Source organism: Rhodoplanes sp. P11, assembly GCF_964266735.1.
GTDB classification, from domain to species: domain Bacteria; phylum Pseudomonadota; class Alphaproteobacteria; order Rhizobiales; family Xanthobacteraceae; genus Rhodoplanes; species Rhodoplanes serenus.
On the sequence record NZ_CAXWGY010000012.1, the window covers coordinates 437672 to 550263 of the forward strand.

General features: G+C 71.0%; 106 protein-coding genes and 1 pseudogene (1 of these 107 cut by a window edge). 59 read left to right on the forward strand and 48 right to left on the reverse strand.

Annotated elements, in window-relative coordinates; all coding sequences use genetic code 11:
- Positions 1-77: 77 nt before the first annotated feature.
- Positions 78-2963, forward strand: a complete 2886-nt coding sequence (locus tag ACFQUV_RS11175) for an EAL domain-containing protein (protein WP_371851757.1) — start codon at positions 78-80, stop codon at positions 2961-2963.
- Positions 2964-2976: 13 nt separating this feature from the next.
- On the opposite strand, the gene ACFQUV_RS11180 is transcribed toward ACFQUV_RS11175, so the two are convergent.
- Together ACFQUV_RS11180 and ACFQUV_RS11185 are read right to left on the reverse strand one after the other, a co-directional pair.
- Positions 2977-3927: a tellurite resistance TerB family protein gene (locus ACFQUV_RS11180; protein WP_129611562.1), complete on the reverse strand. Its 951-nt coding sequence runs from the start codon at positions 3925-3927 to the stop codon at positions 2977-2979.
- A gap of 257 nt (positions 3928-4184) precedes the next feature.
- The gene (locus ACFQUV_RS11185; protein WP_111388371.1) at positions 4185-4490 is read right to left on the reverse strand and encodes an HdeA/HdeB family chaperone; all 306 of its coding nucleotides are present in this window, start codon (positions 4488-4490) and stop codon (positions 4185-4187) included.
- Between the two features lie 272 nt (positions 4491-4762).
- Between ACFQUV_RS11185 and ACFQUV_RS11190 the strand changes: the two genes are divergently transcribed.
- Positions 4763-5344: a sugar O-acetyltransferase gene (locus tag ACFQUV_RS11190; protein WP_280176774.1), complete on the forward strand. Its 582-nt coding sequence runs from the start codon at positions 4763-4765 to the stop codon at positions 5342-5344.
- 18 nt (positions 5345-5362) lie between these two features.
- Here ACFQUV_RS11190 and rlmN (ACFQUV_RS11195) read toward each other — a convergent pair whose 3' ends face one another.
- Positions 5363-6619: a 23S rRNA (adenine(2503)-C(2))-methyltransferase RlmN gene (gene rlmN, locus ACFQUV_RS11195; protein WP_129611560.1), complete on the reverse strand. Its 1257-nt coding sequence runs from the start codon at positions 6617-6619 to the stop codon at positions 5363-5365.
- Between the two features lie 199 nt (positions 6620-6818).
- Positions 6819-8063, reverse strand: a complete 1245-nt coding sequence (locus ACFQUV_RS11200; protein ID WP_129611559.1) for a penicillin-binding protein activator — start codon at positions 8061-8063, stop codon at positions 6819-6821.
- 177 nt (positions 8064-8240) lie between these two features.
- Between ACFQUV_RS11200 and rsmI the strand changes: the two genes are divergently transcribed.
- Both rsmI and ACFQUV_RS11210 read left to right on the forward strand, forming a co-directional pair.
- Positions 8241-9203: a 16S rRNA (cytidine(1402)-2'-O)-methyltransferase gene (gene rsmI, locus ACFQUV_RS11205; protein WP_129611558.1), complete on the forward strand. Its 963-nt coding sequence runs from the start codon at positions 8241-8243 to the stop codon at positions 9201-9203.
- Between the two features lie 109 nt (positions 9204-9312).
- Entirely contained in the window at positions 9313-9738 is a 426-nt protein-coding gene (locus ACFQUV_RS11210; protein ID WP_378394888.1) for a YraN family protein, read from the forward strand.
- A 21-nt stretch (positions 9739-9759) separates the two neighbouring features.
- Here ACFQUV_RS11210 and ACFQUV_RS11215 read toward each other — a convergent pair whose 3' ends face one another.
- Complete coding sequence (locus tag ACFQUV_RS11215; RefSeq protein ID WP_207211364.1) at positions 9760-11475, reverse strand: methyl-accepting chemotaxis protein; 1716 nt, start codon at positions 11473-11475, stop codon at positions 9760-9762.
- 97 nt (positions 11476-11572) lie between these two features.
- Between ACFQUV_RS11215 and gshB the strand changes: the two genes are divergently transcribed.
- A complete protein-coding gene (gene gshB, locus ACFQUV_RS11220; RefSeq protein ID WP_129607746.1) occupies positions 11573-12517 on the forward strand; it encodes a glutathione synthase in 945 nt (314 codons plus the stop codon).
- Between the two features lie 228 nt (positions 12518-12745).
- Here the strand turns inward: gshB and ACFQUV_RS11225 are convergent, their stop codons facing one another.
- From ACFQUV_RS11225 to ACFQUV_RS11245, 5 genes are all read right to left on the reverse strand, one after another.
- A complete protein-coding gene (locus tag ACFQUV_RS11225) occupies positions 12746-12928 on the reverse strand; it encodes a hypothetical protein (protein ID WP_129607745.1) in 183 nt (60 codons plus the stop codon).
- Positions 12929-13107: 179 nt separating this feature from the next.
- On the reverse strand, positions 13108-14496 hold the full coding sequence (locus tag ACFQUV_RS11230) for an MmgE/PrpD family protein (protein ID WP_129607744.1): 1389 nt from the start codon (positions 14494-14496) through the stop codon (positions 13108-13110).
- A 4-nt stretch (positions 14497-14500) separates the two neighbouring features.
- Positions 14501-14929: a nuclear transport factor 2 family protein gene (locus ACFQUV_RS11235; RefSeq protein WP_129607743.1), complete on the reverse strand. Its 429-nt coding sequence runs from the start codon at positions 14927-14929 to the stop codon at positions 14501-14503.
- Positions 14930-15018: 89 nt separating this feature from the next.
- A complete protein-coding gene (locus ACFQUV_RS11240) occupies positions 15019-16017 on the reverse strand; it encodes a tripartite tricarboxylate transporter substrate binding protein (protein WP_129607742.1) in 999 nt (332 codons plus the stop codon).
- Between the two features lie 78 nt (positions 16018-16095).
- Positions 16096-16824 (reverse strand): GntR family transcriptional regulator, encoded by a 729-nt coding sequence (locus ACFQUV_RS11245; protein ID WP_129607741.1) that lies wholly within the window; start codon positions 16822-16824, stop codon positions 16096-16098.
- Between the two features lie 346 nt (positions 16825-17170).
- Here ACFQUV_RS11245 and ACFQUV_RS11250 point away from each other — a divergent pair, with 346 nt between their 5' ends.
- Together ACFQUV_RS11250 and rlmN (ACFQUV_RS11255) are read left to right on the forward strand one after the other, a co-directional pair.
- Entirely contained in the window at positions 17171-17740 is a 570-nt protein-coding gene (locus ACFQUV_RS11250) for a TetR/AcrR family transcriptional regulator (RefSeq protein ID WP_129607740.1), read from the forward strand.
- A 125-nt stretch (positions 17741-17865) separates the two neighbouring features.
- Positions 17866-18945: a 23S rRNA (adenine(2503)-C(2))-methyltransferase RlmN gene (rlmN, locus tag ACFQUV_RS11255; RefSeq protein WP_378394827.1), complete on the forward strand. Its 1080-nt coding sequence runs from the start codon at positions 17866-17868 to the stop codon at positions 18943-18945.
- Between the two features lie 11 nt (positions 18946-18956).
- Here the strand turns inward: rlmN (ACFQUV_RS11255) and ACFQUV_RS11260 are convergent, their stop codons facing one another.
- The gene (locus ACFQUV_RS11260) at positions 18957-19994 is read right to left on the reverse strand and encodes a c-type cytochrome (RefSeq protein ID WP_129608713.1); all 1038 of its coding nucleotides are present in this window, start codon (positions 19992-19994) and stop codon (positions 18957-18959) included.
- A 67-nt stretch (positions 19995-20061) separates the two neighbouring features.
- On the reverse strand, positions 20062-21669 hold the full coding sequence (locus ACFQUV_RS11265; RefSeq protein ID WP_111386658.1) for a Na+/H+ antiporter: 1608 nt from the start codon (positions 21667-21669) through the stop codon (positions 20062-20064).
- 72 nt (positions 21670-21741) lie between these two features.
- Here ACFQUV_RS11265 and mtgA point away from each other — a divergent pair, with 72 nt between their 5' ends.
- Positions 21742-22452, forward strand: coding sequence for a monofunctional biosynthetic peptidoglycan transglycosylase (mtgA, locus tag ACFQUV_RS11270; RefSeq protein WP_129608712.1), 711 nt, complete (start codon positions 21742-21744; stop codon positions 22450-22452).
- A gap of 15 nt (positions 22453-22467) precedes the next feature.
- Here mtgA and ACFQUV_RS11275 read toward each other — a convergent pair whose 3' ends face one another.
- The gene (locus ACFQUV_RS11275; protein WP_129608711.1) at positions 22468-23229 is read right to left on the reverse strand and encodes a TetR/AcrR family transcriptional regulator; all 762 of its coding nucleotides are present in this window, start codon (positions 23227-23229) and stop codon (positions 22468-22470) included.
- A gap of 219 nt (positions 23230-23448) precedes the next feature.
- On the opposite strand from ACFQUV_RS11275, the gene ACFQUV_RS11280 reads away from it, so the two are divergent.
- From ACFQUV_RS11280 to ACFQUV_RS11305, 6 genes are all read left to right on the forward strand, one after another.
- A complete protein-coding gene (locus tag ACFQUV_RS11280) occupies positions 23449-24240 on the forward strand; it encodes a cyclase family protein (protein ID WP_378394831.1) in 792 nt (263 codons plus the stop codon).
- 38 nt (positions 24241-24278) lie between these two features.
- Positions 24279-25250 (forward strand): tripartite tricarboxylate transporter substrate binding protein, encoded by a 972-nt coding sequence (locus ACFQUV_RS11285; RefSeq protein WP_129608709.1) that lies wholly within the window; start codon positions 24279-24281, stop codon positions 25248-25250.
- A gap of 3 nt (positions 25251-25253) precedes the next feature.
- Positions 25254-26165, forward strand: a complete 912-nt coding sequence (locus ACFQUV_RS11290; protein ID WP_129608708.1) for a 3-keto-5-aminohexanoate cleavage protein — start codon at positions 25254-25256, stop codon at positions 26163-26165.
- 174 nt (positions 26166-26339) lie between these two features.
- Complete coding sequence (gene rpmF, locus ACFQUV_RS11295) at positions 26340-26525, forward strand: 50S ribosomal protein L32 (protein WP_111359959.1); 186 nt, start codon at positions 26340-26342, stop codon at positions 26523-26525.
- Positions 26526-26818: 293 nt separating this feature from the next.
- Positions 26819-27235 carry a hypothetical protein gene (locus tag ACFQUV_RS11300; RefSeq protein WP_111386672.1) on the forward strand — a complete coding sequence of 139 codons (417 nt, stop codon included), beginning with the start codon at positions 26819-26821 and terminating at the stop codon, positions 27233-27235.
- Between the two features lie 467 nt (positions 27236-27702).
- Positions 27703-28089 carry a DUF2794 domain-containing protein gene (locus ACFQUV_RS11305; RefSeq protein ID WP_129608707.1) on the forward strand — a complete coding sequence of 129 codons (387 nt, stop codon included), beginning with the start codon at positions 27703-27705 and terminating at the stop codon, positions 28087-28089.
- Between the two features lie 36 nt (positions 28090-28125).
- Here the strand turns inward: ACFQUV_RS11305 and ACFQUV_RS11310 are convergent, their stop codons facing one another.
- The 5 genes from ACFQUV_RS11310 to ACFQUV_RS11330 all read right to left on the reverse strand — a co-directional run bounded on the left by ACFQUV_RS11310 (position 28126) and on the right by ACFQUV_RS11330 (position 34228).
- A complete protein-coding gene (locus ACFQUV_RS11310) occupies positions 28126-28665 on the reverse strand; it encodes a GNAT family N-acetyltransferase (protein ID WP_129608706.1) in 540 nt (179 codons plus the stop codon).
- 143 nt (positions 28666-28808) lie between these two features.
- Positions 28809-29570 (reverse strand): Bax inhibitor-1/YccA family protein, encoded by a 762-nt coding sequence (locus ACFQUV_RS11315; RefSeq protein WP_111386680.1) that lies wholly within the window; start codon positions 29568-29570, stop codon positions 28809-28811.
- A 277-nt stretch (positions 29571-29847) separates the two neighbouring features.
- Complete coding sequence (locus ACFQUV_RS11320; RefSeq protein WP_111388697.1) at positions 29848-30669, reverse strand: Bax inhibitor-1/YccA family protein; 822 nt, start codon at positions 30667-30669, stop codon at positions 29848-29850.
- A 218-nt stretch (positions 30670-30887) separates the two neighbouring features.
- Complete coding sequence (locus ACFQUV_RS11325) at positions 30888-33464, reverse strand: ABC transporter permease (protein ID WP_129608705.1); 2577 nt, start codon at positions 33462-33464, stop codon at positions 30888-30890.
- Positions 33461-34228: an ABC transporter ATP-binding protein gene (locus tag ACFQUV_RS11330; protein WP_129608704.1), complete on the reverse strand. Its 768-nt coding sequence runs from the start codon at positions 34226-34228 to the stop codon at positions 33461-33463. Before ACFQUV_RS11330 ends, ACFQUV_RS11325 begins: the two co-directional genes overlap by 4 nt.
- Positions 34229-34439: 211 nt before the next feature.
- Here ACFQUV_RS11330 and ACFQUV_RS11335 point away from each other — a divergent pair, with 211 nt between their 5' ends.
- Positions 34440-35132, forward strand: a complete 693-nt coding sequence (locus ACFQUV_RS11335; protein ID WP_371851699.1) for an arylesterase — start codon at positions 34440-34442, stop codon at positions 35130-35132.
- A 69-nt stretch (positions 35133-35201) separates the two neighbouring features.
- Positions 35202-35762, forward strand: a complete 561-nt coding sequence (gene thpR, locus ACFQUV_RS11340; RefSeq protein ID WP_129608702.1) for an RNA 2',3'-cyclic phosphodiesterase — start codon at positions 35202-35204, stop codon at positions 35760-35762.
- Positions 35763-35774: 12 nt separating this feature from the next.
- Here the strand turns inward: thpR and ACFQUV_RS11345 are convergent, their stop codons facing one another.
- Positions 35775-36137, reverse strand: coding sequence for a hypothetical protein (locus ACFQUV_RS11345; protein WP_129608701.1), 363 nt, complete (start codon positions 36135-36137; stop codon positions 35775-35777).
- Between the two features lie 231 nt (positions 36138-36368).
- Entirely contained in the window at positions 36369-36962 is a 594-nt protein-coding gene (locus ACFQUV_RS11350; protein ID WP_111386718.1) for a GNAT family N-acetyltransferase, read from the reverse strand.
- 337 nt (positions 36963-37299) lie between these two features.
- Here ACFQUV_RS11350 and zapE point away from each other — a divergent pair, with 337 nt between their 5' ends.
- The 14 genes from zapE (at position 37300) to ACFQUV_RS11420 (ending at position 52004) form a co-directional block, all read left to right on the forward strand.
- A complete protein-coding gene (gene zapE / locus ACFQUV_RS11355; protein ID WP_244601544.1) occupies positions 37300-38472 on the forward strand; it encodes a cell division protein ZapE in 1173 nt (390 codons plus the stop codon).
- A gap of 136 nt (positions 38473-38608) precedes the next feature.
- The gene (mdh, locus tag ACFQUV_RS11360; protein ID WP_111386716.1) at positions 38609-39574 is read left to right on the forward strand and encodes a malate dehydrogenase; all 966 of its coding nucleotides are present in this window, start codon (positions 38609-38611) and stop codon (positions 39572-39574) included.
- 126 nt (positions 39575-39700) lie between these two features.
- On the forward strand, positions 39701-40870 hold the full coding sequence (gene sucC / locus ACFQUV_RS11365) for an ADP-forming succinate--CoA ligase subunit beta (RefSeq protein WP_129608699.1): 1170 nt from the start codon (positions 39701-39703) through the stop codon (positions 40868-40870).
- Positions 40870-41754, forward strand: coding sequence for a succinate--CoA ligase subunit alpha (gene sucD / locus ACFQUV_RS11370; protein ID WP_129608698.1), 885 nt, complete (start codon positions 40870-40872; stop codon positions 41752-41754). The genes sucC and sucD overlap by 1 nt, the downstream gene beginning before the upstream one ends.
- Positions 41755-41890: 136 nt before the next feature.
- Positions 41891-42283, forward strand: a complete 393-nt coding sequence (locus ACFQUV_RS11375; protein ID WP_129608697.1) for a clan AA aspartic protease — start codon at positions 41891-41893, stop codon at positions 42281-42283.
- A 207-nt stretch (positions 42284-42490) separates the two neighbouring features.
- Positions 42491-45451, forward strand: a complete 2961-nt coding sequence (locus tag ACFQUV_RS11380; RefSeq protein ID WP_111386704.1) for a 2-oxoglutarate dehydrogenase E1 component — start codon at positions 42491-42493, stop codon at positions 45449-45451.
- Between the two features lie 132 nt (positions 45452-45583).
- Positions 45584-46849 (forward strand): 2-oxoglutarate dehydrogenase complex dihydrolipoyllysine-residue succinyltransferase, encoded by a 1266-nt coding sequence (odhB, locus tag ACFQUV_RS11385; RefSeq protein ID WP_129608696.1) that lies wholly within the window; start codon positions 45584-45586, stop codon positions 46847-46849.
- Between the two features lie 131 nt (positions 46850-46980).
- The gene (locus ACFQUV_RS11390) at positions 46981-47115 is read left to right on the forward strand and encodes a DUF4160 domain-containing protein (protein ID WP_244601543.1); all 135 of its coding nucleotides are present in this window, start codon (positions 46981-46983) and stop codon (positions 47113-47115) included.
- Entirely contained in the window at positions 47112-47402 is a 291-nt protein-coding gene (locus tag ACFQUV_RS11395) for a DUF2442 domain-containing protein (protein ID WP_111388414.1), read from the forward strand. Before ACFQUV_RS11390 ends, ACFQUV_RS11395 begins: the two co-directional genes overlap by 4 nt.
- A gap of 51 nt (positions 47403-47453) precedes the next feature.
- Positions 47454-48083 carry a LysE family translocator gene (locus tag ACFQUV_RS11400; RefSeq protein WP_129608695.1) on the forward strand — a complete coding sequence of 210 codons (630 nt, stop codon included), beginning with the start codon at positions 47454-47456 and terminating at the stop codon, positions 48081-48083.
- A 58-nt stretch (positions 48084-48141) separates the two neighbouring features.
- A complete protein-coding gene (locus ACFQUV_RS11405; RefSeq protein WP_129608694.1) occupies positions 48142-48549 on the forward strand; it encodes an MAPEG family protein in 408 nt (135 codons plus the stop codon).
- 24 nt (positions 48550-48573) lie between these two features.
- A complete protein-coding gene (gene lpdA, locus ACFQUV_RS11410; protein WP_129608693.1) occupies positions 48574-49971 on the forward strand; it encodes a dihydrolipoyl dehydrogenase in 1398 nt (465 codons plus the stop codon).
- Positions 49972-50252: 281 nt separating this feature from the next.
- Positions 50253-50843, forward strand: coding sequence for a hypothetical protein (locus ACFQUV_RS11415; RefSeq protein ID WP_129608691.1), 591 nt, complete (start codon positions 50253-50255; stop codon positions 50841-50843).
- A gap of 297 nt (positions 50844-51140) precedes the next feature.
- Positions 51141-52004 (forward strand): thioredoxin family protein, encoded by an 864-nt coding sequence (locus tag ACFQUV_RS11420; protein ID WP_129608690.1) that lies wholly within the window; start codon positions 51141-51143, stop codon positions 52002-52004.
- Between the two features lie 43 nt (positions 52005-52047).
- Here the strand turns inward: ACFQUV_RS11420 and hemW are convergent, their stop codons facing one another.
- The 3 genes from hemW to rph all read right to left on the reverse strand — a co-directional run bounded on the left by hemW (position 52048) and on the right by rph (position 54740).
- A complete protein-coding gene (hemW, locus tag ACFQUV_RS11425; protein WP_244601542.1) occupies positions 52048-53238 on the reverse strand; it encodes a radical SAM family heme chaperone HemW in 1191 nt (396 codons plus the stop codon).
- Positions 53225-53872, reverse strand: a complete 648-nt coding sequence (rdgB, locus tag ACFQUV_RS11430; RefSeq protein WP_129608689.1) for an RdgB/HAM1 family non-canonical purine NTP pyrophosphatase — start codon at positions 53870-53872, stop codon at positions 53225-53227. Before rdgB ends, hemW begins: the two co-directional genes overlap by 14 nt.
- Before the next feature lie 154 nt (positions 53873-54026).
- The gene (gene rph / locus ACFQUV_RS11435) at positions 54027-54740 is read right to left on the reverse strand and encodes a ribonuclease PH (RefSeq protein ID WP_111385063.1); all 714 of its coding nucleotides are present in this window, start codon (positions 54738-54740) and stop codon (positions 54027-54029) included.
- Positions 54741-55091: 351 nt separating this feature from the next.
- On the opposite strand from rph, the gene hrcA reads away from it, so the two are divergent.
- Complete coding sequence (hrcA, locus tag ACFQUV_RS11440) at positions 55092-56168, forward strand: heat-inducible transcriptional repressor HrcA (RefSeq protein ID WP_129608715.1); 1077 nt, start codon at positions 55092-55094, stop codon at positions 56166-56168.
- A gap of 144 nt (positions 56169-56312) precedes the next feature.
- The gene (gene grpE / locus ACFQUV_RS11445) at positions 56313-57044 is read left to right on the forward strand and encodes a nucleotide exchange factor GrpE (protein ID WP_129608688.1); all 732 of its coding nucleotides are present in this window, start codon (positions 56313-56315) and stop codon (positions 57042-57044) included.
- Positions 57045-57080: 36 nt separating this feature from the next.
- Here the strand turns inward: grpE and ACFQUV_RS11450 are convergent, their stop codons facing one another.
- Together ACFQUV_RS11450 and ACFQUV_RS11455 are read right to left on the reverse strand one after the other, a co-directional pair.
- Positions 57081-58055: a hypothetical protein gene (locus ACFQUV_RS11450; protein ID WP_129608687.1), complete on the reverse strand. Its 975-nt coding sequence runs from the start codon at positions 58053-58055 to the stop codon at positions 57081-57083.
- Positions 58056-58205: 150 nt separating this feature from the next.
- Positions 58206-58556, reverse strand: a complete 351-nt coding sequence (locus ACFQUV_RS11455; RefSeq protein ID WP_129608686.1) for a hypothetical protein — start codon at positions 58554-58556, stop codon at positions 58206-58208.
- Positions 58557-58747: 191 nt separating this feature from the next.
- On the opposite strand from ACFQUV_RS11455, the gene ACFQUV_RS11460 reads away from it, so the two are divergent.
- The 6 genes from ACFQUV_RS11460 to ACFQUV_RS11485 all read left to right on the forward strand — a co-directional run bounded on the left by ACFQUV_RS11460 (position 58748) and on the right by ACFQUV_RS11485 (position 64874).
- Positions 58748-60043, forward strand: coding sequence for a glutamate-5-semialdehyde dehydrogenase (locus ACFQUV_RS11460; protein WP_129608685.1), 1296 nt, complete (start codon positions 58748-58750; stop codon positions 60041-60043).
- Positions 60044-60096: 53 nt separating this feature from the next.
- Positions 60097-60915, forward strand: coding sequence for a nicotinate-nucleotide adenylyltransferase (locus ACFQUV_RS11465; protein WP_307719449.1), 819 nt, complete (start codon positions 60097-60099; stop codon positions 60913-60915).
- Between the two features lie 243 nt (positions 60916-61158).
- The gene (rsfS, locus tag ACFQUV_RS11470; protein WP_244601545.1) at positions 61159-61488 is read left to right on the forward strand and encodes a ribosome silencing factor; all 330 of its coding nucleotides are present in this window, start codon (positions 61159-61161) and stop codon (positions 61486-61488) included.
- A gap of 13 nt (positions 61489-61501) precedes the next feature.
- Positions 61502-61984: a 23S rRNA (pseudouridine(1915)-N(3))-methyltransferase RlmH gene (gene rlmH / locus ACFQUV_RS11475; protein WP_129608684.1), complete on the forward strand. Its 483-nt coding sequence runs from the start codon at positions 61502-61504 to the stop codon at positions 61982-61984.
- A 167-nt stretch (positions 61985-62151) separates the two neighbouring features.
- A complete protein-coding gene (locus ACFQUV_RS11480) occupies positions 62152-63537 on the forward strand; it encodes a murein hydrolase activator EnvC (protein WP_129608683.1) in 1386 nt (461 codons plus the stop codon).
- Positions 63534-64874, forward strand: a complete 1341-nt coding sequence (locus ACFQUV_RS11485; RefSeq protein WP_129608682.1) for a S41 family peptidase — start codon at positions 63534-63536, stop codon at positions 64872-64874. Before ACFQUV_RS11480 ends, ACFQUV_RS11485 begins: the two co-directional genes overlap by 4 nt.
- A 142-nt stretch (positions 64875-65016) precedes the next feature.
- Here the strand turns inward: ACFQUV_RS11485 and ACFQUV_RS11490 are convergent, their stop codons facing one another.
- Positions 65017-65922 carry a bifunctional 2-polyprenyl-6-hydroxyphenol methylase/3-demethylubiquinol 3-O-methyltransferase UbiG gene (locus ACFQUV_RS11490; protein WP_129608681.1) on the reverse strand — a complete coding sequence of 302 codons (906 nt, stop codon included), beginning with the start codon at positions 65920-65922 and terminating at the stop codon, positions 65017-65019.
- A 298-nt stretch (positions 65923-66220) separates the two neighbouring features.
- Here ACFQUV_RS11490 and ACFQUV_RS11495 point away from each other — a divergent pair, with 298 nt between their 5' ends.
- From ACFQUV_RS11495 to ACFQUV_RS11510, 4 genes are all read left to right on the forward strand, one after another.
- Positions 66221-67357 (forward strand): divergent polysaccharide deacetylase family protein, encoded by a 1137-nt coding sequence (locus tag ACFQUV_RS11495; RefSeq protein WP_129608680.1) that lies wholly within the window; start codon positions 66221-66223, stop codon positions 67355-67357.
- A gap of 153 nt (positions 67358-67510) precedes the next feature.
- Positions 67511-68491 carry a tripartite tricarboxylate transporter substrate-binding protein gene (locus ACFQUV_RS11500; RefSeq protein ID WP_129608679.1) on the forward strand — a complete coding sequence of 327 codons (981 nt, stop codon included), beginning with the start codon at positions 67511-67513 and terminating at the stop codon, positions 68489-68491.
- A 56-nt stretch (positions 68492-68547) separates the two neighbouring features.
- Positions 68548-69054, forward strand: coding sequence for an RNA pyrophosphohydrolase (locus ACFQUV_RS11505; protein ID WP_111384997.1), 507 nt, complete (start codon positions 68548-68550; stop codon positions 69052-69054).
- A gap of 571 nt (positions 69055-69625) precedes the next feature.
- A complete protein-coding gene (locus ACFQUV_RS11510; protein ID WP_129608678.1) occupies positions 69626-70861 on the forward strand; it encodes a PAS-domain containing protein in 1236 nt (411 codons plus the stop codon).
- Positions 70862-70969: 108 nt separating this feature from the next.
- On the opposite strand, the gene ACFQUV_RS11515 is transcribed toward ACFQUV_RS11510, so the two are convergent.
- From ACFQUV_RS11515 to ACFQUV_RS11545, 7 genes are all read right to left on the reverse strand, one after another.
- A complete protein-coding gene (locus ACFQUV_RS11515) occupies positions 70970-71371 on the reverse strand; it encodes a F0F1 ATP synthase subunit epsilon (protein ID WP_129608677.1) in 402 nt (133 codons plus the stop codon).
- A gap of 120 nt (positions 71372-71491) precedes the next feature.
- Positions 71492-72937, reverse strand: coding sequence for a F0F1 ATP synthase subunit beta (gene atpD / locus ACFQUV_RS11520; protein ID WP_111384994.1), 1446 nt, complete (start codon positions 72935-72937; stop codon positions 71492-71494).
- 62 nt (positions 72938-72999) lie between these two features.
- The gene (locus ACFQUV_RS11525) at positions 73000-73404 is read right to left on the reverse strand and encodes an organic hydroperoxide resistance protein (RefSeq protein WP_111384993.1); all 405 of its coding nucleotides are present in this window, start codon (positions 73402-73404) and stop codon (positions 73000-73002) included.
- 30 nt (positions 73405-73434) lie between these two features.
- Entirely contained in the window at positions 73435-74310 is an 876-nt protein-coding gene (locus ACFQUV_RS11530; protein ID WP_111384992.1) for a F0F1 ATP synthase subunit gamma, read from the reverse strand.
- A gap of 175 nt (positions 74311-74485) precedes the next feature.
- Entirely contained in the window at positions 74486-76015 is a 1530-nt protein-coding gene (gene atpA, locus ACFQUV_RS11535) for a F0F1 ATP synthase subunit alpha (RefSeq protein WP_129608116.1), read from the reverse strand.
- Positions 76015-76575 (reverse strand): F0F1 ATP synthase subunit delta, encoded by a 561-nt coding sequence (locus tag ACFQUV_RS11540; RefSeq protein WP_129608117.1) that lies wholly within the window; start codon positions 76573-76575, stop codon positions 76015-76017. The genes atpA and ACFQUV_RS11540 overlap by 1 nt, the downstream gene beginning before the upstream one ends.
- A gap of 384 nt (positions 76576-76959) precedes the next feature.
- On the reverse strand, positions 76960-78147 hold the full coding sequence (locus ACFQUV_RS11545; protein WP_129608118.1) for an NnrS family protein: 1188 nt from the start codon (positions 78145-78147) through the stop codon (positions 76960-76962).
- 232 nt (positions 78148-78379) lie between these two features.
- Between ACFQUV_RS11545 and ACFQUV_RS11550 the strand changes: the two genes are divergently transcribed.
- The 5 genes from ACFQUV_RS11550 (at position 78380) to glgA (ending at position 84733) form a co-directional block, all read left to right on the forward strand.
- Positions 78380-78766 (forward strand): cytochrome c family protein, encoded by a 387-nt coding sequence (locus tag ACFQUV_RS11550; RefSeq protein ID WP_129608119.1) that lies wholly within the window; start codon positions 78380-78382, stop codon positions 78764-78766.
- Between the two features lie 360 nt (positions 78767-79126).
- Positions 79127-79486: a septal ring lytic transglycosylase RlpA family protein gene (locus ACFQUV_RS11555; RefSeq protein ID WP_129608150.1), complete on the forward strand. Its 360-nt coding sequence runs from the start codon at positions 79127-79129 to the stop codon at positions 79484-79486.
- Positions 79487-80207: 721 nt separating this feature from the next.
- On the forward strand, positions 80208-81908 hold the full coding sequence (gene glgP, locus ACFQUV_RS11560; protein WP_129608120.1) for an alpha-glucan family phosphorylase: 1701 nt from the start codon (positions 80208-80210) through the stop codon (positions 81906-81908).
- A 150-nt stretch (positions 81909-82058) separates the two neighbouring features.
- Positions 82059-83276: a glucose-1-phosphate adenylyltransferase gene (glgC, locus tag ACFQUV_RS11565; RefSeq protein ID WP_207211395.1), complete on the forward strand. Its 1218-nt coding sequence runs from the start codon at positions 82059-82061 to the stop codon at positions 83274-83276.
- Positions 83273-84733: a glycogen synthase GlgA gene (gene glgA, locus ACFQUV_RS11570; protein WP_129608122.1), complete on the forward strand. Its 1461-nt coding sequence runs from the start codon at positions 83273-83275 to the stop codon at positions 84731-84733. The genes glgC and glgA overlap by 4 nt, the downstream gene beginning before the upstream one ends.
- Positions 84734-84761: 28 nt before the next feature.
- Here the strand turns inward: glgA and ACFQUV_RS11575 are convergent, their stop codons facing one another.
- Positions 84762-86054: a Xaa-Pro peptidase family protein gene (locus ACFQUV_RS11575; RefSeq protein ID WP_129608123.1), complete on the reverse strand. Its 1293-nt coding sequence runs from the start codon at positions 86052-86054 to the stop codon at positions 84762-84764.
- 270 nt (positions 86055-86324) lie between these two features.
- On the opposite strand from ACFQUV_RS11575, the gene ACFQUV_RS11580 reads away from it, so the two are divergent.
- Both ACFQUV_RS11580 and ACFQUV_RS11585 read left to right on the forward strand, forming a co-directional pair.
- Positions 86325-86936 (forward strand): hypothetical protein, encoded by a 612-nt coding sequence (locus ACFQUV_RS11580; protein WP_129608124.1) that lies wholly within the window; start codon positions 86325-86327, stop codon positions 86934-86936.
- A gap of 228 nt (positions 86937-87164) precedes the next feature.
- A complete protein-coding gene (locus ACFQUV_RS11585; RefSeq protein ID WP_129608125.1) occupies positions 87165-87515 on the forward strand; it encodes a 4-fold beta flower protein in 351 nt (116 codons plus the stop codon).
- 157 nt (positions 87516-87672) lie between these two features.
- On the opposite strand, the gene hslU is transcribed toward ACFQUV_RS11585, so the two are convergent.
- From hslU to hslV, 3 genes are read right to left on the reverse strand one after another with little or no spacing between them, the layout of a single operon-like run.
- Positions 87673-88983 (reverse strand): ATP-dependent protease ATPase subunit HslU, encoded by a 1311-nt coding sequence (gene hslU / locus ACFQUV_RS11590; RefSeq protein WP_129608126.1) that lies wholly within the window; start codon positions 88981-88983, stop codon positions 87673-87675.
- Positions 88980-89465 carry a GNAT family N-acetyltransferase gene (locus tag ACFQUV_RS11595; protein WP_129608127.1) on the reverse strand — a complete coding sequence of 162 codons (486 nt, stop codon included), beginning with the start codon at positions 89463-89465 and terminating at the stop codon, positions 88980-88982. Before ACFQUV_RS11595 ends, hslU begins: the two co-directional genes overlap by 4 nt.
- Positions 89458-90024, reverse strand: a complete 567-nt coding sequence (gene hslV / locus ACFQUV_RS11600; RefSeq protein WP_129608128.1) for an ATP-dependent protease subunit HslV — start codon at positions 90022-90024, stop codon at positions 89458-89460. Before hslV ends, ACFQUV_RS11595 begins: the two co-directional genes overlap by 8 nt.
- A 358-nt stretch (positions 90025-90382) precedes the next feature.
- Here hslV and ACFQUV_RS11605 point away from each other — a divergent pair, with 358 nt between their 5' ends.
- The 9 genes from ACFQUV_RS11605 (at position 90383) to coaA (ending at position 96295) form a co-directional block, all read left to right on the forward strand.
- Positions 90383-90544: a hypothetical protein gene (locus ACFQUV_RS11605; protein WP_165363797.1), complete on the forward strand. Its 162-nt coding sequence runs from the start codon at positions 90383-90385 to the stop codon at positions 90542-90544.
- 301 nt (positions 90545-90845) lie between these two features.
- Positions 90846-91439 carry an imidazoleglycerol-phosphate dehydratase HisB gene (gene hisB / locus ACFQUV_RS11610; RefSeq protein WP_129608129.1) on the forward strand — a complete coding sequence of 198 codons (594 nt, stop codon included), beginning with the start codon at positions 90846-90848 and terminating at the stop codon, positions 91437-91439.
- A 75-nt stretch (positions 91440-91514) separates the two neighbouring features.
- Positions 91515-92024, forward strand: a complete 510-nt coding sequence (locus ACFQUV_RS11615; protein WP_129608130.1) for a DUF2628 domain-containing protein — start codon at positions 91515-91517, stop codon at positions 92022-92024.
- Positions 92021-92671 (forward strand): imidazole glycerol phosphate synthase subunit HisH, encoded by a 651-nt coding sequence (hisH, locus tag ACFQUV_RS11620; RefSeq protein ID WP_129608131.1) that lies wholly within the window; start codon positions 92021-92023, stop codon positions 92669-92671. Before ACFQUV_RS11615 ends, hisH begins: the two co-directional genes overlap by 4 nt.
- Positions 92672-92994: 323 nt before the next feature.
- Positions 92995-93738: a 1-(5-phosphoribosyl)-5-[(5-phosphoribosylamino)methylideneamino]imidazole-4-carboxamide isomerase gene (gene hisA / locus ACFQUV_RS11625; protein WP_244601483.1), complete on the forward strand. Its 744-nt coding sequence runs from the start codon at positions 92995-92997 to the stop codon at positions 93736-93738.
- On the forward strand, positions 93735-94139 hold the full coding sequence (locus ACFQUV_RS11630; protein ID WP_129608133.1) for a cupin domain-containing protein: 405 nt from the start codon (positions 93735-93737) through the stop codon (positions 94137-94139). Before hisA ends, ACFQUV_RS11630 begins: the two co-directional genes overlap by 4 nt.
- Positions 94140-94188: 49 nt before the next feature.
- Entirely contained in the window at positions 94189-94965 is a 777-nt protein-coding gene (hisF, locus tag ACFQUV_RS11635; protein WP_129608134.1) for an imidazole glycerol phosphate synthase subunit HisF, read from the forward strand.
- 36 nt (positions 94966-95001) lie between these two features.
- Complete coding sequence (locus ACFQUV_RS11640) at positions 95002-95325, forward strand: phosphoribosyl-ATP diphosphatase (protein WP_129608135.1); 324 nt, start codon at positions 95002-95004, stop codon at positions 95323-95325.
- On the forward strand, positions 95318-96295 hold the full coding sequence (gene coaA / locus ACFQUV_RS11645; protein ID WP_371851685.1) for a type I pantothenate kinase: 978 nt from the start codon (positions 95318-95320) through the stop codon (positions 96293-96295). Before ACFQUV_RS11640 ends, coaA begins: the two co-directional genes overlap by 8 nt.
- Positions 96296-96323: 28 nt before the next feature.
- Here coaA and ACFQUV_RS11650 read toward each other — a convergent pair whose 3' ends face one another.
- The 11 genes and pseudogenes from ACFQUV_RS11650 to ACFQUV_RS11700 form a co-directional block, all read right to left on the reverse strand.
- The gene (locus ACFQUV_RS11650; protein WP_129608136.1) at positions 96324-97268 is read right to left on the reverse strand and encodes a GNAT family N-acetyltransferase; all 945 of its coding nucleotides are present in this window, start codon (positions 97266-97268) and stop codon (positions 96324-96326) included.
- Between the two features lie 272 nt (positions 97269-97540).
- Entirely contained in the window at positions 97541-99763 is a 2223-nt protein-coding gene (locus tag ACFQUV_RS11655; RefSeq protein WP_129608137.1) for an ATP-binding protein, read from the reverse strand.
- Positions 99764-99766: 3 nt separating this feature from the next.
- Entirely contained in the window at positions 99767-102379 is a 2613-nt protein-coding gene (locus ACFQUV_RS11660; protein WP_129608138.1) for an ATP-binding protein, read from the reverse strand.
- A gap of 77 nt (positions 102380-102456) precedes the next feature.
- Positions 102457-102942 carry a response regulator gene (locus ACFQUV_RS11665; RefSeq protein ID WP_129608139.1) on the reverse strand — a complete coding sequence of 162 codons (486 nt, stop codon included), beginning with the start codon at positions 102940-102942 and terminating at the stop codon, positions 102457-102459.
- Positions 102943-103238: 296 nt separating this feature from the next.
- Positions 103239-104777 (reverse strand): YifB family Mg chelatase-like AAA ATPase, encoded by a 1539-nt coding sequence (locus tag ACFQUV_RS11670; protein ID WP_129608140.1) that lies wholly within the window; start codon positions 104775-104777, stop codon positions 103239-103241.
- Positions 104778-104969: 192 nt separating this feature from the next.
- On the reverse strand, positions 104970-105875 hold the full coding sequence (locus ACFQUV_RS11675) for an SUMF1/EgtB/PvdO family nonheme iron enzyme (protein ID WP_129608141.1): 906 nt from the start codon (positions 105873-105875) through the stop codon (positions 104970-104972).
- 64 nt (positions 105876-105939) lie between these two features.
- Positions 105940-107055 (reverse strand): copper-containing nitrite reductase, encoded by a 1116-nt coding sequence (gene nirK, locus ACFQUV_RS11680; RefSeq protein ID WP_129608142.1) that lies wholly within the window; start codon positions 107053-107055, stop codon positions 105940-105942.
- Positions 107056-107662: 607 nt separating this feature from the next.
- Positions 107663-108172 carry a hypothetical protein gene (locus ACFQUV_RS11685; protein WP_371851686.1) on the reverse strand — a complete coding sequence of 170 codons (510 nt, stop codon included), beginning with the start codon at positions 108170-108172 and terminating at the stop codon, positions 107663-107665.
- Positions 108165-109802, reverse strand: a pseudogene (locus tag ACFQUV_RS11690) (tetratricopeptide repeat protein); the annotation flags it as partial. The pseudogene ACFQUV_RS11690 and the gene ACFQUV_RS11685, both read right to left, overlap by 8 nt.
- A 243-nt stretch (positions 109803-110045) precedes the next feature.
- Positions 110046-110279: a hypothetical protein gene (locus ACFQUV_RS11695; protein WP_129608144.1), complete on the reverse strand. Its 234-nt coding sequence runs from the start codon at positions 110277-110279 to the stop codon at positions 110046-110048.
- A 446-nt stretch (positions 110280-110725) separates the two neighbouring features.
- Positions 110726-111466 (reverse strand): YggS family pyridoxal phosphate-dependent enzyme, encoded by a 741-nt coding sequence (locus ACFQUV_RS11700; RefSeq protein WP_129608145.1) that lies wholly within the window; start codon positions 111464-111466, stop codon positions 110726-110728.
- Between the two features lie 89 nt (positions 111467-111555).
- Here ACFQUV_RS11700 and ACFQUV_RS11705 point away from each other — a divergent pair, with 89 nt between their 5' ends.
- On the forward strand, positions 111556-112592 hold the 5' portion of the coding sequence (locus ACFQUV_RS11705; RefSeq protein WP_129608146.1) for a diguanylate cyclase domain-containing protein. It continues 628 nt past the right edge of the window; the window shows 1037 of its 1665 coding nt (coding positions 1-1037); its start codon is at positions 111556-111558; the stop codon falls past the right edge of the window.

Consider the following 112592-nt stretch of genomic DNA (forward strand, 5'->3'; position numbering starts at 1 on the left):
GACCATCGCGCGTCGTTTGGTCGTTCACCGCACCCCGCTCCCGGCTCGGTCCGGGGGTGAGAGCCTGGAGGTTCGGCTTGCTTCGAGGTGTCCGCGCCGCGCTGGTGTCGGCCGTTCTCGTCATCGTGGCGGTGCTCGCCGCGGGTCCGGCCGCGCACGCCGTGCAGGCCGTCAGCGTGCGGCCCGACGTGCCGGCCATCGATCTCACCGAGGCGGTCGAGCTCCAGCAGACCGAGGGCGACCGCGTCCAGGTGTCGACCGCGCCCGGCCCCGACGGCATCGTCCGCCGCATCGAGGTGCGGGCCCGCGACGGCGGCAACAGCTGGGCGGTGCTGGCGCTCGCCAACACCAGCGACGAGCAGTTCGACCGGCTGATCGTCGTGCCGCACTACCAGATGGTCGGCTCCGGCCTGCTGTGGCCCGATCTCGGCCTGTCGCGGGTCGCCACCATCACGCCGAGCGCCGGCGACCGCCCCGACCGCCAGGACAGCCCGACCGCCGACATCTTCCGCGTCACCCTCGATCCCGGCGCCGTCATCACCTTCGTGATCGAGCTGCGCACGCCGCGGCTGCCGCAGATCTATCTGTGGGAGCCGGAAGCCTACAAGGACAAGGTCAACAGCTTCACGCTGTACCACGGCATGGTGATCGGCATCGCCGGCCTGCTGGCGCTGTTCCTCACCATCCTGTTCGTCGTCAAGGGCAGCGTCATGTTCCCGGCGGCGGCGGCGCTGGCGTGGGCGGTGCTGATCTATATCGGCGTCGACTTCGGCTTCTGGGGCAAGGTGTTCGACATGTCGGCCGGGGCCGAGCGGGTGTGGCGCGCCTGCGGCGAGGCGATCCTGGCCGCCACCCTCGTGGTGTTCCTGTTCGCCTATCTCAATCTCAGCCGCTGGCATGTCCGCTACGCCCATGTCACCGCCGGCTGGCTGGTGGTGCTGGCGACGCTGATCGGCGTCGCCCTGTGGGACCCGGCGATCGCCGCCGGGGTGGCGCGGCTGTCGCTGCTGCTGGTCGCGACCCTCGGCCTCGCCCTGGTGATCTATCTCTCGACCCACGGCTTCGACCGCGCCGTGCTGCTGATCCCGACCTGGTTCCTGCTGGTGGTGTGGGTGCTGGCCGCCGGCATGACGGTGACGGGCGCCGTCACCAACGACATCGTCGGTCCGGCGCTGCTCGGCGGCCTGGTGCTGATCGTCATGCTGATCGGCTTCACGGTGATGCAGCACGCCTTCGCGGGCGGCGTCACCCAGGGCATCGTCTCCGATGTCGAGCGCCGCGCCCTGGCGCTGACCGGCGCCGGCGATCTGATCTGGGACTGGGATGTCGGCGCCGACAAGGTCTTCACCAGCCCCGAGACCGAGCAGGTGCTCGGCCTCAAGCGCGGTACCCTCGACGGCCCCGCCGCCAACTGGCTGGAGGTGCTGCACCCGCTCGATCGCGACCGCTTCCGCGCCGCGCTCGACAGCGCGCTGGAGCAGCGCCGCGGCCGCCTGATGCAGGACTTCCGCCTGCGCACCGCCGACGGCCATCACCTGTGGTTCACCCTCAAGGCGCGGCCGGTGGTCGGCTCCGACGGCGAGGTGGTGCGCCTGGTCGGCACGCTGACCGACATCACCGAGTTCAAGACCGCCGAGGAGCGGCTGCTGCACGACGCCGTGCACGACAACCTCACCGGCCTGCCCAACCGACAGCTCTTCCTCGATCGCCTCCAGGCGGTGTTCGCCTTCGCCAAGGCCGATCCGACGATCCGCCCGACCGTGATGGTGATCGATCTCGACCGCTTCAAGCAGGTCAACGACTCGGTCGGCATGGCGGTCGGCGACTCGATCCTGCTGACGCTCGCCCGTCGGCTCGGCCGCCTGCTGAAGCCCCAGGACACGCTGGCCCGCCTCGGCGGCGACCAGTTCGGCCTGATCCTCCTGTCCGAGAAGGACTCGGGCCGCATCGTCGGCTTCGCCGAGACGATGCGCAAGGCGATCAATGCGCCGATCGGCTTCAACGACCGCGAGATCATCCTGACCGGCTCGATCGGCCTCGCGCTCGGCGACGGTCAGCCGCAGCGCGCCGACGAGATGCTGAAGGACGCCGAGCTGGCGATGTATCACGGCAAGCGCATCGGCGGCGATCGCATCGAGATCTTCAAGCCCGCCATGCGGGCCCGCAAGACCGACCGGCTGACGCTCGAGTCCGAGCTGCGCCGCGCGCTCGAGCGCGAGGAGATCACCATCCTGTACCAGCCGATCGTCCGGCTGGAGGACCGCTCGGTCGCCGGCTTCGAGGCGCTGGCGCGCTGGGACCATCCCAAGATGGGGCGGCTGTCGCCGTCGGAGTTCATCTCCATCGCCGAGGAGATCGGCCTCATCGTCGATCTCGGCCTGTTCGCCATGGAGCGCACCGCCCGCCAGCTCGCCATCTGGCAGCGCGCCGTGCCGACCCGCCTGCCGCTGTTCGCCAGCGTCAACGTGTCGTCGCGCCAGTTCCTGCGCCACGACCTCATCCACGACCTGCGCACCGTGATGGCGCGCTCGGGCCTGCTCCGCGGCAGCCTCAAGCTCGAGCTGACCGAGAGCCTGGTGATGGAGAATCCCGAGCTGGCGACGCAGATCCTCCAGCGCGTCAAGGAGCTGGGCGCCGGGCTGGCGCTCGACGACTTCGGCACCGGCCACTCGTCGCTCGCCTATCTGCAACGCTTCCCGTTCGACACCATCAAGATCGACAAGTCGTTCGTCCGCACCACCGCGAAGGGCACCCGGCCGGTGATCCTGCGCTCGATCATCGGGCTCGCCCACGACCTCGGCATGGAGGTGGTGGCGGAGGGCGCCGAGACCGACTCGGACGCCGTCGAGCTGTATCAGCTCGGCTGCGAATACGTGCAGGGCTTCGTGTTCGGCGAGGCGATGCCGGCCGAGGCGGCGCGCGAGCTGCTGGCCCGCGACCGCCTGGCGCTGGCGACCCGCTGATGCGCCGCCGCGGCTATCCGGTCGCCGCGTTCCGCGATGCCGCGTCGAGATGCTGAACCAGGCCCGGGTCGAGCTTCAGCCCGGCGGCGAGCCGAGACAGAAAGGCCGTTTCGGCGACGTTGTCGGGATTGATGGCGAGCCGCGCCGCCGTGTAGACCTGCGCCGCGACCGCCGGCGTCGTCGCCGCCGCGACGAGCTGGTCGACCGACAGCGGCGCGGCGAACTCGCGCGCCAGCGCCGCGGCCGCCTCGGCATCGGAGGCGGCCTTGCCGAGCCCGCCGACGATGTGGCGTCGTTCCGCCTCGTCGACGACGCCGTCGGCCGAAGCCGCCGCGATCATGGCCCGCACCATCAGCAGCGCCGTCGCCTGATCCTGGGCATGGTCGGCGGTCTCGCCGAACGGGCTCGCATCGGGCGCCGGCGCCACCGGGCCGCCGAGATCGATCAGCGGCTTGCCGGCCTGATAGTTCTCCCACGCCTTGTAGGCGAGGCCGCCGATCACCGCGAGGCCGCCGAGCCGCGCCGTGCTGGCCGCGATGCCGCGGCCGGCGCCGGTGCCGAGCAGGATGGCGGCGAGGCCGCCGAGCGCAGCGCCCGCACCGAGCTTGTTCTGGCTGGCGAGATCGCGCGCCTTGGCGAGCAGATCGCCGGCGCTCGACCCGATCGCATCCTTCAACGCCTGATCGGCCTTGCCGCCGATGCCGGTCTTGGCCTCGACGTCGCGCGCGGCCGTCTGGAGACCGGAGGTCGCGGCACCGAGGACTTGGCCGATGATCGAGGCGAAGCTGCCGGAGCCGAGCGGCTTGCCGGCGGCGCCCTCCTGCATGCCGGCGCGCAGCTCGGTCGCGACCTGGCCGAGCAGGTCGCCGAGCCCGCCGGCAGCAGCGCCCTGCTGCGCGGCCCCGGCGGCACCTGGCGCCGCACCGCCACCCATGATGGCGTCGAGAAGCTTCTTCGAATCCATGCCACGATCTCCTTCGGGGGGAGCACGACGGGCCACCGGCGCGCGGAAGCGAAGCCGCGGCACTGATCGCCGACGCGCCGCGACCGAGCACCACGACGCGGGGCTCGCACGATGAACGAGAGTGCAGGAAGCGAGTACCGCACGAATGCGGCCGTTGCGCGACAGCTCGCGTCGACGATATCGGCAGCATCGGCAGCGCGATCACGACGCATCATGACGGCGGCGGACAGCGACCGACGCGGCGCTGCGCCTCGTGGCTAGTCCATCACCTTGTCGGCCGCCGTGATCAGGCCGTGGGTCGGGTTCGTCGCGCAGTAGGCGCCGAGCTTCTCGGCCTTCTCCTTCAGCTTGCCGAAATCGAGCACCGGGGGGTCGTCCTCGTCGGTGTAGTAGCCGAGCATCCAGGCGATCACGAAGTCGAGCCGGTCCTTGCTGCCCTCGAAGAAGTCCTTGCAGGTGATGGTCGACAGATCGAGGCTCTGGGCCGCCGCCGGAAGGGGCGTGGCCGCCGTCAGGGTGGCGGCGAGCAGCAGGGCGGCAACCGGAGCACCTGGAGTCCTCATGGGCCTGTCCTTTCGAGGCAATGCGAGCGAGTCGCGACGCCTCCAGGTGGCATGGACGCCCCGGCCGCCACAACGCACGAAGTCGAGATGAGCGCGGCGGCGCCGGACCGGCTCGCCGCGCATGCCGCCCTTCGGCCATGCCGTCCAGGCAGGATGCGATTCGCGGCGGCTGGCGGAACCGACGGCCCTGTCGGGCGTGAATACGAGACACGCTCGGATCGGAGACACGAGGCGTGCGAGAGCCTGTGAGCAGCGAGCAGACGAGTGGTGGAATGACGAGCAGCGGGACGATGGGTAGCGGGACGACGCGGAGCGAGAAGCAGAAGATGCTGGCCGGCGAGCTCTATCGCCCGGGCGATGCCGAGATCCAGGCCGACCAGGCCGCCACCAAGGCGTGGCTCGCCCGCTACAACGCCGCCGCGGCGGCGCCACCGGCAGAGCGCCGCGGGCTGTTGCGCGAGCGCCTCGCCGCGGTCGGCGACGGCGCCGTGATCCGGCCGCCGTTCTTCTGCGACTTCGGCTTCAACATCACGCTCGGCCGCGACGTCTTCCTCAACTTCAACTGCGTGATTCTCGATGTTACGCCTGTCGAGATCGGCGACGGCACCCAGATCGGTCCGGCCGTGCAGATCTACGCGGCGGATCATCCGCGCGAGGCGGAGCCGCGGCGCCAGGGGCTGGAGTTCGGCCGCCCGGTGCGCATCGGGCGCAATGTGTGGATCGGCGGCGGCGCCGTGATCTTGCCGGGCGTCGTCGTCGGCGACGACGCGGTGATCGGCGCCGGCAGCATCGTCACCCGCGACGTGCCGGCCGGAGCCACCGTGGCCGGCAACCCGGCGCGACCGCTGCGCTGAGGCGGCGGGCGCCGCGCCTCACTCGGTCATCGCCATCGCCCGCAACGCCATGCGCTCGCGCACCGACAGCTTCTCGGTCGCGCTCTTGAGCTGGCCGCAGGCGGCCAGGATGTCGCGGCCGCGCGGCGTCCTGACCGGCGACGAGTAGCCGGCGTTGAAGACGTACTCGGAGAACGCCTCGATCTGCTCCCAGTCGGAGCACTCGTAGCGGCTGCCCGGCCACGGATTGAACGGGATCAGGTTGATCTTGGCCGGGATGCCCTTGAGCAGCTTGACCAGCGCCTTGGCGTCGGCGAGCTGATCGTTGACGCCCTTCAGCATCACGTACTCGAAGGTGATGCGCCGCGCGTTGGAGAGACCGGGATAGCTCCGGCACGCCTCCATCAGCGCGGCGATCGGATACTTGCGGTTCAGCGGCACCAGCTCGTCGCGGATATCGTCGCGCACCGCGTGCAGCGACACCGCTAGCATGACGCCGATCTCGGCGCCGGCGCGCGCGATCATCGGCACCACGCCGGAGGTCGACAGCGTGATGCGCCGCTTGGAAAGGCCGAGCCCCTCGTTGTCGGCGACGATCAGCAGGGCGTCGCGCACCGCCTCGAAATTGTAGAGCGGCTCGCCCATGCCCATCATGACGATGTTGGAGACGAGGCGGCCGCCGTCGGTCGGCACGATGCCGTCGGTGGGCGGGGTGCCGCCCGGCCAGTCGCCCAGCCGATCGCGCGCGACCAGCACCTGGCCGACGATCTCGCCGGCCGTGAGGTTGCGCACCAGGCGCTGCGTGCCGGTGTGGCAGAACGAGCAGGTCAGCGTGCAGCCGACCTGGCTCGACACGCACAGCGTGCCGCGGTCGCTCTCCGGGATGTAGACGCACTCGACCTCGTGGGCGCGGCCGGCCGCCGCGCCGGTGCCGTCGCCCGGGAGCCGCAGCAGCCACTTGCGAGTGCCGTCGGTCGACACCTGCTCGGCCACCACCTCGGGCCGCGCCAGGGTGAAGTGCCGGTCGAGCACCGCCCGCAGGTCCTTCGACACGTTGGTCATCGCGTCGAAGTCCCGGGCGCCACGCACATAGAGCCAGTGCCAGAGCTGCTGGGCCCGCATCTTGGTCTGGGCCGGCGGCACCCCGATGCCGGCGAGCGCGTCGCGCAGCCCCGCGCGCGACATCCCGACCAGCGAGGGCCGCTCGGGCGCCACATAGGTCTCCAGCGCGGTCTTCTCCAGCGGCGCCGGAGCAGCGCCGGCGGCGGCAGCGGGGGTGTCGAGCGAAACGGTCATGGGGTCTCTTCGGGCGGTCTCGTCGGGCGTCGCCCGGGATCTCGGTCGGGGTGCGGCTCGTCGCCGCCCGTTATCTAGGGGTTCGTGGCCGAGATGTCCAAATCGCATCGCCGAGAGGGCCAAGACGCCGAGGCGCCGCGCCCGTGGCCAGGGTATCGGGAAGGCGGCGGCCGCTTCGCCCGCCTCTCCTATCTGAATCCTACCCGAACGCCCGCGGCGCCGCCGACACCACCTCGGTGCCGCCGCCGGTCACCTTGAGCACCGCCAGGCCGCGCTGGTTGGTGCCGTCCTGGCGGAAGCGGAACACCCCGTCGATACCGGCGAAGCCCGAGGGGTTCAGCAGCGCCTCGTCGGTGATGCGGCCGCCGCCCTGCTGCTTGAGCAGCGCCGCGACCAGCGCCACCGCATCGTAGGCGAGCGTCGCGGTGCGCACCGGGTCCTGGCCGTAGCGGCCGCGGTAGCGGGTCGCGAAGGACCGGAAGCCGGCCGAGTCGGGGGCCGCGAACCAGCCGCCGCCGAGTGCCGGATCGGCGAACACCCGGCTGTCGTCCCACAGCCCGGTGCCGATGAGCTGGAGCCGCCGCGGATCGACCCCGCCGGCCTGGAGCGCCTGGACCACCCGTGGCAGCGCCTCGCCGGCATCGGCCAGGAACAGCGCGTCGGCGCGGCCGGCCGCCTCGGCGATCCGGCGCACCGGCTCCTGGAGCCCCCCAGCCTCGCCGCCCTTGTAGCGGGCGATGGCGGCGACCCGCCCGCCCTGGCGCGACACCGCCTGCTTGAACGCCGCCTCGGCGACGCTGCCATAGGGGTTCTCGGGCAGGAGCGCCGCGAAGGAGCGCTTTCCCTGCTGGGCCGCGTAGTCGACGATGCGGTCGACATCCGACTCGGGCAGGAAGCTCAAGAGGTAGACACTGCGCGCCGCGACATTGGAGTCGGTCGAGAAGGCGATCATCGGGACGCCGCGCTCGCGGGTCACCCGCGCGGCGGCGCCCACCGCGTGGGCGAACAACGGGCCGAGCACCACCACGGCGCCCTCGTCGATCGCCTGCCGGGCTGCCGCCTGGGCGCCCTGGGCGGTGCCGCCGTCGTCCTTCACGTCGAGCTGGACATCGGGGCTGTTGAACTCGGCGAGCGCCAGCTCGGCGGCGTTCTTCATGGATTGTGCCGCCGCCCCGGCATTGCCGCCGGCCGACAGCGGCAGCAGCAGGCTGACCCGGGTCTGCCCGAGGGCGGGCGGCGCCCCGCCGCCGGCGGGCGGCAGCGGCTCGGCGACCGGCCCGGCACCGCCGCCGGGCGGCGGCTCGGCCGGCCCGCGCGACGATCCGATGCTGCCGAGATCGACCCCGGCGCAGCCCGCCGCCAGGACGGCGGTGCCCAGCCCGAGGACCCGCGCGGCGGCGCGGCGGGTCATCCCCGGGCGGATGGGATCGCGTGAGGCTGCCATGACCGGAACTCCCCCGCAGCGGCCGGCGCGGGCCTGAAAAGATGCACCGCCCCACAGCGCCACACCACACCGGGCGGGTCAATCCTCCTGGTGGCCGGGTTCGGTCGCACCATGTGACCGCCTCGTCGACGGCGTACCGGCGTCCACTTCGCCGGGAAATGCTCTAGAAAGGAGACGATGAGAGACCACCACGACACCGATCCGGCCGCCCCTGTCGGCCCCGACGACCGCAGCTTCGTGCTGCTCGGCGCCACCCACCGGGTGCCGCCGGCGGCCGCCGGGCTTCACGTCGTCGCCACCCCGATCGGCCATCTCGAAGACGTCTCGCTGCGGGCGCTGACGACGCTGGCGGGCGCCGACCTGATCGCCTGTGAGGACACCCGCGTCACCCGCAAGCTGCTCGGCCGCTACGCCATCACCCGACCGTTGACCCCCTATCACGAGCACAATGCCGCCGAGGCGCGGCCGAGGCTCCTGGCCCGGCTGCACGACGGCGCCGCGGTGGCGCTGGTGTCGGACGCCGGCACGCCGCTGGTCTCCGATCCCGGCTTCCGGCTGGTGCGTGCGGCCCGCGAGGCGGGTATCGCGGTCACGGCGGTGCCCGGCCCCTCGGCGGTGCTGGCCGCGCTGGCGGTCGCCGGGCTGCCGACCGACCGCTTCTTCTTCGAGGGCTTCCTGCCGCCACGCCAGGCCGCCCGCCAGGCCCGCATCGCCGAGATCGCCGCCATCCCGGCGACTCTCGTGCTGTTCGAGACCGGCCCGCGGGTGGCCGCCGCGCTCACCGATCTCGCCGCCGGGCTCGGGGCGCGCGAGGCCGCGGTGTGCCGCGAGCTGACCAAGCTGCACGAGGAGGTGCGGCGCGGCGACCTGGCGGCGCTCGCCGACGCCTATGCGGCCGACGACGCCGAGCGGCGCGGCGAGTTCGTACTGGTGATCGGCCCGCCGGCGGCCGCCGCGGCGGCCGGGGCCGACGAGATCGACGCCCTGCTGGCGACCGCCCTGCGCTCGGCCTCGCTCAAGGACGCGGTGGCGAGCGTGGTGGCGGCGACCGGCTCGCCCCGCCGCACCGTCTATCAGCGGGCGCTGGCGCTCGAGCGACGGGAAAGCCACGTTTCGGAGACCGGCGATGACGAGCCCTGACGAGGACGAGCGCGGCGACGAGGCCGGTGGAGATGCGCCGCCGCCGCGCAGGCGTGCCGCGCCGCTCGCTCCCGCCACGGTGACCCGGCGCCTGAAGGGACCCGGCGAGATCGCCGGTCTCGACCCCGCACCCCCGCCCCCCGCTTCAGCCCCCGCCCCGGCGGCCCGGCCGGCCTCGGCCCGACAGGCCGCCCAGCGGCTCGGCCTGTCGGCTGAGAGCCGCGCCGCCGCCTACCTGATGTCGAAGGGCTACCGGATCGTCGCCCGCCGCTACAAGACGCCGTTCGGCGAGATCGACATCGTGGCGCAGCGGCGCGACACCGTGGTGTTCGTCGAGGTGAAGGCCCGCGCCAACCTGACCGCCGCCGCCGAATCGATCTCACCGCGACAGCGCAGCCGCATCGTCGACGCGGCGCGCCACTGGCTCGCCGGCCATCCGCAGGTGGCGGGCCTCGCCCTGCGCTTCGACGTCATCCTGATCGCGCCGGGAACCCGGCCCCAGCATCTCGCCGGCGCCTTCGAGGCCGACGACTGAGCGGTCCCGGCGGCGCCGGGGTCAGGCCGCCTTGGCGGTGGTCGCCATGCCGCCCTCCTCGCGTAGGCGAGTGAAGAATGCCTGCACGGTCTCGGCGATCAGGGCGGTCTCGCGCGAGAGGTCACCGACCGCATCGAGCACGCCGGTGGCCGAGCGCCCGGTCTCCCCGATCGCCGCCGTCACCTCGCCGATATTGCCGACCAGCGCAGTGTTGCTGCGGGCCGCCAACCCGGCGCTCTCCGAGATCTCGCGCGAGGCGGCCGCCTGCTGGGCGACCGCGCCGGCGATCGTCGTGGTCACCTCGGTGATCTCCCGCATGGCGGCGCCGATCTCGCCGACCGCCGCGGTGGCGCTGCGGGTCGAGGTCTGGATGGCCGCGACCTGCTCGGCGATGTCGCCGGTCGCCTTGGCGGTCTGGCCGGCCAGCGCCTTGACCTCCTGGGCGACGACCGCGAAGCCCTTGCCGGCCTCGCCGGCCCGCGCCGCCTCGATGGTGGCGTTGAGGGCGAGCAGGTTGGTCTGCGCCGCGATCGCCTGGATGAGCTGCATGACATCGCCGATGCGCTCGCTCGCCGCCGCGAGCCCCTCGATCTCGGCCACCGAGCGCTCGGTGCGGGCGCCGGCCTCGGCCACGATGTGGGTCGCCCGATCGACCTGGCGGCCGATCTCGCCGACCGCCCCGGTCAGCTCCTCGGCCGCGGTCGAGACGGTGCGGATGCCGGTGCTCGCCTGCTCGGTCGCGTCGCCGGCCTGCCTGGCCTCGCGGGCGGCATCCTCGGCCATGCGGACGATCGACTGGGTGGCGGCCCGCATGGCGCCGGCGTCGCTGGTCAGCGCCCGGACGATCTCCTCGACCGAGCCGCGGAACGACTCGATGGCCGCCTCCACCCGTCGACCACGGCCGGCGATCGCCTCGGTCTGCGCCTTGACGGCGACGGCGAGCTCGCGATTGCGCGCCATCGCGCCCTGGAACACCTCGACGGCGCGGGCGAGGGCGCCGATCTCGTCGCCCCGATTGGTGTAGGGAATCGCCTCGGTCTGACGCTGCTCCGCCACCGCCCCGATGGTGCGGGTGATGGTGGACAGCGGGCGGGCGATCGAGCGCCAGATCATCACCACGCCGGCACTGCCGAACGCAAAGGCCAGCAACGCGATGGCGGCCTGCATCAAGGTGTTGGTGGTGGCGCTCAGCTCCAGCGTGCGGGCCCGCTCGGCGCGCCCCACATAGACCTTGACCAGCCCGTCCAGGTCCTTGTTGAGGGCCGTGCGCACCGCCCGGTTGGCGTCGTTGTCGCCCCACTCCCGGCCGGCGGCGGGCGACACCTCGACGGCGCGCCGCACCAGCTCGCGGCGAAACTCGCGGAACTGCCGCACCCGATCGGCGAAGGCGTCGAACTGGGCGGCATCGGCAGGTGCCACGAAGCGGCGCCAGGCGTCGACCACCTTGCCGATCTGTTGCTCGTAGCCGAGCAGACCGTCGCCGTAGCGCTTCACCACCTTGGGATCGGTCGACATGTAGATGCCGCGCGATTCCATCACGACGGCATAGATGAGGCCGTTGATCTGCTCGATGCTGCGGGCGCCCTCGGCGGCCGCCTCGGCCTCGGCGGCGATCTCGGACTGAAGGGCGGCGCTGCGATACTCCAGGGCAGCCAGGGTGACGAGGGCGAGGCCGAGCACGGCGAAGACCGAGTACAGCTTGGCGGCGATGGACACCCGCGTGAACGCATGCAACACGGGACGTTCTCCACGATCGATCTGGACGACTTGGGGCAGTCTGGACACCGGGCGTTAAGCAACGGTGTCGTTCTCGGCCCGAACGGGGTGAATCGAGATGACTTTTCGCGTCGCGGTGCAGATGGACCCGATCGAGCGGATCAATATCCGCGGCGATTCCACGTTCGCCCTGCTGCTGGAAGCGCAGGCGCGCGGACACCGGCTCGGGTATTACACCACGGACAGGCTAGCTCTTCGGGACGGTGAGGTATTCGTCCGCACCGCATCGCTGACGGTGCGCGACGAGCCGGGCAACCACTTCGCCTTGGGCGAGGAGCGGCGCGAGCCCCTCGCCGGGTTCGACGTGATCCTCATGCGCCAGGACCCGCCGTTCGACCTCGCCTACATCACGGCGACCCATCTGCTGGAGCGCGTGCACCCGAACACCCTGGTGGTCAACGACCCCGCCCATGTGCGCAACGCGCCCGAGAAGGTGTTCGTGACCGAGTTCCCGGAGCTGATGCCGCCGACGCTAATCACCCGCGACCGCGACGAGATCAGGGCGTTCCGCGACGAGTTCGGCGACATCGTGATGAAGCCGCTGTACGGCCACGGCGGCGGCGCGGTGTTCCGCGTCACCCGCGACGACCTCAATTTCGGCTCGCTCTACGACATGTTCGCGGTGACCTACCGGGAGCCGTGGGTGGTGCAGCGATTCCTGCCGGCGGTGGCGCAGGGCGACAAGCGCATCATTCTGGTGGACGGCACGTTCGCCGGCGCGGTGAACCGGGTGCCGGCGGCCGACGACCTGCGCTCCAACATGGTGCGCGGCGGCGCCGCCGAGGCCACGGATCTCACCCCGCGCGAGCGCGAGATCTGCGAGCGCATCGGCCCGGCGCTGCGCGCGCGCGGCCTGCTGTTCGTCGGCATCGACGTGATCGACGGCTTCCTCACCGAGATCAACGTGACGTCGCCGACCGGCATTCGCGCCATCAAGGCGCTCGGCGGGCCCGACATCGCGGCGCGGATCTGGGACGTGATCGCGGCCAAGCGCGGCGGCTGACGCACCGGCCCGCATGCGGGTGGCGCGCGCCTGCATGGACCGGGCGCGCTCCGGGCCGGCCATCTCCGCCCGGGGGGATGCGACCCGGAGGCCACGTCGAAGGCCCACGCCCGCCGGCGGGTGCCGGCGGGCGCGGAGAGAGGGGCCACGATCGCGACGCAGCCGCCCACGGCGCGACCTCGTCGCGACCGGCCCCGCGACCGGACTGCTGCCGGCAATCCGGTCGAATCAGGTCGCCGAGAACAGGTCCGGCTCGGTGGCCCGGCGCCCGAAGGGCAGCCGGTACCAGGCGCGCTCGGACCCCCGCACGGCGTCCAGCAAGGTCTCGATATCGCACGCCAACGCCTGCGCTTCCAAGCGGGCCCGACGGGCCTGCTGCAACTCCCGCTGAAGCGCGCCGACATCGATCATGGGTCACTCCGGGCATAATCTATCCGGAGTTTCCGTATCGTATCCTCTATGTTCCGTCTACGTTCATATTATGCAACTTACACAAGTGTAAGGTTGTATTTCGGACCCCGATCGTTCTCGCCCCACCGGGCGAGGCTTCGCCTGGACGAGCGATGCCGGGCGGGTGAGGGCGATTCCGATCACGTCACCAGCGATGTGACCTGCCGGGCGAGCCCAGCCGGCGTGATCGCCGGCGACGCCGCTGCCGTCAGCACGTCGTCGGCGAGGACGGCGGCCGTGTCGGCGCCGAGGCTCGGGCCGGCGAGGCGGAGAAACTTGGCCCGCACCTCGTCCTCGGACATCGGGTCCTGCGGATCGCCGTGGCTCCCATGCGCCTCGGCCGTGCGGGTGGAGCCGTCGGCAAGGTCGACCTCGACCCGGGCGGCCCGCACGCCGGGGAACAGGGCCGAGAGCGCGGGATCGTCGGCGACCGTCACCCGCTCGGCGAGCGCCGCGATGTCGCGCCGCGACAGCACCGGCTCGCGGAAGGCGTCGTCGCCGAGGCCGCCGTGTAGCAGCCGCGCCGCCACGATGTAGGGCAGCGAGAACTTGGCGGCGAGCGGGGTCGGCTGCGGCCGCAGCGCGCCCGTCGCGGCGACCGCCCGCGCATAGGTGAAGGCGCGCACCGCCACGATGGCGTCCGGTGCCACGCCGTCGACCGCCTGTTCCAGCGCCGCGACGCTGGCATGGGTGTGGCGGCAGCAGGCGTAGGGCTTGAAGTAGTTCTCGCAGATCAGCCAGCGGTGACCGAGACCGTCGGTGGCGGCGGCGCGGTCGAAGCCGGTGCCGAGCACCCGGCCGAACACGCCGGCCGGCGCATCGGCGGCCGCCGAGAAGCCGGCGCGTGCCAGCTCGACCGCCATGGTGCCGGCGAAGCCCGCCATGCCGGACCAGGCGTTGCGGACCAGCGCCCCGGCATGGACGGTCTGATAGTCGGTCGCGACCGACAGGCTCGCGGCAGCCCGGATCGCGGTGGCGATCATCGGGGCCGGCAGGCCGGCGAGGCGGCCGAGCGCCGCCGCCGCCCCGCAGGCGCCCCAGGTGCCGTGCGGATGGATGCCGTCGCGGAACGTGGTCGCCGATCCCAGCCGGGCCGCCACCTCGTAGCCGGCCACCAGGGCGGTCAGCAATGTGTCGGCATCGGCGTCGTGGCCCGCCGCCATCGCGGCCAGGAGGGCCGGGACGACATGGACGCCCGGGTGGCCGCGCGAGGGCGCGCAGCCCTCGTCGAGCTCGATCGCCACCCCGGCGGTGCCGAGCACGAAGGCGAGCTGGGCCGGTGCCGTGGCGCTGCCGGCGCGCAGGGCCGCGGCGAGCGCCGCGATCTCGGTCTCGCGGGTGCCGGCGACGATCGCCCCGACGGTGTCGAGCAGCACCAGGCGGGCGTGGCGCCGCACCGCCTCGGGGATCGCCGCGGTGGTGAGCGACGCCGCGAAGGCGGCGAGCTCGTCCGCATAGGCGGCCGGCGCCGGGACGGCCGCAGGAGCGGCAGCGGGGGTGGCGGTGGAAGCGAGGGCGGTGCTGCTCATCGGCTCACCGCACCGGCTCGGAAGAGGGAGCGAGCGCCGCGGCCCGCGCCAGGCGATGCTCGGCGGCGTCGTTCCAGACGTCCTGGCGGCGGATTCCCTCGCCGTCGATCTCGAAGCGGTCGACGAAGCGGATGCCCTCGAACGGCGCCCCGTCGATCCAGCGGCCGTGCAGCGTCCCGCGGCAATAGACGACGAAGCCGCCAGCCGGCGCGTCGTAGGCTTCCACGGCCTCGAAATGCTTGCCGACGAACTGATAGCGGCCACCGGACCCGCTGACGATGTCGGCGACGCCGGCGCGGCGATGCCCGCCCGGGAAGGTCAGCACGGCATCGGCCGCGACGCAGCGCGCCGCCTCGTCGAGCGCGCGGCGCTCCATAGCGTCGAGATAGCGCCGCGCCAGCGCGGCGGCCTCGTCTCGGGTTCGGACAGGCACGTTACTCTCCTTCGGGGGATCAGCCGCGGCGGCCGGCCGGCCACCGCGTCGCGTCGAGAGCGGGTGGCGCCGTGCGCGGCGCCCTCGGATCAGCCGGTGCGGGCCATGCCGAGCCGCTTGAGCATGTCGAGGAAGAAGGCGTTCTCGGTCTCCAGCTCGCGGCGGAACTCGGCCGGGCCGACATAGTCGATCTCGGTGCGGCTCTTCTCGCAGAAGGCGACGAAGTCGGGCGCCATGCTGCCGACCCGGATCGCCTCGGCGAGCTTGGCGACGACGTCGTCCGGGGTGGCGGCGGGCGCCCAGAAGCCGGTGAGCGGCGGCATCGCCAGGTCGACCCCCATGTCGCGGAAGGTCGGCACGTCGGGCAGCACCTTGGTGCGCTTGGGGCCGAACTGGGCGAGAGCGACCAGCCGGCCGCCGTCGACCTGCGGCATCACCGCCTGGGCGAAGCCGAAGGCGAGGTCGACGGTGCCGCCGACCGCCGCCGCCACCGCCGGGGTGACGCCCTGAAACGGCACATGGGTGAGCTTGATGCCGGCCGCCTGGGCAAACGCCTCGCCGGCCAGATGCAGGGCGCCGCCGGTGCCGGCGCTGCCATAGGTCACCTTCTCGGGGTTGGCCTTGGCGTAGGCCACCAGCTCGCGGACGTCCTTGAACGGAGCGCCGACGCGGGCCGCCATCATGTTGGGGCCGACGGTGAGGCGGGCCACCGGCTTGAGATCCGCGAAGCCGTAGGGCAGCGCGGTCTGATGCGGCGCGATGGTGTGGAAGGCGCTGACCCCGAAGATCAGCGTATGGCCGTCGGGCTTGGCCCGCTTGGCCACGTAGGAGGCGCCGACGCTGCCGCCGCCGCCCGGCTTGGTCTCGGTGACGAGCGGCTTGCCGAGCGTCTTCTCCATGCCCATGCCGAGCACCCGCACGAGCTGGTCGGTGGTGCCGGGGGCGTACGGGATGATCACCGTGACGGGCTCGGTCGGGAAGGCCCGGGCGACGCGGAGGCCGAGGCCGCCGAGCGCGGCGGCGCCGGCGGCCGCGACCAGCACGGCACGGCGGCTCGGTCCCGGCGGCGGATGAGTCGATGTGGTCATGGGGGTTCCTCCCTGCGGCCGCAGCACGCGGCTCTGATCGAGTTGTTCGGATCTCGTCGATGCCACCGAGCCCGCGGCTCAAGCGGCCGACGTGTCGGTGTCGCCGGCTTCGGCGGGCGCCCGGCTGATCACGTTGGCGGCGGCGCGGGCGATATGGGAGCGCATCAGCGACTCGCTCAGCTCGCCGTCGCGGTTGCGCAGCGCCCGGTAGATCTGGCGATGCTCGGTCAGCGCCTCGGACTTGCGGGTGACGGCGGCGCCCGACCAGCGGCGATACATGCGCAGCAGGTGATAGAGGTCCCCGCACAGCGTCTTGACGATGCGGCCGTTGCGGCTCGCCCGCACGATGCGCTCGTGAAAGTCGAAGGGCGTGCCGTCGAGGGCCGCCGCCGCAGCCTTGTCGGCCTGCGCCTCGAGATCGGCCGCGAGCGCATCGAGCTCCTGGTCGGTCATGCGCTCGGCCGCCAGCCGGCAGGCATAGCCTTCGAGGGCCTCGCGCATCTCGAACAGGTCGCGCACCGCAGCGGGATCGAAGGTGATGACGCGGGCGCGGGTGAACGGCTCACGGGTGACGAGCTGGATGCCCTGGAGGCGGCGCACCGCCTCGCGCACCGGGCCGCGGCTGAGGCCGAAGCGCGCCGCCAGCACCGACTCGTTGAGGACGGCGCCGGGCGGCAGCTCGCAGCGGTAGATCATGTCCAGGATGCGCTCGAAGACGCCGTCGCCACGGGTGGCGGTGTCGGACAGGCTCGGGGTCGCGAGAATAGGGGTCGCGAGAGTCGGCGTAGCGGAAGGAGGGGGCTGCATTCCGGCGCTCCGATCGAAGTGTAGACAGGATGAGGTGAAAGCCGCCGTCTCGTCAACTGGGGTCGAACGGCCGCCGAATTGCCTCCACGTCAGCCATCTCAGGCATCATGGCCTTTGCTGGATCGGTTTCGGCGATGCTGGCGCCGGCCGGTCTCCATTCCTCCCGAGCGGCACCGCGCAAAGTGTCGACACTTTCTGTCCTGCCCACGGATCGAGGCAGTCCTTCATCGGCACCAGAGGAGACGCGACGCCCGCCCCCTCCCGGAGGTGACCCGGCAATGATATCGCTCGGTCCGCCGCCTGGCGACGATCGACGCCCCCCTCCAGCCGCCGAAACCCGGTCCCAATGCCGAGACCCAAACTGCACAGCGATACGACCATCCTGAACGCCGCTCGGAGCGTGATGCTGCGCAAGGGACCGTCGGAATTCACCCTGTCGGATGTGGCGACCGCAGTCGGTCTGTCGCGCGCCGCGTTGATCCAGCGGTTCACGGACAAGGCGACGCTGCACCGCAGGGTGATGGAGCGGACGACCCAGGAGGTGCGGGACTATTTCGCCACCGCGGCGTTCGGCCCCGGCCTCGATCCGCTCTGGGCGATGCTCAGGGATCTGATTTCCGGCATGGAGGGCGACGACGACATGTCGGGCTATCTGCTGCTGTTCTGGAGCGACATCCAGGACCCCGGCCTGACCGCCCTGGCGCGGGAGCGCAACGACCTCGTGCACGCGGCCATCGCCGCAAGGCTACCGCCGACACCGCATCCGCCCGAGACGGCCGCGCGCATCATCCAGGCGGTGATCCAGGGCGCCTGCATGCTGGGCCTTGTGTCGCATCGGGAGAGCCTCGCGGCTTTCATGACCGAGCAGACCCGCCGGATTCTCCAAGTTCTCTATCCGGACCACGCCTTCACCTGAAGGCGAAGGCCCGGAAGCCGGACCTGCCGGACGGTGGCGGGCTGTGGATTGTTTATAACCGTCGCGTCAGTTACTAACTCGGACGTAGCCGGACCCGCTCCGGGCTCCCCGTGCGAGTCGACGCGATGCCGCCTCCCCCTGCCCTGCCCGCCCTTGCGCCGGAGCCATGCGCCGGTGTCCCACCCTCTCCGCCGCTGGCCCTGGGGCTCGACGCGACGGCCTTCGACGCGCTCGGCGCCGCACCGGACGTCGACTACCGGGCGCTGTTCGTGTCGCATGCCGATCCGCCCCGCCGGCTGCAACGCTGGGCCGCGGCACGGGGCGTGCGGTTGCGCGGCTTGCGCCCGATCGCCCGCGAGCGTGGCTCGCGCTCCGAGAAGGTGCTGTTCGGGCTCGACGACGGCTATGCCGTGGAGGCTGTGCTGATCCGCCGGGTCGACGGCCATACGGCCTGCGTCTCCTCGCAGGTCGGCTGCGCCTTCGCGTGCCGATTCTGTGCCTCCGGGCGTGCCGGGATGAAGCGCAACCTCGCGGCCGGCGAGATCGTCGAGCAGGTCGTGCGGCTCGGGCCGCGGGTCAATCGCATCGTCTTCATGGGAATGGGCGAGCCGCTGAACAACTACGATGCGGTCCTGGCGGCCATCCGCATCCTGCGCGACCGCCGCGGCCTCGACTTTCCGACCACCGGCATCACCGTGTCGACCATCGGGATTCCCAAGGCGCTGGCGCGGCTGCGCGAGGAGCATCTCGCCATCAACCTCACCGTCTCACTGCACGCGACCACGCAGGCGGTGCGCGATCATCTGATCCCCGGCGCCCGCAGGCATGATCTCGGCGAGGTCGTGGACCGGGCGCTGTCCTGGGCGATGCGCCACAATCGCGTGGTCACCTTCGTGTATCTGCTGCTGCCCGGCCTCAACGACAGCCCTGCCGACGCCGACCGTCTCGCCCGCATGCTGGCCGGACGGCCCGCCCGGGTGAACCTCATGCGATGGAACCCGGTTGCCGGCATCGCGCTCCCTCGCACACCGGACGGCAGCCTGGCCCTGTTCCGGGGCCGGCTGTCCCGAGCCGGCGTGCCGGCGGTGGTCCGCGATACGCAGGGACGCGACATCGAGGCGGCGTGCGGTCAGCTCTGGCTGCGCGGCGGCCCCGGCCCGCGGCACGACCAGGCCGCGCTGCGGGATGCCGAGACGCGCCGCTGACCACGCTCACCTCAGCGCGGCGAGCCGCCGGCGCGCGCCGCCCGCAGCCGGGCGATCTCGGCACGGATCGGCGCGAACGGCCCGTACTTGTGCTGCCGCTCGGGGAAGCCGTCCGCATAGGGCCCGTACGGCGTGTCGACCGGCTTCGCCAGCAGGTCGGGAAAGTCCTTGTCGAGACCGGCCCGCTGCGGCCGCGGCTGCGACACCATGAAGGCGGCGAGGTCCCAAGCCTCCTCCACCGACAGCCGCGGGTCGAGATAGTCGGTGCCGTGCGGCATGTTGAAGTGCAGGAAATTGGCCGCGGTGATCAGCCGCGCCATGCCGGCGCCGTCGTTGAAGCTGTCCGGCCCCCACAGCGGCGGCACCATGTAGCCGAGTGCCGTGGTCGGCAGGCCGCGGCGGATGCCTTCGCCGTCGCGGCCGTGACAGTCGAGACAGGCGCGGGCGTAGAGGGCGCGGCCGCGCTCGGGATCGGCGGCGCGGTCGAGCTCCGGCATCGCCCCGGTGCCGAGGCCGGAGACCGGCCGGCCCGGTGGGTAGCCGTCCGACAGGTGGCGCACATAGGCGACGAAGGCGCGCATCTCGGGCGAATCGGCCGGCAGCGGCCGGCCGTTCATGCTGCGGGTCATGCAGCCGTCGATGCGATCCTCGATGGTGATCTCGGCGCCGGCCCGGGCGCTGTACTGCGGGAACAGGGCGAGCAGTCCGTAGATCGGCAGGCCGAACTTCTTGGTCCCGGCGTGCAGATGGCAGTTGCCGCAGGCGAGATTGTTGCCGGCGTAGCGCCTGGCCGGATCGGCCACCGCCGGACCGATATGGGCGTAGGTGGCGGTGACGAGATCGCGGCCGCGGCGCACCAGCCGGCCGGCCTCGTCGTCGGCCAGCGCGCCGGGGTCGGGCGCTCCGAGGACGCGGTCGGGAAGCGCCGGCGCCGTCGGCGTCTCGGCCCGGGCGCCGGCCGGACCGGCCACCGCCGCGGCGACCAGCACGGCGGCGAGCGCGACGACGGTGGCGGTGGCACTCGGACGGCGGGTCGCGTGTCGGCCCATGACGGGTCCCTCGGCTGGTCGGCGGCCGCCCGGCGCGGCCGCGGGATGCACCTTCCGGCGCGATGCCTCACAGCGGCGGATCGTAGCCTTCGGCCTTGCAGGCGATGCTCGCCTCCTCGAGATCCAGCTCGCGCTCGATGCGGCGGCGCGCCTCGTCGGTGAGGGCACCATCACGCTCCAGCTGATGCAGGTGCTGCCGCTCGGCCGCGATCAGCTCCAGCCGCAGCCGGCCGCCGAGCTTCGCGGTCTCGAAGCCCTCCTCCAGGGTCCGCGGCACCTGGAGCACGCGCTGGTCGTTGCGGGCGGCGAGCAGGGCGTAGACGCCTTCGCCCACCGTGCCCTGCGCCAGCATGTCGGCGAGGCGCCGCTGCGCCGCGTCGATGGCGTCGTGGCGGGCGGTGAGCTCGCGCTCGCGCTCGATCCGCCGCTCGGCGATGCCGACCGCGGCGAGGCCGAGCCAGCGCATCACCAGCGGCATCATCAGGCCCTGCCCGACCAGCGTCATGACGATGACGCCGAACGTCACCACCACGATGAAGTCGCGATACGGGAACGGCTCCCCATTCTGAAGCGCGAAGGGCAGCGCCAACGCGGCGGCGAGCGACACGATCCCGCGCACACCGACGAAGGCGATCATGAAGGGGCGCTGCCAGATCGGCGCCGGATCGCGCCGGCGCACCCCGCGAAACAGCCAGCGCGGCAGGTAGATCGCCGGGAACACCCAGACGAAGCGGGCCACGATGCAGATCAGGGTGGTGACCGCGATGCCGAGCAGGATCTCGACCAGCGAATGCGACTCGATGCGCTCGATCAGGGCGCGCGCCTGCATCCCGGTGATCAGGAAGATGAAGCCCTCGATCAGATAGACCAGCAGATCCCAGAAGAAGACGCCTTGCAGCCGCGTCGCCGAGGAGATCAGCAGCGGGCCGTTCCAGCTCACATAGAGGCCGGCCGCGACGGTCGCCAGCACGCCGGAGCCGCCGAGATGCTCGGGCACCCAGTAGGCGAGATACGGCGTCATCATCGACAGCGTGATCTCGACCCGCGGATCGCGCGCCCAGTGCCGCATCCGCAGGCTGATCCAGCCGACCGCAAGCCCCCACGCCACCTCGCCGATCACGATCGCCGCGAAGGTGCCGGCCGCTTCCGGCAGCGAGAACGCCCCGGTGCTCACCGCCGCCACGGCGAAGCGGTAGAGGATCAGGGCGGTGGCGTCGTTGGCGAGCCCCTCGCCTTCGAGCACCACCAGGATACGGCGCGGCAGGCCGAGCCGGCGCGCGACCGCGAGCGGCGCCACCACGTCGGGCGGCGACACGATGGCGCCGAGCACGAAGGCGAGGCCCCACGGCAGGCCGAGCACGACATGGGCGCCGACCGCCACCGCGCAGGTGGTGAACACCACGCAGCCGAAGGCGAGCAGCGAGATGGAGCGCAGGTTGAAGCGGAACTCGCGCCAGCTCATCGACACGCCGGCCAGATAGATCAGCGGCGGCAGCACCACGAGAAGGACGAATTCGGGCGCCAGCTCGATCGTCGGCAGCCCGGGCACGAAGGCGACCGCGACACCGGCGATCACCAGCACGATGGACGGGGCGACGTTCAGGCGGCGGGCCATGACGGCGACCGCGACCAGGACGGCGAGGAGCAGCAGGAGGGTCTGGATGATCGCGGTCATGCCGGCGCAAACTGCGGGACTTCGCCGCGGGGCGCAAGGACGCGACGCACACGACGCGCTACGATCTCCGCCATGACCCTTGCCTCCTCGGTGCGCCCGGCCCGGCGGCTGGCCGGCGCCCTCAAGATCGCGATCCTGCTGGTGCTCGCGATCTTGCTGCTCCCCTACGTGCTGACGCCGCTGTACTGGATCGGGCAGCCGGTCTCGACGCTGATGCTGTGGCGCTGGGCGACCGGCGCGCCGGTCGACCGCGTCTGGGTGCCGCTGGACACCATGGCGCCGACCCTGCCGGTCGCCGTGATCGCCGCCGAGGACGCCCGCTTCTGCCGGCACCGGGGGATCGACTGGACCGAGATCCGCGAGGCGATCGCGGACGACGGGCTCGCCGAGGCGCGCGGGGCCTCGACCCTGTCGCAGCAGCTCGCCAAGAACCTCTTTCTGTGGCCGGGGCGCAGCTTCGTGCGCAAGGCGCTGGAGGCGCCGCTGGCGCTGTGGCTCGACCTGGTGCTCGGCAAGCGGCGGCAGATGGAGATCTATCTCAACGTCGCCGAATGGGGGCCGGACGGCACCTTCGGGGCGGAGGCCGGCGCCCGCCGCGCCTTCGGCCGCTCGGCCCGTGATCTCACCGCGAGCCAGGCCGCCCTGATGGCCGCCATGCTGCCCGACCCGCGCCGGCGCAACGCTGGCCGACCCGGCCCGGGGTTGCGCCGCCTCGCCGGCATCCACGAGCGCCGCGCCTCGCGAGCGCTGGCGAGCTGCGTGGTCGGGACCCGCCGGAACTGACGGCCACGCCCCGGCTCAAGGCCGCGGCGGATCGTCGGCGGCCGGCGGTGCCCGCATGCCGGCGGTGAGGAAGGGCAGCGCGAAGCGCAGCGCCCCGCCGACGTCGGACAGGCTGAACTCCGGGCCGAACAGACGTTGGAGACGGCCGTTGTCGGCGCGGATATACATCATGGCGCCGTAGACGCAGGCGAGCCGCCAAAACAGCTCCTCGCGGGAGAGCTGCGGGCACGCTGCCACCGCCGCGTCGACGAAGCCGCGCCCGACCGCGTCGTAGACGTCGAACACCACCCGGCGGACCTCCGGGTTGGAGTCGGTCGACGACCGCCCGGCCAAGAGGTTAAAGCGGCGGCCACCCTCGGTCTCCGACAGCCGCAGGACCGGACGGATGAAGGCGTCGAGCACGGCACCGACCTCGGGCCGCCCCCCGGCGGCGCGCACGCAGTCGGCCAGCAGGCCCTCGCGCTCGGCATTGATGGCGGCGAGGCGACGCTCGAACACGGCCCGCAGCAGCCCCTCCTTGGAGCCGAAATGGTAGTGGGCGGCCGCCACATTGGCCGTCGCGGCCTCGGCGATCTGGCGGGTCGAGACATTGCTGTAGCCCAGCTCGCCGAACAGGCGCTCGGCGGCATCGAGCAGGCGCCCGCGGGTGTCTCGGCCTGCGCGCCCGCTTCGATGCGCCGGACCCCCGACCCCCGCCGGCGCGTCGGCGCCGGATTCTTCGGCCGGATCGCCGGCGCGGTCGTGGTTCGGCGTCGTGAGAGTCTCGGTCGTGGGCATGTGGGTCCCGGGCTGGCGCTTCGACGATACTCGGCCGGCGGGCCGAAGGCCGCCGCCCACGAGCCCCGGATTGATGGCGAGTGCAAGGCCCGCCGGGAAGCCTAATTCAAGCAATTGCTTCAATCAAGCGATTGACACATGAGCGGGCGCATGGTGTCCTGCGGCCGTCGTCCCGCCCTCCCGCGGCCGCCGGGCCGCCCGTTCCGCGACATCGCTCCCATGGCCCCGCGCATCGTCGATCTCTCGGTCAGCCTCGACAACGACACCGTCGCCGACCCGCCGATGGCGCGGCCGTCGATCACCTACCTGGATCACCGGCAGACCTTTCCGCGGCTCGGCGGCTTCTTCCCCGGCCTCACCCCGGACCAGCTCCCGGACGGCGCCGCCTGGGCGATCGAGACGGTGACGCTGACCACCCACAACGGCACCCATCTCGACGCGCCCTGGCACTTTCACCCGACCATGAACCACGCCGTGGTCGACGGCGGTGAGCCGGCCGCGACCATCGACCAGATCCCGCTCGACTGGTGCTTCCGGCCCGGCGTGAAGCTCGACTTCCGCGGCTTCCCGGATGGCTATGTGGCGACCGCCGAGGACGTCGCGGCGGAACTCGAGCGCATCGGCCACACGCTGCGGCCGTTCGACATCGTGCTGGTCAACACGGCGGCCGGCGCCCGCTACGGGCATCCCGATTATCTCGACGCCGGCTGCGGCATCGGCCGCGACGCGACGCTGCATCTCACCCGCCAGGGCGTGCGCATCACCGGCACCGACGCCTGGTCGTGGGATGCCCCATTCTCGGCCACCGCCCGCCGCTACGCCGAGACCGGCGATCCGTCGATCATCTGGGAAGGCCACAAGGCGAGCCGCGCCGTCGGCTACTGCCACCTGGAGAAGCTGCACAACCTCGAGATGCTGCCGGCGACCGGCTTCACGGTCGCCTGCTTCCCCGTGAAGATCCACGCCGCCTCCGCCGGCTGGACGCGCGCGGTCGCCATCCTGGACGACTGAGCGCCGACCGGCCCGCTCCCCGAACGAGAAGGACCGCCATGACCCGGATGCTCGCGACCGCTTCGCTCCTCGCTCTCGCCCTGGCGGCCGGGACCGTGCCGGCCGCCGCCCAGAGCGCGACGCCGAACTGGCCGACGCGGCCGATCGAGCTGATCGTGCCGTGGACGGCCGGCGGCGGCGTCGACATCGTGGCGCGTGCCATGGCGCAAGCCATGACGGGCGATCTCGGCCAGAACGTCTACGTCACCAATCGCGAGGGCGCCGGCGGCACCCTCGGGTTCCGGGCGCTGCTCGCCGCCGCGGCGGACGGCCACGTGCTCGCCGCCGGGCCGGCGACCCCGGTCACCAACGCGCCCTACCTGGTGAAGGGCGTCAGCTACGATGCCGACTCGTTCGAGTACATCTGCCAGTACTTCGAGAACGTCTTCGCCCTGGTGGTGCGGGCCGACTCGCCCCACACGACCGCCAAGGACCTGATCGCCGCGGCCCGGGCGGCCGAGCATCCGCTCACCTATGGCAGCCCGGGGGTCGGCTCCATCGGCCATCTGTCGGCCGAGAACGCCGCGGCGGCGCTGAACATGAAGGTGCAGCACGTCCCCTTCCGCGGCGACGCCGCCGGCCTGCCGGTGCTGCTGAAGGGCGACATCGACTTCCTGGTCCCGGCGGTCTCCTCGGTGCGCGGCCAGAACGTCCGCGTCCTCGCGGTGTTCTCGGACGAGCGCCATCCCAGCCTGCCGGACGTGCCGACCGCCAAGGAGCTCGGGGTCGAGCGGTCGCTGTCGCAGGGCCTCAACGGCCTGTTCGCCCCCAAGGGCATCGCGGCGCCCGTGAAGGCCGCGCTGGAGCGCGCCTGCGCGGCCGCCGTCAAGTCGGAGCCGGTCACCAAGGCGCTGGAGAACACCGGGCAGGTCGCCGCCTATCTGGACAGCGCCCAGTTCCGCGCCCGCATCCTCGACGACTACAAGCTGAAGGGCGAGCTGATCCGGCGGCTCGGCCTCGAAAGCAATTGAGCCATGACCGAAGCATCCGCCGGACGGGGAAAGCGCCCCGTCATCGTCACCTGTGCCCTCACGGGCGGCGGCGACACCGTCGGCAAGAGCCCGGCCGTCCCGGTCACGCCCGAACAGATCGCCGGGTCGGCCATCAAGGCGGCACAGGCCGGGGCCGCCATCGTCCACATCCATGTCCGCGATCCGGCGACCGGCAAGCCGGCGACCGACCTCGCGCTCTATCGCGAGGTGGTGGAGCGCATCCGTGCCGTCGACACCGACGTCATTCTCAACCTCACCACTGGGGCGGGGGCGCGGTTCATTCCGTCGGCGGCCGACCCGAAGGTCGGCGGCGAGGGCACCACGCTCGCCCCGCCCGAGATGCGGGTGCGCCACATCGAGGCGCTGCGGCCGGAGATCTGCACCCTCGACATCACCACCATGAACTTCGGCGAGTTCGTCTTCGTCAACACGCCGGCGCATCTGCGGGTGATGGGACGGGCGGTGGCGGCGGCCGGCGTGCTGCCGGAGCTCGAATGCTTCGACAGCGGCAATGTGCGGCTGGCGCTGCGCCTCATCGAGGAAGGGGTGCTGCACCCGCCCGCGATGTTCCAGCTCTGCCTCGGGGTGCCGTGGGGCGCCCCGGCCACCCCGGAAAGCATGCTGTTCATGCGCAGCCTGCTGCCGACGGGGGCGTTCTGGACCGGCTTCGGCATCGGCGGCGCCCAGTTCCCGATGGTGGCCCAGGCGGTGCTGCTCGGCGGCCATGTCCGGGTCGGGCTGGAGGACAACCTCTATGTCGAGCGCGGCGTGCTCGCCCCGTCGAACGCGGCGCTGGTCGAGAAGGCGGTGCGTATCGTGCGGGCGCTCGACGCCGAGCCGGCGCCCCCCGCCGAGGCCCGCCGCATCCTGGCCCTGCCGCGGCCGCCGGCCTGACGGTGGCGCCGACGCCGAGAGCCGAGGCCGGTGGCCGGCCAGGCCCCGCGGGCGGACCGGGGGCGCGCATTGCGCTCTAGCCAGCCCGCACCGCATGCTCTATAAGCCCCACTTTCCGGAAAACCGGGCCTCGGCGCGTCTCCGCAGCCGGCCCCTGTCGAGGAGACCGACCCCATGGCCGTGCCGAAACGAAAGACCTCGCCCTCCCGCCGCGGCATGCGCCGCTCGGCCGACGCCATCAAGGCGCCGACCTATGTGGAGGACAAGGATTCGGGCGAGCTGCGCCGTCCGCACCACGTCGACCTGAAGACCGGCATGTATCGCGGCCGGCAGATCTTCACGAAGAAGTCCGAGGACTGACGGTTCCGCCGGCGCGACCCGGTCGCGCCGCCGATCCCGCGTCCAACGATCCACATTCACGACCCGTTACGGGCGACGCCCGGGGTGCCCGCCCCGGGCGTTGTCGCGCGTCTGCGAGGTCCGGACCGCGCGGGGCTTCGCACGATCGGGCCGCGTCCCTCCCGCGGCGTCACGCCACGCCGGCGCTGCACCCGCGACGGGAACGTGCTTTAAGGGACGACGACACGCCGGACGGCGCCGAACCCGGCTGCCGTCTCGGCTCGAATCGGCTCGTCCCGTCGGGGGGATCGGACATGTTCATCGTGGGATTTCCGCTGCTGATCGTGCCCTTCGCGATCTACAACATCGTCGCCTTCCTGCTGCGCGGCTTCGATTGGACCGCCCCGCTGCTCCAGGTCTCGATGATCTCGCAGGCGACCTTCGCGCTGACCTGGGGCGATGCGCTGATCGTGGTCGGGCTGGTGTTCCTGTTCCTGGAGATCGTCAAGGCGACCCGGATGTCGCGCCGCAGCGTGGTCGATCACGTCCTGTCGCTGCTCCTCTTCATCGCCATGCTGGTCGAGTTCCTGCTGGTCCGCGAGGCGGCCACCGCGACCTTCTTCCTGCTTCTGGCGATCACCTTCGTGGACGTCATCGCCGGCTTCGTGGTGTCGCTGCGCACCGCCCAGCGCGACGTCTCGTTCGAGACGGTCGCGCGCGGCGAGGACTGAACCGCGCAGACGTCACCGCCGCGGGCGCCGCATCGAGGCACAAAAAAAGCCGGCGAAGCCGGCCTGTTGATCAATGTCCCTGATCGATGTCGATGGGGTCTGGGTCCACCCCGTCGTCAACCGGGGCGCGCGTCCTGCTGGCGACAGGGTCCGGCCCTTACGAGCCCGGGGGGCTGGGGGGCTGAGGAACCGGCTCTCTTCTCGGACCGGACCCTATGCCAACGGTCATTTCATGACAGTCCGGATCGACTTCGCCGGGGCCGAATTCCGGCAGCATTATGAACGGGCTGACGAATGCGTGATCGCCCCGTGAGAAGCCGTGAGCGGCGCCGGCCGTCATCCCTGTCAGCACCGGGGAACGCCGCATCACTGCCGCGACCCCACCGCCCTTGCCCTTGCCGGAGCGCAGGGGGATCATGACATGCCCATGACCGACACAGGACCGACCGTCGGCAGCAGGAGGAGCCATGAGCCTCGAGTGCGGGGACAACGAGCCCAGCGAGTTTCGCGGGGGCGACGGTGCGGGGCCTGCGGCCCTGCCTGGCGCCACCCCTGCCCGCGTGACCTTCAGCAGGCGGGAGCTGTCCCGCATCCTCGGCCTGTACGGCCGCAAGGTGGCGTCCGGCGAGTGGCGCGACTACGCCATCGACTTCCATAAGGACCGGGCGGTCTTCTCGGTGTTCCGCCGCACCACCGAGGTGCCGCTCTATCGGATCGAGAAGAACCCCAGGCTGGCGCGCCGCCAGGGCGCCTGGCGGGTGGTCTCGGCGACCGGCCTGATCGTCAAGATGGGGCACGAGCTCGACCGCGTGCTGCGCGAGCTCGACAAGGTCAGCCTGCGCATCGTCTCCTGATCGGCGTTCCCGCCGGACGATCCTGCCGCGGCGCGATCACGCCGGCAGGGTCGCGGCACCGTCGCCGAGCGGGCGCTGCATCAGCACCGAGCCGAGCCAGCGGCCGTGCTTGAAGCCGACGTTCTCCAGCACCCCGACCAGCCGGAAGCCGGCATCGCGGTGCAGCTCGATGGAGGCGATGTTCTCGGTGTCGCCGATCACCGCCACCATCTGGCGGAAGCCGCGCGTCTCGCTCTCCAGCAGCAACCGGAACAGCAGCGCGCGGCCGAGCCCGGCCCGGGTGGCGCTCGGCGCCACGTAGATCGAATCCTCGACGGTCCAGCGATAGGCGGGCCGCAGCCGGTACGGCCCCGCATAGGCGTAGCCCAGCACGGCGCCGCCGCTCTCGGCGACGAAGTACGGGTGATCGCTCGCCGCCAGCGCGGCCATGCGCCGCGCCATCTCGGCCTCGTCCGGCGGCTCGATCTCGAACGAGGCGGAGCCGGTCCGCACCGCGTGAGCATAGATGGCGGTGACGGCCGGAACATCGGCCGGGGTCGCGGGACGGTAGATCGTCGGCGTCGGCGTCAGGGTCATGATTCGGGCATGATGGCGGATCGCCGCATTCGCCGGAAGAGCGTGCCTCGGTGCGGCATGTCGCCGAAACGGCGACGCCCCGGCCGCAGGGCCGGGGCGTCGGACGGGATTGCGTGTGCAGCGACGGTGTTCCGAGACCGCGGTCAGCGACGGTCGCCGACCAGACGCAGCAGCATCAGGAACAGGTTGATGAAGTCGAGGTAGAGCGCGAGCGCTCCCATCACGGCCTTGCGGCCGCCCACCGTCCCGTCGTCCATCGGGTCGTACATTTCCTTGATCTTCTGGGTATCCCAGGCGGTGAGCCCGGCGAAGATCAGGACACCGGCGACCGACAGCGCCCAGTCGAGGCCGCTCGACTTGAGGAAGATGTTGACCAGGCTGGCGATGATCAGGCCGAACAGGCCCATGATCAGGAACGAGCCCATCCCGGAGAGATCACGCTGGGTGGTATAGCCCCACAGCGACAACGCGCCGAAGGCCGCCGCCGAGATGAAGAACACCCGGGTGATCGACGCCGCCGTGTAGACCATGAAGATCGACGCCAGCGACAGGCCGAGCAGGCCCGCATAGACGAAGAACAGCGTGCGGGCGGTGCTCGCCTGGAGCCGCTCGATGCGGAAGCTCAGATAGAACACGAGGCCGAGCGGGGCCAGCACCAGCACCCACATCAGCGGGCTGCCGAACAGCGCCTGGCCGAAGCCGGTGAGGCCGGTGATGTTGCCGGCCGCGTCGGTGACGGTGGCGAGCTGGAAGGTCAGCCAGGCGGTGATGCCGGTGAGCGCGACGCCACCGGCCATGTAGTTGTACACCGTGATCATGTGGGCTCGCAGGCCCTGATCCACCGCCACCGCCCTGTCGGCCGGATAGCCGCGGGACGCGACGGTATTGCGATCGAAGTCCGACATGGGGGAAGATCCTTTCGTCCACCCGCGGGCAGGCGCGGGGTTGCCTGCCGCAACAAACCGCCCCTCAATGTAGGACGGACCAATGGCCGCGAGAAGACCGCCGCGGCACCGCCCCGCATGACAAATTCGACATCATGGTGCGGCGACCGCCTGGGGCGGGGGCCTGCGCCGACGGCAGCACCGAGACGGGCGCTCCGGTGGAACCCAAAAAACAAGCCGGGGCCGCGATGCGGCCCCGGTCGACGTCGATCCCTCGATCTTCCGATCGGTCGCCCGATCACTCCTCGCGCTGGCCGAGAAGCTGGAGCAGCAGGGTGAACAGGTTGATGAAGTCCAGGTAGAGCGACAGCGCCCCCATGATGGCGGACCGCTCCAGCACGTCGCCCTCCATGGCGCCGTAGATGTACTCGTTCTTCAGCCGCTGGGTGTCGTAGGCGGTGAGGCCCGCGAACACCAGCACGCCGACCATCGAGATCACCCACTGGAGCATGGTGCTGCCGAGGAAGATGTTCACCAGGCTCGCGATGATGATGCCGAACAGGCCCATGATCAGGAACGAGCCCATGCCGGTCAGATCACGCTGGGTGGTGTAGCCCCACAGCGACAGCGCCCCGAAGGTCGCGGCCGTGATGAAGAACACGCGCACCACCGAGGTGCCGGTGAACACCATGAAGATCGAGCCGAGCGACAGGCCGACCAGCGCGGCGTAGAGCCAGAACAGCACCTGCGCGGTGGCCGGACGCATGCGCTCGACGCCGAAGCTGAGCGCGAACACGAGGCCGAGCGGCGCCAGCATGATCACCCACTTGAGCGGGCTCACGTAAACGGTGTAGCCGATCTGCGTGAGGTACATGCCTCCACGCATCATCATCGGCACCTCAACGCCGTTGCGCATCACCTTGGCGGCGCTCGCGGCGTCTCCGGTCACCGACAGCATGTACATGCCGAGTGCGGCGAAGCCGGTGATCGCGAGCCCGAGCACCATGTAGTTGTAGACGCGCAGCATGTAGGCGCGCAGGCCGACATCGATGGCGGCCGCCTCGGCCCGCGAGAGGGTGCCGTAGGGCGCGCCGATGGTGTTCCGCTCGTAGTCCGACATCGTCGAACCCCCTTTTCGTGTTGTCCACTCGTGTTGTCGCTCGTGCCGCGGTGTGGTCCCGCGGTTGGAGCCTCGGTGTTTACTTGCACATTATATGCGTCCGATCTGCGGATCGCGTCGGCGACGGATTGTCGCGCGGCGTAAATTTCGCAGTCCGGACCAGCATTTGCGGAGCGGCTAGTTGTCGCAAAGACGACGGGAAGGAAGACTCCGGACGGTTAAAGACGTCTCAATACCGCGGCCGGCTTGCGGCCCAGCGCCGCCACCGTCCCGATCAGCCCGCAGGCGACCGTGACGGCGAGGGCCGCGAGGGCCGCGGCCATCGCTGGACCGGCCTGCCAGACATAGGGCAGCGACATCAGGTCGGTCACCACCCGCCATCCGGCGATCGAGCCGGCGGCGACACCGAACAGAACCGCGGCGGCGCCGATCAGCAGGTACTCCAGCAAATAGACGGCGACAAGCTGTCGTCGCGAGGCGCCGAGCGTCTTGAGCACCACGGCGTCGTAGACGCGATGGCGGTGGCCGGCCGCGAGGGCGCCGGCGAGCACCAGAACGGCCGACACCAAGGTGATGCCGCTCGCCCCCTGCACGGCGCGGACGAGATTGCCGACGACGCGACCGGCCTGGTCGAGCGCATCCTTGACGGGCACCGGGGTGACGCTCGGCCACGCCTGCGCCACCGCGTTCAGCAGCGCCGCCTCCGCGGCCGGCGTGCCGCCGTCCGCGAACGTCACCGTGGCGATGTCGGTGTGGGGCGCGCCCGCGAAGGCGCCGGGCGAGAACACCAGCACGAAGTTGATGCCGAGCGACTGCCAGTCGACTGTCCGCAGATTGGCGATGCGCGCCGTGATGTTGCGGCCGAGCACATTGACCGTGACGGTGTCGCCGATCGAAACGCCGATGCCCTCGGCGATCTTCTTCTCCAGCGACAGCAGCGGCGGCCCGCGATAGTCGGCCCCCCACCAGTCGCCGGCGACCACGCGCGAGCCGGCCGGCACCGCGGTCGCGTAGGTGATGCCGCGGTCGCCGTGCAGCGCCCAGCTCGCATCCGGCCGCACCTTCAGGTCCTCGGCGCGCACGCCGTTGGCGGCGACGATGCGACCGCGCAGCATCGGCACCCGTTCGAGCCGCGCGCCGGGCGCCTGCGCCGCCACCAGCGCATCGAAGCGTGGCGCCTCGGCGCTCGGGATGTCGAGGAAGAAGAAGGACGGCGCCCGCTCGGGCAGCGCCGCGGTGAACTGCCGCCGCAGGTTGCCGTCGATCTCCAAGAGCGTCACCAGCAGCGCCATGCCGAGGCCGAGCGAGATGACGACGGTCGGGGTCAGCGCCGCCGGCCGATGGACGTTGGCGACGGCGAGCCGCAGCACCGCCGAGCGCGACCGCGGGGCGCGGCGCGCCAGCGCCATCACGCCGCTGGCGACGAGGCGCAGCAGCAGCAGCACCGCGACCGCGGCGGCGACGAACACGGCGGCGACGCGACGGTCGAAGGACGCCCCGATCGCCAGCGCCGCGAGCGCCACGCCCGACAGGACCGCGACGGCGACGTAGCGGCGCCGCGGCCGCCGCGGATCGGGCGCCACGGCATCACGAAACAGCGCCGAGACCGGCACGTCGTGGGCGCGGCCGAGCGGCCAGGCCGAGAAGGTCACCGCGGTGAGCAGCCCGTAGAGCAGCGCCAGCGCCAGAATGTCGGGATGCAGCGACGGGGCGAGCGGCAGCGGCAGCAGCGCGCCGAGCGCTGCCGACAGGCCGAACGGCAACGCCGCGCCGAGCGCCACGCCGATCACGCCGCCGAACGCCGCCAGCAGGAGGATCTGCGCGAAGTAGAGCGCCACCACCTGGCCGCCCGAAGCCCCCAGCGCCTTGAAGGTCGCGATGGTGTCGCGCTTGCGGTCGAGATAGTGGCGGGTCGCGTTGGCGACGCCGACGCCGCCGACCAGCAGCGCGGTGAGGCCGACGAGCGTCAGGAACTGGGTGAAGCGGTCGATGTTGCGCTCGAGCTGCGGCGACGCATTGGCGCTCGCCCGGATGTCCCAGCCGGCATCGGGGAAGCGGCGATTGGCCACATCGGTGAGGGCGTCGGCACGGCCAGCCGGATCGGGCTCGGCGAGCCGCAGCCGATAGAGCCAGCGCACCAGGCTGCCGGGCTGGAGCAGGCCGCTCGCCCGCAGGGCGTCGTCGCTCACCATCAGGCGCGGCCCGAAGCCGACGCCGCCGGCGAGCCGGTCGGGCTCGCGCCCCACCGTTCCGCGCAGCACCAGCGTCGCGGTGCCGACGGTGACGCGGTCGCCGACCGCGAGGCCGAGGCGGGCGAGCAGCAGTGGATCGGCGACCGCCCCGAAGGCGTCGCCGTCACGGCCGAGCAGCGCGCCGAGCGGCACCGCTGGATCGGTCTCGACCGCGCCGTAGAGCGGATAGGCGGCATCGACCGCCTTCAGCTCGACCAGCGCCGAGCGGCCGTCGCCGGTGCGGACGAGCGCCCGCAGGGCCGCCGCCACCGAGAGATCGCCGGACGCCGCCATGAAGGCGCGCTCGGCCTCGCTCGCCTCGCGCTGCACCAGCGTGAAGGAGAGATCGCCGCCGAGGATCGCCCGGCCCTGCCGGCCGATGCCGTCGGTGAGGCTGCGCGACACCGAGGCGACCCCCGCGATGGTCATCACCCCGAGCGCCATGCACGCGATGAACACGCCGAAGCCCGAGAGGCCGCCGCGCAGGTCGCGCAGCGCCAGGCGGGCGAGCAGCGGCCAGCGGCGCGCCGGCGGACGCCCGGATCGGTCGGCCGGGTCCCTCATGGCAGCGCCGGCTGGCTGGCCGGAGAACCGCCGGGCGTTGCGTCGGAGCCGGAGCCGGCGACCGGCTCGATGCGGCCGGAGCGCATGCGCACCACCCGGTCGCAGCGCGCCGCGAGGCTCGCGTCGTGGGTGACCAGCACCAGCGTCATGCCGCGCTCGGCCTGGCCGGCGAACATCAGATCGACGATGCCGCGTCCGGTCGCCTCGTCGAGATTGCCGGTCGGCTCGTCGGCGACCAGGATCGACGGGGACGGCGCCAGCGCCCGGGCGAGCGCGACACGCTGCTGCTCGCCGCCGGAGAGCTGGGACGGGTAGTGGCCGAGCCGGTCGCCGAGGCCGACCGCGGCGAGCTCGGCGCGGGCGACCGCCGCAGCGTCGGCACGGCCGGCCAGCTCCAGCGGCACCGCGACGTTCTCCAGCGCCGTCATGGTCGGGATCAGGTGAAAGGACTGGAACACGATGCCGACGCGGCGGCCGCGGAAGCGCGCCAGCGCGTCCTCGTCGAGGCTGCCGAGATCGGTGCCGTCGACCACCACGCGGCCGGCGTCCGGCCGCTCCAGGCCCGCCATCACCATCAGCAGCGTCGATTTGCCCGAGCCCGACGGCCCGGTGAGGCCGACCGCCTCGCCACGTCCTATATCCAGGGTGATGTGCTTGAGGATGTGGACCCGCGCCGCATCCCGGCCGAGGGCGAGATCGACCCCGGCGAGCGAGATGGCGGGTGCGAGGGAAGCAGGAATGATCGTCGGATTGCTGTCGTCCATCGTCGGGCGTCGTCTGGGGTCCTGGCTCGGCGTGCTCGGGTCGGGCGTGCTCGGGTCGGGCGTGCTCGGGTCGGGCGTGCTGTGGCGGCACGGGCTTCGGTCGCGCCCGGACGCCGCGGGCGCCGGCCGCGCCGCATGGTCGCCGCCGCGACGGCGGTCCCCCTCATATGGGGGGTGGAGCCGCACGGTCCAGCCGGCCCGCGGTGCTCCGGTGCCGGCCCTCGCGGTCACGGGGGCCCTCGCGGTCACGGGCGCACTGGCGCTCGGCCTCGCCCTCCCGGCGGGGGCGACCGGGGGCGGCGGCGCCGAGGGGCGGCCGCCACTGCGCATCGTGGCGCTCGGCGACTCGCTGGTCGCCGGCTACGGCCTGCCGCCCGGCGAGGCGTTCCCGGTGCGGCTCCAGCAGGCGCTCGCGGCGAACGGTCGCAGCGGCGGCCGGCCGGTCGAGATCGTCAATGCCGGGGTGTCGGGTGACACCGCCTCGGACGGGCTCGCCCGGCTCGACTGGGCGGTAGGCGACGACGCCGATGCCGTGATGGTCGAGCTCGGCGCCAACGACGCCCTGCGCGGCATCGACCCGGCGGTCACCCGCAAGGCGCTCGACGAGATTCTGCGCCGGCTCGCCGCCCGCGGCCTGCCGGTGCTGCTGGTCGGCATGCAGGCGCCGCCCAACATGGGGCCGGCCTACAAGCAGGCGTTCGACGCCATCTATCCGGAGCTGGCCGCCGCCCACGGCGTGCCGCTGGTGCCGTTCTTCCTGGACGGGGTGGCGGCCGAGCGGGCCCTCAACCAGCGCGACGGCATCCACCCCAATGCCGACGGCGTGCGGACGATCGTGTCCCGCGTGCTGCCCCAGGTCGAGGAGCTGGTGGCCCGCGCCGCCGCCCGCCGCGACCGCTCCTGAACCCCGGCCCCGGGCCATGCCGGCCCGGCGCCACTCCTGTTTCCGTGCCGCCCCGTCCGAGAGATCGCCATGCCCCGCCTGTTCACCGCTCTCGAAATCCCGCCCGCCGTCCGCGACGCCCTCGCGGCCTTGCGCGGCGGCCTGCCCGGCGCCCGCTGGGTCGAGCCGGAGAGCTACCACGTCACCCTACGCTTCCTCGGCGATATCGACGACGCCATGGCCCGTGACGTCGCCGCGGAGCTGGACGGCATCGACCGGCCCGCCTTCGATCTCGCGCTCGACGGGCTCGACGCCTTCGGGGGCCGCAAGCCGCGGGCGGTGTTCGCGGCGGTCGCCCCCAACCCGGCTCTCGTCGAGCTGCACGCCGAGCACGAGCGGCTGATGCGGCGCATCGGCCTTCCCGCCGAAAGCCGCAAGTTCTCGCCCCACGTCACCCTGGCGCGGCTGCGCGACGCGACCTCCCGGCAGGTCGCCGACTATCTGGCGCTGCGCGGCGGCTTCCGGGCCGGCCCGTTCCGGGTGGAGCGCTTCGTGCTGATGTCGTCGCGCGCCTCGGTGGGCGGCGGTCCCTATGTGGTGGAGGCCGACTATCCGCTGGCCAGCCCGGCGACCGCCGGGGCGGAAGACTGACGGCGTTCCCGATCAGGCGGCCCGATCGATCACCTGGCCGGGCTCACCGCCGGCCGCCTTCAGCCGCTCCACGATCGCCTTGGCGATCAGCTCCTCGATCGGGCCGCGGTCCTTCGGCTCCATGGCGGCGAGCGCCTCCTCAGTCAGGCCGAGCTGCTTCAGCACCTGCTCGCGCAGCCGCTCGATCGGGGTCTTGCGGATCTCCTTCAGGAAATCTGCCTCGACGTCGCGCGCCGGCCGCCGCTTCGACGTCCCCGCCTGGTCCGCCGCCCCGGTCGTCGCGGCCGCAGGCGTCCCGGCCGCAGGTGTCGCGGCGGCCCGCGCGGGCGCCGCAGAAGACACCCCGAAGCTCCCGATCCCGGCCATCGTGGACATCTCGCCCTCCATCCCGTCCGAGACCGGGGATGCAAGCACGAAGCCACTGGCTATGCAGCGGAAAACACTGGCTCCGGCGACCGCGCAAACGAGCGCCGACCGGGTCGACCTTGCCGATCCGGCAGAATTGGCCGGGTCACGGACCGGATCGGGAGGCGGACGCCGCGCCCGGCCGCGGCTGGCGGCCGGCTGCGGCGAAGCGGCCGGGGCGCGTCCGGTGGCGGGCGCGCCCTACTCGGCGGGCGAGGGCTTGGTCGGCTTCAGCAGCCGCGACTGGAGGTCGAAGCAGGCGGCCGCGAAGCTGTGGCCATCGGTGACCAGCTCCTGCATCACCGACAGCGGGGTGGGGCGCGGGTTCTGCATCTTGCCCACGACGGTGCCGAAATCGAACGACAGCTCGGCCTCGAACTTGCGGGCGAGCTGCTGCATGCGCTGGTTCTCGGACAGGCAGTTGACGTGCAGCAGCTTGACGCCACGGTTGCGCGCCACCAGCAGGCAGCGCTCCAGCAGGGCCGAGCCGACCCCATGGCTCTGCCACGGCTTCTCGACGCTGAACGCCGCCTCCGCCTCGTCGCCATGGCCCGGGCCGAGCATCCGCAGGTCCGCGGCGCCGCGGAGAATGCCGTCGACGAAGAAGCCGTGAATCACGATGTCGGGGCCATGGGAGGCATCGGCGTAGCTGCGGATCATCTCGTCCGAGACGCCGCCGCCGAAGCGGCTGCGGCGGCTCTCGGCGTCGAGGCGCAGCAGATGGTCCCGATAGGCGTGGGCCTCGATGGGCCAGAGTTTGCGGATCAGTCCGCCTTCGATGAATACTTCCTGCATTCCGGGGGATCTCCTGCGCTGTGCGCGTCTCTCGAAATCGGTCCCCGAACGTTTCCCCTCCCGTATGGAGCCGAGCCGTGGCCCCTATGGGTCATGTTGCACCGCAATATGGTGCTCGTGCGACTCGATTCCAGGGGAGGAGTATGGCGGCACCGACGCACACCGATTTGATCCAGCGTAAAGCGCGAGACGAATTCGGCTGTCGCGCCCGCGTTGTAGACTAAAGTCGTAGATGCCGGCGCCGGCCGCCGGGTGGCCGCCCCGGCCGCACGACGTGCTTGTGGAAGCGGGCCGTTCCCCGCTATCTGGACGCCTCCAGCCCGCTCCGGACCCCGGCTTGACCATCAGCGAACGATACGCGGCGCTCGTCGCCGCCGGCGAGATCGAGCGTGACCGCGCCCAGGCCCGCGTGGTGGAGGCCCTCGCCGGCTTGCAGGAGCGCCTCGTCACCGACCGCATCGCCCGCAAGTCGTCGGCGCTGGGCTGGCTGTTCGGGGCGCGCGAGAGCAAGCGGCCGCCCTTCGTCCGCGGCCTCTATCTCCACGGCGAGGTCGGCCGCGGCAAGACCATGCTGATGGATCTGTTCTACGCGACGAGCCGGGTCGAGCGGCGGCGGCGCGCCCATTTCCACGAGTTAATGGCGGACGTCCACGAGCGGGTGCACGCCTATCGGCGCAAGCTCAAGAGCGGCGAGCTTCCCGACGGCGACCCGATCGCCCTCACGGCCGCCGACCTCGCCGCCGAGGCGTGGCTTCTGTGCTTCGACGAGTTCCACGTCACCGACATCGCCGACGCCATGATCCTCGGCCGGCTGTTCACCCGCCTGTTCGGCCTCGGCGTCGTGGTGGTGGCGACCTCCAACGCGATGCCGGACGATCTCTACAAGGACGGCCTCAACCGGGCGCTGTTCGTGCCCTTCATCGAGCTCCTGAAGGAGCACATGGAGGTGATGCGGCTCGATGCCCGGACCGACTACCGGCGCGAGAAGCTCGCCGGGGTGCGGGTCTGGCACACGCCCGCCGACGCCGCCGCCGCAGCCGCGCTCGACGACGCTTGGCACCGCCTCACCCACGGCCACGAGAGCCGCGACCACGCCCTGGTGGTCAAGGGCCGCACCGTGCGGGTGCCGCGGGCCGCCATGGGAGCGGCGCGCTTCTCGTTCCACGATCTCTGCGGGCAGCCGCTCGGCGCCTCCGACTATCTGCGCATCGCCCACGAGTTCCATACCCTCGTGGTCGACCGGGTGCCCGTCATGGAGTTCCAGAACCGCAACGAGGCCAAGCGGTTCATCACGCTGATCGACACCCTCTACGATCACGGCGTCAAGCTGGTCGCCTCGGCGGCGGCCGAGCCCGAGGGGCTCTATCGCGCCACCGAAGGGGTCGAGGCGAACGAGTTCAAGCGCACCGTGTCACGGCTGATCGAGATGGCGTCGGAGTCCTATCTGGCGCTGCCCCATGGCCAGCGCACCGGCCCGTCGGGCGACACCGCCGGCCTGGTCGAGACATGACGGCGCGTCCGGGTCCGAACGGCCGCCCATCGTCGCGACCCTTCGGCCCGCGACGGGGCCGCGACTTGAACGCACCGCGGGAACGCGATAACACCCGAAACCCCCACCGGACACCAGGTTCGAGGACTCCCCCACTATGGCACGGCATAAAATCGCATTGATCGGCGCGGGTCAGATCGGTGGCACCCTGGCCCATCTCGTCGGGCTCAAGGAGCTCGGCGACGTCGTCATGTTCGACATCGCCGAAGGGATTCCCCAGGGCAAGGCCCTGGACATCGCCCAGTCCTCGCCGGTCGACGGCTTCGACGCCCGCTACGCCGGCACCAACTCCTATGAGGCCATCGAGGGCGCCTCGGTGTGCATCGTCACCGCCGGCGTGCCGCGCAAGCCCGGCATGAGCCGCGACGACCTGCTCGGCATCAATCTGAAGGTCATGGAGCAGGTCGGCTCCGGCATCCGCAAGTACGCCCCCGGCGCCTTCGTGATCTGCATCACCAACCCGCTCGACGCCATGGTGTGGGCGCTCCAGAAGTATTCGGGCCTGCCCAAGCACATGGTGGTGGGCATGGCGGGCGTGCTCGACTCGGCGCGCTTCCGTTACTTCCTGGCCGACGAGTTCAACGTCTCGGTCGAGGACGTCACCGCCTTCGTGCTCGGCGGCCACGGGGACACCATGGTGCCGCTGATCAAGTACTCGACGGTCGCCGGCATTCCGCTGCCCGACCTGGTGAAGATGGGCTGGACCACGCAAGCGCGGCTCGACGCCATCGTCGACCGCACCCGCAACGGCGGCGCCGAGATCGTCAACCTGCTCAAGACCGGCTCGGCCTATTACGCGCCTGCCACCTCGGCGATCGCTATGGCGGAGAGCTATCTGCGCGACAAGAAGCGGGTGGTGCCCTGCGCCGCCTATCTCAACGGCGAGTACGGCCAGAAGGACACCTATGTGGGCATCCCGGTGGTGATCGGCGCCAAGGGCGTCGAGCGCATCGTCGAGATCGAGCTCGCCGGCGCCGAGCGGGCGGCCTTCGACAAGTCGGCCGAAGCGGTGCGCGGCCTCATCGACGCCTGCAAGAAGATCGCGCCCGACCTCGCCGCCTGACACGGCCCGGACGCGGCGCGCAACGAGACGCGGGGCGCGCGACCGGCCGCAGCCGGCGCGCTCCGCCCAGATGCATCAAGGTGGAAACGCCGTCCGGCGCAGGCCGGACGCGAGCGGGGATCGCGCATGAACATTCATGAATACCAAGCCAAGGCCGTGCTGCGGGAGTTCGGGATTCCGACGCCGCGCGGGATCGCCGCCTTCTCGGTCGAGGACGCCGTGAAGGCCGCCCGCGAGCTCGCCTCGCCGGTGACGGTGGTCAAGGCGCAGATCCACGCCGGCGGCCGCGGCAAGGCCGGCGGCGTCAAGGTGGTGAAGTCGATCGAGGCGGTCGAGAGCGAGGCCAAGCGCCTGCTCGGCTCGACGCTGGTGACCCACCAGACCGGGCCGCGCGGCAAGGAGGTGCATCGCCTCTACATCGAGGAAGGCTCGGCGATCGACAAGGAGTTCTACCTGTCGGCGCTGGTCGATCGTGGCACCGGCCGGGTGTCGTTCGTGGTGTCGACCGAAGGCGGCATGGACATCGAGCAGGTCGCCAAGGACACCCCCGAGAAGATCGTCTCCTTCTCGATCGATCCGGCCACCGGCGTGATGCCGCATCACGGCCGCCGCATCGCCCAGGCGCTCCAGCTCAAGGGCGATCTCGCCAAGCAGGCCGAGGCGCTGGTCGCCAAGCTCTACCAGGCGTTTCTCGCCAAGGACATGAGCATGCTCGAGGTCAATCCGCTGGTCGTCACCAAGGACGGCAAGCTGATCTGCCTCGATGCCAAGATCTCGTTCGAGGGCAACTCGCTCTACCGTCACCCCGACGTCGTCGCGCTGCGCGATCTGACCGAGGAGGACGAGAAGGAGATCGAGGCGTCCAAGCACGATCTCTCCTACGTGGCGCTCGACGGCAATATCGGCTGCATGGTCAACGGCGCCGGCCTCGCCATGGCCACCATGGACATCATCAAGCTGTACGGCGAGGAGCCGGCCAACTTCCTCGATGTCGGCGGCGGCGCCTCCAAGGAGCGCGTCACCGAGGCGTTCAAGATCATCACTGCCGACCCCAACGTGAAGGGGATTCTGATCAACATCTTCGGCGGCATCATGCGCTGCGACGTGCTGGCCGAGGGCGTGATCGCCGCCGTCAAGGAGGTCGGGCTCAAGGTGCCGCTGGTGGTGCGCCTCGAAGGCACCAATGTGGAGCGGGGCAAGCAGATCATCGCCGAGTCCGGCCTCGACGTGGTGTCGGCCGACGACCTCGACGACGCCGCCCAGAAGATCGTCAAGGCCGTGCGGGGGAACGCCTGATGTCCATCCTGATCGACCAGAACACCAAGGTCATCTGCCAGGGCTTCACCGGCAAGAACGGCACCTTCCATTCCGAGCAGGCGATCGCTTACGGCACCAAGATGGTCGGCGGCGTGTCGCCCGGCAAGGGCGGCTCCAAGCATCTCGACCTGCCGGTGTTCGACACCGTCGCCGAGGCGCGCGAGAAGACCGGCGCCGACGCCAGCGTCATCTACGTGCCGCCGCCCGGCGCCGCCGACGCCATCTGCGAGGCGATCGACGCCGAGATCCCGCTGATCGTCTGCATCACGGAAGGGATTCCGGTGCTCGACATGGTGCGGGTGAAGCGGGCGCTCGACGGCTCCAAGTCGCGCCTGATCGGCCCCAACTGCCCGGGCGTGCTGACCGCCGGCGCCTGCAAGATCGGCATCATGCCGGGCAACATCTTCAAGTCCGGCTCGGTCGGCGTGCTGTCGCGCTCCGGCACCCTCACCTACGAGGCGGTGTTCCAGACCACCCAGGTCGGGCTGGGCCAGACCACCGCGGTCGGCATCGGCGGCGACCCGGTGAAGGGCACCGAGTTCATCGACATGCTGGAGCTGTTCCTGGCCGACCCCGAGACCAAGTCGATCATCATGATCGGCGAGATCGGCGGCTCGGCCGAGGAGGACGCGGCGCAGTTCGTCATCGACGAGGCCAAGCGTGGCCGCAAGAAGCCGATGGTCGGCTTCATCGCCGGCGTCACCGCGCCGCCCGGCCGCCGCATGGGCCATGCGGGCGCCATCATCGCGGGCGGCAAGGGCGACGCCAAGAGCAAGATCGCCGCCATGGAGGCGGCCGGCATCAAGGTGTCGCCGTCGCCGGCCCGCCTCGGCACCACGCTGGCGGCCCTGCTGAAGGCGTAGTACGCTCGCCGGGAGAGATCGGACGGCGCCGGTCGCTCGACCGGCGCCGTTTTCGTTTTAGGCGAGGCGGTTTTCCCGGGCGAGGCGGTGGGTCCCGCGTCGAGCAGCGATTCTCGAGCACCGGGGCGGCGTCGCCATGGCTCTGGTCGGCGTTCAGGTTCGCCTGGAGAACATCCGTCGCCCGGACCTCGCCCCCGTCGAGGCGCCCGCGCTCGCCGACACCGGCGCGCTCCACCTCTGCGTTCCCGAGCACGTCGCCCTGCAACTCGGGCTGGACGAGTTCGACCGCCGCGAGGTGACGCTCACGGACGGCTCGCGCCGGCTCGTCTCCTATGTCGGGCCACTTCTGGTGACGGTCGCCAACCGCAAGGGCCTGGCGGGCGCCATGGTGCTCGGTACCGAGATCCTGCTGGGCGCGATCCCGATGGAGGATCTCGACCTCGTGGTCGTGCCCGGCACCCGGCAGGTGATCCCCAACCCGGCCAATCCGAACATCGCGGTGTCGATCGCCAAGGGCGTACGGGTCTGAATGCCCCGGCGGCCCGGACGGTCCATGCCGGAGCCGCTGCGGCCAGCTCAATGAACCGAAATTCACTTGTAGGGTCCGCTCGGCGCATGAAGCCATTGTGGCGCCGCGACAAGGGGCTTAAATAGGGGCCGAACGGCCGTGCCGCCGGCCGTGGCGACGCCACCCGCTCCCCCAAGGGCTCCGCGCCCCCCGTATCAGGACTCGTTCATGTCCCGCCAAGACGCGAACGCCGCCTTCGCACTCACCTCGTTTCTCTACGGCGCCAACGCCGCTTATGTCGAAGACATGTACGCCCGCTACGAGGCCGACCCGAAGGCGGTCGACACCGAGTGGCGGGTCTTCTTCTCGGGCCTCAAGGACAACGCCAGCGACGTGGCGCGCGCCTCCCGCGGCGCCTCCTGGAAGGAGCCGCACTGGCCGATCGTCCAGGAAGGCCCGATCCGCCTCTTCGACAGCGAGGCCGCGGAAGCGGCGACCCGCCTGCACGACCGCATCGGCGCCAAGGCGCACCAATACGGCGTCGAACTGTCGCAGGCGGATGTCCAGCAGGCGACCCGCGACTCGCTGCACGCCCTGATGCTGATCCGCGCCTACCGCATGCGCGGCCACCTGCACGCCAATCTCGATCCGCTCGGGCTCGAAGCCATCAAGGACCACGAGGAGCTCGATCCCAAGAGCTACGGCTTCACGCCGGCTGATTACGATCGCCGCATCTTCCTCGACTACGTGCTGGGGCTGGAGTTCGGCACGCTGCGCCAGATCATCGCGATCCTCAAGCGCACCTACTGCCAGACCCTCGGGGTCGAGTTCATGCACATCACCGATCCGGCCCAGAAGGCTTGGATTCAGGAGCGCATCGAGGGACCCGACAAGGAGATCCACTTCACCCGCGAGGGCAAGCGCGCCATCCTCAACAAGCTCATCGAGGCCGAGGGCTTCGAGAAGTTCTGCGACGTCAAGTTCACTGGCACCAAGCGGTTCGGGCTCGACGGCGGCGAGTCGATGATCCCGGCGCTGGAGCAGATCATCAAGCGCGGCGGCGCCCTTGGGGTGCGCGAGATCGCCATCGGCATGGCGCATCGCGGCCGCCTCAACGTGCTCGCCCAGGTGATGGCCAAGCCGCACCGCGCCATCTTCCACGAGTTCAAGGGCGGCTCCTTCACGCCCGACGAGGTCGAGGGCTCCGGCGACGTCAAGTATCACCTCGGCGCCTCGTCGGACCGCGAGTTCGACGGCAACCGGGTGCATCTGTCGCTCACCGCCAACCCGTCGCACCTGGAGATCGTCAACCCGGTGGTGCTCGGCAAGACGCGCGCCAAGCAGGACCAGCACGGCTGCTCCAGCGACGACCGCACCGCCGTGATGCCGCTGCTGATCTCCGGCGACGCCTCGTTCGCCGGCCAGGGCGTGGTGGCGGAGTGCTTCGGCCTCTCCGGCCTGCGCGGTCACCGCACCGGCGGCTCGATCCACTTCATCGTCAACAACCAGATCGGCTTCACCACCTATCCACGCTACTCGCGCTCGTCGCCGTATCCCTCCGACACGGCCAAGATGATCGAGGCGCCGATCTTCCACGCCAACGGCGACGATCCCGAGGCGGTGGTGTTCGCCGCCAAGGTGGCGACCGAGTTCCGGCAGAAGTTCCAGAAGCCCGTCGTCATCGACATGTTCTGCTACCGGCGGTTCGGCCACAACGAGGGCGACGAGCCGTCGTTCACGCAGCCGCTGATGTACAAGAAGATCCGCTCGCACGAGTCGACGCTGGAGATCTACTCGAAGAAGCTGTTCTCCGAGGGCATCGTCACCGACGGCGAGGTCGAGAAGATGCGGGCCGACTGGCGCGCCCGGCTCGATGCCGAGTTCGACGCCAGCCACGGCTACAAGTCCAACAAGGCCGACTGGCTCGACGGCCGCTGGGCCGGCATGAAGGTCGCCTCACCGAGCGACGATCCGCGCCGCGGCAAGACCGACGTGCCCATCGAGGTGCTGCGCGACATCGGCGACAAGATCACCACGGTGCCGGCCGGCTTCCAGGCCCATCGCACCATCCAGCGCTTCCTCGACACCCGCCGCAAGGCGCTCGAGACCGGCGAGGGCATCGACTGGGCGACCGCCGAGGCGCTCGCCTTCGGCAGCCTGCTGGTCGAGGGCCACCCGGTCCGCCTCTCCGGCCAGGACTCCGAGCGCGGCACCTTCTCGCAGCGCCACTCGGTGCTGATCGACCAGGAGACCGAGAACCGCCACACGCCGCTGAACTACGTGAAGCCCGGCCAGGCCCGCTTCGAGGTGATCAACTCGATGCTGTCCGAGGAGGCGGTGCTCGGCTTCGAGTACGGCTACTCGCTGGCCGAGCCCAACGCGCTGGTGCTGTGGGAGGCGCAGTTCGGCGACTTCGCCAACGGCGCCCAGGTGGTGGTCGATCAGTTCATCTCGTCGGGCGAGCGCAAGTGGCTGCGCATGTCGGGCCTGGTGCTGCTGCTGCCGCACGGCTACGAGGGCCAGGGGCCGGAGCATTCCTCCGCGCGGCTGGAGCGCTATCTCCAGAGCTGCGCCGAGGACAACATGCAGGTCGCCAACTGCACGACGCCGGCGAACTACTTCCACATCCTGCGGCGGCAGCTCAAGCGCGACTTCCGCAAGCCGCTGATCCTGATGACTCCGAAGAGCCTGCTGCGCCACAAGCGGGTGGTGTCGCGGCTCGACGAGTTCGCCACCGGCACCTCGTTCCATCGCCTGCTGCCGGACGACGCCGAGCATCACCGCTTCGCCGGCGACCATGTCCGCCTGGTTCCCGATCGCAAGATCCGCCGCGTCGTGCTGTGCTCCGGCAAGGTCTATTACGACCTCTACGAGGAGCGTGAGAAGCGCGGCATCGACGACATCTATCTGTTGCGGGTCGAGCAGCTCTATCCGTTCCCGACCAAGGCGCTGCTCACCCGGCTCGGCCGCTTCAAGAACGCCGAGGTGGTGTGGTGCCAGGAGGAGCCCCGCAACATGGGCTCGTGGACCTTCGTCGAGCCCTATCTCGAATGGGTGATGAACCAGGTGGGCGGCGAGTATCGGCGGCCCCGCTATGTCGGGCGGCCGCCCTCCGCGGCCACCGCCACCGGCCTGATGTCGAAGCATCTCGCCCAGCTCCGGACCTTCCTGGACGATGCACTCGGCTGAGCCCGTGTGGCCGTCGCCGCTCCGACGCTTCCGTGACCGGACGAATGCCCGGTCACTCCGCTCCTCCACCAGAACCCCGTTGCGCGTGCCGACATCCGCTGCCTGCCCGCGTGATCTGCTTGGACGATGACGATGGTTGACATCCGCGTGCCCACCCTGGGCGAATCCGTGACCGAGGCCACGATCGGCCGCTGGTTCAAGAAGGCGGGCGACACGGTGACGGTCGACGAGCCGCTGGTCGAGCTGGAGACCGACAAGGTGACCATCGAGGTGCCCGCGCCCGCCGCCGGCACCCTGTCCGAGATCATCGTCGCCGACGGCGAGACCGTCGCGGTCGGCGCCCTGCTGGGCCAGATCGCCGAGGGTGCCGGGGCGAGCGCCGCCGCTCCCGCGGCCGCACCCGCCGCCAAGGCCGAGAAGCCGGCCGCCAAGCCCGCCGCCGCGGCACCCGCCGCCGCGACGCCCGCTCCTGCGGCGGCCCCCGCGGCGCGCTCCGATGCGCCGCTCGCCCCCTCGGTGCGCCGGCTGGAGGCCGAGAGCGGCGTCGCCGCCGCCGGCGTCGCCGGCACCGGCCGCGACGGCCGTGTCACCAAGGGCGACATGCTGGCCGCCATCGAGAAGATCGCCTCAACGCCCGCGCCGGTGCCGCAACCGCCGCCCGGCGTCGAGGTGCGCGCCCCGTCGGTTTCCGAGGATGCCGCGCGGGAAGAGCGCGTGCGCATGACCAAGCTGCGCCAGACCATCGCGCGCCGCCTCAAGGACGCGCAGAACACCGCCGCCATGCTGACGACCTTCAACGAGGTCGACATGTCGGCCGTGATGGCGCTGCGCAACCAGTACAAGGAGCTGTTCGAGAAGAAGCACCGGGTGAAGCTCGGCTTCATGGGCTTCTTCACCCGCGCCTGCGTGCAGGCGCTGCGCGAGGTGCCGGCCGTCAATGCCGAGATCGACGGCACCGACATGGTGTACAAGAATTACTATCACATCGGCGTCGCCGTCGGCACCGAGCGCGGTCTCGTCGTGCCGGTGGTGCGCGACTGCCAGGACAAAACGCTCGCCGAGATCGAGAAGACGATCGCCGACTACGGGCGCCGCGCCCGCGACGGCCAGCTCAAGCTGGAGGAGATGCAGGGCGGTACCTTCACGATCTCCAACGGCGGCGTCTACGGCTCGCTGATGTCGACCCCGATTCTCAACGCGCCGCAGTCCGGCATTCTCGGCATGCACAAGACCCAGGAGCGCCCCGTGGTGGTCGGCGGCAAGATCGAGATCCGGCCGATGATGTATCTGGCGCTCAGCTACGATCACCGCATCGTCGACGGCAAGGAGGCGGTGACGTTCCTGGTGCGCGTGAAGGAGTGCCTGGAGGACCCGGCGCGGCTGGTGCTGGATCTGTGAGGTGGGCGGATCGCGATGCCGACGGTGGCGATCATCGACGGCATCAAGATCCAGTTCTACGCGCGTGAGCACGCGCCGCCACATTCCATGCGATCTATGCCGAGCATCGCGCCCAGATCGCCATCGGGTCCTTGCAGGTCTTGAAGGGCGGTCTGCCGCTGGCCACGCTGGCGACCGTGCTGTCGTGGGCGGAGCCTCGGCAGGACGCCCTGATGCGCGCGTGGGACGCGACCATCGCCCTGCAGAAGCCGGAGAAGATCTCATGACCGCCGGAACTCTTCACATCGTCGCTGCCGAGCCGGTTCTCCACGGTGTTCTCAAGCTCACTTGGGACGATGGTTACGAGGGCATCGTCGATCTGCGCGGCATCATGGCTCACGGCGACATCTTCACACCGTTGCGCGATCCGGCGAGCTTCAAGACCGTTCACGTTTCACCGTTCGGCCATTCCATCTATTGGGGCGAGGAGGGCGACGAGACCGTCGACTTCGGCTGCGATCGCCTGCGCGACCTCGCCGAGCAGCAGGCTGCTCTGCTGGCTCGTGCGAGCTGACCACCGCCCCGCGATCACGGCTCGAACCGATCACCTGGACGATCCTGGTCAATGTCCCACACGGCCGAGTTCCTCTCCCTGATGGCGGTGTTTCTGGTGGCGGCGGTGACGCCCGGCGCCGATTTCGCCTGCGTGCTGCGCGAGAGCGTGGCGCATGGCCGCCGCGCCGGCATCGCGGCGGCGATCGGGGTGGGCTCGGCGATCCTCGTGCACGTCGCCTACACGGTGCTGGGCATCGGCCTCGTCGTCGCCCATTCGGTGGTCGCCTTTACCATCGTGAAGTGGGCCGGCGCCGCCTATCTGGTGTGGCTCGGCGTCAAGAGTCTCCGCGCCCCTCCTCCGGTGCTGCCCGATCCGGGCGGGCCGGATTCGGCGGCGCCGCCGCTGCGCCGATCGCTGGCCATCGGGGCGCTCACCAACCTCCTCAATCCCAAGGCCACGCTGTTCTTCGTGTCGCTGTTCTCCACCATCGTGTCGCCGACGACGCCGATCGTCATGCAGTTCGGCTACGGGCTCGCCATGGCGGCGGTGCTGGCCGGCTGGTTCACCCTCGTCGCCGTGTTCCTCACTACCCCGCCGGCCCGCGCCGCCTTCGTGCGCGCCGGCCGCTGGATCAACCGCGCCACCGGCCTGGTGCTGATCGGGCTCGGCGTGCGCATCGCCCTGCACCGCAGCCCGTGACGCGCGTCCCCGCCCGCCACCCGCACACCGCCCAGGTTCGTATCCGACGAGCAACCCGATGACCCCCGCGCCGCTCTCCCAGGAACTGCTGCTGCTCGCCGCCAGCGTGGTGCTGCTGGTGGCGCAGATCTTCCTCCAGTCCGCCACCATGACGCGCGAGCTCGGCCGCGACTGGAACGCCGGCCCGCGCGACGACGGCAGGAAGCCCACGGGTGTGCTGGCGGGTCGCGCCGAGCGGGCGCTGAAGAACCTGCTGGAGACCTATCCGGCCTTTGTCGGCCTCGTGCTCGCCCTCGTGATCACCGGGCGCACCGGCGGCCTCGGCCTCGCCGGGGCGCATCTGTGGTTCTGGGCGCGCGTCGTCTACGTGGCCCTCTATCTCGCCGGCGTGCCGATGGTGCGCTCGATCGTCTGGCTCGTCGCGCTGGTCGGCCTCGGCCTGATGCTGACCGCGCTCGTGCTCTGATCCCTCCCCGAACGGAACCCCACGATGTCCTCCTACGATCTCGTCGTCATCGGCACCGGCCCCGGCGGCTATGTCTGCGCCATCCGGGCCGCGCAGCTCGGCCTCAAGACCGCCGTGGTGGAGAAGCGCGCTTTCGGCGGCACCTGCCTCAACATCGGCTGCATTCCGTCCAAGGCGCTGCTGCACGCCTCCGAGCTGTTCGAGGAGGCGGGCCACGGTTTCGAGGCGCTGGGCATCAAGGTCGGCAAGCCGAAGCTCGATCTCGCCGCCATGATGAAGTTCAAGGACGAGGGCGTCGACGGCAACGTCAAGGGCGTCGAGTATCTGCTCAAGAAGAACAAGATCGATGCTCACATCGGCAGCGGCCGCATCGTGGCGCCCGGCAAGGTCGAGGTGACGGGCGACGCCGGCACCACGACGCTGGAGACCAAGGCGATCGTCATCGCCACCGGCTCCGACGTCGCGCCGCTGAAGGGCGTCGCGATCGACGAGACCCGCATCGTGTCGTCGACCGGCGCGCTGTCGCTGCCCAAGGTGCCGAAGAAGCTGCTGATCGTCGGCGCCGGCGTCATCGGGCTCGAGCTCGGCTCGGTGTGGCGGCGGCTCGGCGCCGAGGTCGAGGTCGTCGAGTTCCTCGATCGCATCGTTCCCGGCATCGATCTCGATGTGGCGCGCCAGTTCCAGCGCATCCTCCAGAAGCAGGGCTTCGCGTTCCGCCTGTCTACCAAGGTGACCGGCATCGACACGTCGGGATCGCGCCTCAAGGCGACCGTCGAGCCGGCGGCCGGCGGCGAGGCCGCGATCATCGAATGCGATGTGGCGCTGATCGCCATCGGCCGGGTGCCCTACACCGATGGGCTCGGGCTCGACGCCGTCGGTGTCGCCCGCGACGACCGTGGCCGCGTGATCACCGATGCGCACTTCGCCACCAACGTGCCCGGCATCTACGCCATCGGCGACGTGATCGCCGGCCCGATGCTGGCCCACAAGGCGGAGGACGAGGGCGTCGCGGTCGCCGAGATCCTCGCCGGCAAGGCCGGCCATGTGAACTACGACGTGATTCCGGGCGTCGTCTACACGATGCCGGAGCTCGCCAGCGTCGGGAAGACCGAGGAGGAGCTGAAGGCCGCCGGCATCGCCTACAATGTCGGCAAGTTCCCGTTCACGGCGAACGGCCGCGCCAAGGTGAACCGGCAGACCGACGGCTTCGTGAAGATCCTGGCCGATGCGAAGACGGACCGTGTGCTCGGCGTGCACATCCTCGGACCCGACGCCGGCAACATGATCGCCGAAGCCGCCGTCGCCATGGAGTTTGGCGCCTCGTCGGAGGACATCGCCCGCACCTGCCACGCCCACCCGACGCTCACCGAGGCCGTGAAGGAAGCGGCGCTCGCGGTGGAGAAGCGCGCGATCCACATGTGATACTGATTCCGAGTGATCAGTTCACCGTCGCTCCGGGGCGCGGCACCCGGAATCCAGCGGCAAACTCGGGGCTCTCGGCTGGATTCCGGACAGCCGCTTCGCGGCTTCCGGAATGACCATCGGCAGCACTCTCGGACTGCATCCTCCGTCATGGCCGGGCTTGTCCCGGCCATCCACGTCTTTGTTGCTGCTCGGCCTAAAGTCGTGGAGGCCGAGCATGACGAATCAGCATCAGCGGCCATCGGTATGAGCCGGCCAGGCGCCCGTGTATACTCAGGGCGATGCGTCGCCTGACCAAGCCGCTCTGGATTCTGCTCGCGCTCGTCTTCCTGCTGGAAGCGTGGCTGTGGGATCATGTGCGGCCGCTGATCGCGCGCCTCGTCGTGCTGATCGCCTGGCCGGCGCTGCGCGCCCGGATCGCGGCCGCGATCGCCCGGCTACCGCCCTATCCGACCCTGCTGGTGTTTCTCGTTCCCGTCCTGCTGCTGCTGCCGCTCAAGCTGCTCGGCGTCTGGATGTTCGCGCACGGCCATCTGGTCGGCGGCATCGCCGTGCTGGCACTCGCCAAGGTGACGAGCGTCGGCGCCACCGCGTTCGTGTTCGACGTGACGCGGCCGAAACTGATGCAGCTCGCCTGGTTCCGCCGGCTGTCCGACCTGGTGCTGCGCGGCCTCGCCTGGGCGCACGCGCTGATCGACCCGGTGAAAGCGGAGTTGCGAGCGTGGGCGGCCCACACCATTGCGCCGGCAATGCGGCGGCTGCGACGGCTTGCACGTCGGCTGCGCGCCGGTGGGCGCAGCGGGCTCGTGGGGCGCATGCTTCGCCTGCGGCGACGCCTTCGGCGTCACGGCCAGCCGAAGACCGCGCGCTGAGAACGGTGTCGTGACAGGGGACCACTGACGGCCGCGTCACGACCACGATCGTGGTGACGATGCGAGAGGATTGGTTTTGCTGCTTCCCATGCAGTCCGATGGATCATCGACACACCGGAATCCGGGATGCGCCTCACCGCGAAGTGAGTGGCCGACCTGGGGCTCGCGTAATATCCCAGGATCTGGATCGAATCGTTGTTGCAGAACACCCGCGCATCCGCGACTGTCCTGCAACCCTGGTGTCGGGCCGTCGGCCGATGCACCACCCGTAGACGGCAACGAGAAGAAGAGTAGAGCATGACGACGAGACGCGCCTGTCTGTTCCGCGGTCTCGCCGGCCTCGTGGTGATCGCACTCACGTCGAGCTTGGCCCTGTCCTCCGCGCGCGCACAGCCGACGTCCAGCCCCGCCCCGATCTCCACCAGTGGTGCGACCGTCTCGTCTGCCGCGGCCGCCGCGGCGGCCTCGGCGACCACCGCGGCGCGGCAGACGCGCGCCGTGGTCGAGCTGTTCACCAGTCAGGGCTGCTCCTCCTGTCCGGCCGCCGACCGTCTGCTGGGCGAGCTCAAGAAGGACCCGACCCTGATCGCCGTCAGCCTGCCGATCACCTACTGGGACTATCTCGGCTGGAAGGACACGCTCGCCGATCCGCGCCACACCGCGCGACAGACCGCCTATTCGCACGCGCGCGGCGATCGGGCCGTCTACACACCGCAAGTTGTCGTCAACGGACTCGCGCACGCCCTAGGGAGCGACAGGAGCGCCATCGAGACGGCCCTGGCGCGCAGCCGCGGCAAGGACACGCTCTCGGTGCCGGTCCGCGTCTCGGTCGCCGACGGCCGGATTTCGGTGAGCGCCGACACGGGTCGCACATTGCCTGCTTCGAGCCGCGCCACTGGCGAGGTCTGGCTGCTCGGCGTGTCGTCGTCGGTCGCCGTGCAGGTCGGTCGCGGCGAGAACACCGGCCGAACCCTGGTCTACAGCAATGTCGTGCGCCGCTGGGTCAAGCTCGGCGACTGGACCGGCGCGACGCGGACCTGGTCGGTGGCGGTCTCGGACATCAAGTCCGACAAGATCGATGCCGTGGCGGTGCTGCTCCAGGACGGCAACGCGAGCGCGCCGGGACCCATCCTCGGGGCCGCCTTCGAGCGCCTGAACTGAGGCGCTTCGCGACCCGCGCCGCTCACGCGACTCGCCGCGTCGCTTACGCGGCCAGATCCGCCACCACGGCGTCGAGCACCGGAAAGCCCGCGCGAGTGACGCGCAGCCGGCCCGCCCGGGTGGTCTCGACGAAGCCGAGCGTCGTCAGCTCGGCCACGCGGGCGGGATCGAGGGGCCGTCCGGCGATGCGGGCGAAGCGCCGCGGATCGATGCCTTCCGTCAGCCGCAGTCCCATCAGCAGGAACTCGTCGGCCTGCTCGGCGCGCGTCACCGTCTCGTCGACCACGAGGCCGTGGCCGCCGATCTCGACCCGCTCCAGCCACAGCTCGGGCCGCCTCTCGCCCGCGGTGGCGATGCGGCGGCCGTCGACATCGAGCCGGCCGTGCGCCCCCGGGCCGATGCCGGCATACTCGGCATAGCGCCAGTAGACGAGGTTATGGCGACACTCGGCACCCGGCCGCGCGTGGTTCGACACCTCGTAGGCGGGCAGGCCGGCAGCCGCGCACACCTCCTGGGTCAGGTCGAACAGATGCCGCGCCGTCGTCTCGCCCGGCACGCTGAGCTTGCCGGCGTCCTCCAGCAGCGCGAACGGCGTGTCGGGCTCGATGGTGAGCTGATAGAGCGACAGATGCTCGGCCGCCTCGCCGAGCGCGCGGATCAGCTCGCTCTGCCATTCGGCGGCGGTCTGGCCCGGCCGCGCATAGATCAGATCGAAGGAATAGCGGTCGAACACCGCACGGGCGATCGCCACGGCGGCGAGCGCCTCCTCGGCGGTGTGCAGCCGGCCGAGCGCCTTGAGGGCCGCGTCGTCGAGCGCCTGCACGCCGAGCGACACCCGGTTGACACCGGCGGCGCGGAAGCCGCGGAAGCGCTCCGCCTCCACCGAGGTCGGGTTGGCTTCGAGCGTCACCTCGCAGTCGGGCGCCACCGTCCAGTGCCGCGCCACCGCGTCGAGCACCGCCGCGACGGTCGCCGGCTGCATCAGCGACGGCGTGCCGCCGCCCAGGAAGATGGTCGAGACGGTGCGCGGCCCGATGCGCGCCGCGGTCGTCGCGATCTCGGCCGCGAAGGCGCGGGCGAAGCGCGCCTCGTCGATGCCGGCATGGCGGACATGGCTGTTGAAGTCGCAATACGGGCATTTCGACAGGCAGAACGGCCAGTGGACATAGACCCCGAAGGCCGCGCCCTCGTGGTCCGCCGTCTCGACGCGGTCGAGCACCTCAGGGTCGCTCAAGGCACGCCTCCGCCAGCTTCACGAACGCCCGCGCCCGGTGCGACAGGCCCTTCCCGCGCGGCGGCAGGCCGTGCTTCTCGTCGCTCGACATCTCGCCGAAGGTGAGCGCATGGCCGTCGGGCAGGAACATCGGATCGTAGCCGAAGCCGAGGTTTCCCCGCGGCGGCCACACCAGGACGCCGTCGACCCGCGCCTCGAAATCCTCGCGATGGCCGTCCGGCCAGACGACGCACAGGGCCGAGACGAAATGGGCGCGGCGCTGCGCCGGCGCGCTCGCGCCGAGGGCGACGAGCTTCTCGTGGATGTCCGCCATCGCCCGGGCGAAATCCTTGTCCGGCCCGGCCCAGCGGGCCGAGTGGATGCCGGGGGCGCCGCCCAGCGCCTCGACCGCGAGGCCGGAATCGTCCGCGAAGGCCGGCAGCCCGGTCGCCGCGGCGGCGGCCGCCGCCTTGATGTGGGCGTTGTCGCGGAAGGTGGTGCCGGTCTCCTCCGGCTCGCCCAGCCCGAGCTCGCCGGCCGACACGGCCTCGACCCCGTAGGGCGCGACCAGCTCGCGCATCTCGCGCAGCTTGCCGGCGTTGTGGGTGGCGACGACCAGCCGGCCGGTCAGCAGGCGATGCGGGCGCGCGCTCATCGGACGACCGACGGTCTGTTCGGCGTCATTCCGGGGCGCGGCGAGGCCGCGAACCCGGAATCCAGCCGAGAACACCGAATCCGCGGCTTTATTCCGGGTTCGGCGCGGTGCGCCGCCCCGGAATGACCGACCCGGATATCCGCCCGATCCGATCTCACATGACCGCCATTTTCTGTAGCTCGACCAGTCGCCCGACGCCCTTGCGGGCGAGCGCCAGCAGCGCCAGGAACTGAGCCTCGCTGAACGGCACCCGCTCGGCGGTGCCCTGGATCTCGACGATGCCGCCGTTGCCGGTGAGGACGAAGTTGGCGTCGGTGTCGGCGTCGGAGTCCTCCGCATAGTCGAGGTCGAGCACCGCGACGCCGTTGTGGACCCCGCACGACACCGCCGCGACGTGGTCGCGCAGCACCTCGCCGCGCAGCATGTCGCGCGTCTTCATCCAGGCGAGGCAGTCGTGCAGCGCCACCCAGGCGCCGGTGATCGAGGCGGTGCGGGTGCCGCCGTCGGCCTGGATCACGTCGCAGTCGATGGTGATCTGGCGCTCGCCGAGCGCCTCGAGGTCGACCACGGCGCGCAGCGAGCGGCCGATCAGCCGCTGAATCTCCACGGTGCGGCCGCTCTGCTTGCCGGCCGACGCCTCGCGGCGGGTGCGCTCCGAGGTGGCACGCGGCAGCATGCCGTACTCGGCGGTGATCCAGCCGCGCGCCTGGCCCTTGAGCCACGGCGGCAGCCGCTCCTCCAGGGTCGCGGTCACCAGCACATGGGTGTCGCCGAACTTCACGAAGCAGGAGCCCTCGGCATACTTCACCACGGCCCGTTCGAGCGAAACGGCTCGCAGCTCGTCGGGCTGACGGTGGCTCGGACGCATCGGGGTACTCCTTGGACGGCGATCGCCGCGGCGATCGGCTCGGCAGTCGGCTGCGGGCACGGCGCGGTCGGGCGAAGGCGGCGGGGCCGCCGCGGGCGTTCGACCGGCGGCACGCTTGTAGGTCGGCGCGGGCGGAGCGGCAAGGCCCTCCCCGGCGGGGCTCGGTTGCGACGGGACGGCGCGGGACGACGATCGGCGGCGCAGCGCGATGCCGGCGAAGACGGCCGGGGCCTGGCCGGGAGCCGCCGGCGGGCCCCGGCGCGAGCGCCTTGCGCTTCGCCCCATCGAGGGACAAATCTCTGGTCCTCCGATCCTTTTGTCCGGGAGACACCGCCCGTGTCCCAGCCCGTTCTGCCCTCCGATTTGCCGCTCGCCACCACGGCCACCAGCCTGGTGCAGCTCAACGAGCGATCCCGCGAGATTTTCCGCCACATCGTCGAGTCGTATCTGGCCACCGGCGAGCCGGTCGGCTCGCGCAACCTCTCGCGCCTGCTGCCGATGACGCTGTCGCCCGCCTCGGTGCGCAACGTCATGCAGGACCTGGAGCAGCTCGGCCTGATCTACGCCCCGCACACCTCGGCGGGCCGGCTGCCGACCGAGTTCGGCCTGCGCTTCTTCGTCGACGCGCTGATGCAGGTCGGCGACCTGCCGGAGACCGAGCGCCGCTCCATCGAGGCGCAGGTGGCGGCCACCGGGCGCTCCTTCGAGACCGTGCTGACCGAGGCCTCGACCATGCTGTCGGGGCTGACGCGGGCCGCCGGGGTGGTGCTGAGCACCAAGGCGAACGCCCGCCTCAAGCATATCGAGTTCGTCCGCCTGGAGCCGTCGCGGGCCCTGGTCGTGCTGGTCGCCGAGGACGGCCAGGTGGAGAACCGGCTGGTCGACCTGCCGATCGGCCTGCCCGGCTCGGCGCTAGTCGAGGCGTCGAACTTCCTCAATCACCACATCGCCGGCCGCACCCTGGTGGAGGCCAAGGCGGCGCTGGAAACGACTCTGGCGGCCAGCCGCGCCGAGCTCGACCAGCTCACCCGCCGGATCGTCGAGGCGGGGCTGGCCAGCTGGTCGGGCGGCGACGGCGACGAGCGGCGGCTGATCGTGCGCGGCCACGCCCATCTGCTGGAAGACCTGAAGGCGCTGGAGGATCTCGAACGGGTGCGCCAGCTGTTCGACGAGCTGGAGACCCAGCGCGGCCTGGTCGACCTGCTCGGCCGCGCCGAGTCGGCGGACGGCGTGCGCATCTTCATCGGCTCGGAGAACAAGCTGTTCTCGCTGTCGGGCTCGTCCACCATCATCGCGCCCTACCAGGACGCCGCCGGCCGCATCGTCGGGGTGATCGGGGTGATCGGCCCGACCCGGCTCAACTATGCCCGCATCGTGCCGATGGTCGACTACACCGCCCGCCTGGTCGGTCGCCTGCTCGGCGGCTGAGGGTCGTCGGCCCGCGCAAGCGGCCCCGCAGCGACCCCGCGGGGGCCGCAAGGCACCTCCGTGGCACGGCCGAACCGCTTGATTTTCCGAGCCCGGATGGCGATATGCGGGGCGACCCCAAGGTTTGAACGGACGGACCAGATCATGACCGAACCGAATGCCGGCGACGCTGCACCCGCCCCCGAGGCGGCGCGCGCGAGCCAGCCCGCCGATGCCGCCAAGACCGCCAACCCCTCGGCCGGCGCGGCACCCGCCGAGGCCACCCCGGAGGCCACTCCCGCCGTCGACGTCGCGGCGCTCCAGCAGGAGGTGGCCGAGCACAAGGACCGCCTGCTGCGGACCCTCGCCGAGATGGAGAACCTGCGCCGCCGCACCGAGCGCGAGGTCGCCGACGCCCGCACCTACGGCATCTCGGGCTTCGCCCGCGATCTCCTCGGCGTCGCCGACAATCTGCGCCGGGCGCTGGACGCCGTCGCGGCCGAGAAGCGCGATGCCCTGCCGGCCCCCGTGCTCGCCTTCGTCGAGGGCGTCGAGCTGACCGAGCGCGAGCTTCTCAAGGTGTTCGAGCGCAACGGCGTCCGCCGCTTCGATCCGAAGGGCGAGAAGTTCGACCCCAACGTCCATCAGGCGATGTTCGAGGTGCCCGACCCGAGCCAGCCGACCGGCACCGTGGTTCAGGTGGTCCAGGCCGGCTTCATGATCGGCGAGCGGGTTCTGCGCCCCGCCATGGTGGGGGTCTCCAAGGGCGGCCCCAAGACCGCGCCAGCATCGGCGCCCGCCGGCTCGCCGGCCGCCGCCGATGCCGCGGCGACGAGCGCCGGCAACGGCCCCGCCGCGAACGGCGCGGGAACGACGGGCGACAAGCCCGGGGCGTGAGCCAGTCTGCCGGCCGCGCCGCTGGCGCGGCCGCCGTCAGCCGCGCGGATTGACGCCGTCGCGCACCGCGCGGAAGCGCGGGAACGCCTCGCTCCAGGCGTCGTCGCGGGCGGCGCCGAGGATGCGCAGATAGGCGCCAGAGCCGAACCGCACCCACTGCACGAGCTTGAGCGGAGCGTCGGTCTTCGGGTCCTTGGCCTCCGCCATGACCTGGTGGGTATGGGCGCCGCCGCCGCCCAGGCGCAGCATCTCGGTGCCGACGATCCGCACGTCCTTGTAGGCGCCGAAGCCGGCGAGCAGGTTGCGCGCGAAGGTGTCGCGGGCGGCGTTCTCCTCCGGCCCGCCGCGCCCCACCGAGACGATCAGCAGCGGCTGCTCGACGGCCTCCAGGGTGTCCTTGGGGCCGTCGGTGAGCAGCGCCCCATTGCTGCCGAGCACCCGGATGGGCCGCATGCCCGAGCGCTCGTCGAGACGGATCGGCAGCAGCTCCAGCTGCTCCTCGATCGGCACGTCGGCCCGCTGCCGCACCGAGGCGAGCATGTCGCGCACCGCCGCCTCCGGATACGACTTGGCGGCCTCCTCCGGCACCTGCACCACCACCAGGGCGCCGGTGTCGCCGGCCGGCGCCAGCAGAATCCACTTGCGCACGGTGCGGCCGTCGCCCTCCTGGCGGCCGGCCACCAGGGTGCCCTTGCTGCCGGCCGGGAAGCTCTCGCGGCGCTGCTCGACGATGCCCTGCTTCTTGAGGCTGTCACGGCCGAGCTGCTTCGCGGTCTCGGCCAGGGCGGGGGGCGCGACCTCCAGCATCAGCACGGTGGCGCCGGTCTCCTTGTCCTCGAAGCCGGGAAACTTCTCGGCGACGCGCAGCCCGGGCGCCGGCGCGAGGCCGATCTTGAGGCCGGTCGGATAGACCGGCTCACCGGCGGCGGCGGGTCCCGGCAGCGCGGCACCGCACAGGGCCAGGCTGGCGACGAGCAGGCCGAGAGCGACCGGACGCAGCGTTCGGATCATCGACATCCCCTTGCCCGGCGACCGTCCGGGTCGGGCACAGATGTCAGCCCAATGCGGCACGGTTCGGGCAAGCAGGACGAGCCGGCAGGGGGTGAGCAGGCAGGAGCGAGCGGGCGGCGGCTCGCCGCCGGAGCGCTTGTCGGCGTGCCCTCAGCCCTGGCGGGATGCGGCGCGACGGCGCAGACCGCCGGAGGCCGGCGGCGGGCGGCCGGAGGGCTCGCCCCCCGACTGCGCCGGCAGGTCGTAGCGGCGGCCGCTGGGCATCACCACGGTGCGCGACACGATGCGCAGGATGCCGTGGCGGTCGGGCTCGCCCTCGACCACGAAGCGCGTGCCCACCGGGAAGCGGCGGGGCAGGCGGTCCTTGGGAAGGTCCTTGGGAGCGCCCATCTTGGACACACCCAGCTTCGACCCGCCCAGCTTGGACGCGGCTGCTTCGGGACCGCCCGCTTCGGGGCGAGCCTCGGCGCGGTCCTCGGGGCGCTGCTTGGATGGCGGCATGGCGGGCTCCCGACACCGGGCGCTGGCGCGGTCGGCGCCAGCCACGAGGGCACCGAAGGCGCAGGATCGGCGGGGCGGACCGAGCGATCCGTCCGAAACGCCAATCTGCCCCGCGGTAGGCGGATCGACGGCCGCTTCGCAGCCGGCCTGTCGACATGCTAGGAAAGCGGGATGACAAGGGAATGTCGGGCATGAGCGGATCGTCGACCACGACCAGCAGCCGGCCGATCGATCTCGCGGCGGTCCTCGCCGAGATCGGCCGGCGGGCGCGCGCCGCCGCGCGGGCGATCGGCCAGGCCAGCGCCACCGACAAGACCGAGGCGCTCGCCGCCATGGCGGAATCGCTGCGCGGCGCCACCCCGGACATCCTCGCCGCCAATGCCGAGGACGTCGCCGAGGCGCGCAGCCGGGGCTCCACCGCGGCCCTGCTCGACCGCCTGCGGCTCGACGAGAAGCGCGTCGCCGCCATCGCGGACGGTATCGGCGTGGTCGCCGCCCTGCCCGACCCGGTCGGCCGCGTGATCGACGCCTGGACCCGCCCCAACGGCATGCGGATCGAGCGGGTGCGGGTGCCGCTCGGCGTCGTCGGGGTGATCTACGAGAGCCGCCCCAACGTGACGGCCGATGCCGGCGTGCTGTGCCTGAAGGCCGGCAACGCCGTGATCCTGCGCGGCGGCTCCGACAGCTTCCGCTCGTCGCGGGCCATCCACGCCGCCCTGGTGGAAGGGCTGCACTCCGCCGACCTGCCCGCCGACGCCATCCAGCTCGTCCCCACCCGCGACCGTGCCGCCGTCGGCATGATGCTGGCCGGGCTCGGCGGCGCCATCGACGTGATCGTGCCGCGCGGCGGCAAGGACCTGGTGGCGCGCGTCCAGGCGGAGGCGCGGGTGCCGGTGTTCGCCCATCTGGACGGCAACTGCCACGTCTATGTCGACGCCGCCGCCGATCTCGAGATGGCCAAGACGGTCGTGCTCAACGCCAAGATGCGGCGCACCGGCGTGTGCGGCGCCGCCGAGACCCTGCTGGTCGACCGCGCCGTCGCGGCGACCCACCTGGCGCCGCTGGTCCGCATGCTGCTCGATGCCGGCTGCGCGGTGCGCGGCGACGCCGCGACGCGAGCGGTCGATCCGCGCGTCACCGCGGCGTCCGAGGAGGACTGGTCGACCGAGTATCTCGACGCCATCATCGCCGTGAAGGTGGTGAACGGCGTCGGCGACGCGATCGCCCATGTCGAGCGCTACGGCTCCCACCACACCGACGCCATCGTGACGGCCGACCCGGCCGCCGCCGAGCGGTTCCTGGCCGAGGTCGATTCCGCCATCGTCGTCCACAACGCCTCCACCCAGTTCGCCGACGGCGGCGAGTTCGGGTTCGGGGCCGAGATCGGCATCGCCACCGGCCGCATGCATGCGCGCGGCCCGGTCGGGGTCGAGCAGCTCACCACATTCAAGTACCGCATCCGCGGCTCGGGCCAGACCCGCCCATAGGCCCGGCCTCCCGGCCGGGAGGAGCGAGCGGACCCGGAGGGATCGTCGTCTTCATGCCCATGGCGTACCACTCGCTCCGGTCCGATCCGGCGCGGCAGGACACGGCGCTCCGCGGTCCGGACTACCGGGTGCCGCCGCATGTCCCCGGCATGCGGATCGGCCTGTTCGGCGGCACCTTCGATCCACCCCACGAGGCCCATCTCGCCGCCTGCCTGCTGGCGATGCGGCGCCTCCAGCTCGATCGCGTGTGGTGGCTCGTCACCCCCGGCAATCCGCTGAAGAACACCGCCGGGCTGGCGCCGCTGAGCGAGCGCATCGCCGCCGCCAAGGCGCTCGCCCGCCATCCGCGCATCGCCGTCACCGGCTTCGAGGCCGCCGTCGGGGTGCGCTACACCTACGACACCGTGCGGTATCTGGTGACGCGCAGCCCGGCCACCCACTTCGTGTGGATCATGGGGGCCGACAACCTGCGCAGCTTCCACCGCTGGAACAACTGGCGCGGCATCGCGGCGCTGGTGCCGATCGTGGTGGTCGACCGCCTCGGCCCGAGCCTCTACGCCAGCTCCGGGGTGGCCGGGCGAGCGCTCGCCTTCGCGCGCCTGCCCGAGGAGAAGGCGGTGCGCCTGCCGCTCCGCCGGCCGCCGGCCTGGACCTTCCTGCACGGGCTGAAATCGCCGCTGTCCTCGACCCAGTTGCGCGCCCGGCGGCGTCCCCTCCGCCCGTCGACCGAGACGGACGGCGACGCTGCCGCGTCGCGACCGAACGGCGGCCGTGCCACCGCCGACGAGCCGTCGTCCGCCCCCACGGCACCGATTGTGGCCCGGCCGCACGACTCCGAAAGAAACCTCCGACGCGGCCACGGAGGCGGTTGAATCCGTTTACCCCGACCACTTATCTTGTGAGTCGCCTGGGCGCAGCGGCCCGGGTCTTGCTGGAAGGACGGTCCCCTGACGACATCTGCGCGCTCGCGGGCGAGCGCCTCACGACAGCCCGCTTCGGTCGCCTCCCTGGTCGCCTCGCCGGCCCCGGCCTCTGTATCGGCGGTTCCGGGAGCGACGACCACGGCTTCGCCTCCGGTCTCCGTCGCGCCGGCGACGCGGCCCGAGCCCGACGAGATCCTGCGCATCGTCCTCGCGCAGCTCGACGACATGAAGGCCGAGGACACCACCACCATCGATCTGCGCGACAAGTCCGCCCTGGCCGATGCCATGGTGATCACCTGCGGCCGCTCGAACCGCCATGTCGGCTCGATCGCCGACCGGGTGATCGAAGGCCTGGGCGCCGCCGGCGTGCGGACCCGGGTCGAGGGTATGCCGCACTGCGACTGGGTGCTGATCGATGCCGGCGACGTGATCGTCCACGTCTTCCGTCCCGAGGTCCGCAGCTTCTACGCCCTGGAGAAGATGTGGGCCGGCCGGGGTGCGGGGCCACGCCGCCTGAGCTGACGACGGGTGCGCCATGCGGCTCGTGATCGCGGCCATCGGCCGTCTGAAGGCCGGGGCCGAGCGCGAGCTGGCCGATCGTTATCGTGACCGTCTGGAGAAGGCGGGGCGCGGAATCGGGCTGCGCGGTATCGAGGTGATCGAGATCCGCGAGAGCCGCGCCCACGACGTCGAGCGGCGCCGGCTCGAGGAGGCCATCGCGCTCGCCAACGTGATTGCGGACGGCGCCGCCACGGTGGCGCTGGACGAGCGCGGCGACAATCTCGACAGCGCCGCCCTGGCGGGCCACATCGGCGCCTGGCGCGACGCCGGCCGCGAGCAGGCGGTGTTCGTGATCGGCGGCGCCGACGGCCTCGGCGACGAGATCCGCCGGCGGGCCGGCCTGACGCTGTCGTTCGGGGCCGCCACCTGGCCGCACCAGCTCGTCCGGGTGATGCTGCTGGAGCAGCTCTACCGCGCCGCCACCATCCTGTCGGGCCATCCCTACCACCGGGCCTGATCGGCCCTTCCGAACAACGCCCCGGCCTCGACGACCGCCCCCATCCGACCCGCCATGATGAACTCGATTTCATCTCCGCCCGGCGGCGGAGACGCGAAGCCGCCCCAATCGGTCGCTACAGCCGTCCGGTTCCCGCGTTTCGCGACAGAGGCCCGGCCGCGCAACCGATGACGCCGCACCCGCTCACCCGTCCCGCGCAGGCCGCGTTCGCCCACGCTGCCTTCGCCCTGGCGCTCGTGGTCGCCTGCGCCGGGTCCGCCGGTCCGGCGGCCGCCCAGGCTTCGGCCCAGTCGGAGCGCCTGCCGCGCGGCCCCGCGGCGCTCGACACCATCCGCCAGCGCGATCAGGAGCTGGAGACGATCCGGGCTGAGCAGAAGCGCGCCACCGACACCGAGAAGGCGCTGCGGGCCGAGATCGACCGCCTCGGCGAGGACCGCCGCAAGCTGAACCAGGCGATGATCGACACGGCCGCCCGGGTGCGCGCCGCCGAGCAGGCGATCGCCGCCATCGAGGCCCGTCTCGATCTTCTGGAGAGCACCGAGCACGGCATCAACGGCTCGCTGGAGATGCGCCGCGCCGTCATCGCCCAGGTGCTGGCGGCGCTGCAACGGCTCGGCCGCCGGCCGCCGCCGGCCCTGCTGGTCGCCCCCGAGGACGCGCTGAAGTCGGTGCGCACCGCCATCCTGCTCGGCGCCGTGCTGCCCGAGCTGAAGACCGAGGCCGACGCGCTGGCCACCGATCTGGCCGACCTCGTGCGGGTCCGCCGCGAGAGCGCCGCCGAGCGGGCCAAGCGCACCAACGACCTCGCGGTGCTGTCGGAGGAGCGCACCCGGCTCGGCCTGCTGGTCGAGGAGCGTCAGCGCCGGCTAGGCGAGGTCGAGAAGGAGCTCGATCAGGCCCGCCGCCGCGCCTTGCAGCTCGCTCTCCAGGCCGACAATCTCAAAGACTTGATCGCCCGCCTCGAGCACAATCTCGATTGGGCCGGGCGTGCCGCCCGCGCCGCCGCCGAGCGCACCCCGGCCGAGACCCGCCGCGATCTCGCCGCCCTGCGGGACCCCGGACGGCTCGCTCCGGCGGTCGCCTTCGCGTCCGCCAAGGGCCTGCTGCCCTTGCCGGTCAACGGCATGCGGCTGCGCGAGTTCGGCGCCTCGGACCAGCATGGCGGCACCGAGAAGGGCGTGTCGATCACGGCCCGCCCGGGTGCCCAGGTGACGGCGCCGTGCGACGGGTGGGTCGTCTATGCGGCGCCCTATCGGTCCTATGGCCAGCTCTTGATCCTCAACGCCGGCGGCGGATATCATGTCCTGCTGGCGGGCATGGAGCGGATCACGGTCGACCTCGGCCAATTCGTCCTGACCGGAGAGCCCGTCGGGACGATGGGATCGAGCGGCCCGACCGCGGCGACTCCGATCGGAGTGGGCGCGGCTGTCGGAGTAGGCGCCGCCGCCGGCGCCTCGCAGCCGATCCTCTATGTCGAGTTCCGGAAGGACGGCCTCCCCGTCGATCCGTCCCCGTGGTGGGCAACCAACGATAGCGAGAAGGTCCGCGGATGATGCGAAAGACTTCACTGGTTCTCCTCGGGGCAGCCGCCGGCGCCGCCCTGACGGTGCTCGCGATCCAGCCGCCCACCGGCCTTCTGTGGACGAGCGCCAAGGCGGCCTCGTCCGACACCTACCGTCAGCTCAATCTGTTCGGCGACATCTTCGAGCGGGTGCGCTCGCACTATGTCGAGAAGCCGGACGACGCGAAGCTGGTCGAATCGGCCATCAACGGCATGCTCAACGGGCTCGATCCGCATTCGAGCTACATGGACCCGAAGAGCTTCCGCGACATGCAGGTGCAGACGCGCGGCGAGTTCGGCGGCCTCGGCATCGAGGTCACCATGGAGGACGGCCTGGTCAAGGTGGTGGCGCCGATCGACGACACGCCCGCGGCCCGTGCCGGCATCCGCGCCAACGACGTGATCACCCATCTCGACGACGACGCCGTGCAGGGCATGACCCTCAACCAGGCGGTCGAGAAGATGCGCGGGCCGGTCAACACCAAGATCCGCCTCAAGGTGATGCGCAAGGGCGCCGACAAGCCGCTGGAGATCGCCATCACCCGCGACATCATCCGGGTCCGCTCGGTGCGCAGCCGTATCGAGGGCACCGATGTCGGCTACATCCGCGTCACCCAGTTCAACGAGCAGACCACCGAGGGCATCAAGAAGGCGCTCGGCGACATCGCCAGCCAGATCCCGGCCGACAAGCTGCGCGGCTTCGTCATCGACATGCGCAACAATCCGGGCGGCCTGCTCGATCAGGCGATCTCGGTGTCGGACGCCTTCCTGGAGCGCGGCGAGATCGTCTCGACCCGCGGCCGCGATCCCGACGAGACTCAGCGGTTCAACGCCCGGCCGGGCGACCTGACCAAGGGCAAGCCGGTGATCGTGCTGATCAACGGCGGCTCCGCCTCGGCCTCCGAGATCGTCGCCGGTGCGTTGCAGGACCACAAGCGGGCGACGCTGATCGGCACCCGCTCGTTCGGCAAGGGCTCGGTCCAGACCATCATCCCGCTCGGCGCCGGCAACGGGGCGCTGCGGCTGACCACGGCGCGCTACTACACGCCGGCCGGCCGCTCGATCCAGGCCAAGGGCATCGTGCCGGACATCGAGGTGCTTCAGGACGTCCCCGAGGAGGTGAAGTCCCGCGCCGAGATGCGCGGCGAGTCCTCGCTGCGTGGGCACCTGAAGGCCGACGGCGAGGAGCAGGCCGGCTCGCAGTCCTACGTGCCGCCGGAAGCCAAGGACGACAAGGCGCTCAATCTCGCCCTCGACCTGATGCGCGGCGTCCAGGTCAACGCCGCCTTCCCGCCGAGCGGCAAGGCGGCCGCGACAATGCCGAACTGACGGCGCGGCCCGCACGACCAATCGACCAGAAGGGCGGCCCGGCGGCCGCCCTTTCGGTTTCTGGCATCATGCCGGCCAACCATCCGTCTGGAGCGGGCTCCTTGGTCGCGGGGCGAACCCGCACGCCCTGACAGTCAGGACGCTATCGAGGGTCCTGATCTGGACCGCCGACCCCGTGGTCCACCGTGACATGCGCCGATGAGCGCTGGTTCGCGACGAGGCCGTACATCAGCGGAATCCGCGGCATGCTTTCGGGAGGAGCCATCCTTCGACCGCCGATGTCGCGCATGCCGTCGAAGCCGCGCCAGCCATTGGCATACGGAAACTCGACCATTCTTTCGAGGATCAGACCGGCTCGGATGAGTGCGGAGACCACGTCACCCACGCCCCAATAGAACTCGTACGAGCGATGTGGATTGCGGAAGTCCACCACCCCCACCTCGGACGCGCCCGGAGTCAGTCCGTCACCGGACTGGGCCACATAGTCGCCGACACCGTCTTCCTCGACGGGCGCGCTCCTGAAATAGTCATAGTGCGGCTGCCACTGCTCGTTGAACACCATGGCGAAGGGGTGGAACTCGATGAAGGCGAATCGGCCTCCCGGCTTGAGCACCCCGGCGAGCCCGGACGCCCACCTGTCGAGATCCGATAACCAGCAGATGGTGCCGTAGGACGTGAACACGCGGTCGAACAGCCGGCGGTCGCGGGCGGCCTGCTCGAGCCATGTGAACAGATCCTCTCGCTCGAAGCGCGCCGGGATTCCGCTCTCGTCCGACAGGCGACGAGCAAATGCGATCGCCTCGTCCGAGATGTCGACGCCCGTCACGTCGGCGCCGAGCCGCGCGAGACTCAAGCTGTCCTGCCCGGCGTTGCATTGCAGATGGAGCAGGCTCAGTCCGGCGACGTCACCCAGAAGCTCGAGCTCCTCCGGGAACAGCGTCGAGCCCCCGTTGCGGAAGAAGGCGGCTTGATCGCCCTTGTGGCTGTTGTGCGCGATGGTGGCCGCATTCCAGGAGAGGCGGTTCGCCTCGTGAAGATCCTTGCGCATGAGAGGCTACTTTCCTGGTACTCGGGGCAATCCGCCTGCCGCGCGGCAACTTGCCGGCCCCGGCATGGGCACCGCGTTTGCCGGGATTTCGATTTTTCGGGAGGCTGCGATTCCGCCGGACCGCAGGGGGCTCTAGACTGGCGCGCGTTGATTCGCGAGGAGTCTTCCCGTGGCCGGCGACGATCTGGAACGACCGCTCGGCGTGCCGGAGACCGGCGCCAGCGGGACCGACGCGCGAGACGCCGGCACGACCAGGTTCGGCGCAGTCAGATTCGGTGCAGCCAAATTCGGCGCTCTGATGAGCCGACGCCGGCGGCGCCCGCTTCCGGTCGGCCCGATCGTGGTGGCCCTCTTGGCCCTGTGCCTTCTCGGCTTCGTCGGCTGGGCCATGGTGGGCGACGATCCGCTCGGCGGCGAGCCGATCGTGGTGGTCAAGCTGCCGACCGGCGACCTCGCCAAGCCCGACACCAAGAGCGAGGCCGGCGCCAAGCCGGAAACCGGCAAGCCCGCCGCCGAACGCGCCGAAACACCGTCCGGCCCGGCCTCCGGCGGCCAGACCGTCACCATCATCGACGGCTCCACCGGCAAGCGCCAGGAGGTCACCCTGCCGCCGGCCGGGGGCGACGGCAAGCTCGCCGCAGTCGGCTCGCATCTCCTCGAGGCGACCCGCCACGGCCAGGTGCCGCGCATCGGCCTCGACGGCACCCGCCCGTCCGCCGTCTATGCCCGGAAGGCCCCGCCGGCCGGCCCCGGCGTGCGCGTCGCCCTGGTGGTCGGCGGCCTCGGCGTCAGCGCCGGCGCCACCGCCGAGGCGATGAAGAAGCTGCCCGGCGTCGTCACCTTCGCGTTCCAGCCCTACGGCACCGACCTCGACAAGCAGGTGATGCGGGCCCGCGCCGAGGGCCACGAGGTGCTGCTCCAGATCCCGATGGAGCCGTTCGAGTATCCCGACCACGACCCGGGGCCGCAGACGCTGCTCACCTCGCTCACCGCGGACCAGAACATCGACCGCATGCACTGGGCGATGAGCCGCTTCCAGGGCTATGTCGGGGTGGTCAACTACATGGGCAGCCGCTTCACCTCCACCGAGACGGCGATCGGGCCGGTGCTGCGCGAGATGGCCAAGCGCGGCCTCGTCTATGTCGACGACGGCTCGTCGCCGCGCAGCCTGGCGGGCCAGTTCGCCGGCGCCAACAACCTGCCCTTCGCCAAGGCCGCCGTGGTGCTCGATGCGGTGCCCTCCAGTGCCGAGATGGACCGGGCACTGGCGCGGCTGGAGACGATCGCCCGCGAGGCGGGCGTCGCGGTCGGCATCGCGCGGGCGCTACCTTTGTCCATCGACCGGCTCGCCGAATGGACCCGCCAGGCCGAGGGCCGCGGCATCACCTTGGTGCCGATCACCGCCGTGACGGCGCGGGCGAAGCAGCCGAGCTGAGCGCGGCGGCGCGCGATTGTCCTCGGCGCATGGTGCGGCCCTCGTGCGGTCGCGTTTTTCTCCGGCGGGCCGATGTCCTCCGCGTGGAAAAATGCTCTAGATTGCGGGCCTCCGCATTTCACCCGTCGCCTCCCGGTCCTCCGGAGCCACCCCATGAAACCCGCCGCCGTCCTCGCCGCGCTCGCCGTTCCGGCCGTCGCCTTGCTGGCCGCGGTCGCGCCGCCGCGCCCCGCCGCCGCGGCCGACGACTATCCGACCCGCCCGATCACCATGGTGGTGCCGTTCGCGGCCGGTGGAACCTCGGACGTCATCGCCCGCGTCGTCTCCGAGCAGATGAGCCAGGTGCTCGGCCAGCGCGTCATCAACGAGAACGTGCCCGGTGCCGGCGGCTCGACGGCGCTCGCCCGCGTCGCCCGCGCGGCTCCCGACGGCTACATGATCGCCATCGGCAATGTCGGCACCAACGCGGCCGCCTACACGATCTATCCGGAGATCAAGTACACCAACGACGATTTTGTGCCGATCGGGCTGGCCGCCAAGACGGTGCCGGTGATCGCGGTGCGCAAGGACTTCCCGGCCACCGATCTCGCCGGCTTCATCGCCTATGCGCGGCAGAACCCCGGCAAGGTGAACCTCGGCCACGCCGGGGTCGGCTCGTCGAACTACCTGATCTGCAAGACCTTCACGGCGGCCGCCAAGATCGACGTGACGCTGGTCAGCTATCGCGGCGCCGCCCCCGCCCTCAACGACCTGATGGGCGGCCAGGTCGACGGCGTCTGCGACGCCGCCGCCTCGGTGACCGGCCCGATCCAGAACGGGCTGGTGCGCGGCCTGGTGGTCTCGGCGCAGACCCGCATGCGCACCCTCCCGGACGTGCCGACCGCCGCCGAGGCCGGCCTGCCGGAGTTCCAGCAGCAGGGGTGGAACGCCCTGTTCGCCCCCAAGGGCACCCCGCCGGCGGTGATCGACAAGCTCAATGCGGCGCTGCGCAAGGCGGTGGCGAGCGACGCCCTGCAACGGCGGATGGACGATCTCGGCTCCATCCCGGCGACCGAGCAGGAGCTCGACGCCGCCTATGTGGCCCGCCTGGTGCCGAGCGAGATCGACAAGTACCGCAAGGTGCTGGCCCCCTGACCCGGCGGGCCGGCGGGCGACGCCCCCGCCCGCCGCGCCCCATCGACGAGACCCGCATGACCCGCTTCGAAGACCTGCCCTACCGCCCCTGCGTCGGCCTGATGGTGCTCAACCGCGACGGCCTCGCCTTCGTGGGCCGCCGCACCGAGGGACCCGAGCATGTCGACGCCGTGCACGCCTGGCAGATGCCGCAAGGCGGCGTCGATCCGGGCGAGGACCCGTGGCCGGCCGCCTTGCGCGAGCTGTGGGAGGAGACCTCGATCCGCTCGGTCGAAAAGCTCGGCGAGATCGACGAGTGGCTCGCCTACGACATTCCGCGCGAGATCGTCGGGCAGGCGTGGAAGGGCCGCTACCGCGGCCAGACGCAGAAGTGGTACGCGCTGCGCTTCGTCGGCGACGAGCGCGAGATCGACATCGCGACGCCCGGCGGCGGCGCCCACGCGCCCGAGTTCGCCGAATGGCGGTGGGAGCCGCTCGCCAACCTGCCGGGCCTGATCATCCCGTTCAAGCGCCCGGTCTACGAGCGCGTGGTCGCCGAGTTCGCCCGCTTCGCGGCGGCCTGACGGCCGGCCGCGGCCGCGGCCGCGCGGGATGGTCGGCGGCGTCGCCGGGCGCATCGAGGATAGCGCGGCCCCGGGCCGTGAGGACGACGGGTGCGGCGTCGCGGGTCGGGGCGCCGGCTCCGACCGCCACGAGGCCGCCGATCACCGCGTCTTCCCAGATCGACAGCCGCGGGCAGCTCGTTCGCCACGCCGCCATCACGTCGGCGTAGCAGCGCGGTTGTTCGGCGAGCCACGCCAAGAACTGGCGGGTGAGCGCCGGGGTGGGATCGTGCAAGCGAGCCTCCTTCCCTCTGGAACCCCTCCGGGACCTCGGCATGTCGTCCCGATCGGAACCGTCCGTCCGGGTGCGGCCCCGGCCGAGGCGGGCTGCCCAGGGCCGCGGACCGGCCGTTCGTCGGCATGGTGAACGGCGGATCAACCATGAGGATACGGCCATACCGTCCCGAGAATCCGCCCCTGCGGGCTTCCGGCGGGCGGTCGTCGGCATTGCGTCGCTCGTGGATCGGCACAAACGACCATTAAGAGTTTAATCGAAAGCTCCGGGCGTCCAACAACGCGAGACGCCGAGCCCATGACGATCCTCTCCGACAAGCCCGATCCCGCCGGCCGGCCGCAGGCCATCGGCGACCGCCTGCTCAGGCTGGCCGCCGCCGTCACGGCCGTGGTGACGCTGATCGCCCTCGTCGCCATCGCGACGGTGTCGCACCACGCCGGCGAGGACACCGGGGTGCCCTGGATGCTGGCCGGGCTCGCCGTGGCGGCGCTCGGGCTGGTGCTGGTGACCGCCCTGGTGGTTCGGCGCAGCGTGGTCGAGCCGCTCGGCGACATCACCAGCGCGACCCTCGCGGTGGCAGCCGGCGACACCCGCACGGCGATCCCGCACACCGCGCGCGGCGACGAGATCGGCGCGCTGGCCGGCGCCATCGACGAGCTGGAGCATACGCTGCGCGACAACCAGCTTCTCGATGCCCACTGGATCGCGGTCGCCGAGCAGCGGGCCGAGATGATCGACGGGCTGCGGCTGCGGAGCCAGCAGCTCGACACCGCCCTGAACAACATGGCGCATGGCGTGCTCGGGCTCGACGCCTCGATGCGGCTGGTGCTGTGCAACGACCGCTATCTCGCCTTGTACCGCCTGACCCGGGACAGCGTGGCCCCGGGGCTGCCGATCGACGGCCTGCTGCGCCGGCAGGCTCGGGTGGGCACCTTCCCGGGCGACGCCGACGCCTTCGTCCGCTGGATGGCCGAGGGTCGCGAGACCATCGGCGAACTCGAGCTCGCCGATGGTCGCATCATCCGCGTCACCAACCGGCCGCTGCCGGTGGGGGGCTGGGTGTCGACCCACGAGGACATCACCGAGCAGCGCCGCGCCTGGGACGGCCTGGCGCGCGCCCAGGGTTTCCTGGCCGCCGTGGTCGAGACCATGCCGGAGGCGCTCACCGTCAAGAATGCCGGCGATCTGCGCTACGTGCTGGTCAATCGCGCCGCCGAGACGCTGTACGGGGTGCGGCGCTCCGCCATGCTGGGACGCACGGCGCGCGAGGTGTTTCCCGAGGACACCGCCGACCTGATCGAGGCGCACGATCGGGCGCTGCTGGCGGCCCGCGGCTCCGTCGCCGTCGACGAGCACGCCATCGCGACGCCCGGCAGCGGGCCGCGCATCGTCACCGCCAAGCACGTCCCGATCAACGGTCCGGGCGGCGAGCCGATGTTCGTGCTCAGCCTGACCGAGGACCGCACGTCGCGGGTCCGGCAGGAGAGCCGACCCGACATCCGGCCCTTGCGCCGGTTCTCCGCCGCCGGCTGACCGGCGCCGCCGACCCTTGGGCCGGCACTGCCGGGGGCATCCGAAACGACCGAGGGCGCCGCGATGACGCGGCGCCCTCGACACGATCATCCCGCGAGAAGGCGCGGCTCAGTGGCCGAGTGCGTCCTTCAGGGTCTTCAGGTTGGCGAGACGCTCGGCCGCCTTGTCGCGGCTACGCTCGTCCTTGGCGTCGGCGACGTCCTCCTCGGCATCCTGGATGGCCTGGCGGATCACCTCGGGCTGAAGCTCGTCGACCGGGACGACCTCCTGGGCCAGCACGGTGAGGCCGTTCGCCCCCACCTCGGCGAAGCCGCCGCGCACCACGACCAGGGTGGGCGAGGGCGAGCCGCCATACACCGTGAGAACACCGGGCCGCAGCGTCGCGACGAACGGCGCATGGCCGGCCAGGACGCCGAAATCGCCCTCCTCGCCGGGCACGTCGACCTGCTCGACCTCGCCGGAGAAGATCAGCTTCTCGGGCGACACGAGTTCGAAGTGGAAGGTGGCCATGGTCGATTTAGCGACGGGCGAATGCGAGTGGTTGAGGACCAGCCCGCGGCTCCGCTTCCCTGCTCGCTACTCCCTATTCGCTGTTCGCCGACTGCTCGCCTGCACGCCCGTCGTGGCCGCTCACGCGGCCTCGGCGGCGAGCCGCTTGCCCTTCTCGACCGCCGCCTCGATGGTGCCGACCATGTAGAAGGCCTGCTCCGGCAGGTGGTCGTACTTGCCCTCGCACAGCCCCTTGAAGCCGCGGATGGTGTCGGCGAGCTCGACGAACACGCCCGGCGTGCCGGTGAACACCTCGGCGACGTGGAACGGCTGCGACAGGAAGCGCTCGATCTTGCGGGCACGGGCGACGGTGAGCTTGTCCTCTTCCGACAGCTCGTCCATGCCGAGGATCGCGATGATGTCCTGGAGCGCCTTGTAGCGCTGGAGAACCTGCTGCACCTGGCGGGCGACCGTGTAATGCTCCTCGCCGACGATGCGCGGGTCGAGAATGCGCGAGGTGGAGTCGAGCGGATCGACGGCCGGATAGATGCCCTTCTCGGCGATCGAGCGCGACAGGGTCGTGGTGGCGTCCAGATGCGCGAACGAGGTCGCCGGCGCCGGATCGGTGAGGTCGTCGGCTGGCACGTAGATGGCCTGCACCGAGGTAATCGAGCCCTTGGTGGTGGTGGTGATGCGCTCCTGGAGGGCGCCCATGTCGGTGGCCAGCGTCGGCTGGTAGCCCACCGCCGACGGGATGCGGCCGAGCAGCGCCGACACCTCCGAGCCCGCCTGGGTGAAGCGGAAGATGTTGTCGACGAAGAACAGCACGTCCTGGCCCTGGTCGCGGAAGTATTCGGCGACGGTGAGGCCGGTGAGGCCGACGCGGGCGCGGGCGCCGGGCGGCTCGTTCATCTGGCCGAACACCAGGGCGCACTTGGAGCCCTTGGTGTCGCCGTTGGTCTCGTGCGGGTCCTTGTTGACGCCGGACTCGATGAACTCGTGATAGAGGTCGTTGCCCTCGCGGGTACGCTCGCCGACGCCGGCGAACACCGAGTAGCCGCCGTGGGCCTTGGCGATGTTGTTGATCAGCTCCTGGATGATCACGGTCTTGCCGACGCCGGCGCCGCCGAACAGGCCGACCTTGCCGCCCTTGGCGTAGGGGGCGAGGAGATCCACCACCTTGATGCCGGTGACAAGAATCTGCGACTCGGTCGACTGCTCGGTGTAGGCGGGCGCGTCCTGATGAATGGCGCGCTTCTCGGTGTGCGGCACCGGGCCGGCCTCGTCGATCGGCTCGCCGACCACGTTGAGGATGCGGCCGAGCGTGCCCTCGCCGACCGGCACCGCGATCGGCAGGCCGGTGTCGGCGACCTTCTGGCCGCGGACCAGCCCGTCGGTGGTGTCCATGGCGATGGTGCGGACCGTCGACTCGCCGAGATGCTGGGCGACCTCGAGCACCAGGCGGCGGCCCTGATTGTCGGTCTCGAGCGCGTTGAGGATCGCCGGCAGGTGATCCTCGAACTGCACGTCGACGACGGCGCCGATGACCTGAGTGATACGTCCGACCGTTTGGGTTTGGGTGGCCATGGAAATCTCCTTGGAACTCGAACCGCGGCGCAAGTCGGCCCGAGCGATACGCGATGTCAGTCTCAGACGACGGTCAGCTTGACCGGCACGTTGTTCCGCGTCGCGCGGGAATAGGGGCAGATGCGGTGGGCGTCCTCGACCAGGGCCTCGACCTTGGCGCGGTCGGCGCCCGGGATCGACACCTTGATCTCGGCCGAGAGCGCGAAGCTCACGTCGTCCTTGTCGATGCCGATCGACACGGTGACGCGGGCCGCCTGGCCGTCGACGCCGTGCTTCTTCGACAGCGCCAGGATCGCCTGACCGAAGCAGGACGACCAGCCGAGCGCGAAGAGCTGCTCGGGATTGTGGCCCTCGCCGGAGCCGCCCATCTCCTTCGGCAGCGCCATGGCGAGCCCCAGCCCGCCGTTCTCCAGGACCGCGCGTCCGTCGCGGCCGCCCTTGGTGGTCGCCGTCGTGGTGTAGGCCATGGGGGGTCTCCTTTTTCGCCTGTCGGCTCGCTACAGCGCCTCCGCGCCCGAGATGATCTCGATCAGCTCCTTGGTGATCATCGCCTGGCGCGTGCGGTTGTACTTCAGCGTCTGCTTGCGGATCATCTCGCCGGCGTTGCGGGTGGCGTTGTCCATGGCGGTCATCTGGGCGCCGTAGAACGACGCGGCGTTCTCCAGGAGCGCCTTGAACACCTGCACCGAGATGTTGAGCGGCAGCAGCTCGGCGAGGATCTGCTCCTCGTCGGGCTCGTACTCGTAGGCGACGGTGCCGCCATCGGCGGGTCCGCCCTCGAACACCGCCGGGATGAGCTGCTGGGCAGTCGGGATCTGAGCGATCACCGACCTGAAGCGCGAGAAGAACAGCGTGCAGACATCGAACTCGCCCTTGTCGTAGAGGGCGATGATGCGCTGGCCGATCTCGTGGGCGTTCTCGAACCGGATCTGGCGCACCGCGCGCAGATCGATCAGGTCGATGATCTCGTCCTCGAACTGGCGCTTGAGCTGATCGAAGCCCTTGCGGCCGACGCAGAGGATCTTGACCGTCTTGCCCTCGGCGAGCAGCCCATTGGCGTGATCACGGGCGAGACGGACGATGGCCGAGTTGAACGGGCCGCACAGGCCGCGCTCGCCGGTGCAGACGACCAGCAGATGGACCTGGTCGCGGCCGGTGCCGGCGATCAGCCGCGGCGCCTCCGGATTGTTCTGCACCGAGGCCGCGATGCTGCCGAGCGTGCGCTGCATCCGCTCCGAATAGGGACGCGCCGCCTCGGCCGCCGCCTGCGCCCGGCGCAGCTTGGAGGCCGCGACCATCTGCATGGCCTTGGTGATCTTCTGCGTCGCCTTGGTGGAGGCGATCCGGTTTCGCAGGTCTTTCAGGCTGGGCATGGCTTACCCGATGGCTCCGGCTCGCTCCCTCCACCCTTGTGGGGGAGGGCTGGGGAGGGGGGCAGACGGCGGGGCATGGCCTCGCGGCCGACCCCCCACCCTAACCCTCCCCCACAAGGGGGGAGGGGACACGCTGTTCACCGCGGCGATGCCTCTGGGCCGCCGCCCATCGCGATCACGCGAAGGTCTTCGCGTACTCGTCGAGCACCGCCTTCACCTTGGCGGCGGTGGCGTCGTCGAGGTCGCGGGAGGTCCGGATCGCCTCCAGCACGTCGGCGTGCTTGGTGCGGAACAGCGACAACAGCCCCTGCTCGAACGCCCGCACGCTGCCGACCGGGATCGGATCGAGATAGCCGTTGACGCCGGCATAGATGACGACGACCTGCTCCTCCATCTTCAGCGGCGAGAACTGCGGCTGCTTCAGGAGCTCGGTCAGGCGGGCGCCGCGGTTGAGGAGACGCTGGGTGGTGGCGTCGAGATCGGAGCCGAATTGCGCGAAGGCCGCCATCTCGCGGTACTGCGCCAGCTCGCCCTTGATCTTGCCGGCGACCTTCTTCATCGCCTTGGTCTGCGCCGCCGAGCCGACGCGCGACACCGAGATGCCGACGTTCAGGGCCGGGCGGATGCCCTGGTAGAACAGGTCGGTCTCCAGGAAGATCTGGCCGTCGGTGATCGAGATGACGTTGGTCGGGATGTAGGCCGAGACGTCGTTGGCCTGGGTCTCGATCACCGGCAGCGCCGTCAGCGAGCCCGAGCCGTAGTCCTTGTTCATCTTGGCGGCGCGCTCGAGCAGCCGCGAATGCAGATAGAACACGTCGCCCGGATAGGCTTCGCGGCCCGGCGGGCGGCGCAGCAGCAGCGACATCTGGCGATAGGCGACCGCCTGCTTGGAGAGGTCGTCGTAGAAGATCACGGCGTGCATGCCGTTGTCGCGGAAGTACTCGCCCATGGTGCAGCCGGCGAACGGCGCCAGGAACTGCATGGGGGCCGGATCGGAGGCGGTGGCCGCGATCACGATCGAGTATTCGAGGGCGCCGTTCTCCTCCAGCGCCTTCACGAACTGGGCGACGGTGGAGCGCTTCTGGCCGACCGCGACGTACACGCAGTACAGCTTGACGTGCTCGTCGGTCGACTGGTTGAGCGGCTTCTGGTTGAGGATGGTGTCGAGGACGATGGCGGTCTTGCCGGTCTGGCGGTCGCCGATCACCAGCTCGCGCTGGCCGCGGCCGATCGGGATCAGCGCGTCGATCGCCTTGAGGCCGGTGGCCATCGGCTCGTGCACCGACTTGCGCGGAATGATGCCGGGCGCCTTGACGTCGACGCGGCACCGCTCGGTCGCCTGGATCGGCCCCTTGCCGTCGATCGGGTTGCCCAGCGCGTCGACGACGCGGCCGAGCAGGCCCTTGCCGACCGGCACGTCGACGATGGCGCGGGTGCGCTTGACCGTCTGGCCTTCCTTGATCTCGCGGTCGTTGCCGAAGATGACGATGCCGACATTGTCGATCTCGAGGTTCAGCGCCATGCCGCGGACGCCGTTCTCGAACTCGACCATCTCGCCGGCCTGGACGTTGTCGAGACCGTAGACGCGGGCGATGCCGTCACCGACGGAGAGAACCTGACCGACCTCGGACACCTCGGCTTCCTGGCCGAAGTTCTTGATCTGCTCCTTGAGGATCGCAGAAATCTCTGCGGCGCGGATGTCCATCAGCCGACCTCTTTCATCGCGTGCTTGATTGCATTCAGCTTGGTGCGGAGCGAGCCGTCGACCATCCGGCTTCCGACCTTGACCACGAGCCCGCCGATGATGGCGGGATCGACCTTCACGTCCACCTGCACGTTCTTGCCGGTGACGCCGTCGAGCGCCGCCTTGATCTCGGCGCGATGCGTCTCCGCCAGCGGCTCGGCCACGGTGACCACGGCCGCAACCTCGCCCTTGTGGGCCGCGACCATCTCGCGGAAGGCACGCAGCATGTCGCGCACGGCGAACAGGCGACGATTGGCCGCGACCAGCCGCAGGAAGTTGGCGGCGATGCCCTCGATCTTCGCCTTGGTGAGCACCGCGGTGATCGCCCGGGTCTGCTCCTCGGCGGAGAACACGGCGCTGCGCACCAGACGCATCAGGTCGGGATTGTCGGCGAGCATCGCCTCGAAGCGGGCGAGGTCGCGGATCACCGTGTCGAGCGTCCCGGCCTCACGGGCGAGCTCGAACAGGGCGGTCGCATAACGTCCTGCCATTCCGGCAACGATCGGCTCGTCTCCTGCCACGGCGCTCTCTTTCGGGTTCGGGCATCCGAGGTCCCGCCGCGGTTCCGGGGGCCAGGCGCAAGCCCCTGGATTCGTAGCGGGACCAGGATTGTGTGGGGCATGCGGAGCGGCCGGCGCCCCGTTGAAAAACCGCGGGTTTGCTAACACAGCCCCGGGGGCGGTGCAATATGGCGAACGCAACCCGGCGAAGGGCCTCGGCGCGGCCGCGGAGGCCCTGGCGGCCCCGTCGCGACGGGGCCGGACGGGCGTCCCCTCGGAGGAGCCCGTCGAGCAGGCGGGAGAACCGGACGCGCGCCGGATCGCCGCACACGCCCGCGCGGTCTCCGCACCTGCCGGCCCGCCGGACCGGACAGGACCGGCCGGACCGGGAGGCGGCGGCGTGTCTCAGCCGGCCTTGTGGCGCGGGCGCACCAGCAGCGGCCCGTAGACCAGGCAGAAGCCCCAGAAGGCCGCCACCCAGGCGAGACCCGCGGCCCACAGCAGCGGCGTCGCCATCTCGGGCAGGAGGCCGGCGGCGATCCGCAGGGCCGCCGCCGCCAGCACGGCGCCGTAGACCAGCCGGGTCGAGGGCGGCGCCTCCAGGGCATGGCCGGTGTGGCCGCGGGTCGCCCGCGTCATCACGGCGAGCGTCATCACCCCGACGGCGCCGACCGACCAGGCGTGGATGCCGGCGGCTTCGGGCACGACCGGCCACAGCGCGGCCGCCGCCAGCAACAGGAAGCCGAGCGGCACGAAGGCGTAGCCGAGGTGCAGGATCAGCACCAGGGCGTCGCGCCCGGTGCGGTCGCCGGCCCAGCGGGCGAGCCGCACCGCATGGACGAGGCCGGCGCCGATCAGCAGCACCGCCGTGACGACGGCATCGGGCGCCGCCAGCCACGCCGCCAGCGCCGCCACGGCGAGCCCGATGGCGACCGCGTCGAGCCGGTCGAACGGAGCCGGCAACCGGCCGGGGTTCTCGCGCACCAGCCAGTTGCGGGTGAAGCTCGGGATGATGCGGCCGCCGATCAGCACGATCAGCATGACGACGGCGGCGAGGGCCAGCCGGCGCCCCAGCATCGCGCCGCCCCACAGATGCGCCTCGACATGGAACACCAGGTTGGCGAGGGCGAACACCGCGAGGATCACCAGGACGCGCAGGTTGCGCCAGTTCCGGCCGGCGATCACCTCGCGGCCGGCCGCCGCCAGCACCAGCAGCAGGAAGGCGGAATCGATCACCGCCACGAGCCCCCAGCCGAGCAGGCCGCCGGCCGCCACCGCGAGCCGCCCGGCGAGCCACGCCAGCACCAGCACCAGCAGCGGCAGGCCGGCGAGCGGCAGCCGGCCGGTCCAGTTCGGGATGGCGGTGAGCAGGAACCCGGTCACCACCGCGGCCACGTAGCCGAACAGCAGCTCGTGGGCGTGCCAGTCGGTCGGCGTGAAGACACCGTCGAGCCCGATCCGGCCCTCGTAGACGGGCAGCCACAGCAGCACCGTCAGACCGGCCCACAGGGCACCGACCAGGAAGAACGGACGAAAGCCGTAACTGAGCACCGCCGGGCCGGTGAACGCGGCGACGCGGGGAACGGGGGTCATGGACACTCCGGATACGGTCGCTGTCGTCGACTCGAACCGGCGACCGCCATCCCGGTTCGAACCTTCACGTCACCTTTGCCATTAGGAGACGATGAGGCGCGGCGGAAAGCCGCGAGTGCGGCGGCGCTTGATTTTCGTCAAGCTTCTGTCTTCTTGCTGAACGCGGACCTCCGCGTCTCCGGCCCCTCGGGCTCGCCGGCCGGTCCTCGAGAACGAAAGGGAACCAGGCACTATGATGATGAGAGCATTCGTTGTCGCGTTCGCGTTTGCGGCTTCGACCGGCATTGCCGCCGCCCAGGACGTCGAGGCCGGGGCGGTTTCGTTCCGCAAGTGCGCGCCGTGCCACGCCGTCGGCGAAGGCGCGGCCAACAAGGTCGGCCCGGTGCTCAACGGCCTCCCGGGCCGCAAGAGCGGCACGATCGCCGGCTTCAATTATTCCGACGCCAACAAGAATTCCGGCATCACCTGGGACAAGGCGACGTTCAAGACCTACATCACCGATCCGCGCGCCAAGATCCCCGGCACCAAGATGGTCTTCGCGGGTATCAAGAACGACAAGGAGCAGGACGACCTCTGGGCCTACCTGTCGCAGTTCGGTCCGGACGGCAAGAAGAAGTAGTCGCTGCCGTCGCCATTTCTCGCGCCTTCGAGTCGGCGCGCCACCGCCCCGTCGGGCCGTGGCGCGCTTTTTTTGACCGCGGCGCTCCCCTTTTCAACCGCCGCGCTCCCCTGGCGGGCTCGTCCCTTCGGGACCCCCACCGTCCGACGGCCGCAACGGCCGCGCCTCCTCGGACGAGATCCGGCCGATCCGAGAGCCCCGCGTTTGCCGCCGGTGCCGGCCTCTGCTCCCCCGACCGCTCTCGGTAATATTAGTTACACAACGTGATGGAACCCAAACGCCTCGCCATGTTGAGGGCACATTCGGCCGCTTAAAGCGCTGCTTCCCTCAAACAACACGGAGACTATGCAGCGCATGGCGATGCTGATCCTCGTTCGGTCTATTGCTGTCCTGGTCGCAGTATTCGCTGTCTCGATGCTTTCTTCGAAGGCCGAGGCATTCACTCAGTCAGGTATTGCTTCAGTCTATTCGGGAGGCAAGACCGCCAACGGCGAGCGCGCGCATTCGGGCGCCCTGACGGCGGCGCACCGCCACCTCCCCTTCGGGACCATGGTGCGGGTGACGCACCGCAAGACCGGCCGCTCGGTGGTGGTCCGCATCAACGACCGCGGCCCCTTCGTGCGCGGCCGGGTGATCGATCTGACTCCGGCCGGTGCCCGGGCGATCGGCCTCGGCTACGGCCTGGCGCCGGTGTCGCTGGCGGTGCTCGGCCGCAACTGAGGCCGCGCCCGCGACCCTCGCAACGTCGCCTTTCGAAAGAGCGTCGCACGACCCGTGCGGCGCTCTTTTCGCGTCCGGGCGGGCTCGCGCAGGGACGCGCCGGGCCGGCACCGCGAGCCGCCGGGCTCCGCCTCTGGCCGTCAGGCCCCCTACTGCGGTATGGCACGAGGGTTGCTTTTTTTGATCCGCCCGGCCGCGACATCGCCGCCGCGCCGGGTCGCGCCGGAGAGCCCGCGGACCACGTCGACCGAGGCACAGGACGAACCGGGGAAACGGGACGAAGGAGGGGCACGCCACCATGAGCACGACCGCTCCCGCCGCCTCCGGCGCGGCACTCCGGCGCGCCGCTCCGGCGCCGCACCCTGGTGCGGCGCACCCAAGCGGCGGACGCCCCGACGAGACCTTTGCGCGGCGGCCCGCGTCTGTGCCACAAAGGCGGCCGGATGCTTGCCACGCCGACTCCTGTATTGCATTGCATCGACTGCGACTGCGCGAGAGGGGGCCGACATGATGACGAGTCCGACGAGACTGCCGCGCCGCCCCCATGCGGTCGCGCCGGGCTCGCCTCCCTCACCCGGCCGCACGCCGCGGGACCGGCTCGCCGGCCCCGCCGGGCACCATGCCCGCCGCCCCGGACGTCTCCGGTGACGGCGGTGAGCGGCGCGAACCCGGTCCCTCGCCGGACTCACTCGTCACCAGGCCCAACCGTCGCGGAGCAGCAATGATCGAGGTCGCGCGCTATCTGTCGGTCAACCGGATCGCCTACTTCTCCATGGAGGTCGGCATCCGGCAGGAGATGCACACCTATTCGGGCGGCCTCGGGCTCCTGGCCGGCGACGCCGCCCGCTCGGCCGCCGATCTCGACCTGCCCATGGTGTTCGTCACCCTCGCGTCGCGCGAGGGCTCGATCAAGCAGCAGATCGACGCCGACGGCAACCAGATCGACGGTCCCGATCCGTGGAACCCGGAGGAGTGGGCGACCCCGGTCGGCGCCATGGTGGCGGTGCAGATCGAAGGCCGCCAGGTATGGATTCGCCCGTGGCTCTACGAGCTGAAGTCGGCGCGCGGCCCGCAGGTGCCGGTGCTGCTGCTCGACACCAACGTTCCGGAGAACGATCCACGCGACCGCATCATCACCAACCGGCTGTATTTCGGCGACCAGAAGGATCGCATCAAGCAGGAGGTGGTGCTCGGCGTCGGCGGCGTCCGCGTGCTGCGCGCACTCGGCTTCACCATCGACACCTATCACCTCAACGAAGGCCACGCCGCGTTCCTGTCGCTGGCGTTGCTCGACCACCATCGGCTCAACCGCATCCCGGGCATTCCCGAGCCGTTCGACTACGATGTCCACGCGGTGCGCGAGAAATGCGTGTTCACCACCCACACGCCGGTGGAGGCGGGGCACGATCGGTTCTCGTATGACGACGTGCGCGCCATCGTGGGCGACCTCATCGAGCTCGATCAGCTCAAGCTGCTGGCCGGCCCCGATCACCTCAACATGACGCAGCTCGCCCTCAACCTGTCGCGCTACGCCAACGGCGTCGCCCGCCGGCACGCCGAGACGGCGCAGAAGATGTTCCCGGCCTACCCGATCCGCACGGTCACCAACGGCGCCCATGTGCCGACCTGGATGCACCCGGCGATCGCCGACCTGTTCAAGACGCTCGCCCCGCACTGGGCCTACGAGCTGGAGGACCTGCTCAAGGCCGATCAGGTGCCGGACGAGGCGCTGTGGGCCGCCCATCAGCAGGCCAAGCGCGAGCTGGTCGATCTGGTGCGCGACACCACCGGGGTCGCCATGGACCCCGACGTGCCGGTGATCGGCTTCGCCCGCCGGATGACCGGCTACAAGCGTCCGGACCTGCTGTTCCACGACATCGAGCGCCTGCGGGCGATCGCCGGCCGCCGGCCGTTCCAGGTGGTGATGGCCGGCAAGGCGCATCCGCGCGATTTCGAAGGCAAGGCGATGATCCGGTCGATCCATGCCCATATGAGATCGATCAAAGACATCCCCATGGCTTTTTTGCCAAACTACAGCATCGCCATCGCCAAGCGGCTGGTGGCCGGCTCGGATGTGTGGCTCAACAATCCGGTGCCGCCGCTGGAGGCATCGGGGACGAGCGGCATGAAGGCGGCGTTCAACGGCGTGCTCAACTTCAGCGTCCTCGACGGCTGGTGGCTGGAGGGCTGGGTCGAGGGCGTCACCGGCTGGTCGATCGGCAGCGACGGCAGCGATCCCTCGCCCGAGGCGCACGCGGCCGCCATGTACGCCAAGCTCGAATCCACCGTGCTGCCGCTCTATCACGAGGACCGGGCGCGCTGGATCTGGATGATGAAGCAGACCATCGCCAAGATCGGCGCGGTGTTCAACAGCGCCCGCATGATGCGGCGCTACGCGACAGAGGCCTATCTCCGGGCGTGACCGGCGCGCCGCGGCGCGCCGTCGGCACGGCGCGCGCGGTCCCGACGATCGGAGCGGGCAACGGATTCGGAGGACGGACTTCTCAAACTCAGGCGAGGCAATTCAGTGCCGTTTGACCATTCCTTGTCGGGGCCGCTCGCCCGTAGCGCGATGGCCTATGTGCTCGCAGGCGGCCGTGGCAGCCGGCTGCACGAGCTGTGCGACAACCGCGCCAAGCCGGCGGTCTATTTCGGCGGTAAGTCCCGCATCATCGACTTCACGCTCTCCAACGCGCTCAATTCGGGCATCCGCCGCATCGCGGTGGCGACCCAGTACAAGGCGCACAGCCTGATCCGCCACATGCAGCGGGGTTGGAACTTCTTCCGCCCCGAGCGGAACGAGAGCTTCGACATCCTGCCGGCGAGCCAGCGCATCGCCGGAGCGAGCTGGTATGCCGGCACGGCCGATGCCGTCTACCAGAACCTCGACATCATCGAGAGCTACAATCCGGAATACATCGTCCTTCTCGCCGGCGATCACGTCTACAAGATGGACTACGAGCCGATGCTCCAGCAGCATGTGGAGCAGAAGGCCGACATCACCATCGCCACCATCGAGGTGCCGCTCAAGCAGGCGACCCATTTCGGCGTGCTGCATGTCGGCGCCGACGATGTGGTTCTCGACTTCGTCGAGAAGCCCGAGAAGCCGCCCCACATGCCGGGCAACCCGGCGCTGGCGCTGGCCAGCATGGGCATCTACGTCTTCAACACCAAGTTCCTGATCGATCAGGTGCGGCGCGACGCCCAGGACCCGCACTCGACGCACGACTTCGGCAAGGACATCGTCCCCTACCTCGTCAAGTACGGCAAGGCGGTGGCGCATCCGTTCTCGCGCTCCTGCGTGCGCTCGCGCGAGGAGGCCGAGGTCTATTGGCGCGACGCCGGCACCATCGATGCGTACTGGGAGGCCAATATCGACCTCACCGCGGTGGTGCCGCAGCTCGACCTGTTCGATCACAACTGGCCCATCTGGACCTATGCGGAGATCACCCCGCCCGCCAAGTTCGTGCACGACGAGCAGGGCCGGCGCGGCACCGCGGTGTCGTCGCTGGTGGCCGGCGGCTGCATCGTGTCGGGCGCCTCGATCCGCGGCTCGCTGATCGGCACCGGCTCGCACGTCCACTCCTACGCCTATGTCGAGAACTCGGTGGTGCTGCCGCAGGTCGACGTCGGTCGCGGGGCGCGGCTGCGCAACGTGGTGATCGACAAGGGCACCATCATCCCGGCGAAGCTGGTGGTGGGCGAGGACCCGGAGCTCGACGCCGAGCGGTTCCGCCGCACCGAGAACGGCATCTGCCTGATCACCCAGCACATGATCGATCGGTTGTGAGTGGCGCGAGTCCGATCCTCGTCCTGTCCGTCGTTTCCGAGATCTTCCCCTTCGTGAAGACCGGGGGGCTCGCGGACGTCGTCGGCGCTTTGCCGGCGGCGCTCGCCCCCGAGAACGTGCGCACCGTCACGCTGATCCCCGGCTATCCGGCCGTGCTGGCGGCCCTGCACGACGTCTCCACCGTGCTCGAGGTGCCGGACCTGTTCGGCAGCCCCGCCAGGCTGCTGCACGGCCGCGCCCGCAATCTCGAGCTGATCGCCATCGCGGCGCCGCATCTCTACGACCGCCCCGGCAACCCCTACATGGCGGTCGACGGCCGCGACTGGCCCGACAACGCCATCCGGTTCGGCGCCCTCGGCCTGATGGCGGCGCGCCTGGCCGCCGGCGAGGTCCCGGCCCTGCGGCCCGACGTGCTGCACGCCCACGACTGGCAGGGCGGGCTTGCGGCCGCCTATCTGCGCTACCGCTACGAGCGCGGCCCGCGCACCGTCCAGACGGTGCACAACCTGGCCTTCCAGGGCCTGTTCCCCGCCTCGCTGCTGCCGGCGCTGGCGCTGCCGCCGCAGGCCTACAGCATCAACGGCGTCGAGTTCCACGGCGAGATCGGCTTTCTCAAGGCCGGGCTGGCGCTCGCCGACTGGATCACCACGGTATCGCCCACCTATGCGGCCGAGATCCGCACCCGTGAATACGGCATGGGGCTCGACGGCCTGCTGCGCAGCCGCACCGAGCGGCTCTCCGGCATCCTCAACGGCATCGACGACGCGGTGTGGAACCCGAGCCGCGACCCGCTGATCGCCGCCCGCTTCGACGCCCGCCGCATCGCGCCGCGCATCGCCAACAAGTCGGTGCTGAAGAAGCGCATGAACCTCGCGCCCGACGATGCGCTGCTGTTCGGCGTGGTCAGCCGGCTGACCTGGCAGAAGGGCCTCGACATGCTGGTCGAGGTGCTGCCGACGCTGCTCGCCACCGGCTCGCAGCTCGTCGTGCTCGGCTCCGGCGAGCGCAATCTCCAGCAGGCGTTTCTCGATGCCGCCCGCATTCATCCGAGCCGCGTCGCCTGCGTGGTCGGCTACGACGAGGAGCTGGCGCACCTGATCCAGGCCGGCGCCGACGCGCTCTTGATGCCGTCGCGCTACGAGCCCTGCGGGCTGTCGCAAATGTGCGCCCTGCGCTACGGCACCCTGCCGGTGGTGAGCCATGTGGGCGGACTCGCCGACACGGTCATCGACTGCAACGACATGGCGATCGCCGAGGGCGTCGGCACCGGCATCGTGTTCACGCCGACCATCGGCATGCTGGAGGCGGCGGTGCTGCGCACCACCGCGCTGTGGCGCAACGGCCGGGTGTGGCGGCGCGTGCAGCGCAACGCCATGCGGGCCGACGTGTCGTGGCGCCGCTCGGCGCGCCGCTACGCCCAGCTCTATCGCGATCTCCTCGCCGAGCGCCGCCGCTGAACGACGGCACGCCGGCAGCCGCGCCGGCTCAGTAGCGGCCGGCGATCGGCAGCTCCTCGGCCGGGAACAGGGTGATCAGCCGGCAGCCCTTGTCGGTGACCACCACCTCCTCCTCGATGCGCGCCGCCGAGTAGCCGTCGCCGGCCGGGCAGTAGGTCTCGATGGCGAACACCATGCCCTCCTTGATCTCGGTCGGGTGATCCATCGACACCACCCGCGAGATGATCGGCCGCTCGTGCAGGGCGAGGCCGAGCCCGTGCGCGAATTGCAGCCCGAAGGCCGCCATCTCGTCCGGGAAGCCGAACGCCTCGGCCTTGGGGAACACCTCGCAGATGTGCGCCGTGGTGACGCCCGGCCGGATGCGGGCGATGGCGTTGTCGAGCCACTCGCGCGCCCGCCGATAGGCGTCGTGCTGAGCCGGGGTGGCGCGGCCGACATTGAAGGTCCGGTAGTAGCAGGTGCGGTAGCCCATGAACGCCTGGATGATGTCGAAGAACGCCTGATCGCCCGGCCGCAGCATCCGGTCGGTGAAGTTGTGCGGATGCGGATTGCAGCGCTCGCCCGAGATGGCGTTGATCGCCTCCACGTCGTCGGAGCCGTTTCGGTAGAGGAACCTGTTCACCTCGGCGACCACGTCGTTCTCGCGCACGCCGGGCCGCAGCATGTCCCACACGACCTGATAGGCGCCGTCCACCATGGCGGCAGCCCGATTGAGGAGCGCGATCTCGTCGGCCGACTTGATCTCGCGCGCCTCCAGCATCACCTGCTGGCCGTCCGCCACAGTGACGCCGGCCTTTTGCAGGGCGAACATCATCGGCGGCTCGACCACGTCCATGCCGACCGGCATGTCGGCGACGCCGGCCTCGCGCAGCAGCGCCGCGATCTCCTCGGCGTGGCGGGCCATCAGGCCGAAGGCCGGATCGACGGTGCCGCGCAGGCCGACCAGTCCGGCCCGGCAGTTCTCCGGCTTCAGCCACGGCGCATACAGCTTGTGATGCACGGCGGCGGAGCCGAAGTCCCACAGGATCGGCTCGCCGGTGCGGGTCAAGAGCGCCCAGCGGGCCAGCTTGTCGCGCTCCCATTCGCCGATCTTGGTCGAGGTGAGATAGCGGATGTTGTTGACGTCGAAGACCAGCAGGGCGCCGAGGTCGGAATTCTCCAGCGCCTGGCGGGCGCGTGACAGTCGGTAGCGATGCAGACGGCGGTAGTCGACCCGCTCCTCGAAATCGACCCCCATGGTGCCGAGCGCCGGCAAGGCGCGAGTCCAGTCGTGGCGCGGATCGATGTCGTCGGCGCGGATTTCGCGCAGGTGCTGGTCCATGGCGGTCTCCTCGGATTATGGGCGGCGGCGCTGACGGCCGGCCTTGGGCGGGTGTCGCATTATAGGGGGAAGCCGGAGCGCGGCGAAAGGCGGCGCGGCGGCGGGACGCCGGACGGAACGTCCGACTCGCCGAGGCGTTGACGGGCGATCGAGACGCCGGCGCGGCGTCCGGGCGGGAGCCGGACAAGGCCGTCGAGGGAGGCGCAGATGCAGCACCGTGGCCTGGCTCGGAGTGTGGTTCGCAGTGGGGTTCGGGGTGTGAGTTGGGTCGTGGCCGCAGCCGCGCTGACGCTCGCCGGCCTCGTCACGATGCCGGCCGCCGCCCAGCCTGCCGGCGCCCCGCCGGCGCCGGAGTTCGCCGCGCCCGAGCCCCCGGATGGGGCCCCGGATGATCCCCCAGGTCCTGCCGAGGCGGGACGCCCCGCCGCGGCGAGCCGCGGCCCGACGGTCGGGCTCGACAATCCGGGCTGGGCGGTATTCACCGACCGGGCCGGCACCCGCGTCGACTATCCGTCCAACATCTTCACGGTCGAGCTGGGGCCGGCCCGCCGCGGCGCGGGGGTGGAGCTCGGATCGGCGGACGGCCGCGCCCGGCTGATGGTCTATGTCGAGCCCAACGCGGAGAATCACTCGCCGGCGCGCTTCGTCCGCAGCAATCTCCGCGTCCCCGCCAGCGCCATCGACTATCGCCGCATCACCGACCGCTTCTTCGCGGTATCGGGCATCGCCGAGGACGACATATTCTACAGTCGATGCAATTTCCCGGCGCGGGCGGCGGGTCCGATGCACTGTATCTACATTGCATACCCGCGATCCGAAGAACGCGCCTGGGACGCCATCGTGACCAGGATCAGCCTGTCGTTACGGGCGCCACGCAACTGATCGCGCTGCCGCTTGGTGTGTCTCACTGCGCCATGCGCGCGCCTCGCGTACGTGCAGTGCACCGCAACTCCTGCGCCTGCGCAAATATCCCCATGAGACGGGATGTCGCGTGTCAGGAATTCTACACGTTCTCGCAGCGGGAACGCCGTGTTAGAAAGCACATCGATGCGTCGTCTCCCCGACGGTGCATGTGTGACGACGGACCCCCTACTCGAAATCAGCAAGGCAATGGAACCGCTTTACGATCGCCAGGGCCGCGTGCGGGCCTGGCTCCAGGAAGAGCACGGCCGGATCATCAGCCTCCAGGGCTGTCATCTCGCCTCGATCGAGGGACACAGCGTCTACGACCGCTTCGGCCAGCACATCGGCTGGTGGAAGAACGGCCATATGCGCAACTCGCGAGGCGCCGTGGTGGTGTGGGCCGCCGATGCCTTCGGGCTCGGCGTGATTCGCCCGCCGCTGCTGCCGCCGCCGGCGGAGCCCACCGCTCCGCACGTCGCCGCCACCTGGCAGACCCGCGCGACGCCGCCGGCACATCCGGCCCGCAGCGCCTCCTGGGCGGTCGAATTCCCGTTCTGATTCGGTTCGGACGGCCTCGCGCATCTCGCGCGCCCGCGATGAGCCACCGCGCCGCCGCCTCGTCTCCGACATGATCGGTCGCCTCGCGCGCGTTTCGCGCCACGATACGCCGTGCGCGTCGGCGCCGGCGCAACATCGTGCGCGGCGGCCGCGCTGATCAGAGGATGAAGCGGCTGAGATCGGCGTTCTTGGCGAGATCGGCGACGCGGCTGTTCACATAGTCGCCGTCGATCGTCAGCGTGTCGCCCGACTTGTCGGGCGCCGTGAAGGAAATCTCGTCGAGCACCCGCTCCATCACGGTCTGCAACCGGCGGGCCCCGATGTTCTCGACGGTGGCGTTCACCGAAACGGCGACATCCGCGATGGCGTCGATGGCGCTCTCCTGGAAGTCGAGCGTGACGCCCTCGGTCGCCATCAGGGCGACGTACTGCTTGATCAGCGATGCCTCGGTCTCGGTGAGGATGCGGCGGAAGTCGTCGCGCGTCAGCGCCTTCAGCTCGACCCGGATGGGCAGCCGGCCTTGCAGCTCCGGCAGCAGATCGGACGGCTTGGCCAGATGGAAGGCGCCCGACGCGATGAACAGGATGTGGTCGGTCTTCACCGTGCCGTGCTTGGTCGACACCGAGGTGCCCTCGATCAGCGGCAGCAGGTCGCGCTGCACGCCTTCGCGCGACACGTCGGCGCCACCGCGGTTCTCGCGGGCGCAGATCTTGTCGATCTCGTCGAGGAACACGATGCCGTTGTTCTCGACCGCCCGGATCGCCTCCTGCACCAGCTGGTCCTGATCGAGCAGCTTGTCGGATTCCTCGGCGATCAGGATCTCGTAAGACTCCTTCACGGTCACCCGGCGCGTCTTGGTGCGGCCGGCGCCGAGCTTGCCGAAGATGTCGCCGAGCGACACGGCACCCATCTGAGCGCCCGGCATGCCGGGAATGTCGAACATCGGCATGCCACCGCCGCCGCCCGCCTGCACCTCGATCTCGATCTCGCGGTCGTCCATCTCGCCGGCCCGCACCTTCCTGCGGAACGTCTCCTTGGTGGAGGCGGACGCATTGGCGCCGACCAGCGCGTCGACGACGCGGTCCTCGGCGGCGAGATGCGCCCGCGCCGCGACGTCCTTGCGCTTCCGCTCGCGGGTCAGCGCGATGCCGACCTCGACGAGATCGCGGACGATCTGCTCGACGTCGCGGCCCACATAGCCGACCTCGGTGAATTTGGTGGCCTCCACCTTGATGAACGGCGCCCCGGCGAGCCGGGCGAGCCGGCGCGAGATCTCGGTCTTGCCGACGCCGGTCGGGCCGATCATCAGGATGTTCTTCGGCATCACCTCCTCGCGCAGCCGCTCGTCGAGCTGCAACCGCCGCCAGCGGTTGCGCAGCGCGATGGCGACGGCGCGCTTGGCGTCGTGCTGGCCGATGATGAAGCGGTCGAGCTCGGAGACGATTTCGCGGGGCGAGAAGTCGGTCATGGGTCGCGTACCATCAGGAGCGCCGGGCCGTCCGGCGTGTCGACCACGCGGTCGCGGCGGAAGCCGGCCTTTTCATAAGCGCGGATCGCGCGCGGATTGTCGGGGTCGGGATCGGTGACGACGCGCGGCACGCCGCGCGCCAGGAGATCGTCGGAGAACTGCCGCACGAAGGCGGAGCCGTGGCCGCGCCCGAGCATGTCGGGCTCGCCGATCGACTGGTCGATGCCGCGCGTCCCCGCCGGCTGCGGCCCGAAGCCCTCGTTCCAGACGCCGAGCCGATAGCACTGGATATAGGCGAACGGCCGCCCGCCAGCGATCACCAGGAACTGGTCCATGTCGGGATGGTCGAGATCGGAGGCGACCAGCGCGAGCTGCTCCTCCGGGTCGCCCCACCATTCGCGGACGTGTGGCCGCACCAGCCAGGTCGCCATCAGCGGCAGGTCGGCGGCCGTGAACGGACGGAACTGGTAAGGCTCAGCCAACCGGCAGGGTCTCGATGGTCAGGTTGCCATTCGTGTAGACGCAGATATCGGCGGCGATCTGGAGCGAGCGGCGCACGATGGTCTCGGCGTCGAGATCGGTGTCGATGAGCGCCCGGGCGGCGGCCAGGGCGTAGTTGCCGCCGGAGCCGATGCCGACGACGCCGTTCTCGGGCTCCAGCACGTCGCCATTGCCGGTCAGCACCAGCGAGATCTTCGGGTCGGCGACGATCATCATGGCTTCGAGCCGGCGCAGGTAGCGGTCAGTGCGCCAGTCCTTGGCGAGCTCGACCGACGCCCGCATGAGCTGGCCCGGATACTGCTCGAGCTTGGCCTCCAGCCGCTCGAACAGCGTGAAGGCGTCGGCGGTGGCGCCGGCGAAGCCGCCGATGACGTCGCCCTTGGCGAGCCGGCGGACCTTTCGCGCATTGGCCTTGACGATGGTCTGGCCGATGGAGACCTGGCCGTCGCCGCCCACCGCCACGATGCCGCCCTTGCGGACCGTCACGATGGTGGTGCCGTGCCAGGATGGCAGTTCGGAGCGGGTGGAATCGGGATGCATGGGAAATCGGACCTGGTGACGCCCTGATTTAGGAACCGCCCGGCCGCATTGCAACGCGGCGCCGATTCCGTCTCGCACGTCGGGACACGCTCCTCGAAAAAACTTCTCTCTGCCCCTTGAACTCCTGGCACTCCGACCCGATTTCGAGGCCGCGTGCATGGAGACCTGAACACACGCATAAGCATTATTCGCAACAGCAGGAGAAACCGAGACCATAAGCAAACGCATGATTCCATCCGAAGCTTTCGTCTCCGAGTGTGCCGCCATTCGAGGTTCAACGGCTTCCGTTGAGTTGACCTTGGATGCGGTCAACCGGATCCCGTGATCATCGAAGTGGCGCAACACAAGGAGACGCCTCATGCGTCGCTACAAGTCTCTGGTCTACTCTGCCGGTGTCAACGCCATCTTTTCGGCGCTGCCGATGTGGATGACCCTCCTGATCTTGGGGCTGCTGTGGGCGAGCGAACAACTTGCCTCGACGGGCAGGCGGCCGTATCGTGCGGTCACTGAGTTCCGGTAGCCGTCCTCACGAGTAGACTCCATTCGCATCTGTCCAGGCACCCGTTGTAGTCTGGTCAGGCAAATGCAGCGTGGCTCGTGCCTTCCGCGGCGTCATCGCCGCGGCCTCATTGAAGCGGCAACACTCGAAGACTAAAGCTTCGAATGGAAGCCATCTCAGCTCTGAAATCCAGCACATTGCGCCGCTCCCTTTTGGGGGCGGCTTTGTTTTTTGCGGGCCTTAATCTGGGTCCGAAGAATCCCGCTGTGGCGGCCATAAGGCAGCGCTGATAGAAGCACCCAGATCAACGCATAGGGCAGCCATGCGCACCGCAACCGTGACGCGCACCACCAAGGAAACCGACGTCGAGGTCTCGGTCGATCTCGACGGCACCGGGACGTCGTCGATCGACACCGGGGTGGGCTTCCTCGACCACATGCTCGACCTCCTGTCGCGGCATTCGCGCATCGACCTCGCCGTCCGGGCCAAGGGCGACCTGCATATCGACCAGCACCACACCGTCGAGGATGTCGGCATCACGCTCGGCCAGGCGATCCGCCGGGCGCTCGGCGACATGAAGGGAATCAATCGCTACGCCGACGTCCACATGCCCATGGACGAGGCGCTGACGCGGGTGGCCATCGACATCTCGGGCCGCCCCGTCCTGGTGTTCCGCACCGGCTTCCGCCACAGCAAGATCGGCACCTTCGACACCGAGCTGGTGCGCGAGTGGTTCCAGGCGTTCGCCATGAATGCCGGCGTCACCCTGCATGTCGAGACGCTGTACGGCGACAACGACCACCATATATCCGAGTCCTGCTTCAAGGGGCTCGCCCGGGTGCTGCGGGCCGCGGTGGCGATCGATCCGCGGGCCAAGGGCGAGGTCCCGTCGACCAAGGGGACGCTCGGCGGCTGATCGGCGCCACCCCGCCGGCCGGACGCCTGGTCCGGACGGCGGCGCAGCGCGAGCCCGCGACCTTCACGAGGACGGATGATGGCGGTTTATGCGGTGCTGGAGCCCCCTGCCCGGCCGGACGGCCAGCCGGTCGATCTCGACCGCGTGCAGCTCGTGCCGGACGGCTTCTCCTGGGGTGCCTTCCTGTTCGGTCCGCTGTGGATGCTGTGGCACCGGCTGTGGCTGGTGCTGCTGGGGTGGCTCGCCGTGACGGTCGCCCTCGCGGTGGCGCAGGGGCTGCTCGGCGTGTCGGGCAACGGCCGGCTGGTGGTGGCGGCCCTGGTGGCCCTGCTGGTCGGCCTCGAAGCCGGCATGCTGCGGCGCTGGACGCTGCGGCGCGCCGGCTGGCGCGACCACGGCATCGTGGTGGCCGACGATGTCGAGGCGGCCGAGCAGCGCTATTTCGTCCGTGCCACCCGCGAGCGCGACGCCGCCGCGGTGCCGCCGTACGAGGCCGATCGTGGCCCCCTCACCGCTCCGCGGGCCACGCCGCCCAGCCGCGGCGGCGTGCTCGGCCTGTTCCCGCTGCCGGGGGGCGGCCGATGACCGTCGCCATCGTGGATTACGGCTCCGGCAACCTGCACTCGGCCGCCAAGGCGTTCGAGCGGGCGGCGCGCGAGAGCGGCCACGACCAGCCGATCCTGGTGACGCGCGACCCCGACGCGGTGCGCCGCGCCGACCGCATCGTGCTGCCCGGCGTCGGCGCCTTCGCGGACTGCCGCCGCGGCCTCGACGCGGTGCCCGGCATGGTCGACGCGCTGACCGAGGCGGTGCGCCGCGGCGGCCGCCCGTTCCTCGGCATCTGCGTCGGCATGCAGCTCATGGCGGAGCGCGGCCGCGAGCATGTGGTGACGGAGGGGCTCGGCTGGATTCCCGGCGAGGTCGACCGCATCACCCCGGCGGACCCCGGCCTCAAGATCCCGCACATGGGCTGGAACACCCTCGATGCGCGCCGGCCGCACCCGCTGCTCGACGGCATCCCGACCGGCCCGGACGGGCTGCACGCCTATTTCGTCCACAGCTACCACCTGGCTGTCGCCGATCCCGGCGACCTCGTGGCGCAGGCCGACTATGGCGGCCCGCTCACCGCGATCGTCGGTCGCGACACCGTGGCCGGCACCCAGTTCCATCCCGAGAAGAGCCAGCGGCTCGGCCTCGCCCTGATCGCCAACTTTCTGAAGTGGACGCCGTGATCCAGACGAGTTCCCGTTTACCGGGCTTGCGGCAGGCCGCCCTTTTTCCCTCTCCCCGTTTACGGGGAGAGGGTGGCTCGCCGCGTAGCGGCGAGTCGGGTGAGGGGGGGCTTCCGGATCCACCAGACGCCCCCGAACCCGACNCCCCCCCCCCCCCCCCCCCCCCCCCCCCCCCCCCCCCCCCCCCCCCCCCCCCCCCCCCCCCCCCCCCCCCCGCTTCCGTATCCACGAGACGCCCCCTCACCCGACGTCCACGCTGATCGCGCGAACGTCTACCTCTCCCCGCGCGCGGGGAGAGGTAGAGAATGCAGCGGAGTCCGCCCGTGATTCTGTTTCCCGCCATCGATCTGAAGGATGGGCTCGCCGTGCGCCTGGAGCAGGGCGACATGGCGCGCGCCACCATCTTCAACCGCGATCCGGCCGAGCAGGCCCGCCTGTTCGAGGAGACCGGCTTCCGCTACCTGCACCTCGTCGATCTCGACGGCGCCTTCGCGGGGCGGCCCGTCAACACCGCGGCGGTCGAGCGGATTCTGGAGACGGTGTCGATCCCAGTGCAGCTCGGCGGCGGCATTCGCGACATCGCCACCATCGAGGGCTGGCTGGCCGAGGGCATCGACCGGGTGATCATCGGCACCGCGGCGGTGCGCGACCCGGAGCTGGTGAAGGATGCGGCGCGCCGCTTCCCGGGGCGGGTGGCGGTCGGGCTCGATGCCCGCGGCGGCCGCGTCGCGGTCGAGGGCTGGGCGGCGGTGTCGGACCTGCCGGTGCTCGATCTCGCCCGCCGCTTCGAGGACGCCGGCGTCGCCGCCATCATCTACACCGAGATCAGCCGCGACGGCATGCTGACCGGCCTCGACCTCGACGGCACCATCGCGCTCGCCGAGGCGATCTCGATCCCGGTCATCGCCTCGGGGGGGCTCGGCTCCATGGCCGACATCGAGAAGCTGACCGCGCCGCGGGCCGGAAAGCTCGCCGGCGCGATCGCCGGCCGCGCCCTCTACGACGGCCGGCTCGATCCCAAAAAGGCGCTGGCCATGCTGGCGGCCGCCGAGGGAGCCGTGCCATGACGGTCGCCGTTCCGGCGACGGACGCCGTCCCAGCACCCCGCGCCGCGTCGGCGCCCGGCGAGCCGCGCTATGTGGTCGCCGACCTCGCCGCGATCCCGCCGGTGCCCTGCCCGTGCGGCGAGGCGCGGCGCGCCTTCGCGACGCCCGACAACACGGTGGCGACCCTGCACATCACCGACATCACGGCCGATGCCCGCACCCACTATCACAAGGCCATGACGGAGATTTACTTCGTCCTGGAGGGCGAAGGCGTGCTGGAGGTGGACGGCGACCGCGTGCCGCTGAAGCCCTACACCAGCGTGATGATCAAGCCCGGCTGCCGCCACCGCGCGGTCGGCCGGCTGCGCATCGTCAACATCCCGATCCCGGCCTTCGATCCCGCCGACGAGTGGTTCGACTGACGGCGCCCGGCCGCGCCCGCGGGCCGGCCGGTGCGCGAGACCCGCACCGATGTTCAAGGTCCGCGTCATCCCCTGCCTCGACGTCAAGGACGGCCGTGTCGTCAAAGGCGTCAACTTCGTCGACCTGCGCGACGCCGGCGACCCGGTCGAGGCGGCGATCGCCTACGACGCCGCCGGCGCCGACGAATTGTGCTTCCTCGACATCACGGCGAGCCACGAGAACCGCGGCACCATCCTGGACGTGGTGCGCCGCACCGCGGAAGCCTGCTTCATGCCGCTGACGGTCGGCGGCGGCGTGCGCACCGTCGACGACATCCGGGTGCTGCTGCAATCGGGCGCCGACAAGGTGTCGATCAACACCGCCGCGGTGGCGAACCGCGGCTTTGTCCGCGAGGCGGCCGAGAAGTTCGGCAGCCAGTGCATCGTGGTGGCGATCGACGCCAAGCGCGTCTCGGCGGCTGGCGAGCCCGACCGCTGGGAGATCTTCACCCATGGGGGCCGCAAGCCGACCGGCCTCGACGCGGTCGCCTATGCGCGCGAGGTGGTGGCGCTGGGGGCGGGCGAGATCCTGCTCACCTCGATGGACCGCGACGGCACCCGGGCCGGCTTCGACATCCCGCTCACCCGCGCCATCGCGGACGCCGTGCCGGTGCCGGTGATCGCCTCCGGCGGCGTGGGCAACCTCGATCACCTGGTGGACGGCATCCGCGACGGCCACGCCACCGCGGTGCTGGCCGCCTCGATCTTCCACTTCGGCGAGCATTCGATCCGCGAGGCCAAGCTCCACATGGCCCGGGCCGGCCTGCCGATGCGGCTAGACCCTTAACTCGAAACGGATTTTCCCTCACCACGGAAGCGCCCGATGACCGGCTTCACCCTCCACGACCTCGAGCGCCGGATCGCCGAGCGCGCCGCCGCCTCGGCCGAGATCTCCTACACCCGCAAGCTCCTCGACCGTGGGGCCGCCCACTGCGCCCGCAAGCTCGGCGAGGAGGCCATCGAGGTGGTTCTCGCCGGCGCAGGGGAGACCCGCGAGCGGGTCATCGCGGAGGCGGCCGATCTCATGTACCATTTGCTCGTCCTGCTGAAGGCGCGCGACGTCCGGCTCGCCGAGGTGGAAGCGGAGCTCGAGTCCCGGACCGCACAGTCCGGCCTCGCCGAAAAGGCATCGAGGAAGGATGTCTGATCCCATGGACCAGCTCGTCGCGCCACGCACGGACAATCATCTCTCACCCTACCGGGTGTTCTCGCGCGACGACTGGGCGGCGCTGCGCGAGGACACGCCGATGACGCTGGAGCCGGACGAGGTGATCCGGCTGCGCTCGGTCCACGACCGCCTCGACATCCCCGAGATCGAGGAAATCTATCTGCCGCTGTCGCGCCTGCTGTCGCTCTACGTCGCCGCCACCCAGCGGCTGTTCCGGGCCCAGCAGCGGTTTCTCAACACCGTCGACGCCAAGGTCCCCTATGTGATCGGCGTCGCCGGCTCGGTGGCGGCCGGCAAGTCGACCACGGCGCGCGTGCTGCAAGCCCTGCTGGCGCGCTGGCCCAATGTTCCCAAGGTCGATCTCGTCACCACCGACGGCTTCCTGTTCCCCAACGCGGTGTTGGAGCAGGAGGGCCTGATGGACAAGAAGGGCTTTCCAGAGAGCTACGACCTGTCGGCGCTGCTGCGCTTCCTGTCGCACATCAAGGCGGGCCGCCGGCCGGTGCGGGCGCCGGTCTACTCGCACCTCGTCTACGACGTGGTGCCGAACGACTGGATCGAGATCGACCGGCCCGACATCCTGATCGTCGAGGGCGTCAACGTGCTCCAGACCGGACGCCCCCCGAAGGACGGCAAGGCGATCCCGTTCGTCTCCGACTTCTTCGACTTCTCCATCTACATCGATGCCGACGAGGAGGTGCTGCGACACTGGTACGTGAAGCGCTTCCTGGCGCTGCGCACCACCGCGTTCCGCGATCCGAAGTCCTACTTCCGCCGCTACTCGCAGCTCACCGACGAGCAGGCGATCGGCATGGCGACCGACATCTGGTCGCGGATCAACCTCGTCAATCTCCAGGAGAACATCCTGCCGACCCGGCAGCGCGCCGACCTCATCCTGAAGAAGGGCGAGACCCACCGCATCGCCGAGGTGGCGCTGCGCCGGCTGTGAGTCGCGCTGCGTCCCGGACCGCGGCGGCTCACGCCGCGTGGCGCTCGGCGCCGGCCCCGAAATGGCCGATGTAGCGGGCGCTGATGGCGCTCACCGGCAGCACCACGAGAATGTCGGTGGTGCCGAACTGGCGGTCGATCACGGCACCGTCGCCGACGCGCGCGCCGAGCCGCAGATAGCCCTTGATCAGCGGCGGCAGCGCATGCAGCGCCGCCTTGGGGTCGACCGCCTCCCGGTCCATGCGGTCGAGCCGGACGTGCCGGCCCGGCAGCGCCCGCGCCCGCCACGGCTCGGGGGCGGCGGCGAAGTGATGCAGGAACGACAGCGGCAGCGCCAGCGCCTCCGGATCGGTGCCTTCGAGGCTGGCGCAGCCGAGCATCACGTCGACCCGGTGGCGCAGCACATAGGTCCAGATGCCGTGCCACAGCAGCTCGACGGTGCGCTTGTTGCGGTAGGGCGGCAGCACGCAGGAGCGCCCCAGCTCCAGGAATGTCAGCCCACGATGGCGGGCGATCAGCGGCGCGATGTCGAACTCGCCCGCCGTGTAGAAGCCGCCGCACCGCTCGGCGATCTCCTGGCGCAGCAGCCGATAGGTGCCGACCACCGCCGGCCCATGCCGGGTCGGCCGCCCATGATCGAGCACCAGGAGATGGTCGCACACCGCGTCCCACGCATCGACGTCGCGCCGCGCCAGCAGGGTGGCGGCGTCGGCCACCGCCGACATCTCCTGATAGAACACGTCGAAGCGCAGCCGCTGCGCCCGCCGGATGTCGACGGCGCGGTGCGCGAGCCGCACCTCCAGCGCACCGATGCGGCCGAGCGTCTCCTCGGATCGACTGAGCCGCGGATCGGAGACGCGCAGGCCGCCATACGCCTTGAGGGCGGCGAGCCGCGGCACCCGGGAGACGGCCGGCCGCGGCCGGATCATGCCGAACAGCCCCTTGGCGGACGGCTCACACGGACGGCTGTGCATCGAACGGCTCCCGAGCCGGAACGGCGCCGCGGCACGAGCGCCGCTGCGGATGCGGGCTGACCGTTCCCCTGTTCGGCGAAACTAATCACGGGCCGCCACGGTTTTGTGACACCGCCGACTACATTGACGGATCATACACCAATCCGGTGCACCGCGGCAGGCGGCACGCAGCCGCGTCGTGGGGTGTGCGGTGGATGGCGAGCGGAGCGACGGGCGGCTGACGCCAGAATCAGGCCGAGAGGCCGCCGCGGTCAGGCGGCCGACGAGCCGCGTCAGGCGGCACGCCTGCCGTCGCCGAGATCGGCGAGGAGCGCCGCGAGGCGGTCGCGGTCGAGCGGCTTGACCAGCACGGCGTCCAGGCCGGCGGCACCGAAGCGCTCCGGCTCCGCCGGTGAGGCATCGGCCGTGAGAGCGACGATCGGGACCCGGGCGCCGCTGTCGGCTTCGAGGGCGCGGATGCGGGCCGCCGCCGCGACGCCGTCGAGGCCCGGCATATGAAGATCCATCAGCACCACGTCGAACGGACGGCCCGCGTCGCGAGCTGCCGCCCAGGCGGCCACCGCGGCGGCGCCGTCCGGCGTGAGGGTGACGGCATGGCCGAGCCGCTCGACCAGCGCCCGCACCAGCAGCGCATTGATGGGATTGTCCTCGGCCACCAGCACGGCGCGCGGCGACGCGGAGGACTGCGGGACGACGGGCGGGACTGCGGCGGATGGGAGCGTGGCAGCGAGCGCGTCCGCCGGCTGGCCGAAGCGCCCGGCCAGCGAGGCCGCCCGCACCGGCTTGACCAGATAATCCGAGAAGCCGGCGGCGGCGAGCCCGGCGAGCGCCGCGCGCTCGCCCGGGCGCAGCAGCAGGATGCGGCGAGCCGGACGGCCGTCCGCCGTTCCCGCCGGCAGGCCGGCGAGAGCGGTCGCCGCCGTTTCCCCGACGCTGCGATCGACCAGCAGGGCATCGACGCCGCCGTCGGCGAGAGCGGCGGGCGCCGCCGCGGGCGATCGCATCCGCACGTCGGCGCCCCATGCAGCGAGCTGGCGACCAAGCGGCGCCAGGGCCGGCGGGTCGGCGGCGACGATCACCACCCGCGTGCCGGTGAGGGCGGGCGGCGGCGCCACCGCGGGCGCGGGCGCCGCCGCCAGCGGCAGCGCGGCCCGGAAGCAGGAGCCCTCGCCCGGCGCGCTCGACACCGTCACGGTGCCGCCCATGCGCTCGACCAGCCGCCGGGTGATGGCGAGGCCGAGCCCGGTGCCGCCGAAGCGACGCGCCGCTCCTCCCTCGGCCTGCTCGAACTCGCCGAAGATGCGCGCCTGGGCCGTGGGCGCGATGCCGATCCCGGTGTCGCGCACGGTGAGCACGACGCCGTCGGCCTCCTCCCCGGGCGCCGGCGCGGCGGGCTCGACCGCGACCACGACGCTGCCGCACTCGGTGAACTTCACCGCATTGCCGACCAGGTTGAGCAGCACCTGGCGCACCCGCGCGGCGTCGCCGGTCACCCGCGCCGACAGCGCCGGATCGACGAAGGCGCCGATCTCGACGTCCTTGGCGTGGGCGCGCGGCGCCAGCAGCTCGACCACCTCCTCGATCACGGCGGCGAGATCGAACGGGCGCGGCACGATCTCGATGCGACCGGACTCGATCTTGGCGAAGTCGAGAATGTCCTCGATCAGCACCAGCAGGGCCTGGCCCGACGTCCTCACCGCCCGCGCATAGGTCGCCTGGGCGGGCGACAGCGGCGTGTCGAGCAGCAGATCCGTCATGCCGAGGATGCCGTTCAACGGCGTGCGGATCTCGTGCGACACGGTGGCCAGGAAGCGGGTCTTGGCCCGGTTCGCCGCATCGGCGGCGTCGCGGGCCTCGGCCAGCGCCCGCTCGGCCGTCACCCGGTCGGTGACGTCGCGGCCGACACTGTGGATCGCGAGCCCGTCGCCGTCGCGCACCACCGCCTCGCGCCAGGCGATCCAGCGCGGCCCCGAGGCGGTCGCGATCTTCTGGTCGTGCGTGCGGGTGCCGTCGGCCAGCACCGTGACCGGCCCCTGCTCCAGCACGGGCAGCTCGACGGCACGCCCGAGCACATCGATGCGCTCCGCCCGCAGCAGGGCACAGACGGCATCGTTGACGGCGGTGACCCGGCGGTCGCCGTCGCGGCGCACCACGAGATCGCCGGGCAATTCGACGATGCTGCGGGCGCGCTCCTCGGCGTCGACGCGCGCCCACCGGGCGTCGGCGAGGTCCTCGACGCGCGCCTCCAGCCGGGCCACCTCGCGGCGGAGCGCGCGGTTGCGGCGCACGAGCACGAGCCCGAGCCCACAGGTCGACGCCAGGACCACCGCCAGCACCGCCACCGGAGCCGGGTCGGACGCCGCCGCGCCGCCGCTATGCAGCGCCACGAGAGCAGCCACGACCGGCGCGATCAGCAGGACGGCGATCAGCGCGGCCCCGGCGAACGGGGCAGCGCCGTGGACAAACCGAGCAAGCCGGTCACGGAGGGGTGCCATGGCTCATGCGGCCCGGGCCGGCGCGCGCGCCGCGACGGCACCGAGCAGCCGCGCGAATGCCGCGTCGAGACGGTCGATCTCGGCCACGCAGGCGGCCGGCGGGCTCACCGGGGCGGAGCGCTCGAGACCGCGGGCGAGCGCGGACAGCTCGGCGGCGCCGAGGGTCGCGGCCGCTCCTTTCAGGGTATGGGCCTCGATCGCGATGGTCTCGCCAGCCCCTTCGCCGGCCAGGGTGCGCAGCCGATGCAGCCGCGTCTCGGTCTCCTGCACGAAGACCCGCAGGGCGAGGTCGGCGGCCTCGGGACCGATCTCCTCGCTCAAAGTGGCGAGGGTGGCCGGGTCGAGCACCACGAGGTCGGGCGCGACGGGCGCCGCCGGCGCCCTGCCGCCGTCCGCTGGGGGCGGCGGCGACGACGGCGCGAGTGGCGGCAGGCCCACCCCGGTGGTGAGCGGCAGCAGCGCCTCGCGCAGCGCCTCGATCAGCGCTTGCTTGCGTACCGGCTTGGCGACGAAGCCGGTCATCCCGGCCGCGCGGCACTGCTTGACGTCGTCCGCATAGGCGTTGGCCGTGATGGCGACGATCGGAACCCTATCCTGCGGGCCGCCGCGCGCGCGGATCGCCCGGGTGGCCTCCAGCCCGTCCATCTCGGGCATGCGCACGTCCATCAGGACGAGATCGAACCTGTCGCGCGCCGTGACGGCGACCGCGGCGACGCCGTCGCCGACGATCCGCAGATCGAGACCGAACTCCTCCAGCATCTTGACGGCGACGAGCTGGTTGGTCGGATTGTCCTCGGCGAGCAGCAGGCGGAACGGACGGCCGAGCATCGCCAGCCGCGCCTTGACCTCGGTCGTGAGATCGCTCTCGGCCGGTTGCTCGGGAGCGCACGGCTCGGCCTCCGGCAGGACCAGACGCACCCGGAACGTGCTGCCTAGCCCCTCGACCGATTGCACCTCGATCTGACCGCCGATCTGGTCGACGATGTGCTTGCAGATGGCGAGCCCGAGGCCGGTGCCGCCGAAGCGTCGGTTGATCGAGCTGTCGGCCTGGGTGAACTTGTTGAACAGGCGCGGAAGGCGATCGGGCGGAATGCCGATGCCGGTGTCGCGGACCACCCACTCGACGGTGGCGCGCCCGTCGACGACGGTGAGGCAGCGCACCGCAACCTCGACCTCGCCCTGAGCCGTGAACTTGACGGCGTTGGAGAGGAGATTGAGCAGCACCTGCCTGATCCGACCGGCATCGCCGACCAGCGCGGGCGGCAGCGCGGGGTCGATCACGGTGCGCAGCGCGAGGCCGCGGCTCGCGGCGCGCCGCCCGATCATGCTGACGACGTTGTCGACGAGCGCGGCGGGCGAGAAGGGGAGCTGCTCGAACTCCAGGCGGCCCGCCTCCAGCTTGGAGAAGTCGAGGATGTCGTTGAGGATGCGCAGCAGGTTGTCGCCCGCGTTGTGCATCGCGGTCACCGAGGCGCGCTGGGCCGGCGTCAGCGCCGTGTCGAGGAGCGTCGAGGCGAGCCCGATCAGCCCGTTCATGGGCGTGCGGATCTCGTGGCTCATGGTGGCGAGAAAGTCCGACTTGGCCCGGTTGGCCGCCTCGGCCGCCTTCTCACGCTCGCGCAACAGATCGGTCTCGGCGCGCGCGCGGGCATTCTCGGCTTCCATGTGGGCCGTGCGGGCCCGCACGGCGCGGTCCTGCTCGTGCCACCACAGCCCGATCGACAGCGCCGCGACCACGACGACGGCGGCCGCCACCGACAGGAACAGCGACAGGCGGACGATGGGGTGCCAGCTCGCCAGGGCGTGATCGAGGGTGGTGGAGGTGACGACCACCAGCGGATACCCCTTGAGGGCCCGCATCGACCGCACGCGCTCCTGGCCGTCGAACGGGCTCACGGCCCGCCGCACGCGCCCGGCCGGCTCGATGCGCTCCCGCAACCGGCCCGGCTCCACCCGAGCGCCCGGATAGCGCATCAGCACGGTGCCGTCCTGCTGGAGCAGCGCGAAGGCATCGGCGGGCGCGAAGCCGATCGAGCGGTAGAACTCCTCGAAATAGCCGAGCGAGAGCCCCCCCGCCACGGACCCCAGGAAGGAGCCGTCGGCGGCCTCGATGCGCCGATGCAGGCGCAAGAGCGGCACCCCGGTGAGGTACTGCTTGATCACCGGGCTGAACACCAGGCCGGCGGCGCGGTCGGACTTCAGCCGCTGGAAATAGGGCTCGCGGCCGAAATCGTAGATCGGGGCCGGCCACGACAGGGTGAAATTGACCAACTTGCCGTGCTGATCACTGATCGACACCGCTTCGAGCTGGGGCAGGCCGGCGCGGCGCTCGCGAAGCTGCTTGAAGACGTCGTAGCCGGAGAGCCGGATCGGCAGCGCCTCGGCCGTCAGGTCGAGGGCGGCGACACGGCCGGCGACCTCGATCAGGACGAGATCGATGGACTGGAGGGCGCGCTCGGCGTGCTCGGCCAGCATGGCGCTGCGCTGGGCCAGCATGTCCTCGGCGCCTTTGAGGGCGCTTTCCCGCAGGTTGGCGAGCACCAGCGCGTTCATCGCCACGATGGCGGCGATCATGAAGGCGGCGCCGGCGACGAGCGCCAGATAGGGACGCGTCATCCGCGCCACGGGACCGTCCGGGCGTGGGGTCGGCGCCGGGGAGCCGGCCGGGTCGGTGATCTGGTCGGTGTCCGATGTCACGCCACATGCCAGCCGAGGGGGGCGAGGCCGATCGCCTTGCGCTGCTGAAGCTCGGCCAGAAGCCGCCGCAGATGGGCGAGATCGACCGGCTTCGGCAGGGTCTGGACGACGTTCAGGCTGAGCAGGTTGGCCATCGCTGCAGTCTCCCGCCGGATGGTCTCGTTGGAGCCGCTGACGATGATGATCGGGGTTTTCAGATCCATCGCCGCGATGGCGTGCAGAACTTCGGCGCCGCCGTGCTCGCCGAGCGTCAGGTCGAGGGTGATGACCGCGTAGGACCGTCCGTCGAGCAGCCGCACCGCTTCGTCGTAGGAGGAGGCACCCACCGCCTCGTAGCCGGCGCGGGCACCGACCTTGCACAGGATCATCCGGTGGACGGTGTCGTCGTCGATGACGAGCAAGGCGGGGGCCGGACCGGGCGCGGCAGATGATCCGGCCTCCATGTCGACATGACCTCCGTGGTCGTCGGTCCGGTCCAGCATGATGCGCCCCGTGACTGCCTTTTGGTACTGGAGCCAGAATGGCAGCAAGCCGGAAACAATCGATTAATCGCATGACAGCGGTGGGCGTCCCCACGAGCCCGCGGGCGGCCCCGTGCTCGAGCTTATTCCGGCCAAGTGGACGCCGGTTCGCCGTCGAAAAATGCGATCGAATCAGGACTTCTGGAGCGAAGCCCGGCCCCGTTGGATCGGACTCCGTTCTAGGTCTTTGGGATGAGATCACCCGAGGGCGGCCGGCGCGATCGTGATCACGTCGCGCACCAAGAAGGGGCGGCGGGTCAGGCGGCGCGCCGCACCTCGTCGAGGCGGGTCCGGTAGGCCAGCGCCTCGGCGACATGGACGCGGCCGACCCGGTCGCTGCCGTCGAGATCCGCGAGGGTACGGGCGACCCGGAGAACGCGGTGATAGCCGCGGGCGGTGAGCCGCATGGCATCGGCGGCCTCGCGGATCAGGACCAGGCCGGCCTTGTCGGGGGTGGCGACGTCCTCCAGGAGCCCGCCCTGGGCGCGGGCATTGGTGCGCACATGCGGGAAGCCGAGCGCCTCGTAGCGGCGCATCTGCATGGCGCGGGCGCGCGCCACCCGGGCCGCCGCGGCGGCGCTGCCCTCCCGCGCCGGCGGCAGCACCAGGTCGGCGGCGCTCACCGCCGGCACGTCGATATGAAGATCGATGCGGTCGAGCAGCGGCCCCGACAGCCGCGCCTGATACTCGGCGGCGCAGCGTGCCACCGGGCCGCGGCGGCACGCGAAGCCGGGCTCGTCGGCGCGGCCGCAGCGGCACGGATTCATCGCGGCGACCAGCATGAAGCGGGCCGGATAGGTGGTGCGATGATTGGCGCGGGCGATCGCCACCTCGCCGGTCTCCAGCGGCTGGCGCAGGGCATCGAGCACGCGCGGCTCGAACTCCGGCAGCTCGTCGAGAAACAGCACGCCGTGATGGGCGAGCGAGATCTCGCCCGGGCGGGCGCGCAGGCCGCCGCCGACCAGCGCCGCCATGCTGGCCGAGTGGTGCGGGCTGCGGAACGGCCGCCGGTCGGTGAGGGCGCCGCCCTCGATCGCGCCCGCCACCGAGGCGATCATCGACACCTCGAGCAGCTCGGCCGGCGACAGCGGCGGCAGCAGCGACGGCAGCCGCGCCGCCAGCATCGACTTGCCGGCGCCGGGCGGGCCGACCATCAGGAGATTGTGGCCGCCGGCCGCGGCGATCTCCAGGACCCGCTTGGCACTCTCCTGGCCCTTGATGTCGGCGAGGTCGAGGGCGCCGGGCTCGGAGGGGCGAATGCAGGGCTGCGGCCGCGCCAGCACCTGGGTGCCGCGGACGTGATTGGCGAGCTGGATCAGCGAGCCGGCCGCCACGATGGTCATGTCGGGGCTGGCCCAGGCGGCTTCCGGGCCGCAGGCGGCCGGGCAGATCAGCGCCTCGCCGCGGCCGTTCGCCGCGATGGCGGCGGGCAGCACGCCGGCCACGGGGGCGATCGTCCCGTCGAGCCCGAGCTCGCCCAGCACCGTGCAGCCGTCGAGCGCATCGGTCGGGATCGCCCCGATGGCGGCCATCAGGGCCAGCGCGATCGGCAGGTCGTAGTGGCTGCCTTCCTTCGGCAGGTCGGCGGGGGCGAGATTGACGGTGATGCGCCGCGCCGGCAGGGCGAGCCCGGACGCCACCAGGGCGGCGCGCACCCGTTCGCGCGCCTCGGAGACCGCCTTGTCGGGGAGGCCGACCACCGTGAAGGCCGGCAGGCCGGGCGCGACCTGGACCTGGACGTCGACGGCCCGCGCCTCGATGCCCTGGAACGCCACCGTGGTGACCCGCTGGACCATCCTCCGCCCCCTGATGCTCGCCATGGTAGCAGCGAGGCGAGAGGGCGGCAAGAACATCAGGAGAACGTCGGCGCCGAGCCGACCGCCGCCTGGTCGCGCAGGACGCGGTGATCTCTCGCAGCAGGCGGCCGCGACGGCGGCGCCGCAATCGCGGCCGGCACCGTCCCGGCAGACCATTTCGGCCGATGGCGCTCAGGACCCGTCGAACAGCAGCCCCTGCACGCCGCGCGCCATCCGGTCGAGCAGGCGGAGGCCGAAGCCGCCGTCGCCGCCGCCAGTCTCGACCACCAGCCGGATGCCGAGATTGGCGGGCGGGAGGCCGGCGGCGCAGCCGCCCGCCTTGGGGTCGCGGATGAAGTCGGTCATGTAGCTGCGGTGCTGCCCCTGCACGACACGAACGCCGCAATTGGCGGTCACCGTCCGTGTCTCGCCCGACGGCGCGACGATCGACCGCTCGAAGCAGGTCGTGGTCCACTCCCAGACATTGCCGGCCATGTCGACGAGACCGCGGCTGTTGGCGCCGAAGGCGCCGACCGGCTGCGGCGCCGGATCGACGACGGCGCGCGAGGACTCCGCCTCGTAGCGGGCGAGCCAGGCGCGGATCGGATCGTCGACCGCGATCAGCGGTCCGGCCTCGGTGTCGGCCTTCTCGGCCGCCGCGAAGACCCATTCGTCGTCGGTCGGCAGCCGGTGGACGACCCCCGTCGTCCGCGTCATCCACTCTGCATAAGCGACGGCGTCCCGGAAGCTCACACCGACCATCGGCCGGTCCGGGGTGGCGCCCGCGCCGGCGCCGGCGATCACCGGGCAGGCGGAGGCGGAAACGCAGGCCGCATACTCGGCCCTCGTCACCTGACGGGCCATGATGACGAGGGGACGATCGCGCCGCACGGTGCGCAACGGCGCCGCCGCCGGCCGGGCCGCCACCGTGTAGTCCCCGGCGGGGCGATAGCGCACCTCGCCGGGCGCCACGGCGACGACGGTGTGGGGCAGCACCGGCGTTGTCGCCGGCTCCAACCACGCCATTCCGACCACTGTCGCGGCAGCGGTCACCACCGCCGCGGCGAGCGCCATCCCGATCTCCGTCGCGAGCCGCACGGCCGTCTCCCGCGCTGGGTCTCCGGTCCGCGGCCGAACCGCGGACCGGAGCGGCGTCATCGCCTCACTTGGCCACGGTGCCGGTCTCGATCGCACCGACCTTGCCGGGAACGATCGGGCCGGGCGGCGTCACCTGCTTCATCAGGTCGTCGCTCCACTCGCCGTCCACCTTGACGTGAGCGGTGGCGCCGAGCTCGGCGGCCTCGATCAGATTGTGGTTCACGTAGGCGTAGACACCGGGCTGGAGGAACGTGTAGAGCGCCGCCGCCGCGGAGCCGCCACGGACGAACCAGGTCTCCAGATTCTTCTCTGGCGGATTGGCGAACTTGCCGGTCTCCCACACATGGTCGCCGTGTCCGCCAATCAGGTGCGGACGGGTGTCGCGATTGGCCTGCGAGTGGACGATCAGCACCGTCTCGCCGACCTTGGCGGTCAGGGCGTTCTTGCCGGTGAGGGCGCCGACGCGACCGTTGAACACCACATGGGTGGGCGTCAGCTTGCGCATCACCTCGAGCGTGTCGGAGTAGGACTCGGCGAGCGACGGGTAGCTCTTGTACTTGCCGTCCTGGTCGCGCGGAACGTAGAGGTCGTGCTCGCCCACGTAGTAGATGCGGTCGTAGCGCAGCGGCTTGCCGTCGCGATCCTTGAGGCCGTCGCGCGGCAGCACCATCACGGTGCCGCTCATGCCGGAGACGACGTGCCACGGGATCATGCCTTGCGGGGCGCAATGATAGACGAACACGCCGGAACGGGTCGCCTTCCAGCGCAGCACCACCTGCTCACCCGGGTTGACGTTGGTCAGCGCACCGCCGCCGAGCGCCCCGGTCGCCGCGTGGAAGTCGATGTTGTGCGGCATCGTGTTGGTGGCCGGATTGACCAGGGTCAGCTCGACATAATCGCCCTCGTGGACGACCATCATGGGGCCGGGCATGGAGCCGTTGTAGGTCATCGACTGGAGCTTGGTGCCGGCGTCGTCGATCACCACCTCCTTCTCGCTGATCGTCATCTTGAACTGGACGATCTTGGGCCCCTCCTTGGTGGCCTGCTCGTGCGGATGCACGAAGGGCGGGGCGACCAGCTCGACGGACTTGCGCGGAAGATCGGGTTCGGCAGCGAGCGCGGGCACGGCGACGAGCAGGGCGGCCATGGCGGCGCCCATCAATGCGGACCTGCGGGTCATCGAGACCCCTCCTGTCTGGGTGATTTGGCGGGAGTGACGCTAGGCGGAACGGCAAGCTGCTTCATTGCGCCGCGACAAGGAGAGCGTGCATCGCGGTTCGGACCGCGCCGTTGTTTGCGCACGAGCAATCTTTGTCGTGCCGCAAACAGCGCGCGGCATGCCGGCGGTCGGGTCGCCCAGCCGCCAGATCAGCGTCCGTCGCGGGGGCGCTCGCGGCGCGCGTCGACGTCGCTCTTGCCCGCCTTGCGGCGCAGGAACGGCTCGGGGGAGAGGCTGAAGGTCGAACAAGGGGGCGCTATACCCCGGGCAATCGCTTCGTTCGGGGCGTCCAACGCCGAGGTATGGTCCGATGCCAGTTCTGACCCGCCGCGAGCTGCACGATCTCGTCTGGTCGAAGCCCGTGCCACGGGTGGCTGCCGAGTTCAGTATATCGGACGTCGCGTTGGCGAACCGCCCGGCTGGTCCACACGGGTGGTCCACATGGTGCTCGCGCGCCCCTCGCCCCGTCCTCTCCTCACCACGCTTCCTGATCGCCAAGCCTCCCTGGGCACCAGGCGCGAGCCCAAGCCCTTGATTCAAGGCCGCCGCGAGATTGGTAGAAGAGCGGTCAGGCCGGAACGTCGAACCCCGCGGGGGGCTCGCCATCCTGACGGCGCCGCCACATCTCCCGATAGGCCGCCTCGATGTGCCGGGTGAACCGCGTGGTGTCGAACAGCGGCGCCGTCTCCCGCGTTTCGCCGAGCCTCGCCCGCAGCGCCGCCAGACGACCGCGATCGGCGGCCAGCGCCAGCGCGGTCGCCTCGTAGTCGACGAGCGACGCGGCGACGAGCTCGGGCAGGCCGACCGCCCGCAGCAGGCTCGCACACACCCGACCCGCGAAGGTGGTGCCTTCGCAGGTCACCACCGGCAGGCCGCTCCATAGCGCGTCGCTCGCCGTCGTGTGCGCGTTGTAGGGCATTGTGTCGACGAACAGATCGGCCAGCCGGTGGCGAGCCAGATGAGCGGGCAGCAGACATCGCGGCGCGAACACCAGCCGGTCCGGATCGACGCCCCGCGCCTGCGCCTCCCGTCGCAGGTTGGCGCGCCACGGGATCGTCGTCGAGCAGCCAGAGGACACTGCCCTCGACGGCCGCCAACAGCCTTATCCACACGTCGAACACGGCCGGCTGAATCTTGAAGCTGCTGTTGAAGCAGCAGAACACGAAGGCGTGGTCGGGCAAGCCGTAATCGGACCGCGACGGCGTCTGCGCCGCGATGGCGCGGCGGTCGTCGTTGACCTGGTAGCAGTACGGCAACCGGACGACATGCTCCGCGTAGTGATGCCGCTGCGCGTCGGGGATCACCACCGGGTCGGCCACCAGATAATCGATGCAGTCCGAGCCGAGCGTTCCGGGGAAGCCCAGATAGGTCACCTGGATCGGCGCCGGTCGCCGGGCCAGCACGGGGAAGCGGTGGCCCTCGGTGAACCCCATGAGGTCCACCAGAATATCGATATCCAACGCAGCGATCAGGGCGGCTGCCTCGGCGTCCCCGTGACCGCCGATGTCGACGACGCGGTCCATCGCGGCATCGATCCGGCGGGCGATGTCGGAGCCGCCGCGCTCCCCCCAGACGACTGCGATCACCTCGAATCGCGAGCGATCGTGATGCTCGAACAGACCGGCGGTCAGGTAGGCGGTGGGATGGTCGCGCAGATCGGCCGAGGCATAGGCGATCCGGATGCGATCGCGGTGCTGTGAGTCGCGCCACTGCGGTTCGCGCCGCCGCGGAGGCGCCACCGTCGCCGTCACGTCGTTGGCGTAGATCTCGGCGCATCGACGCTGATCGGCCGGCGATGCCGACAGCACCAGGATGTTGAACGGCTGCGCGACCCGTCGCCCGTCACGAACCGCCGCGAGGAGCCGCGCGACCTCCGCGTCGAGATTGGTCCAGTCGCAGAGCTGCAAGCGGGTCTGGAGCCGCGCCCCGGGAACGAGCTCGAGATCCGGATCGATCGCGAGCGCCGCGTCGAAGGCCGCCAGAGCGCCCGCGAAGTCCCGCGAGGCGGACGCGATGTCGGCGCCCACCACCCAGGTCTCGACGGTCGCGGCCGGGACCGCGGCGCGCCCCCAGGCCTCGCGCGCCTCCGCGAAGCGGCCGAGCGCCGCGAGCGTGGTGCCCCGCCCTTGCAGCGCCTCGGGCAGATCGGGCCGTAGGCTCAGTGCCCGATCGAACGCCGCGAGCGCCTCGTCGTGACGCTTCAGTTCTCCGAGAGTCTTGCCGCATCCGAGCCACGGCTCCGGCGCATCGGGCTTGGCGGCCGCCACCTGCTCGTACGCTGCGAGCGCCTCGGGGAAGCGGCCGAGCTGACCGAGCAACCCGCCGCGGGCCACGAGGGCGTCGGTTCTGGCGGACTCGAGCGCCAGTGCGGCATCGATCTCGGCCAGCGCCTCGTTCAACCGGCCCAGATCGCGCAATACCCCGGCGCGGGTGATGCGGGTGTCGGCGACGCCGGGGTTCACCGCCAGCGCCCGGCCGAGCTGCTCCAGGGCTTCGGCCGGCTTGCCCATCTGCTTCAGGACGAGGCCGAAATTGTACAAGGTCACGTCCGAGCCGGGGGTCTCGCGTGCCGCGCGGCGCGCATAGGGCTCGGCGTCGGCCCAGCGCCCGAGCCGCATCAGCAGGACCGTGTAGAGATTGAGCGCCGCAGGGTGGCGCGGGCTCAGCTCGAGGGTCTTCCGGAAGGCGCGCTCGGCCTCGCCGGGACGCCCGCCTGCAAGGCCGCGACGGCCCGACCAAACGCTTCATCGACGGAACGAGCCATGCGACGGAATTCCTCGGCCACGACGCGCCGGGGGAGGCTTCTCCCCGGACATCGGGCGCAGGAACCGCACCGGGCGCTTGGCCGTCAATCGGAATTCGTCGTCGAGCGCCGCTCCTGGCGGGGACCCGCGGGCCGAGAAGGCCCGCCCCCTAGGGCTCGCGTCGGAGCCGGCGCCACGTCGCCGGCGTCACATGGACGTCTGCACCCCGGCCTGCCGCTGCGGCCGCGGCGCCGCACGCAGGCATGCCTTGGCGGCCTGGATGGTGGCTTCGCTGTATCGCTGGGCGCGCGCCCAGCTTTCCATCTGGGCCACCGTGTAGGTCTTGGCATAGTGCCGAATGGTGTCGCAGGGGACCTGCTCGGCGCGGGTCGGCGTCGCGGCGGTGACGACCGCCAGCATCGCAAAGGCGAGTGTCTTCAAATTCCGAATCTCCGGATCGTGTGTGTCGAGGAACCACGCCCGGAGTGTGTCGGGCCGAACAGCCGGCCGGGCGCGCATCGTCTTGCTCGCCCTCACGACGAACAGTCCGTGTCGCGCCTGTAAAGCTCGGTCGAGATGTCAATTCTGAGGCGACGATCCGCCTCGGCTCACGATTTCGAAGTCGACCGTGCGAGAACATTAACCCCACAGGCGGGGATGTGTTCCGGGAGACAAGGGCTTGACCGGGTGACCTGCCGGCGAGGAGGTGCCACTACACTTTCGTCCGAGTCGCTCATCGAAGTATTACTGTCGGGGTCGACGAATACTGTCGACCCATCTCGCGCAGCCCAGGCGGCGGCTCCCGCGGCCGGCCGGCGGCCGCGAGGGACCGCTCCGGCTCCGGCCCGGGGCGACCCATGCGCCCGCCTTCCCCATCTCGATGACGTCTACCCCCGCGAGGCCGCCGGCGCCGGCACTGGCGCCGGGCGCTCGCCGAAGATCGCGGTGCCGACCCGCACATGGGTGGCGCCGAACCGGATCGCCACCGCGAAGTCGTCGCTCATTCCCATCGACAGGAGCTCGAGCCCGTTGCGGGCCGCGATCTTGGCCGTGAGGGCGAAGTGCGGCGCCGGCGCCTCGTCGGCGGGCGGAATGCACATCAGCCCGGCGACCGTCAGGCCGTAGGTGGTCCGGCACGCGGCCACGAAGGCGTCGGCCTGCTCGGGCAGCACGCCGGCCTTCTGGGGCTCCGCCCCGGTGTTGATCTCGACGAACAGCAGCGGCTGGCGCCCCGCCCGCTGCACCTCCTTGGCGAGCGCGGCCGCGAGGCTCGGCCGGTCGAGCGAGTGGATCGCGTCGAACAGCGCCACCGCCTCGCGCGCCTTGTTGGACTGGAGCGGCCCGATCATGTGCAGGGCGACGCCGGGGTGCCGCTCCCGCAGCTCGCCCCACTTGGCCTTCGCCTCCTGCACCCGGTTCTCGCCGAAGGCGCGCTGGCCGGCGGCGATCACCGGCTCGATCACCGCGGCCGGCACCGTCTTGCTCACCGCGACGAGGGTGACGGCGCCGGGATCGCGCCCGGCCTCCCGGCAGGCGGCCTCCACCTCGGCCCGCACGGCGGCGAGACGAGCGGCAGCGCCGGCCGTCTCCGCAGCGGTGTCGGAGGCGCGATGGTCGGGATTCGTCATGGCAGATTCACTCGCATTTTACCGTTCGGCGAAACGAGACCTTCACCGCGACCGGCTAGGCTCCGCGCGGGGTGGGATACGCCAGCCAGATGCCGAACACTCAGCCGCGGTCTTCTAGCACGCGCCGGCGCTTCACGCCGAGGCTCAGCATCCGGGCCCGCCTGATGCTGCTGGCGCTGCTCGCCGTCGTGCCACTCGTCGTCGACCGCGTGCATCTCACCGAGCGCACCCGGGTCGAGCGGGTGCAGACCGCCTATGCCGAGGTGGTGGGCCTCGCCCGCCGGGCCCGCGACGCCCAGGTCGAGACCCTCGACGCCACCCGGGCGCTGCTCCAGGTGGTGGCCCGCGCCTACACGGCAGCGGCCGCTCCGGCGAGCGACTGCACCGCCTTCCTGCGCGGCTTCATCAGCGACGCGCCGTGGATCTCCAGCCTGTCGGTGGTCGGCGCCGACGGCCGCATCGCCTGCTCGACCCGCCGCCCCGCCGTGGGCCTCGACCTGTCGGATCGCGACTACATCCGCGACGTCCAGCGCACCCGGGAGTACGTGCTCAGCGACTACCTGCTGGAGCGCTCCTACGAGAAGTCGACGGTGCTGATGGCGTTCCCGATCATCCGCCCGGACAGCCCGGAGACCGCGGTGCTGCTCGCCCCCATCGACCTGCATTGGCTCGCCCGCATCGGCGAGGGGGTGGAGAGCCGGCCCGGCACCGCCGCCTATCTGATCGACGCCAAGGGCACCGTCCTGGCCGGCTTGCAGAACCACGAGCGGCTGGTCGGCAAGCGCTATGGCGGCCATCCGCTGGTCGCCGCCGTCCAGACCGAGCCGAACGGCTCGGCCACCCTCGCGGGCTTCGACGGCGTCCGCCGCATCTTCGGCTTCGCCCAGCTGCCCGGCACCGACGTCCGCATCGTGGTCGGCTTCGAGGAGCGCGAGGTGCTGGGCCGGATCGAGCGCGACGCTTGGATCGCCTATCTGCACGTCGCCTTCTTCGCTGCCCTCACCATGATGGCGGCCTGGCTGGTGGGCGAGCACCTGATCGTCGAGCCGATCCGAGCGCTGGCGCGCACCGCCACCCGCATCGGCCAGGGCGATCTCGAGGTGCGGGCGGAGCCGGAGAGCTGGGC

Excerpts from the sequence above, each read along its gene's own strand:
- ACFQUV_RS11180 (WP_129611562.1), bottom strand. The coding sequence starts at position 3,927 with ATGGATTCGAAGAAGCTTCTCGACGCCATCATGGGTGGCGGTGCGGCG.
- ACFQUV_RS11185 (WP_111388371.1), bottom strand. The coding sequence starts at position 4,490 with ATGAGGACTCCAGGTGCTCCGGTTGCCGCCCTGCTGCTCGCCGCCACC.
- ACFQUV_RS11190 (WP_280176774.1), top strand. The coding sequence starts at position 4,763 with ATGACGAGCAGCGGGACGATGGGTAGCGGGACGACGCGGAGCGAGAAG.
- rlmN (WP_129611560.1), bottom strand. The coding sequence starts at position 6,619 with ATGACCGTTTCGCTCGACACCCCCGCTGCCGCCGCCGGCGCTGCTCCG.
- ACFQUV_RS11200 (WP_129611559.1), bottom strand. The coding sequence starts at position 8,063 with ATGGCAGCCTCACGCGATCCCATCCGCCCGGGGATGACCCGCCGCGCC.
- rsmI (WP_129611558.1), top strand. The coding sequence starts at position 8,241 with ATGAGAGACCACCACGACACCGATCCGGCCGCCCCTGTCGGCCCCGAC.
- gshB (WP_129607746.1), top strand. The coding sequence starts at position 11,573 with ATGACTTTTCGCGTCGCGGTGCAGATGGACCCGATCGAGCGGATCAAT.
- ACFQUV_RS11225 (WP_129607745.1), bottom strand. The coding sequence starts at position 12,928 with ATGATCGATGTCGGCGCGCTTCAGCGGGAGTTGCAGCAGGCCCGTCGG.
- ACFQUV_RS11230 (WP_129607744.1), bottom strand. The coding sequence starts at position 14,496 with ATGAGCAGCACCGCCCTCGCTTCCACCGCCACCCCCGCTGCCGCTCCT.
- ACFQUV_RS11240 (WP_129607742.1), bottom strand. The coding sequence starts at position 16,017 with ATGACCACATCGACTCATCCGCCGCCGGGACCGAGCCGCCGTGCCGTG.
- ACFQUV_RS11245 (WP_129607741.1), bottom strand. The coding sequence starts at position 16,824 with ATGCAGCCCCCTCCTTCCGCTACGCCGACTCTCGCGACCCCTATTCTC.
- ACFQUV_RS11250 (WP_129607740.1), top strand. The coding sequence starts at position 17,171 with ATGCCGAGACCCAAACTGCACAGCGATACGACCATCCTGAACGCCGCT.
- rlmN (WP_378394827.1), top strand. The coding sequence starts at position 17,866 with ATGCCGCCTCCCCCTGCCCTGCCCGCCCTTGCGCCGGAGCCATGCGCC.
- ACFQUV_RS11260 (WP_129608713.1), bottom strand. The coding sequence starts at position 19,994 with ATGGGCCGACACGCGACCCGCCGTCCGAGTGCCACCGCCACCGTCGTC.
- ACFQUV_RS11265 (WP_111386658.1), bottom strand. The coding sequence starts at position 21,669 with ATGACCGCGATCATCCAGACCCTCCTGCTGCTCCTCGCCGTCCTGGTC.
- mtgA (WP_129608712.1), top strand. The coding sequence starts at position 21,742 with ATGACCCTTGCCTCCTCGGTGCGCCCGGCCCGGCGGCTGGCCGGCGCC.
- ACFQUV_RS11275 (WP_129608711.1), bottom strand. The coding sequence starts at position 23,229 with ATGCCCACGACCGAGACTCTCACGACGCCGAACCACGACCGCGCCGGC.
- ACFQUV_RS11280 (WP_378394831.1), top strand. The coding sequence starts at position 23,449 with ATGGCCCCGCGCATCGTCGATCTCTCGGTCAGCCTCGACAACGACACC.
- ACFQUV_RS11285 (WP_129608709.1), top strand. The coding sequence starts at position 24,279 with ATGACCCGGATGCTCGCGACCGCTTCGCTCCTCGCTCTCGCCCTGGCG.
- ACFQUV_RS11290 (WP_129608708.1), top strand. The coding sequence starts at position 25,254 with ATGACCGAAGCATCCGCCGGACGGGGAAAGCGCCCCGTCATCGTCACC.
- rpmF (WP_111359959.1), top strand. The coding sequence starts at position 26,340 with ATGGCCGTGCCGAAACGAAAGACCTCGCCCTCCCGCCGCGGCATGCGC.
- ACFQUV_RS11300 (WP_111386672.1), top strand. The coding sequence starts at position 26,819 with ATGTTCATCGTGGGATTTCCGCTGCTGATCGTGCCCTTCGCGATCTAC.
- ACFQUV_RS11305 (WP_129608707.1), top strand. The coding sequence starts at position 27,703 with ATGAGCCTCGAGTGCGGGGACAACGAGCCCAGCGAGTTTCGCGGGGGC.
- ACFQUV_RS11310 (WP_129608706.1), bottom strand. The coding sequence starts at position 28,665 with ATGACCCTGACGCCGACGCCGACGATCTACCGTCCCGCGACCCCGGCC.
- ACFQUV_RS11315 (WP_111386680.1), bottom strand. The coding sequence starts at position 29,570 with ATGTCGGACTTCGATCGCAATACCGTCGCGTCCCGCGGCTATCCGGCC.
- ACFQUV_RS11320 (WP_111388697.1), bottom strand. The coding sequence starts at position 30,669 with ATGTCGGACTACGAGCGGAACACCATCGGCGCGCCCTACGGCACCCTC.
- ACFQUV_RS11325 (WP_129608705.1), bottom strand. The coding sequence starts at position 33,464 with ATGAGGGACCCGGCCGACCGATCCGGGCGTCCGCCGGCGCGCCGCTGG.
- ACFQUV_RS11330 (WP_129608704.1), bottom strand. The coding sequence starts at position 34,228 with ATGGACGACAGCAATCCGACGATCATTCCTGCTTCCCTCGCACCCGCC.
- thpR (WP_129608702.1), top strand. The coding sequence starts at position 35,202 with ATGCCCCGCCTGTTCACCGCTCTCGAAATCCCGCCCGCCGTCCGCGAC.
- ACFQUV_RS11345 (WP_129608701.1), bottom strand. The coding sequence starts at position 36,137 with ATGTCCACGATGGCCGGGATCGGGAGCTTCGGGGTGTCTTCTGCGGCG.
- ACFQUV_RS11350 (WP_111386718.1), bottom strand. The coding sequence starts at position 36,962 with ATGCAGGAAGTATTCATCGAAGGCGGACTGATCCGCAAACTCTGGCCC.
- mdh (WP_111386716.1), top strand. The coding sequence starts at position 38,609 with ATGGCACGGCATAAAATCGCATTGATCGGCGCGGGTCAGATCGGTGGC.
- sucC (WP_129608699.1), top strand. The coding sequence starts at position 39,701 with ATGAACATTCATGAATACCAAGCCAAGGCCGTGCTGCGGGAGTTCGGG.
- sucD (WP_129608698.1), top strand. The coding sequence starts at position 40,870 with ATGTCCATCCTGATCGACCAGAACACCAAGGTCATCTGCCAGGGCTTC.
- ACFQUV_RS11375 (WP_129608697.1), top strand. The coding sequence starts at position 41,891 with ATGGCTCTGGTCGGCGTTCAGGTTCGCCTGGAGAACATCCGTCGCCCG.
- ACFQUV_RS11380 (WP_111386704.1), top strand. The coding sequence starts at position 42,491 with ATGTCCCGCCAAGACGCGAACGCCGCCTTCGCACTCACCTCGTTTCTC.
- odhB (WP_129608696.1), top strand. The coding sequence starts at position 45,584 with ATGGTTGACATCCGCGTGCCCACCCTGGGCGAATCCGTGACCGAGGCC.
- ACFQUV_RS11395 (WP_111388414.1), top strand. The coding sequence starts at position 47,112 with ATGACCGCCGGAACTCTTCACATCGTCGCTGCCGAGCCGGTTCTCCAC.
- ACFQUV_RS11400 (WP_129608695.1), top strand. The coding sequence starts at position 47,454 with ATGTCCCACACGGCCGAGTTCCTCTCCCTGATGGCGGTGTTTCTGGTG.
- ACFQUV_RS11405 (WP_129608694.1), top strand. The coding sequence starts at position 48,142 with ATGACCCCCGCGCCGCTCTCCCAGGAACTGCTGCTGCTCGCCGCCAGC.
- lpdA (WP_129608693.1), top strand. The coding sequence starts at position 48,574 with ATGTCCTCCTACGATCTCGTCGTCATCGGCACCGGCCCCGGCGGCTAT.
- ACFQUV_RS11415 (WP_129608691.1), top strand. The coding sequence starts at position 50,253 with ATGCGTCGCCTGACCAAGCCGCTCTGGATTCTGCTCGCGCTCGTCTTC.
- ACFQUV_RS11420 (WP_129608690.1), top strand. The coding sequence starts at position 51,141 with ATGACGACGAGACGCGCCTGTCTGTTCCGCGGTCTCGCCGGCCTCGTG.
- rdgB (WP_129608689.1), bottom strand. The coding sequence starts at position 53,872 with ATGAGCGCGCGCCCGCATCGCCTGCTGACCGGCCGGCTGGTCGTCGCC.
- rph (WP_111385063.1), bottom strand. The coding sequence starts at position 54,740 with ATGCGTCCGAGCCACCGTCAGCCCGACGAGCTGCGAGCCGTTTCGCTC.
- grpE (WP_129608688.1), top strand. The coding sequence starts at position 56,313 with ATGACCGAACCGAATGCCGGCGACGCTGCACCCGCCCCCGAGGCGGCG.
- ACFQUV_RS11450 (WP_129608687.1), bottom strand. The coding sequence starts at position 58,055 with ATGATCCGAACGCTGCGTCCGGTCGCTCTCGGCCTGCTCGTCGCCAGC.
- ACFQUV_RS11455 (WP_129608686.1), bottom strand. The coding sequence starts at position 58,556 with ATGCCGCCATCCAAGCAGCGCCCCGAGGACCGCGCCGAGGCTCGCCCC.
- ACFQUV_RS11460 (WP_129608685.1), top strand. The coding sequence starts at position 58,748 with ATGAGCGGATCGTCGACCACGACCAGCAGCCGGCCGATCGATCTCGCG.
- ACFQUV_RS11465 (WP_307719449.1), top strand. The coding sequence starts at position 60,097 with ATGCCCATGGCGTACCACTCGCTCCGGTCCGATCCGGCGCGGCAGGAC.
- rlmH (WP_129608684.1), top strand. The coding sequence starts at position 61,502 with ATGCGGCTCGTGATCGCGGCCATCGGCCGTCTGAAGGCCGGGGCCGAG.
- ACFQUV_RS11480 (WP_129608683.1), top strand. The coding sequence starts at position 62,152 with ATGACGCCGCACCCGCTCACCCGTCCCGCGCAGGCCGCGTTCGCCCAC.
- ACFQUV_RS11485 (WP_129608682.1), top strand. The coding sequence starts at position 63,534 with ATGATGCGAAAGACTTCACTGGTTCTCCTCGGGGCAGCCGCCGGCGCC.
- ACFQUV_RS11490 (WP_129608681.1), bottom strand. The coding sequence starts at position 65,922 with ATGCGCAAGGATCTTCACGAGGCGAACCGCCTCTCCTGGAATGCGGCC.
- ACFQUV_RS11495 (WP_129608680.1), top strand. The coding sequence starts at position 66,221 with ATGAGCCGACGCCGGCGGCGCCCGCTTCCGGTCGGCCCGATCGTGGTG.
- ACFQUV_RS11500 (WP_129608679.1), top strand. The coding sequence starts at position 67,511 with ATGAAACCCGCCGCCGTCCTCGCCGCGCTCGCCGTTCCGGCCGTCGCC.
- ACFQUV_RS11505 (WP_111384997.1), top strand. The coding sequence starts at position 68,548 with ATGACCCGCTTCGAAGACCTGCCCTACCGCCCCTGCGTCGGCCTGATG.
- ACFQUV_RS11510 (WP_129608678.1), top strand. The coding sequence starts at position 69,626 with ATGACGATCCTCTCCGACAAGCCCGATCCCGCCGGCCGGCCGCAGGCC.
- ACFQUV_RS11515 (WP_129608677.1), bottom strand. The coding sequence starts at position 71,371 with ATGGCCACCTTCCACTTCGAACTCGTGTCGCCCGAGAAGCTGATCTTC.
- atpD (WP_111384994.1), bottom strand. The coding sequence starts at position 72,937 with ATGGCCACCCAAACCCAAACGGTCGGACGTATCACTCAGGTCATCGGC.
- ACFQUV_RS11525 (WP_111384993.1), bottom strand. The coding sequence starts at position 73,404 with ATGGCCTACACCACGACGGCGACCACCAAGGGCGGCCGCGACGGACGC.
- ACFQUV_RS11530 (WP_111384992.1), bottom strand. The coding sequence starts at position 74,310 with ATGCCCAGCCTGAAAGACCTGCGAAACCGGATCGCCTCCACCAAGGCG.
- atpA (WP_129608116.1), bottom strand. The coding sequence starts at position 76,015 with ATGGACATCCGCGCCGCAGAGATTTCTGCGATCCTCAAGGAGCAGATC.
- ACFQUV_RS11545 (WP_129608118.1), bottom strand. The coding sequence starts at position 78,147 with ATGACCCCCGTTCCCCGCGTCGCCGCGTTCACCGGCCCGGCGGTGCTC.
- ACFQUV_RS11550 (WP_129608119.1), top strand. The coding sequence starts at position 78,380 with ATGATGATGAGAGCATTCGTTGTCGCGTTCGCGTTTGCGGCTTCGACC.
- ACFQUV_RS11555 (WP_129608150.1), top strand. The coding sequence starts at position 79,127 with ATGCTGATCCTCGTTCGGTCTATTGCTGTCCTGGTCGCAGTATTCGCT.
- glgP (WP_129608120.1), top strand. The coding sequence starts at position 80,208 with ATGATCGAGGTCGCGCGCTATCTGTCGGTCAACCGGATCGCCTACTTC.
- glgC (WP_207211395.1), top strand. The coding sequence starts at position 82,059 with ATGGCCTATGTGCTCGCAGGCGGCCGTGGCAGCCGGCTGCACGAGCTG.
- ACFQUV_RS11575 (WP_129608123.1), bottom strand. The coding sequence starts at position 86,054 with ATGGACCAGCACCTGCGCGAAATCCGCGCCGACGACATCGATCCGCGC.
- ACFQUV_RS11585 (WP_129608125.1), top strand. The coding sequence starts at position 87,165 with ATGGAACCGCTTTACGATCGCCAGGGCCGCGTGCGGGCCTGGCTCCAG.
- hslU (WP_129608126.1), bottom strand. The coding sequence starts at position 88,983 with ATGACCGACTTCTCGCCCCGCGAAATCGTCTCCGAGCTCGACCGCTTC.
- hslV (WP_129608128.1), bottom strand. The coding sequence starts at position 90,024 with ATGCATCCCGATTCCACCCGCTCCGAACTGCCATCCTGGCACGGCACC.
- ACFQUV_RS11605 (WP_165363797.1), top strand. The coding sequence starts at position 90,383 with ATGCGTCGCTACAAGTCTCTGGTCTACTCTGCCGGTGTCAACGCCATC.
- hisB (WP_129608129.1), top strand. The coding sequence starts at position 90,846 with ATGCGCACCGCAACCGTGACGCGCACCACCAAGGAAACCGACGTCGAG.
- ACFQUV_RS11615 (WP_129608130.1), top strand. The coding sequence starts at position 91,515 with ATGATGGCGGTTTATGCGGTGCTGGAGCCCCCTGCCCGGCCGGACGGC.
- hisH (WP_129608131.1), top strand. The coding sequence starts at position 92,021 with ATGACCGTCGCCATCGTGGATTACGGCTCCGGCAACCTGCACTCGGCC.
- ACFQUV_RS11630 (WP_129608133.1), top strand. The coding sequence starts at position 93,735 with ATGACGGTCGCCGTTCCGGCGACGGACGCCGTCCCAGCACCCCGCGCC.
- hisF (WP_129608134.1), top strand. The coding sequence starts at position 94,189 with ATGTTCAAGGTCCGCGTCATCCCCTGCCTCGACGTCAAGGACGGCCGT.
- ACFQUV_RS11640 (WP_129608135.1), top strand. The coding sequence starts at position 95,002 with ATGACCGGCTTCACCCTCCACGACCTCGAGCGCCGGATCGCCGAGCGC.
- coaA (WP_371851685.1), top strand. The coding sequence starts at position 95,318 with ATGTCTGATCCCATGGACCAGCTCGTCGCGCCACGCACGGACAATCAT.
- ACFQUV_RS11650 (WP_129608136.1), bottom strand. The coding sequence starts at position 97,268 with ATGCACAGCCGTCCGTGTGAGCCGTCCGCCAAGGGGCTGTTCGGCATG.
- ACFQUV_RS11655 (WP_129608137.1), bottom strand. The coding sequence starts at position 99,763 with ATGGCACCCCTCCGTGACCGGCTTGCTCGGTTTGTCCACGGCGCTGCC.
- ACFQUV_RS11660 (WP_129608138.1), bottom strand. The coding sequence starts at position 102,379 with ATGACGCGTCCCTATCTGGCGCTCGTCGCCGGCGCCGCCTTCATGATC.
- ACFQUV_RS11665 (WP_129608139.1), bottom strand. The coding sequence starts at position 102,942 with ATGCTGGACCGGACCGACGACCACGGAGGTCATGTCGACATGGAGGCC.
- ACFQUV_RS11670 (WP_129608140.1), bottom strand. The coding sequence starts at position 104,777 with ATGGTCCAGCGGGTCACCACGGTGGCGTTCCAGGGCATCGAGGCGCGG.
- nirK (WP_129608142.1), bottom strand. The coding sequence starts at position 107,055 with ATGACCCGCAGGTCCGCATTGATGGGCGCCGCCATGGCCGCCCTGCTC.
- ACFQUV_RS11700 (WP_129608145.1), bottom strand. The coding sequence starts at position 111,466 with ATGACGAATCCCGACCATCGCGCCTCCGACACCGCTGCGGAGACGGCC.